A 115,343-nucleotide genomic window follows, 5' to 3' on the forward strand; every position below is an offset into this window, starting at 1 on the left:
GAAATATTGTCTCAAAGTCCCCCAAAATTGGGGGGTTGGGGGGCAGAAGCGCTGAACAACGAAGCGAGAAAACTCCATCGAATTCACGCAAATTTAATCAATCAGGTAAGCCGCCCAAAACTGACGATATCAACAAAACTGATATAGAATTACGATTCGCAGAGCCAACGCAAATAAGATAGCTTTGCATCTAGATTTTGAGCTGACTAAGCCCCAAAAGAAGGCTTGATGCTATTATCTTCAACTCACCCGATCTTTTTGACTGACCATGAGAGCGATCGACTTATTTGCTGGGTGTGGTGGTCTTTCATTAGGGGTGCAAACTGCTGGCTTTGAAGTGGCGGCCGCTTTTGACAACTGGACAGAATCTTGCGAAGTCTATACCGCCAACTTTGATCACCCGATCTTTCAAGTTGATTTGTCAAATGTTGAAGATGTCGGGAGATTTCAGGAATGGCAGCCAGACATCATCATTGGTGGCCCGCCCTGTCAAGACTTTTCGAGCGCTGGAAAGAGAGACGAAACGCTTGGACGAGCAAATCTGACGATCTCATATGCAAAGCTGATTTCCAAAGTCAGACCTGACTGGTTTTTAATGGAAAATGTAGAGCGGATTAAAAGCAGTCGTGTATTGCAAGAAACGCTTTTGATCCTTAAATCGATCGGCTATGGGCTAAGTTCCACGGTTTTAGATGCTAGCTATTGCGGCGTTCCTCAGATCAGAAAAAGATTTATTCTGGTTGGGCATCTGCACTCAGAAGACGGATTTTTGGATCATCACTTGATTAAAAACCAGTCAGTTCATCCGATGACGGTTGATGATTATATGGGCGATCGTTTAGACATCAAGTTTTATTATCGGCATCCTAGAAGCTATGCGCGCAGAGGGATTTTTAGCGTCTATGAGCCGAGTCCGACGATTCGCGGAGTTAATCGACCTGTGCCTAAAAACTACCGCCAGCATGAGGGCGACCTCTGTGACCCCAAAGAAGTGCGTCCTTTGACTACATTAGAAAGAAGCTACATTCAGACTTTTCCAGAAGGCTTCAAATGGCTTGGCACAAAAACCTGTCTAGAGCAAATGATTGGTAATGCAGTCCCAGTAAAGCTTGGGCAATATGTTGCTAACTGCATTCTTCAATACATTCAAGATGACACGCTGACAAAGACCAACGTTGTCAAGCAGCAAGTTGTGGAGAAGCAATTAGAACTTTTCATTTGATCAACTGTTCTCGTTTATGAACAAGCATAAAAAAGGAGGTCATCACGACCCCCACAGCTAATGCTCAGAGTTAACAAACTTTTAGAAACTCAGCTTACTACAGCAACCCGGTATCTAGTCCAGGCTTGCCTGTTGCCAATTCAACCTTGACAATCTTGCCGCCCATCTTTTGAATCCGCTGTTGCTCACGAAACCAGTTGTCGTAAGGAACCAACTTTGTAAAGTAGGTGTTTTGCAGCTCGCGCTGGGTGCGGATGCGAGTCTGACTAGGAACGCAGGCAGTAACCTTAAACATTCTCATGGGTCTTATTTTCTCCTGAGTAGGCTGAGGATGGTTTTGAATGTTGAGTCTTGAATCAACTAACTCATACCACAATTCAAAACCCGTTACACAAGTGGAATATTTCTCAAAAACTTGGCAAGTTACGATCGAGTCAAAACCTTTTCAGGCGAATTCACAAACTCAAAAGCACCGCAAACCTTTTGGATGATATATCAAAATTGATGGTTGGAAGGTTGGAAGTCGAGAGGCAATGTTAGATCGCTAAAACCATTTCTCAGACTAGCCTTTGACAAGCTAACACCAAACCCCAGACTTCCAAAACCTCACATTAGAGTGACAAACAATGAGCCATGAACGACGAACTTAATTCATCCCTCATCCCTCATTCTTCATCCCTTCAGTTAGCTCAAGCCAGAGCAGATGTAGTCGAAGTAAACGCCCATTTCTTTGCCAGCGTCAGAACCGACCAAACCAGCGGTGACTTCTTTCATCGCTTGGATCGCTTGCACCGTTGCACCCACAGGTACGCCCAAAGAGTTGTAGGTTTCCTTCAAGCCGTTGAGCACGCGCTCGTCGAGGATGGAAGGATCGCCAGCCAACATTGCGTAGGTGGAGTAGCGCAGGTAGTAGTCGAGGTCACGAATGCAAGCCGCATAACGACGAGTTGTGTACATGTTGCCACCGGGACGAGTGATGTCCGAGTACAACAAGGATTTTGCAACGGCTTCTTTGACGATCGCAGCCGCGTTAGCCGAGATGGTGGTTGCCGCACGAACGCGCAGTTCACCCGTTTGGAAGTAGCCTTTGAGCTTTTCGAGAGCAGACGTATCGAGGTACTTGCCTTGAACGTCAGACGTATTGATAACTGAGGTAATTGCGTCTTGCATGATTTATTCCCGTAAGTCGCGTGGTCTTGATCAATCTAAAAGGGTGGGCAGCAATTACTGCATTGCACCGATCACGTAGTCGAAGTAGGAGCCAGCTTCAGAAGCATCTTCGCCAGACAGCAAGGAAGCCGCCACGTTTTTCATCGCACGAATGCCTTCTGCAACCGCCGGAATGGGAGTGCCCAAAGAGTTGTACATTTCACGAACGCCGACGATACCGATTTCTTCGATCGGGGTGACATCGCCTGCAACAATCCCGTAGGTGACGAGACGCAGGTAGTAGTCGAGATCACGCAGGCAGGTAGCGGTCATTTCTTCGCCGTATGCGTTGCCACCGGGAGAGACGACATCGGGGCGCTTTTGAAACAGTTGGTCGCCTGCTTGCTTGACGATGCGCTCACGAGAGTCAGTCAAGGTTTGAGCGATGCGGAGACGACGTTCGCCAGTGGTGACGAAGCCTTTGATCCGATCTAGTTCGCCAGGGCTGAGGTAACGAGCTTCAGCGTCTGCATTCACGATTGATTTCGTGACAATACTCATTGATGGATTCCTCCAAAAGTAGTGTAACCGAGTATGTTTAAACGGGATTTCCCCAAATGGCTTGTTAAGTCTGCACTCAGGTTTTGAAGCTTGCGACTTTGCGATCGTCAGAGGCTTTTGAACCTTGAGGTTTGCTGAGTAGATCCAGTTCGCCTTGCGGTTACTTTGGTTACACAAGCGTTGTTTGACTTAGCGACCTTCCGTGATTATTCTGCGGTATTTGGTTCACCATCCTGATCACTTCGCAACATTTTGTAATGTTCCTCCTCATGTTTGCATTTAGCGATGATTTGTGCTTTGTGCGACAATGAGGGAGGGGTTCACAGAGTTGAGAACGATCGCAGCTACAGGGTTAGCGTTTGGGTTTGATGAAACTCCGTTTTCAGCATGTTACGGTTCTTTGAGTCCTTAAGTCAAAGGCTGAAATGTATCGTTTGATTGAGAAGATTTTTTCAGATTTGTTCTAGAGCACTCGTAGCACACTGGCGACGCTAGCAATGGTGGGCAACGCCTGAATCTCGTTTAGTGCCTTACGAAAATTGCCTTCGCGGACATCGTGGGTGACGACGACAATCTCAGCCGAGCCGTCTCGAATGCCCGTCTGGACAACTGATTCTAGGCTGACTTGGTGATCTCCAAAGCAGGTACCCAGTTTGCCGATGACACCGGGATAGTCCTGAGTGAGAAATCGGGCGTAAAAGCGGGTTACCAGGTCTTCGATCGAGGCGATCGCGCAATAGTGCTGGTGAGAACAAGCTAAAAGCGGATCGAGAAGTGGTGTGCCGTCAGCTTGAAGGAGTTGTCCGCGTCCCACTTTGAGTAAGGCGGCAATGTTGAGAATGTCAGAAACGACCGCGCTGGCCGTTGGCCCGGCTCCGGCTCCTCGGCCAAAAAACATCACCTGACCGATCGGGTCGCCTTCAATCAAAATTGCGTTGTAGACATCGTTGACGCTGGCGAGGGGATGAGCTTTGGGAACGAGGGCGGGATGGACTCTAAGCTGCAATTGTTCAGGATCGGTGTGGGGTTCTCGTTTGGCGATCGCCAGCAGCTTGATCACAAATCCCAATTTTTCGGCGTAGGCGATATCGGTGGCGCTGACTTGACGAATGCCCTCACAGTGGACTTCAGGAAGCTTGATTCGTCCACCAAAGGCGAGAGAAGCCAGAATCGCAATCTTATCGGCGGCATCCAATCCATCGACATCAGCGGTCGGATCGGCTTCGGCGTATCCCAGTTGTTGAGCGTCTGCCAGGATCTCGGCAAAGTCGCCGCCCTCGGTTTGCATTCTCGTCAGAATGTAGTTGGTCGTGCCGTTGACGATGCCTGTAACGGTGCTGATGCGATTGGCGCAGAGAGACTGTTTGATCGGCTCGATCACGGGAATACCGCCACCTACGGCTGCTTCTAACAGAACGTACACACCTGCTTCGGCGGCCGCTGAGAAGATTTCTTCACCAAATCGAGCGATCGCCGCTTTATTGGCCGTGACGACGTGTTTTTTGTGAGCGATCGCTTTCAGTATTAACGATCGAGCAGGCTCTAATCCGCCGATCACTTCCACCACAATATCGATGTCTGGATCGGTAACGATCGCCTCTAAATCAGTCGTCAACAAGTCAGCAGGGATATCAATTGAGCGGGGTTTGTCGAGCGATCGGACTCCGACTTTGTGAATCACGAGTTCTTGAAGCAGGGGATGTCGCTGAATCGGGTCGCGCAGAATTTCTACCGTTCCCGTTCCGACCGTTCCCAGTCCGAGTAGACCAACTTTAAACGCCACAGGCTTTCCCTATCACAACTGCAATCTCATTTTAGGACTGCATCGGTTCACTCAGAAAATCGATTGGGTGGAGGCGCGATCGATTTTCAGTGATTGAGCATTCACACACCCTGATTCAGTATGTTGCAATAGCCTTGTTGTGCTGCGGACACTGCCTCTCACATGCACATTGCGATGCTTTTGCTAGGTTGACAACCCTATTGAAGTGGAATCATATCTAATGATGTTAAAGCCTTCGTCGGCGATCGGGGGTTGAAAATATGCGGTGATGGAGTCGAATTCTGCCTCAGACATAATCATCGAACCTTCGGGCTGTTCAGCATTCCGTTTCCGCAGTTGCTCTTTGCACAAGGAGTCAGGCGCAACAATGTAATGAAGTGCATGATTGACTTTAGCTGCTTCAAAAATGGAGCGAAACCATTGGCGTTGAGAAGGAACATTTCCTGGAAAATCTAGAACAACAGATATTCCCTGGGTAAGAATGTCTTGTATGTGCTGTGAGGCTACAGATTTTAAGCGTGACGAATATCTTAAATAATCATCAAAGGTGCTAATCTCTTCTGGGTACAACTTCGACAACCAGAGATCTTCACTGATCAAAATGGCACGATGGTCGGATGCCAGCTTTTTCGATAACGTTGTCTTTCCTGATGCCATCTTTCCGCAGAAGAAGTGTAGAACGGGATTGGTTTTCACGCTTCACCACCGTTACATTTTTCTAAGTTTACTTAATGAGTCTAGCGGCTCTGTTGAGCGGGGGCAAATACTACCAAAACAAAGCGCAAGTCTCTGCTCACCGCTCCAATAAGATTGTTAGCCTGCTGACCAACTTGCGGAAATGCAGTACTCGTACAAGGCTTTATTACAATTCCGTTTTCTAACGATCGCAGAATGAACTTTTGAGTAGCCAAGAACTCTCATAGACTCAGAAAGCAAATCTGCTGTGTCAACCATATTACCGAAAAAGGTTGAGTTACCGACAATATAGTGAAGTTCAGCCCCATTTTCCAAAATAGATCTAATCGAACTCAGATGTAAGTGCATATCATGAAAATACTTCAAAACGTAAATCGCCATAAGGTGTGAGTTTTTTCCCTCAGACATTTTTATTTTTTTTACAGTAGAGAAGATTTTTTCTGGTAAAGCTTTTTCTTCTATTATCCAAGAGTTGAGACGGCTAGTTGCAATTCCCCAAGTTCCACCAATAGCCAACCAATCTAGTTCACCCGCTTCTTTTGCCTCATCTATAAATTTTGTCCAGTACATGTATGGACGGAGTTCACGAATATAGCTGATTCGATTTGGATAAGGAGGCGAAGTTATCACCTTATTCACCTTAATGTTATCTAGATTGATTATATTTCGAGCATCTACTTTCAGTACTTTGGCACTACCAATAATATTTTTCTCAGCAGCTTTGAGGATAAATTCAAGAATACTTAAAAAAAGTTTTTCTACATATTCAATATTATGATGAGTTACCGTATCACTGAATGACATGGAAACATGGTTAAAAGCTGCTGATGAAGTCTCAATTATCAAGCGGCAGAATGCAATCCAAACGATACTGTATTTATCATTCTCTTCAGGTTCCCCAAATTGTCTTACTAGAGCAGTTCGCAGAGATGCAAGAACTTTGAGTGTATAACTAGACCACCACCGCTCAATGTTGAATATCTGTGGTGTCCAGTTATCTTGGTCTACTTGACTTCTACAATCATCCAAAGCCTCCCACACTCTTTCACGAATATCTAGTAGGCAGTCTTCAGTATAATTTCGGTACTTAGCATTTCCAAGCCAAATAAGAAATGGGTTGATATCAAAGGCAAATGCTTGGTTTCCTCGTTCAGCAGCAACAAGACCTGTCGTAGCCGTTCCAGAAAAAGGGTCAAGAATTATCGCTCCCGTATCTACCGAAGACAAAAGGCTTTCAACAAGCTTTACTCCATACGCTGGCGTAAGGCGAAGCCAGCCGTGTCGCCCAAGACTGCGATTAGCTTTGAAAGTGTAGTCTGATCGTTGTGGAACTGTAGATGTCATCACTCTGCCCTGAGTAGAATTTCTAATGTGCTATACACTTCACTCTTAATCACCTCAGAGTTCCGATGGAAAAAATCTGCTAAGTCATAACCCAAAATTTCCTTGGAAAAAACAAACAGCGAAATTTGGCTACTACCGGACGTTGTACCAATGATTATTCCTCCACGACTATTTCGATAACGCAGAACTAAATCTGCGTCAATTTGAGATGAAAAAATTGCAAAGACTGGTAGATAGCCGTTTGCCCAGGCGACAGCAATATTATCTATGTCAGCATTCTGTCTCTTGCTATCTTTGCTTTTATATCCCTGCCGGACTTCAAACACGGCTCCATTCAAGGGTGCAGGCACACTGAGAGAGCGACTGTAGTCTGCTATCCACTGAATGACTCTGGCTCTAACGTCAGCATTCCGAATTTCGTTCAGTTCTAGCCGCGCATCCAACGATAAAGTCTTATTCTTGTCATTTTTGGTCTTTGTAATGTAAGACCATAGGGCGTATCTTGGATCTTCGTATTGCGCTTGGTCAATTATTATCTGTCTGAATAGGTTTTCACAACCTTTCCCAACCTGCCTATAAACTGAGGTCATGCCCCCTGCGGCTTTGTGAGCAGCATACATCAAGTCTGAATCAAGACCAATCCATGAATAGAATGGGTCTGCTCCATAGATTGATAAGAACCGTGCCAGATCTAGCCCTTCCTCTCTATTGCCTAGACCGAATTTGGGTTTGTATCGTCTACACACCTTTATAGGATCTAAAAATCTCTTAAGGTAAAGGCTTTCATCAGTCACGGCAGATTTTACATTTTATTATCTGAACCAAAAAGTATAGCGTGACTTGGCGCTATGGAACTTGCCAATAATCTTGGAGCTACTGACCTAACCTGCAACCGAAGCAGACTAACAACGATTTCAACAGATATGCCTTCTCGCAGAAGATTGAGTGCGATCGCCCGCTTGTCTTCCTTTTGTGCGTCTCTCTAAATTGATTGATAAATTGATTGATAAACAGTAGATTCCTGCATGTTGTCCCTTCGTAGGACACGATAAATGATTTCCTACAATTTTAGCTGCCAGCTCTGATTCAGCAAAATCTCACCTGCATGAGCAACCAGTGCGGAACCCATGAAGTAACCAGTATCTAGATAAGCTTGGAGATAGGTTGCCATCTCGCTTGCGTGGGAGAACTTTACCATTTCTGCCTCTCGCCAAAAAGACTGAGGAAAGATTAGTCTTTTTACTCGGAATGATAACGTCTACAAAGGGATAATATATCTCTAATAAAGGTTAGCCTGCTTATTATTGGCATAACTTCTGGTTTAAGAATTTATACTGAATCTAAATTGGACAATTTCCTACTTTGAACGATTATGCCGAGTCGCTTTTAGGTGTCCTGATTTCAGGTTTGTCTGACCGATCGCTCTCCCTTCTTCTATCAACAAACTCACCCAGCAATCCTTTAGCTTGATCGACTTCACCTAATGCAAAACTGATTTGTCTTAAGCCGAAATCGGGTTAACGAACGCGCTTCCTTAGTTTCAGCTTCGTGTGATCGAGTTGACGAAAGGGCTTCCTTTGATTTGGTATTGCGTAATCGAGTTGAGGAAAGTGCTTCCTTAGTTTCAGCTTCGTGTGATTGAGTTGACGAACGCGCTTCCTTAGTTTCAGTATCCTGATGCTTAGTTACAAGGCTGTCTGTTGATTTGCAGATTGAGACTTCATTAGTTTTATGAGTTCGATCGCTAGTCAATCCATCGATCGGGGAACTCTAGCATTGTTCAATTAAAGATTAAGAGAGGGTCTCTACTGATGCCTGGACTCGGAAAACGCAATTCATCCCATCTTGAAAAAGCCAAAAATCGCCTGTCTGCTATCAAATCCATTAGTTCTAGCTTGGATATGGGTAAAGGACTTTCTGTTCAAGCGTATGCGACATTAATTGAGAAAACTCGTCAGCGGGTGGATGCCTATAATGCAACGGTCGCGATGTTAGATGCCGATCGCGTTGCGATGCAAGAAGCTGAGAAAGAACTGCAAGAACTGACTGAGAAAATGTTGTTGGGGGTTGCGATCGAGTTTGGTAAAGATAGTCCCGAATATAAGATTGCGGGTGGTATTCGCAAGAGCGAACGGAAGCGACCCGATCGTAAAAAAGCAAATCAGCCAGAACCGCAGTCCACGCTTAGTTAAAAAGACCCTGAGTAGTTGAGCCTAAGAATCCAGCAAATGTTTAGCGATTTCTGGATTCTTTGTGTCTAGGGCAGAGCAGAATGACAGGTGGTGTAATTTGGAAAAGGCTAAAGATGTAGTCCGCAGCGAAAAACTTATTGAAGTTTGCGTCTGAATTATTCTCTAGCTCTTCCAAAGTAGAACTGTTCGCTTTTCCGGTATGTTCAGGAACAAGATTTTGGGTTTACGTTAAATCCCGGAATCCTGCGTCCACTTCTGTATGGTTCTCAGCCCGGATGGAGAGGTGAGATTGTAGTGCAGCGGCGTGATTGTAATATAGTTGTCGCGAATTGCCTGTACGTCGGTCGGTACATCCGTTGGCACATCGGGGTCATCGATATCTTCGAGCAGTTCGCCCGCTAGCCAGTAATAGTTTTTGCCTCTGGGATCGGTGCGCTTCTCAAAGACATCGGTGTAGCGGCGGACTCCTTGACGAGTGACGATCGCTCCCTTAATCTTGTCTTGTTCAATGGCTGGCACATTCACATTGAGTAGCGTTAACTCAGACGGCGGATTTTTCTCAAACTGACGTACTAGCAAGCAAGCAAAATCGGCCGCAGGTTGAAAATTTTTGGCAGCAAAGCTAGTCAAACTAAACGCTACACTGGGAATCCCTTCGATCACGCCCTCCATCGCGGCCGAAACGGTGCCCGAATACAGCACATCGGTTCCTAAATTTGAGCCATGATTGATGCCCGACAGTACAAAGTCAGGGGGACTCTCAAGCAGCGCCCAAAGGGCCAGTTTTACGCAGTCAGATGGCGTTCCCGAACAGGCCCAAGCTTTGACGGCGGGATGAAAAATCTCAGTCATCACCTCTGCTCGAATTGGGTCGTGTAAGGTCAGCCCATGTCCTGTAGCAGAGCGTTCTCGATCGGGACACACCACCGTCACTTGATGCCCCGCGTTTGCTAAGGTGTTGGCAAGCGTCCGAATCCCCAACGCATAAACCCCATCGTCATTGCTGATCAGTAATTTCATCGAATCCAGTAAACTAGTAAAACAATTCGGCCCTTTCTTAGTATGACTGCTCAGACGATCGAACTCGAATCTCAACTCGAAGCCATCCGGCAAGAAGCACAACAGGCGATCGCAGCCACTGACACGCTCGATCAACTAGAGCAACTTCGTGTCAAATATTTGGGCAAGAAGGGTCCGATTCCTCAAGTATTGGGGGGAATGGGCAAGCTTGATCCGGCAGAACGTCCCCGGATTGGGGCCCGCGCCAATGAGGTGAAAGAAGCGATTCAGGGAGATCTCAATCGCAAGCGAACTGACCTGCAAGCGGCGGCCATTCAGGCAAAATTGGAGGCAGAAACGATCGATGTGACGATGCCGGGAGTGTTTCGTCCCCAAGGTCGAGTGCATCCACTCAACAGTACGACGGATTTAGTGTTAGATATCTTCGTGGGTCTGGGTTACACGGTGGCGGAAGGGCCGGAAATGGAGACGGACTACTACAACTTTGAGGCGCTTAACTTCTTGCCGGATCACCCCGCACGAGACATGCAGGACACGCTCTATCTGCCAGATGGCAACCTGCTGAGAACCCACACTTCGACGGTGCAAGTCCGTTATATGGAGTCGAATGAGCCGCCGATTAGAATTGCGGTGCCTGGGCGGGTTTATCGTCGCGATACGGTGGATGCAACTCACTCGGCCGTCTTTCATCAGATTGAAATTTTGGCGGTCGATGAGGGGCTGACTTTCACGGATCTTAAAGGCACGATTAAAGTATTCTTGCAGGAACTTTTTGGTGATCTGCCGATTCGTTTTCGTCCCAGTTTCTTCCCGTTTACTGAGCCGTCTGCTGAGGTTGATGTGCAGTGGAAAGGTCGCTGGTTGGAGATCTTGGGCTGCGGCATGGTTGATCCAAATGTTCTCAAATCGGTGGGCTATGACCCAGAAATCTACACGGGATTTGCGGCGGGGTTTGGGGTCGAAAGGTTGGCGATGGTGCAACATCAAATCGATGATATTCGGCGACTTTATGACAGCAATTTGCGATTTTTAAAGCAGTTTTAACGTAAAGTCAAAGAGCTTTCTCGCTTGGTTATTCAGTTTTTCACCCCCTAAATCCCCTATTCTGGGGGACTTTGATTTACGCGATCGCACCTTTAGCGCACCTCTCGCAAAATCAGCTTTCCCGATTAGTGGAGAACTTTGAATCAAACCTCTTGTCTTAAGAGCGCATTTCTAAATTAATGATTAAGCTTGCTCCTTGCGTTCACCGAGCCGTTGCAGCATGAGTCGAATCATAGATTGCTAAATCATCGCCTCGCTCATTTCCGGTCGTAATTCGTCGTCTTTACTCAAGCGTCGATTTTGATTGATCCAAGCAAATGTCCTCGCTGCGTTCGGGATAGACGAGATTTTCTGATCTTGATTCAGTTCGCGGTCATGCTCCGTCTATTTAAGCTTTTGAAGTGCGCTCTAATACAAGATTACACTTGGGTCACTTTGAGAACGCCTGACCTTTTCTGGCTCTATTAAAGTCAATTCAAGTCTATCTTCTAACGTCGTCATCTCCGGATGTTCCAGACTGTATTGCCGTCGCTCCTCCGTTAGGCGAATCTGTCGTCCTTGAAAGTCTGTAAGTGTAAACATCTCAGCATTGGTCACTCTTCAACGACTTCGATCAAGTCTTCGATCGTCACCTCAAAAACCTTCGCCAATTTAATCAACGCTGTTGCATCAACCATTGCCATTCCGGGAGAACGAGCATAAGTTCTGAGAGTGCTATAAACCACGCCTGAACGGTCAGAAACTTCTTTGATTGTCCAGCCTCGCTTATTAGCGAACTCTCGAATTCGCAGCCGCACCAAACCCATGCTTGACAATGACCAGATCTAGTCATTTAATAAAAGTGTCCTTGAAACAAAGATCGCCCCCGTGCCTGGAAAACTCGAAGGGTGACTGCTGTTCTTTCCTCGTAAGAAGGAAGATAACCCTCATGATACCAAGAGAACCGCCGTCCGAAACGGTGGAAACTTCTGCGTACAGAAATCATCTACATCCCTGGTGTATCATTTGTTTTTTACCCGAACATGCCGCGAGGAGTCATTGCGCGGTATCGTCGCCGCAGTCATGCCAAATCGCATCTGAGCGTCCTGAAACGTCTGAGTCCGACTTTTACCTACCAGATTGTTTTTGATCCACCCTACCCACTGGAGAATCAGGAAACGCCCCATGAACAATAACGAACGCACGCCTCAAGACGATCGAGAACCCACTCCAAAAGTGACCCCTTTGTCCAGTCAGGAGCGAACGGTTGACCTTCCCGCTCAAAATGGTCGCCTTCCAAAAACGGCTCCCGCAAAAACGGCTCTAACTGGCTTTCAGAATCGAGTCAAAACCTCCCTAAAACAGTTTTCGACTTCTGTGAATCTTCCTCAATCAAAAGTTTCGCCACTCTTAGCAGGGAGCGTTTTGGGGTTATCGGTTGCCTTGATGATTGTGTTGTTTCGTCCCCTGGCTTCCACGCCGCCCACCGTCGAAAATCAAGTTTCCGAACAGCGCAAAACCGTTGCCGAAGATTGGTTTCAACAAGCCCGTGACGCATCTGTGCGCGGCGATCGTTCCTCCGCCATTGCCAACTACACGCAAGCGATTGCGCGATCGCCCAAAAATCCCAACTTCTATTACAACCGAGGCATTGAGCATTCTGCATCCGGCGATCGTTCTGCTGCCATCAAAGACTACACGCAAGCGATCAAGCTCGACAAAAATTTTGCAGACGCTTACTACAATCGAGCCAACGCCCACGCCGCCAGCAACCAAATCAAGGAAGCGATCGCCGACTACCAACGCGCCGCCAACCTCTACCAACGCCAGGGTCTAACCGATTACCAGCAAGAAGCGATCGCCGCCGCCAAAAAACTCCAACAATCCACCAGACCCCCCCAACAATAAACACTCCTCCGCCCTCCGCCCTCCGCCCTCACTCTCTCTCGTTATGCCAAAGTGAAAGAGAGAAATGTGTTGCGATGATGAATTGTCACAGGGGCGACTTTCCCCGATCGAAGACCTTCATCACAATAGTAGGTTAAGAAATAAAAACCTCCGTGGCACATTTCTCAATCGTCCTTTCTATATGGCTGCCCTATGAACAGTGCTTTTCTAGCTCGTCTTCACAGCCCCGATCGACCCGTCATCGTTTTTGATGGTGCAATGGGGACGAACTTACAAGTTCAAAACCTCACCGCAGAAGACTTTGGCGGAGCCGAATATGAAGGCTGTAATGAATATCTCGTTTACACTAAACCCGAAGCCGTTGCCAAAGTTCATCGAGACTTTTTGGCGGCTGGAGCGGATGTAATCGAGACGGATACGTTTGGGAGTAGTTCGTTTGTCTTGGCTGAGTACGATTTGGCGGACAAGGCCTACGATTTGAGTAAAGCCGCCGCAGAACTTGCGAGACGAGTGGCGGATGAGTTTTCGACTCCTGAAAAACCGCGATTTGTTGCAGGCTCGATCGGCCCTGGCACCAAACTTCCCACGTTGGGAAACATCACTTACGACACGCTCAAGGCGGCTTTCTCCGAACAGGCTGAGGGCCTGTATGACGGAGGAGTTGATCTGTTTTTGGTCGAGACTTGTCAAGACGTGCTGCAAATCAAAGCAGCATTAAATGGCATCGAAGAAGTGTTTAAAAAGAAGGGCGATCGCCGTCCTCTGATGGTTTCCGTGACGATGGAAATTCAGGGTACGATGCTGGTCGGCTCTGACATTAGTGCCGTGTTGGCGATTTTGGAGCCGTTTCCGATCAACATTCTCGGCTTGAATTGTGCAACGGGGCCCGATCGCATGGCAGAACACATCAAGTATCTATCAGCGCAATCGCCCTTTGTCGTGTCTTGCATTCCAAACGCAGGCTTGCCCGAAAATGTCGGAGGACACGCGCACTACAAGCTGACACCGATGGAACTGCGGATGTCATTAATGCACTTTGTTGAAGATCTGGGTGTGCAAGTGATTGGGGGTTGCTGTGGCACTCGTCCAGATCATATTCAACAACTCGCAGAATTCTCGACTACGCTAAAGCCGAAAGAACGTCCGATTCGTACTGATGGACAAATTATTAGCCGTCCGCTTTACAACTACGTGCCGTCGGCCGCATCAATTTACAGCGCCCAACCGTATGAACAAGACAATTCATTCTTGATTATCGGCGAGCGATTGAATGCCAGCGGCTCTAAAAAGTGTCGCGATTTATTGAATGCGGAAGACTGGGATGGATTGGTAGCACTGGCGCGATCGCAGGTCAAAGAAGGCGCACATATTCTCGACGTGAACGTGGATTATGTCGGCCGCGATGGGGTCAAAGACATGCACGAACTGGTGTCTCGTCTCGTCACAAACGTCACGCTGCCCTTGATGCTCGACTCCACCGAATGGGAAAAAATGGAGGCCGGGCTAAAAGTTGCGGGCGGTAAGTGCCTGTTGAATTCCACCAACTACGAAGACGGCGAAGACCGTTTTCTGAAAGTGTTGGAACTTGCAAGAGAATATGGCGCAGGCGTTGTCGTGGGAACGATCGACGAAGACGGTATGGCCCGAACTGCCGAAAAGAAATTCGCGATCGCCCAACGTGCTTATCGTCAGGCTGTTGAATTTGGCATTCCCGCTCATGAGATCTTTTTTGATCCGTTAGCGTTGCCGATTTCAACTGGGATTGAAGAAGATCGCGAGAATGGAAAGGCGACGATCGACTCCATTCGCATGATCCGCGAACATCTTCCGGGCTGTCACATTACATTAGGCGTTTCCAACATTTCATTTGGTCTAAATGCCGCCGCCCGTCAAGTGTTGAATTCGATGTTCTTACACGAAGCGATGCAGGTGGGAATGGATAGCGCCATCATCAGTGCGGCCAAAATTTTGCCCCTGGCCAAGATCGATCCCAAACATCAAGAAATTTGTCGTCAACTGATTTTTGATCAGCGTCAATTCGACGGCGATATCTGCGTGTTTGATCCCTTATCCGAGCTGACAACTCTATTTGAAGGCGCAACCACCAAACGCGATCGCAGCGAAGATGCCAAACTGCCGATCGAAGAACGGCTCAAGCGTCACATCATCGACGGCGAACGCATCGGACTCGAAGACGCGCTCAAAGTTGCTCTAGAAAAGTATCCGCCGCTAGAAATCATCAACGTCTACCTACTGGACGGCATGAAGATCGTTGGTGAACTGTTTGGCTCTGGTCAAATGCAACTGCCCTTTGTGCTGCAATCTGCCGAGACGATGAAGTCTGCCGTCGCTTTCTTAGAGCCATTGATGGAGAAGAAGGAAGCGGGGCGATCGAAGGGTGTTTTCCTAATCGCAACGGTGAAGGGAGACGTTCACGACATTGGTAAGAATCTCGTCGATATCATTCTGACGAACAACGGCTACAAAGTGATTAACCTGGGAATTAAACAGCCCGTGGATAACATCATTGATGCCTATTTAGAACACAAAGTGGATTGCATCGCGATGAGCGGCTTACTCGTCAAATCAACCGCCTTCATGAAAGAAAATCTCGCCGTCTTCAACGAAAAAGGAATCACTGTTCCCGTCATTCTAGGAGGCGCAGCGCTCACACCCAAGTTTGTCCACGACGATTGCCAAAAAACATACAAAGGCAAAGTGGTCTATGGGAAGGATGCCTTCTCAGATCTACACTTCATGGATAAGCTAATGCCCGCCAAAGAGAACGCCGAATGGGACGATCTCAAAGGCTTCTTAAACGGCGACGCTTCCCTCTTCTCAGTCGTCGAACCCGAACCCGAAGAACCCACTCCTCACCCCTCACCCCTCACGCCTCACTCCGAAGAAGACACCACTCGATCGCAGTCGATCGATCCCCACATCCCCCGCCCCACGCCTCCCTTTTGGGGCACCCAAATTTTGCAACCGTCTGACATTCCCTGGCAAGATTTGTTCTGGCACTTGGATTTGCAAGCCCTGATTGCAGGACAGTGGCAATTTCGCAAACCGCGTGAACAAACTCGTGAGGAATACGACCAGTTTTTAGCCGACAAAGTGTATCCCATTCTAGAAACCTGGAAGCGGCGCATTGTCGAAGAAAACTTACTGCATCCTCAAGCCGTTTACGGCTACTTCCCGTGTCAATCTGAGGGCAATTCGCTTTATCTATATGATTCGGAGACAGCCAAGACTGTTGTAGCGGAGTTTAAGTTTCCGAGGCAACGATCGCTGCGTCGTTTCTGCATTGCCGACTTCTTTGCGTCTAAAGAATCAGGTCAAATCGATGTCTTTCCGATGCAGGCGGTAACAATGGGCGAGGTCGCGACCGAATTTGCCAAAACCCTGTTTGAAGCCAACAACTACACCGACTATCTCTACTTCCACGGGATGGCCGTCTCACTGGCAGAAGCTTTAGCCGAATGGCTCCATGCCCGAATTCGTCGAGAGTTAGGCTTTGCATCAGAAGACCCCGACAACATTCGCGACATGCTGGCCCAACGCTATCAAGGCTCTCGCTATAGTTTTGGCTATCCTGCCTGTCCCAACATTCAGGATCAGTACAAGTTATTAGATCTGCTGGGAGCCGATCGCCTCCATCTACACATGGATGAAAGCGAACAACTCTACCCCGAACAATCCACAACGGCAATCATTGCCTATCACCCTGCAGCAAAGTACTTTAGCGCGTAGGCTTCAATTCAATAGACCTCCGGTATGAATAGAATTTTCGATGTCACCTGCCGCTTAGGTCTTGCTCCGTTTGGGTCGGCTTGTGCCCCCTAAATCCCCCATTCTGGGGGACTTTGAAACCGCAAGTCTTGGCTCAAAGTCCCTCACTTGTGGGGGATTTAGGGGGCGTTTCCAGATTCGCGCAGGAGGTCTAACTAACCCATTACCAATTCAGCGAGGTGTGAGCAATCGCATCTCGCTTATCATTTAGGAAATCGATCGTTGGTAGATCTTATGCAAGCCACAGAAGTCAAAAAACACTACAGCCCAGAAGAGTATCTCTCTCGTGAAGAACAGGCTGAATACAAAAGTGAGTATCAAGACGGAGAAATCATTCCCATGACAGGCGGCTCACTCAATCACAATGAGATTATCACCAATTTATGGATCTTGAAGTCTAAGCTACGGGGCAAGGGCTATCGATTCTTCTCTAGCGATGTCCGGTTGTGGATTCCCAAGCATCGCAAGTTCACGTATCCCGATGTGATGGTGATTCAAGGTGAGCCTGTCCTTTATCAAAACCGTACCGATACCGTTGAGAATCCTTGCTTAATCATCGAAGTGTTATCCAAGTCAACGGAAGATTATGATAAAGGCGATAAGTTTAGATACTCTCGATCGCTTCCCCAACTTCAGGAATATGTGTTGATCAATCAATATGCGTTAGAAGTTCAGCAATACACTAAATCAGATCACAATTCATGGATCTATCGCGTGTATGAATCACCTGAAGAAGTTGTGAAATTTGCCTCAGTTGAGATCGCGATGACCGTCGCCGAAATCTACGAAGGAATCTCTTTTCAGGAACCCAACCCAGCTTGATTGGAGGTTTGATCTAGCGAACAGTCAATTCTAGCCTTTCTCAAGTGAATCGATCGTACCGTGCCAAAGCCCTACTTTAGGACTATCTCGGCTGAGGGAGGTAGAGCGATCGTCCCTGTCATAGTCTTAGGAGTTCTGAATAATAATTAGTTGTGATGAAGAACTCATTCAAAAAGCTAGCAAGCACGATCGGGGTATTGGGATTTAGCCTTGCGGTTGCCCTACCCACGTTTGCACAATCTGCTTCTCCCTCAAGCGGCTCGACTGGAAGAGATTCTAACGTCAACTCAACACCTAACGAACCCTCCCAACTCAACCCATCCAGCGGCAGCGAAGCCCCAGCAGCGCGTCCTCAACCCAACGTTCCTAACGACCAAACCAATCCGGGTGGCATCAACACGCCTGCAAATCGTCCCCAAGCTCCCGGTGGGCTAGATGCTCCTACCAACACGACTCCCAACAACACAACGCCTGGTAGCTCCAGCGACCAAACCAATCCGGGTGGCATCAACACACCTGCAAACCGTCCCCAGGCTCCCGGCGGACTGGATGCTCCTACCAACACGACTCCAAATAACACGACTCCTGAAAGCCCTGTCCAAAGACCTGTACCTTCACCAGGCTCACCTCAAGGCATCGTAGTTCCCTCGTCGTCTTCGTCTCAGACGTTGGATGCGATCGTTCGTCAAAGCCCTTCTTTTGAGCTATTTAACGCCCTGTTGAGAGTGGCTGATCAGAATGGTGCTTTGAGTACTGTATTGAATGGCAGCAGTAGCTACACTGTCTTTGCCCCAACTGATGAAGCGTTGGCAGCCTTACCTCAAGGCACTTTTAAGGCACTCGTGCAGCCCGAAAACCGCGATCTCTTGGTGAGAATTCTCGAAAACCACATCGTGCGCGGCAAAGTGCTGTCTAATGAGGTCGGGTCACGAGAACTACGATCGCTCATCGGTGAACCGATCGCCCTCACAAGTGCTCCTGTTGTGGGTGCCGACATTCAAACCAGCAATGGTGTGATTCATGCGATCAACGGCGTGATTCTTCCCGCTGATGTGCAGTCGCGTCTGGTGGGTCTAGTTCCTCAACCCATCTCTGGCTCAACGATTCGCTAAAAGTTAGGCAAAATGGGGAATCGATTGAATCAAGCGATCGGTTCCCTGATCAAACTACATTTAGTCAAGACTACATCTAATCAAGACTACATTTAATCAAGCTACATCGTCAAAGACTGCGAATTTGATTCAATCAGCTTTGACAAATCCTGGAGAAAGGCGGCCGCATTGGCTCCATAGATAATTCGATGATCGCAGGTAATATTCACCTGCATTTGGCGCTTAACTCCTAATAGCCCATCTTCGGTAGCGACGACTTGAGGACGAGAAGCCCCGATCGCCAAAATCGACCCCTGGCCCGGTGGCAAGATTGCATCAAAAGAACTCACGCCAAACATCCCTAAATTAGACAGCGTAAAGGTTCCAGAACTGTATTCATCAGGCTGTAGCTGCTTAGAACGGGCGCGATCGACCAGATCTTTCCAAGTGCGAGACAGCGAATAAATATCCATCTGGTCGGCGTTTTGCAACACGGGCGTGATTAGTCCGCCATCATCCATCGAAACGGCAACCGCAACGTTAATTGCACCATTTTGACGAATGCCCTGATCAACGTAACTCGCATAGAGCAACGGATGCTTTTGCAACGTGACCGCGACTGCTTTCGCCAACAGGGCCGTCATCGTCACGCCCTTTGACTTAAGTTGTTTGTAGAGTTTGTCCAGTCCATCCGTCGTGATCGTGTATCCCACATGAAAAGTCGGCACCTCCAGACTGCTCAACATCGATCGCACAACCGCATTTTGCAGCGTGGTCATCGGTGTGGTTTGTCCAGGTTGGAGGGGAATTGGAGCAGGAGCAACAGGCGCTTTTTTGACCGCAGGTGCGACGGGTGCAGCAGTCGGGACAACCGTCGGAGCAGGCGCAACCTTGCCAACGGCCGCTTCGACATCTTCGGCGACGATCCGACCGTGGGGGCCGCTGCCTCTCAGCGTCGTCAAGTCTACCTTCAAATCCTTGGCTAACTTCTTGGCGCGAGGCGACGCGACGATCCGACCGTTTTCGCGAATCGGGCTGTTGCCATTTGTGGCAGTGGGGGCGGATGAGGCAGCGACGGCTTCTTGTCTCGCTTGAGTCGTGGCGGCCGCAGGGGCAGAGACAGCGGCGGGGCTTTCGGCTTGCTGTTGGGCGGTTTCGATTTCGGCTTCGGTTTCTGCAATCAGCGCGATCGCCATTCCCACCGGGGCTGATTCACCCGCAGGTGTGACGATGACAGCCAGATAGCCTTCATAAAAAGACTCCACATCCATATCTGCTTTGTCAGACTCGACCACGACGACCGTTTCGCCCTTCTCGATTTTGTCGCCGGGAGATTTGACCCAGGAAACAATTTTTCCTTCGGTCATCGTAGAACTGAGCGCAGGCATGAAGATTTCGTTAATCATTGCGGGGTGTCCGGGTCAGAGGGGTTAGCGACTCGCTGGGGGGAGTGGGGGCGTTTACACGCAAACTTGCAGATCAAATTTTATCGGATTGGGGACAACTTGGGTATTTTTGAGGCTTGTGGGTTTTGAACCGTTTTTGAGACTAGAAACCACGACCTCTTCGAGATACCTGCAAGGGGTCGCATTGACTGTCCAGGGTTGCGTGTCAGCGTAAAGCATTTTGCCCCTCAAAAACCGTGCGTTGTAACACACCTTGGCTCAACGAACTTCACGCCCTTCACAGCATTCTATTGAAACGCTAGGGGCTGTGGATTGAACAAAACCAAAGATCTGTAGGGTATGTTGGGCGATCGCGAGACGCATCAAACTCGATCGGTGGCAGTGCGTTTCAAGGCTCAACACACCCTACAGATCACGATTTATTTAATTTATGATTCTAAACGTCGCCGCGAATTTCTTCGACGATGCCATCGCGCAGCAAAATTTCAACGTTCATTTTTTCGATCAAATTGTCGCCTGCTTCGATGCGAAAAATGCTGTTGACCTGTCCCTGGCTAACTTCTTGATCTAAGTCGAGCATTTGAACTTGCTGAAGCTGCTGAAGAATCTGATTCTTTTGCTCCAAAAGCTCACTTTTTCTTTGATTAAACTGCACCTTAATATTTTCGATCTGCTGAATCGTTTCCGGGCCAGGCGGTTGAATAGTTTGCCGTTGAATCTCAGAGACAACCTGCTGCAACTGCATCTCTAACTGCTGCAACTGAGTATCAATTTGATTGAGTTGTGTCTGGAGTTGTTGTTGGGCTTCATCCTTCCAACGGGGCGTGACGATCGCCTTGACGTTGACGTTTCGCTGCAAGAGCAGATGAGACTTTGAGACATCCATAGATACTGTAAGTTAAGCGTGAGTAAAGAAATCTTGCTGTCGAAGAACGATCCCGTCTGTCAAACAAACATCTCGTCAATGATACCTTGGTAGCGATCCATCACAACATTTCGACGAATTTTCAAGGTTTGGGTGAGTAGACCATTTTCGATCGTAAACGGTTCAGCAATTAAGCGCATGGGCCCGATGCGATCGTCGGGTCGGTAGCCTGGACGCTCTTTGACCAATCGATTCACTTCTAGACGAAAGAGTTCCTGGACGGATGACTGAGCGATTAGAGAAGAAAGATGAGGGTCGGTGAGGCCTTGCTCGATCGCCCATTTTTCAAGGGCTTCTGCATTGGGAACAATCAGCGCTCCCAGAACTTTTTGGTCTTGACCGACGAGCATCACTTGGTCAATATAGGGACTTCGCAGACAAGCATTCTCGATCGGTTGCGGTTCAATGTTTTCGCCGTTGGTGAGGACGATCGTATCTTTGGCGCGTCCCGTAATGATCAGATCGTTGGCAGCGGTCACCATGCCCAAATCGCCGGAGTTGAACCAGCCTTGAGGGTCGATCGCTTTTGCCGTCGCTTCGGGATTGTTGTAATAGCCCTGCATGATTTGTGGCCCGCGCAGTAATACTAGCCCCCGTTTTCCTGTCGGCAAGGGTTTGAAGGTTTCGGGATCGACGATGCGGGTTTCTGTATCGGGAAGCGGCTCGCCATCGGCTCCTCTGACATTTCGCCACGGACGACGGGCGTGAGTAATCGGGGAAGTTTCGGTCAAGCCATAGCCGCCGATGAGAGGAATGCCCACGATTTCAAAAAAGTCTTCTAAGTGATCGGCGATCGAGCCGCCCCCACTCACCCAAAACTTGATCTGTCCGCCCGTTCCGGCTCTCACTTTTTGATAAACCAGTTTGTCTCCCAGCTTGTGAAAGACCCACAGTGATGCCGCTTTGATCCGAGCAATCAGGCGATCAAGCGCAGACGGATTCAGGTTTTTGAGCGACAGATTTTGGGCGACTCGGTTGGCTTCAACATACTGATGACTGATGTCGAGAAAGAACTTAACTAGCTTTTGTTTGCTGGCAGGCTGGTCGCGAAACTGTTTTTGAATGCCTTCGTAAATCGACTCCCACAAGCGCGGCACACCGACCATATAGTGAGGTCTACAGTCTTTGATATCTTTTTTGACGCTGCGAATGTTGGTGTAGGTTTGGGTGACTCCATAGGCGAGAACGAAATATTCAAACGATCGCTCATAAGCGTGCCAGATCGGGAGGATGCTAAGAACGCGCTCTCCGGGTTGAGGCTGGGCGACCGCATAGGCGCCTGTGATCTGATGGAGCAAATTTCCGTGACTGAGCATCACCCCTTTGGGCATTCCTGACGTGCCAGAGGTGTACATCAAGGTCGCTAAAGTTTGACGAGTTTGGTGGACAGGTTGCAGTTCAAACGTTTTGCCCAGCGCCATCACCTGAGAAAACGTGAGCATCTTGAGCGAGTCTTCGGAGGCGACGGATTCATCAGACAGCAAAATCACAAACTGAATCGGCAGATCATTTAAGCCATGTTGCAGTTTCTTGAGCAAGTCTTGATTTTCGACCACTAGCCCGATCGCGCCGCTATCTCTCAAAATAAATAGCAATTCATCGGGGTCAGCCTGAGCGCCTCGCACCACATTGGCCGCGCCCGATCGCATGATTCCCTGGTCAGCCACTAGCCAGTTAGGGCTGTTATCCGCAAACAGCGCAATGCGAGGCGGAATCGATTCTGAAGAGACGGCTGAAATGCCCAATGACTGTAACCCAGCCGCAAACTGCTGCATCCGTTGATATAGCTCGGCATAGGTGAGCGTGACGGCGGGCTTGCTGTGGGGGTTGTGGACAGCAGGAATCTGGGCAAAGTTGCGAGCGGCGATCGTCCAAACTTCTGGCAGAGATTGCACCGCATGATAATCGACGGCTGGCTGACTAGAATGAGCACTCATCGCGTTAACTCCTAAAAGAACGTTTGAAGCTGACCGTAAAATCGCGTAAACGATGCGCTTTGCTTAACAGTATCGTTGAGATTTTTTGTTGCAAGACTTCTGAGGACAGAATCCATTGTGTCTCAGTCAGGCTATTTGAGCGATCGTCTCTTAACGATTTGACGCATCGGTTGAACTTGATAGTTGAGCGGGGTTCTGTTCAAAAACGAGTTGAGGACTTGAATTGATCGCCCCTGAAAACTAAGCATGAGAACAGTCGATCCTACTCACGAACTTGCTGAGAGTCGCGATTCTTCGCTAGGCTTTGAGTGAATCACTTTAGAAAACAGCACATCAACATGCCAAAAGCTACTTGGAACGGAACCGTCATTGCTGAAAGCGATCGTTGTGAAGTCGTGGAAGGCAATCAATATTTTCCGGCTGACTCGATCAAGCGTGAATACTTCAAAGACAGCAGCACTCATACCACCTGTCCCTGGAAAGGAGTCGCCAGCTACTACACCGTAGAAGTCGATGGACAAGAAAACAAAGATGCCGCCTGGTATTACCCCACGCCCAAAGATGCTGCCAAGAACATCACCGGATACATTGCATTTTGGAAGGGGGTAAAGGTAGAGAAGTAGAGGGTGAGGAGTGAGGCGTAAAACTTGCAAAGCGAACAATTTGAATTCATCCTTTCATCCCTCCTCGCGCAGCGGATTACCCCCAAAGGGAGAACAGATCATCGAAGTTCTCCCTCATCCCCTGCTTGACTGACAAAACTCAGGAAAGCGAGAAAGGAAGCTAGGAGAGAAGTAGGGCATGATTTAAGCTGAGAAGTAGCCACACAAATCAGTCAAAACAAATCAGTCAAAACAATGTCACCGACTTTCCGCCTCTATGATGCGCTGTCGCAATTTCTGAGTCAAAGCGAGAATGAGTGGAAAGATGCGCGTCACCTGCCGACTTTGTGTTGGATGATATTGCCATCGTGCAAAGCCAGAGCGGGCATCTCAATGGGTTTGGGGTGTCTGTCAAGAGCCGAGCAAAGATTGCCCAGTCCCACCCAAGACGGTTTCGACGCTGGCTGTCCAATCGAGGCATTGATGCGGTGTCAGCTCATCAAGCGCTGATGAAACAAGCCTTGTCTGAGTGGAGCAACGACCGGATGTATTTAATCAAGCAGGCAAACGGGGTCTAGACCAGAGTCAAGTGATGTTGAATTCTCTCAGCCCAAACCTGATTATCTTGTACCGTTAAGACAATTTTTTTGTAGAATTCGTCCTCAAGTTCGAGGGTTAGAAAGTGATCGCTCTCCTGCACATACCAAAATTCTCGCCCGCGATCGTTGTAATAAGTTCCCGCTCTGATTACACCTGGCAAAAATGTGCCTGGCATCCGCAAATCGAGCCAATTGCTGTCAGGCTTTGCGATCGTCACTTGTCGAATATGATCGAGTGGAATTTCGAGCGTTTGATTGAAGAAAAAAGCCCAAATCCGCTCCCACAGACTGAGATCAATGTGTAAGCGATCGTTCTGAATGGATAATTGCATTTTAGTTTACCTCAAAGCTTTCTATATAGCAGTCCTAAATTAGTCGTGAAATGCAACGTTGATTGCGCCCTCTAGATCCCCTAAATTTGGGGGACTTTAGTTTGGGTGACTTTGAACCGTAAATCATTCTTAAAATTACGTGAATTCGATGAAATCTTTCGCTGCGGTTGTTAATCCAGGCAGCCCCCTAAATCCCCCAAAATTGGGGGACTTTGAACCCAAAATCTTGTCTTAAAGTCCCCCAATTTTGGGGGGTTGGGGGGCAGAAGCGCTGAAGAACGAAGCAAAAAAACTTCATCGAATCCACGTTAAAATTGGGGAATTTTTCCATCTTAAAGTCCTCCAGAATGGGAAATTTAGGGAGCTTTCCGAAATTTCGCAACTCAAATCGGATTGCTACATACTCTCAGGCTAACTTTTTAATGCAGATTCATGCTGTGCCAAAAGTCATATTGAAGCTAAATTTTCTGACGATTGTTACAGATGTTGTTACAGATATTGTTTCAGAACATTCGCTGTAGATTCTGCTGTTTTTGTCCAACTAAACTCACTGGCTCTGGTAAGACTCAGTTGACGCAAACAGCTTCTCAAAGAGGAGTCCGAAGCGATCGCCTCCATTGCTTCCCCAATTGCGCCCACGTCATAAGGATTAACTAGCAAAGCTGCATCCCCCGCCACTTCTGGCATCGAAGACAAATTAGACGTAATCACCGGAGTTCCGCAAGCCATCGCTTCGAGAATTGGCAAGCCAAACCCTTCACACAAACTGGGAAACACGAGCGCGATCGCTTGATTGATCACCGTCGGCAACTCAGCATAAGGAACATAACTCAAGAATTTAACGCGATCGGTCAAACCCAATGCTTCAATTTGAGCCATTAGAACAGGTGTATGGCGGCGATCGCTGGGCCCAGCAATCCACATCTGAGCGTCTGTTTGCAGCGTTGAAAAGGCTTGAATGACTCGCTGCAAATTTTTATAAGCGTCGTGACGACCGATATATAAGAAGTAATTTTGAATCGGCAAATTGAGACATTGAAAGTGACTGGAATCGTACGCTAAAGGCACGATCGTCATTTTTTGAACCGGAATTTTATAATAATGTGCAGCATCATTTGCCGTCGCTTCTGAGTCACAGATAATCTGTTTTGCCTGACCCAAAACTTGAGGAATATAGTATTTGAAATAAGGGGTTAGCGGAGAAGACCACCGGGGAAACTTTAGAGGAATTAAATCGTGAAGCGTAACAATTGATCGACAGTTTGAAAACAAAGGCGCTTCAGGAATCGGAGAAAATAATAGATTTCCCTGAAGTTTTTGATAAAGTTTGGGGAGTTGAAATTGAGTCCAAACCAATCGAGAAAAGTGACCTTTGCTGCCTTGATCAGGAGTCATATTCCCCGGAATTGAGTAATGCTTAAATCCAGAAAACTGCTGCGAACTTAACAACGTCGGCTCTAAAGATTGAAGCTGAGAAACCAAATTTTTTGCATAGATTGTGTGACCTGTGGGCTTGGTCGCCAAAAAAGATAAGTTGATGAGTAACTGACTAGACAAAATTCTTGTAAACCATCACGACATTAGAAGTTTATAAGCATTCAGAGTCGCTTTTGCAGTATTTTCCCAGGAGTATTGCTGCGATCGCGCCTTACCTTTTTGAATCAAGCGATCGCGCAGTTGAGGATTACTAACGACTTGCAAAATCGCTTCGGCAAGCTCACTTACATCTTCAGGATTGATCAAAATCGCCGCATCCCCCGCAACTTCTGGCAACGAGGACGCATTCGCCGCAACCACAGGCGCACCCAACGTCATCGCTTCTAACACAGGTAACCCAAACCCTTCATAGTGAGACGGATACACAAAAACATCTGCCCTGGAATAAAACAAAGCCACTGAGCGATCGGACAAATAGCTGAGATGATGAATCGAGTTTTGGTAGGACGATCGAGCAATTCGCTCAAAGATTTCTTCATATAGCCAGCCTTTTTGGCCAATCAAGACAAGCTGATGATCAAGTCGATGTTTTTGTTTTAACTGATCAAACGCTGCAATCAGATTAATAATATTTTTGCGCGGCTCGATCGTACTGACGAACAAAATATAGGGTTTTGAAAAGTCGTATTCAACAAACTTCTCAGATTCAACAACTGTGTCTGAACGGTATCGACTGGCTAAAGGAGTCACGACAACTTTCTCAGGCTTGACACCCAAAAATCGAACAATATCTTGTTTAGAACTTTCAGAAATCGTTAAAACTAAATCAGTCCACTGTAGACAGCGCTGCACCCGATTTGCATACGCTTTAACGGTTGAATTCGCATACTCCGGATACCGGACAAACGTCAGATCATAGATCGTCATTACTTTTCGAGAATACCGAAATGGAAACACTGTATAGTTCGTACCGTGCACAATATCTAAAGCGCCAAAAGATCGTTCAACTTGAGGCAAAAACAACCCAGGAAACTGAATCAATAGATTAGATAACCGAACCGGAATTGGAAACGATCGCAGATTTGAATACTCCTGCAAATACTCCGGGAACGACAAATTTCCTCGTAGCCAATTCTTTAACCCTGGTTGATAGATAAGCGTTAATTCAAAAGAGTCTTGCGATCGTAGCTCACCCAATGCCTCAACCAAATTAGCCACATACAAGCCAATGCCGCTGGGTTTGGGCAAAATGGGAGTCGCATCGATCGCAATTTTCAACATTCCAACGTCCCAATTTAGGATTTGCGATCGCTCAGTTCTTTCAGATCGTGGTCAACCAACAGTTCGACTAATTGTTCAAACGAATATTCAGGTTGCCAGTCTAGCTGCTTGCGAATCTTGTCGATCGAGCCAACAAGCTGCACCGATTCATCCGGGCGATAAAACGACGGGTCAACCGACACATAATCTTGCCACGTCAGCCCCACCGATTTGAACGCACACTCGACCAACTCGCGCACCGAATGCGTTTCCCCGCTGGCGATGATGTAGTCGTCCGGTTGGTCTTGTTGCAGCATCAACCACATGGCGCTGACGGCATCTTTGGCATAACACCAATCGCGCTGGGCATCGAGATTGCCCAACTTTAACTCATTGGCCAACCCCAACTTGATCAGAGCAGCTCCACGGGTGATCTTGCGAAACACAAACTCCGTGCCGCGTCGAGGCGATTCATGGGTGTACGTAATACCGCAGCAGGTATACAGCCCGTATTGTTGGCGATAGTTGATCGTCATCCAGTGCGCGTAAGCTTTAGCAACCCCATAGGGATTTCGTGGTCGAAAGGCCGTGCGCTCGGTCTGAGGCGACTCGTCGGGTTGCCCAAACACCTCACTGCTCGACGCTTGATAAAACCGAGCGTTTGGATAACAGCGGCGAATCGATTCTAAGAGTCGAGACACGCCCAAAGCAGTGTATTCAGCCGTGAGCGCAGGTTGAGTCCAAGATAGAGGTACGTAGCTTTGAGAGGCTAAGTTATAGATTTCGTTTGGTTGGGCCTGCATGATCGCGTCCATGAGTGAACACTGATCGAGCAGATCGCCAGAGAGAATCTTCACCTCACCCGAAAGATGACTGATGCGATCGACATTGCCAGAACTCGATCGGCGCACCAGACCAAAAACTTCGTAACCCTTGGAAAGCAGAAGTTCGGCAAGATAAGAACCGTCCTGCCCTGTCAATCCTGTAACGAGTGCTCTTTTATGCATGTATCAAGACTGCCATTCTTACAGTAGAGTGAATTTGTTCAATCTTAGATTCAGATGCAGCCATGAGTCGCCAAATTGACACTTGAGAAAGAAGGTTTCGCCAACTCTGGTTGTTTTTGAAGATCGTGTAATCAAAATCCAAACGTTCCTTAGTCCTCAATTCGCTCATTTTCTTGGCGCGTACAGGCGACGTAGTACAGATAAGAATTGCGTGGATTATCGTTAAGACCCGATTCGGCAAAGATTTCTTCCGAAATAAACCGTTCGGCTTGAGCAGATTTAGAAAATTCAGCAATGCCTTTGGTTTGAATAATCTTGAAGTGATGCTGTTCTAGCATTTCGATCAAATCGTCATAGTAATATTCCAATTTATGCTCAGGATGAATAAATCCGTAGGGATTTTGAAGTTGAGTGATTCTGCGATTGGGGGTGTCTAGCGCAAAGACTCCATCCGGCTTTAACAGCTTGTAAACTTGCGAAAAGATCAAGTGAGCATCTTCTCGGCTGACATGCTCGATCGATTCTCCTGACCACACCAGATCAAACGAACCTTCTGCAAACGATCCTAAATCAGACATCTGCGTGTAAATATATTCAATCTCGCAGCCGTTGTGATTGAATTTAGTCTCTGTCTCCACCGAAGGGATGATGCGCTGATCGGGCGGCAAATCAATGATCGTGAGCTTTTCGGGCGAGTAGGGATACCCAAAACTGAGCAGCGCCCCGATCGGGTCACCTGGGTTTGCACCACCGAGGTCTAGAATCGTTTTAGCAGGTGGCAGCAAGGTTTGCACCATTTCACATCTCGCTTTGTGGACGGCACCCCAAAACTCTGGTGGATAGCTGGTCATCACCTTTTGAGAAAACTCATTTGACTCTAAAATAGCTCTCACCAAATTGTGCCGAGAGACCCCTTGCTCTAGCAGTTTTGACCAATTCACCAGACCCACGGGATCGATTTTTCTTTCTAAGACAATTTGATAGAGGTTTTCTAAAAAGTCTCGATTAGAGCTTTTGGGCGTGAACAGGTTAGACAGTTTGCTCAATGCTTTATTCTTGATCATTGCTTTTGCAGCCTCCTAACCTATTTTTGAGCGTTGCTGTGGGGAGATTATACTACAGTCCGATTCTGTCAAAATTAGACTTACAAAATTGAGCGATCGTGGCTGAAAGACTCTCTCAAGTCACTGTTTAGTCAAGTTGATTCTAATGAAAGCCATTTCTTTTGAAAACTCGTGGAGTAGACGCTGCTTTTAAGTCACTAACATTCATTTACAGATTATAGTGACAAACAGTTTCTGAGCCATTTGCCCAGCAAGATATTGCATAATAAGCCTTTTACGACAGTCCTCATCTAGTCATTGAGCCAGCCATGTTAAAAGTTCCTCAACATTTTAATTGTCCAACCTGTAAGTCACCGCTCAAAAAAGTTAATGCTTCAGAGACAACTCAGGGTCGGATGAAGTTTGGCGCACTGGTTTGCGAGTCCTGCGATCGACCCGTGGGTCAGGTCAGCTTTGGCAAACTAGATTTTCTGCGGGTGTCGGATGCGATCGTGTCTCAGTCAGAATCAGCGCCTCACATCTGCGAAGATTTTACTTACAAGCGGGTTCCTTGGCACGATGCAAGCATTCGATCGTCAGGCATGTCTAGATATGATTTGGGCTGGACTCCCGAAGGATTTGCAGGCGTTTTATTTGCAGATGACAAAACAGATTGGGAAATTATCATTGAAACCAATGCGACAGATTTAGGCATTCGTTGTCTGTCTCATAGCTGGAGTGGCGCGATCTATGTCACCGTTAATGGACAAGATGAAAAATACATCGATCTCTATGACGAACATAAGGGCGATATTAAACGCTACCCAATTTTTCAAGACCTGAGTGGATCTAAAACTGTAAAAATTCGCCCTGCGGATACTCACAAATCTCCCCACGGTAATCAAGTTTTCTTCTCAGGGTATGATGCCTGCTTTAACCAAAAACAAGGTGCAGATTCACTTGCTCGATCGGAGGTTAATCGAGGTAACAGCTTTCCACCCATGTATGAGTGGGTGTTGCCAAAGCTGGCAGAAGACGCATTTGTTTTAGACTGTGGATCGGGCGATCGCTGCTTTAAAGATTCGCGCTTTGTCGGGTTTGAGTATATGTCGTTTGAGCTACCGGATGCCTTTGGTGATGGTCATGCGCTACCCTTTGCCAATGACGTGTTTGATGTGGTCTTTAGTCAAGCCGTCATGGAACATATGCGAGACCCCTATCTAGCAGCCCGCGAAATTGCACGAGTGCTAAAACCTGGAGGATTGGTTTATGTCGAATCAGCGTTTATGCAGCCGCTCCATGCAGTTCCCTATCATTTCTTTAATACAACACCCTGGGGCATTGAGGAGCTATTTACCGACGCTGGATTGACGGCTGAGATGACTGAATGGTTTGGTGCATTGTCGGGCAGTGTGCAGTGGTATCTAGACTGTTGTGGCGGTGGTCAGTTGTCTAAGTTAGAGCGCAACCTTCTGATGAGAATTTTACGCAAAGTCGATCGACAAACTAACTACGAGTCTTTGAAGCCGATCGCCAGCGCTGTGGCCTTTTGGGGAATTAAGCCTGGCGAAACTCATGCAAAATGGAAGGCTGCTTTACAGGGAAGCGATCGCCCCACGTTTAAGTATTAAAAATTGGCGTAAATTTGATAATGCTAGTCGCTTCGAGTTAATTTGACGTGAATTCGATAAGAGGTTTTCCGCTTCGTTGTTCACGGCTTCTGCCCCCCAACCCCCCAATTTTGGGGGACTTTAAGAGAGGAATTCTGGTTCAAAGTCCCTCACTCGTGGGGGATTTAGGGGGCGTTCCTGGATCTAAAAGCGAAGCGTTCATCGAACTGACGTTAATTTGCAAGACGTTACCACTGCGAAATCCGCATCACTCGTGGGGGACTTTAAACTAGCGTTGTCTTAAAGTCCCCCAAAATAGAAGGTTAGGAGGCAGAAGCAATCTATTTGATCGCTTGAACTTGCATCTCGTAAAAGCCATTGACAAGCAGGGCGTTGGTGCAGGTGACCTCTCTAAATCCACAGCTTGCAACAATAGCCGATAGCGACTGAGCGCTAAACATGTTGTAGTGAAAGTTGCCGCCGTAATCCTGGGCCCCGTAGGTAATTTTTCTCAAAGCATCCCAGGAGAAATTCCCTTTTGAATACTCCATCAGCATATGTTCTGCGTCAGGGCAAATAATCACAAGCTTGCCGTTTTCTTTGAGCAGATCATACCAGTAGGGTAAAACGTGAGTCTTAAGCTCATATTCCGGCATATGTTCAACTAGGTGAGCCGCATAGATTTCTGAGACGCTGCCTTTCTCAAAGGGTAATTGACTCACATCTGCAATCACATCTACGCCAGGAAGACTTCTCTCATCTACATTGATGTAGTCCTCCATGACTTTTGTTCCACAGCCGAGATTGAGTCGCAGATCAAAACACTGGTCAAGTTTGGCTGGGTTGAGAATCGAGGGTGCAGCTTGCGTTTTTGCTTGATAAGAAAGCTCGCTTCTGATCACTTCCCCTTCAATAATGACTTGAATTCTGGTCTCATCCAGCAGTCGCTTTAAATCTCGCAGATCTTCTCTCAGATCACTAATTTCTTGTTTAATCTCTTGCGTGGTTTCTTCAGCCCTTTCTCTAATGTCAACTTTCACACTAGAAATTAAATTGAATAGCTCTGTCTTAATAGTTAATAACTCAGTGTCCATAATTTCTTGCCTATCTTCGATTCGCCTTTCAACCTGTTCTAGCTTATTCTCGAAGCTCTGGCGCGATCGTTCTAGTTCAGATTTTAGTTGATGGTTTTCGGCGACCAGCGTGCGGTTGATCAGCGTCTGCATCTGCATGGAGTTGTAGAGCACTGAATGAATGAATTTTGCCGCCTTGGGAACGATCACCCGGTTGGCGATCGAGTTCAATACGCCCCAGCCGATGATCTTGGGTTTGGTAACTTCCCAGTCTGCCCGCAGATCAGCAGGATTGGCTCCATCTAAAGGAGTAGACACGTTGGCATCGGTGGCATGTTCCATCTTTTGAAGCTCTCTTTCTCGCTTGACGACTTCTTGTTCAAACTGCTCGATCGTGAGGTGGCTAAAGGGCTTGACTGAAATCGCAGAATCAATCAACGCCGCATACCCGTTGACGCTGGCCTTGGCCATATTTCTGGCAGACAGCCCCTCAACTCTCTGCTTTGCTCCAACGCCTAGCCGCTGTCTGAGGTGATCATCCGTGACGAGCTTGAGAATTTTTTGTGCCAAGTCTTTAGGATTGTCAGGCTCAAACAAAAGCCCCGATTCGCCGTCGGTCACGACTTCAGGAATTGCCCCGGCTCTCGCCCCGATCACAGGCTTTTGGTGAACCATCGCTTCGAGCGCCACCAGCCCAAACGATTCGTAGCGTGAAGGAAATACCATAAAGTCACAGTTGGCATAGAGCAATTCTCGTCGCTCTTCGGTGACCATGCCGAGAAACTGTACGCGAGTTTGCAGGGTGCGGTTTAGAATCGAGCCGACCTTTTCTTGCCAACCTTCGATGTCTTTGCCCGCAATCCAGACTGAAATGCGCGAATCTTGAGGCATGACGATTTTGAGCGCTTTGAGAAAGATATCAATGCCTTTGCGAGACTCTAATCGCCCGATAAAGAGAATTTGAATTTCTCCACGCTGAAGATCTTTGGGTAGCTCGCCGTAGTTTGTAAAATTGCTGTAGGCAGGCCAGGGCTGTACGCCGAGTAGCTGCACCGACCAGCGATCGTCGGGTTCTACTTGATAAGCCGACACAAAAGAGTCTTTGACGCTCTGACTAATAGCGACCACCGCATCTGCATGACTCACCAACGCCTGTTCCATTTCTGCACAGAGTTTCAGGTCTTGATTCATTTGCCAGCCGTTGATCTCCATTGAGACTAAGAGCGGCGTGACCAATCGAACCATCAAAGGCACCTTGAGTTGAGAACGGTACGCCAAAACGCCAATACTTTCAAAATCCCAGACCGCCGATTCAATGACGCTAATGGGGCGATCGTGGTGAATCGTTTCAGTCAGTTTGGCGACCTTTCTAGACCAGGCCAGATTTTTAGACAAAATTGGATATTCAGGCAAACAGTCTGCATACTCCACCACGGCCACTTGAATATGAGTAAACGGGCCGACGACAATCGTCGCATCTTGAACGCCACGACTGATCACCGTCACTTCATGCCCTAGCTGAATCAATTCTCTAGCAAGGGTTTGATTGTATGCGCCAATGCCTCCAAAAGCGTGCGGCGGAAATTCTTGAGAGATGATCAGAATGTGCATTTTTTGCGGCAAAGGGTTAGCGGGGGAATGCGTTTCGACAACCTCTAAGTAAGGCAGAAATGGCAGGGTTGGAGCCGTGAGCGATCGAGAAAATTTTCGAGGAAAGCAGGCATCATAATAACCGCGCAAAGCCCCTGCGATCGCGCAACTACAGTGATAGAGCGCCTCTTTTAGCCCCAGGTCGCCGCCATACCAGGCCCGAATAAATTCTAGACATCGTTGCTTAAGAATATTTTTTGCGGTAACTGCCACTCTTTTGACGATAGAAGTGGTTTTATTGGCATTCTTCATACCAAAGTAAACTGTGTTTTTGGAAATAACTTTCCAGTTAAAGTTATATTTTCCTAAACGGTTGTGGCTTTGAGCAAACTCATGTCTAACATAAGCTTGATTGGCGTTTGCGAGTAGACCGCCTGCCTGCTGCAATCTTACGGCTAAATCCGTTTCGTCTAAGTAGTAGTCATATTGTTCGTCAAAGCCATTGACGGCGACCAGCGCTGCTCTAAAAAAGGTTGAATTTGTCCCCATCAGATAGCGATAAAACTTAGTATCTGTTACGCGGGGATCGGTGTGGTGTACGTGGGCAGCGGTTCCAAACAAATCGGTAATGCCTGCCTCAAACTGAAAGAAAAAGTTATTTGCAAAAAAGGTGCGTCCGCCGATTCCTACGACACCGGGGAGAATCTCTTGATAGCGGTTGACAATTTCTGTGAGCCAATTGTCGTAGGGCAGCGCGTCGTCATCAATGAAAGCAACAATGTCACCCGACGCTTGTTCGATGCCTAAATTCCGTGAGATCGACAGGTTTCTCAGGGAGTTTTGAGCAATTTTGACTTCTTTGCGATCGGCGAGAACCTGCATCGTGTCGTCTTTAGAAGGGCCGTTGACCACGATGACTTCAAAATGGGGATAGTGCTGATCTTTTAGATAATTGAGGCATCTCAACAGATAATCACTACGGTTGCAGGTACAAATGACGACTGAAACTTTGAGCGGCTCTTTTTGAGCATTTGAGCGTTCTATTTCATCTAAGATTGAATATAAACTTTGTTTGACCGTGGATGGACTAAACCGATTGGCCTGCCGCAGGCCATGATGAATGGTGTCTTGTCTCAGTCGCTCATTGCTAAAGATAGAATGAATGCGATCGACGGCTTTTTTAACATCCAGGCTATCTAATGCACCGGGACTACTTCCCAAGGTGGTTTGTACCGCAGTTGAGGCATAAGCAACCACAGGAATCTGATAGTTAAACGCCTCGACGATCGGCACACAAAATCCTTCATGCTCACTCGCGCACAGAAATAAATCAGCCGCTTTGTAATAAGCAGGCAGGGCCTCATCTTCGACTTTTCCGGAGAGCGTAATGCGATCGCTCAACCCATATTGCTGAATTTTAGAGACAATTTTACTGTAGTAAGTATCCTCTTCTGAGTACCGACCGACTAGATACAAATGGGGCGTTTGGTCAGGATGCTGGGTTACATAATGAGCAAAAATATCAACCAGGAGATCTTGTCGTTTGTTAGGAGCAATTCTACTTACAAATAGCCAAACTTTATCGGCATCCCCTCTCAAATCAGCGATTAATCGCTCAGCAGGAGAAGTCTTGGGTGGAACTGGCACCGCGATCGGCAATTCTTGAACTGAGTTGAAGCCTAAAGCTGCAATTTCTTGACAGTTATAAGGAGAATCTCCGATCGCGAAATGATAGTGATGAATGATTTTTTGAAGTTGAGATCTCCCTTTTTTGCAGAATTCGTAGAGGCGATCGCCCCGCTCAAAAAAGGTATGCGGCGTGATGTTGTGGTAAGCAAGAATCTTGTACCCTCTCAGCCCCACGATTTCGGGTGCAAGTTCTGAGTAGCCCGAAAAGTGATGGATCAAAACCACATCTTCATCCATCTGAAACTCAGAGAAAGGGCGGCGATAGGCTTCTACCCGATGGTCTGCATATTTACTAAAAATTTGAGCGTTTTCTCCCCGCTCTAAAAGCATTTGATGGAGCCGGATAACTTGATTAGAAACTGCATCGCCAAAATCTAAAGCATCTAATACCTGCACATATCTCAAACTCATCCGCCTTCTCCTAAGCCTGCAACAAGGGTCTACTCAGATTACGTTTGTTTTTAAAGGTTAGACTGTTCATTACAATGAGCTTGTACTTCCGATCCACGCATCCAATTTTTCTGTCTTGAATGACGCTCAAAAAGCCAGATTTAAGGCTCATAAATCGTCACGATAAAATCTTCTGCTAAGTAGGTCGGCGGATCATCAAACCAGCGAATTGCTTCTTGCACCAGGGTCAATCTGAGCACATAGCAGCCCGATTGGGTAGGTGCTTGAAGTTGCATTTGATAGGTCGTTGCTACCTGTCGATTAAATGAGAGTATACCGGATGCTTGTGTCAGTGGAGGCAGCAGTTTTGTCCGTTCTCCGCCATACACAATTCTTTGGGTGGCTCGTTCATTCATCCAGTGATAAGAGAGATGAACAGGATTTGGAGAATAGCTGTTCAACACAAAATCGCTGCTGTTTGTCAACTCCACTGAGATAGAAAATTTTCTATTAGTTGTGAGTTCAGTCGGGACTTGCCTCGCTTTTAGTTTAATCTTATCAGCGGGAATCTCTGGCAGCGGAGGCATGTGTAGATGGTTTGCAATTTGAGTGGGATTGATCGGTTGGTGAGACCCGATCGCAAACAAACTGGAAGCCGATCGCACGTCCTGTTTAGAAGATTTTCTCAATAAACTGCCTCCCAGATCGCTCTGAGTGGCAAACCAAATCAACACATGCTCAAAATGCTGACTAAGTTGACGTTTTAGCACCCGTGGAGATTGCTCGTTGATATGCATCAACACTTCATTAGACGTTCGGGGTTGTGCCGGGAGATAAGCTCCTATAGAAGCAGCAAGCCTCCGTCTGCGTGCATAGTCATATTGGTAATACCAGAGGTTGGGAGATGTGTGGATGATCAATAACCCATCTGACTTGAGTTGTTGAGAAACTCGCCGATACAGGGTGTCAACGTCCTCGACTGATAATTGCTCAATCACATTAGCAGCGATCGCTAAATCATAGGTTCTTTCAGGTAACTCAACGGTACAGATGTTATCGCAGTGGAAATGTACTTTTTTTTGCTGTACTTTTTCTTGCAGGGCTGGGTCGTCTTCAAACCACTTTTTGGTCTGTGCGATCGCGGCTTCAGATTTGTCAATTGCACTCACTTCAAACCCTCTTTGAGCGTAGAAATAGCTGAGTTCGCCTCGCCCACAGCCCAGATCAAGAAGACTGCCAGAGTGTTTTGTGCTGGCGATTGCGACGATCGCTTGTAGTCTGGGATCTTCTAACTTTTTGCCGTTGTATTTTCGGTAGGATTTATAACCACTAAAGTCTCTAGTGCAGTAGTCAAGCGTATGAGGCTGAACGGATGAGTCCGCTAAAAGTGACCCTTGCGATAACTGCGAAGTCGCTCGGCGTTGTCTCATTTGCGCTGAATAGGATTCAGAAACTTTGATCAAAAGTTCGCCTGCATATCCTGGAATCACGCCATACCATTCCACCAGATCTGCATATCGCAGCAGAAACTCACTGACGGATGAAAAGTTGTACTGCGTCCAAAAATAACCATCCACTAAGACAAATCGCCCTTGTTGAAAAGCAATCTCTAAATCATGAAAAGAGCCATTTCCATCTTGTTGTCCATCCACATGAATTAAGTCATAGATATCACCCGGAAACTGCTGCATCGTCTGGGTATCTTCTATCAAAAAATCAGCCTTAAACGATCGCGTGATTTCTTTAGCCCAGTTGATAGCGCCTTTAACGCCGCCAAACTGATCTGAATCGATATCAATTCCCACATAGTGAGCGTCAGGACTGCCCTTGAGAAATGCCGCAGCAGAATAGCCAAACCGCACCCCAATTTCTAAAATAGAAGTCGGCTTTAGCGTATGCGCGATCGCCCATTTCAATCGATAGTAATCAACCCAGTCATCAAATAAATCAATCAGAGGATCGTCAGGATTTGCAGTCTCTCTAAAGTCATATTGAGAGTGTTTAAACTGCTGAATAATCGATTCAAACATGAGCTTTCCTGTGGGTCTCGACAGTTGGGTAAAGGTTGACAATTCCTCCCCAACCCCTGGTTTCTTTGTCTCGCAAAACTTTGAAAGAAGCGGCATTGTGGACACGAGCAATATTGCGCTCAAAGTATCCTTCTCTGCCTCCGTCTGAAACGCCGATCGTAATCGTGTAATCCCCTTCTGCAAGCGGGACGTTGACCCGAAAACAAGTCTCGATCGTGGTGCCTTGATTCACTGACCCAATTGGTTGATCAAGTCCGTAGGTATGATTGACAAAAACTGTAAAGCCCGTGCGATCGCGAATCATAAAGCCCACAACGGGGTCATCAAATGCTTCCAAAAATTCCACACCGATGACAATTTGCAGCGATCGACCACTGATTACAAACTCTGTTTTCTGGTTGTCTTCATCCAATAGTTGAACAGAGTAAACTTTTAGCTCTGGTGAAACAACTGCAACGACATCAGATCCGCTGCTAGAGAAGTTAGTTTGAGGTGAGCCTGTCTCAGAAGGCGCTTGAATCGCTACCGTTTCTAGTTCGCGATCGTTTTGTTTGAGCAGTTTGACTTCGTATAAATCAATCACCTGTTTGGCATCGGCTCTCAAAACTAGCCTGCCTGCCTCAAATAAAACAGCTTGTTTACATAGCGAATAAACAGATCCAGAATCGTGAGAGACAAACAGGAGCGTGGTGCCTCCATCTCTGAGCTTTCTAATGCGTTCAAAACACTTTTGTTGAAAGAAAACATCCCCGACGGCCAGCGCTTCATCGACAATTAAAATATCAGGCTCAGTACTGACAGCGACCGCAAAAGCTAGACGAACAAACATGCCGCTCGAATAGGTTTTGACGGGCTGATCAATGAAGTCTCCAATGTCAGCAAACTCGGCAATCTCTTCGACTTTGTGTTCGATTTGTCGCTGGCTTAATCCCAAAATGCGTCCATTAAAAAACACATTCTGTCGCCCTGTAAACTCTGGATTAAAGCCACTTCCAAGCTCTAATAATGCTGAGACGCGCCCGTTGACGTTCACTTCGCCCGCAGAGGGAGTCAATGTCCCCGCGATCACTTGCAGGAGTGTACTTTTGCCCGCTCCGTTTTGCCCAATAATGCCTAGCGTTTCCCCTTTCAAAACCTGCAAGTTTACGTCTTTAAGCGCCCAAAACTCGTCTGCCAATTGCTTGCGAGGCAGCAAAATTTCTTTGAGGCGATCGACGGGTCGTGCGTAGCGCTTAAAACATTTGGAGACGTTTTTTAGTGAAATTGCAACCTCACCCATAATCTGATACTGCCAACTAACAACTGCCTCACACCCAGACAACACCCCAAAACCCACTAAAGAATACCACTAAACTTTATCGATTCTGTGTGTATGCACCCAGTCAGTCTGCACTCTAAAAAAACTGGTTAGAGAATGCGGTTGATATCTCACTTAAGCGCGCAGTTGTTCACAGTTTCGGCATAGGGGATTGGTCACCTCGTTACTGATAAATTCCTGACGCAGCGCCTGCATGGGAGCGCCATTCCAGATGTCTGCCAGGGTTTGATGATTTAGATTTCCTAGTACATAGCGCTTGTCGTAATCCAGACAGCAAGGCACTACATCGCCATCCCATTTAATCGTCATGCGCCGCCAGGGAAAGTCACAGGTCACATAAGGTTTTTGTAGGGTTTGAGAAGCTGCCAGAACGTTCACATCTTGAGCATTGCCATCCCAATTGATAAAGGACTTGGAGAGAAATTCATCGATCCCAGGAATCGATCGCCAATAGTCACCCAATTGCTGAATGCTGCCTTCGTTGAGCGGAAAGTTGATCATCGACAAGGTAATCCGCGTTTGATAGCCGCCTTCAACTTTGCGCTTAAGAAAATCAAGCAGTCTTTGTTTAGAGAGATCGTAGGCGTTTTTGACTCCTCTGATTTGCTCAAAAGAGGCGTTGTCGTGTCCGTCTAGTGAGCAGTACAGGTGAGCCGGATGCGCTTCTAATAAGTCGTGCGCCACTCGCTCGGTCAGCATGAAAGGATTGATCGACAGAGCCGTTTGAAGCCCCCGATCGCTGGCGTAGCGCATCAACTTGGCAAACTCTGGATGCACCAGGCTTTCACCAAATCCATGTAGCCAAACTTCTGACTCTCTGGCGGCTTTGGGATTCGCCATGACAAACTCATCGATCGCGCGCTGAAACAGATCAAACTCCATTAGTCCTTGAGCGCGGGTCATGTTATTCGTTCTGGCACACATGACGCACTTGAACGGGCAGCGGTTGGTCAACTCAATATTAAAGATCGTAAAGGGATAGGTGACTGTCAGAGGGCGGTTTTGAGCAGAAGGTTCGAGAAAGGGCGGCTCATCCGTTTCGTCATCTAAAGATGGCTCTGGAGATGGCTCTGGGTAGCTCTGGAGTGGACTTACCTCGACTGAAGGCAGGACACGCTCTGAAGCGCTTTCTGAGACACTTTCTGAGACATTCAAACTGTCTTCTTCCAGCACGGGCAACAACTTTTCAACATATCTTCTCAACGTTGACACCAAAGACATGGCTACTTCTCCGCAATTGACTCACACACATAGCACTCAGGATAACCTGCTAATCTTGCATCGTTTTGTTAAGCGATCGCCCAAACTCTAAAGACCTGAGATCGGCTCTCTATTCCAGGTATACTTCCAAACTCTTGGAGATCCCCTTAACCCCCTCTGGGAGGAAAAGAAATGTCTTTAAAGTTTCCTTTTTTACCTGAAATGATTCAGGAGAATTTAAGGGGTCACTCGATTAGAGAACGTCTGCAAATGCAGGACGGAGACGCTTGTAAATCCACAGTCCTCCGCAAAAAATAACCAGGGAGACGACCGACGTAGCTCCCCATTCCGCCCACAGATGCACTTCGCCAACCAGGATCAGATCGCGGTTAACTTCGACCAGGACTGCCAAAGGGTTTAGCCAAAATACCCAGGGTTTGATTTGGGTTGGAATAATTGAAACGGGATAAACGATCGGGGTCACATAAAACAGAAGATTGACCAGAACCCCGATCGTCTGAGGAATGTCTCTCAAAAAGACGGTCAACCCTGCCATCAAGTAGCCCAATCCCGCGGTCAAAAGCAATTGAGGAACCCAAACCAGCGGCAGCAGCCAAAGTGTACTGTGAATAGTATTGCTGGTAAATGCTACAAACAAAATCAGAGCCATCAAGCCTAACGAACTTTCAACAAAGGCGGACAAAACGGGCACCAACGGCAGTAAGGTCAGTGGAAAAACAACCTTTTTGACTAAGTTGGGCTGCCCGATTACCGACACAGAGGACTGCACCAAGCCTGTTGTAAAAGCCGTCCAGGGCACCAGTCCCGCAAAAAGCCAGAGACCATAAGTGAAATTATTGGCGGCAAGACCAGGCAGTTTGAGTTTGACCTGAAGGACGATCGAAAACAGATAGGTATAGACCAGCAGTTGAGCGAGTTGGTTAATTAGTGACCAGAGGTTGCCTAAAACTGATCCTTTATAACGTGCCTCCAGATCTCTCTGGACAAGCGTTTTTAGCAGATCCAACTTTGTCCACCACGGATGATGAGTCGGCAGCTTTTGGATAACTTTGCGGGCAACTGCCTTGACTGGTTTTAACAAGCGATCGTTCCCCTTCGCTAAATGTTTGCGAGATCTGAGGAAGAGACAACTGTCAAACGCTGAGTCGATTGCAACATCGATTGCAACGATGAGAAAGCAGATCCGCTCATGTTCTCGCTGGTAGACAGGATATCAGGTGACGACTTGCTGTAAAGCCTGAGCGATCGCTTGTTTTTGTTCGGCATCATAGCCCCAGCGTTCTAGAAAGCTTTGATACTGCCCTGTGCCGGATGCGATGCTCTCTAGCAAACTCTGAACCTTGGTTTGCACCTCTGCCAGTTGAGTTTGTTGAATTAGATTAGTCGTGCGTTGCTGTACCCGTTCTGAACCCTTAGCTAAATCAAGCTTCTGACTGCGTGTGTGAGCCAAGATCATGGCGGTGGACATGGCCAGATTTTTGACCAGCAGTTCGGACACCATTGAGGGGGACGATCGCAGCGCTGCCACCACTTCTTCAGAAGGTCGATCCGCCAATGGACGAGCGTCGGTTAGATAGGTGACAAAAAATCCTCGTGCGCCATTTTCAGTCGCGACTAAGTTGGCAACGGTTGCGGCATCTGACTCAGACAGGCCCTCTTGCTCAATTTTAGACAGCAAAGATTGAGTGAGGGCGATCGCCTCCTCAAAAGAAATGGAGTCAGGGACGATGAAAGTCGGGTCAATCGTCATACTTTTTTGGCGTTCATGGGTATGATTGTACTCAATTATGGCGATCATCTCCTCTAAAAAACAGGCGCTTGAGCCAGAAGATCTAGATACACCAGTGGGACAGCTTCCCCTCTCGGTGTCCGATTCGCATGGCGGCGGCCAGCCTCCCCAAAAGCCTCCCAAGGTCGCCCTACAACCAGAGCCAGACGATCGCGACAAAAAAGCGGCTAAAGAACTGCTCCAACCAGAGTCAGAACCCGAAGAACACGGCAAGCAAGAAGATCACCTGCGTCCCCAAAGCTTGCAGGACTACGTGGGACAAAAAGATCTCAAAGACGTTTTAGATATTGCCATTCGGGCCGCCAAAGCCCGACAGGAATCAATGGATCACCTGCTGCTCTATGGCCCGCCTGGACTGGGCAAAACCACGATGTCGCTGATTCTCGCTTCTGAGATGGGGGTCAATTGCAAAATTACCAGTGCGCCTTCTTTAGAGCGTCCCCGCGATATTGCTGGACTGTTGATGAATTTGCAGGCCGGCGACGTGCTGTTTATTGACGAAATTCACCGTCTGCCAAGAATTACAGAAGAACTGCTTTATTCCGCGATGGAGGATTTTCGACTCGACGTGACGATCGGCAAAGGTCAAAGTGCTCGAACTCGATCGCTGCCCTTACCTCCCTTTACGCTGGTGGGCGCGACGACGAGGGTAGGAGCTTTGACTTCTCCGTTGCGCGATCGCTTTGGGCTGATTCAACGTCTGCGCTTTTACGAATTAGATGAACTGACAGAAATTATTCTCCGCACCGCGAGTCTGCTGAATACGTCCATTACTTCTGATGGAGCCAGCGAAATTGCCCGTCGCTCTCGCGGAACGCCCCGGATTGCTAACCGACTGTTAAAGCGGGTTCGAGATTATGTTCAGGTCAAATCCTCGGGCAAAGTGACTCAAGACGTGGCAGCAGAGGCGCTGGAGCTATTCAACGTAGACCCCTGCGGATTGGACTGGACGGATCGACGCATGTTAAGTTTTATGATCGAGCGGCACAACGGCGGCCCAGTTGGGTTGGAAACGATCGCCGCCTCCACGGGAGAAGATGCCCAAACGATCGAGGAAGTCTACGAACCCTACCTGATGCAAATTGGCTATCTCAGCCGCACCCCACGGGGAAGAATCGCCACCGCCGCCGCCTGGAAACATCTTGGCTACCAGCCACCCGACAGCCAAATGTCATTTTTGTCCTAAATCTGGAGTTGTCGTATGAGTCGCTTGTTGCTGAAATCTTTGCTGGCTTTTTTGCTGGTGATGATCGTCGAATTTTCTGCCCTGCCTGTCTTAGCGGAGGAGGCTCCTGTCTCTACACCTGTGCCGACGGTTGAAGACGTGCCTGCCCAACCGACTGCGCTGGATATGTTTTCTCAAGTCGGGGAGTTGAGGCAGAAAGCCTTTGAGGCTACCAATAAAGGAGACTTTAAGACGGCTGAGGGCTACTGGACTGAAATGATCAAACAACTGCCCGATAGTGGGGCTGCTTGGAGTAATCGTGGCAATGCCAGAGTCAGTCAGAACAAACTTGAAGACGCGATCGCCGATTTCAACAAAGCGATCGAACTGGCTCCGACGGCTCCTGATCCCTATCTCAACCGAGGCACTGCACTCGAAGGATTGGGTAAGTGGGAAGCCGCGATCGCTGACTATAACCACGTTTTAGAACTTGATCCCAAAGACCCGGCCGCCTACAACAATCGCGGGAACGCCGAGGCTGGACTAGAACAATGGGAAATCGCGGCGGCTGACTTTAAAAAAGCGGCTGACATGGCTCCTGAGTACGCCTTTGCCCGTGCCAACTACGCACTGATTAAATACCAACTGGGCGAAACCGATGAAGCCATTCGCACGATGAAAAATCTGGTTCGTAAGTATCCCAAATTTGCTGATATGCGGGCTGCGTTGACGGCGGCGCTCTGGGTACAGGGCAAACAAGGCGAAGCGGAAAGCCAGTGGGTGTCTGCGGTGGGACTCGATCGCCGCTACAAAGACCTGAAATGGGTAAAAACGATTCGTCGCTGGCCCCCCGCCATCACTGCTTCTTTAGAGAAATTCTTGAGCCTCAAGTCCTGACCAATTGCTGAATGGCGATCGCCGTTAGTTCCTGCACGTTGGCAAACACGATTTCGGCTCCGGCTTGTCGCAGAGATTCTGCATAGTCCGATTGGCGATCTCCTTGAGATGCCCGCAAGGGGTCGCTCGTCTCCTGAACGTGAGGTGGCAAAACTCCCACGCCTATCCAACGGCGATCGGGCTGAATCTGACGGGCCCGTTCCACTGTGTACATATCTGCAACGGTGTCGCCGACGTAGATCACAGGAAGCGAAGCATTCTCAGCAAAGGATTGGACGCTGGCAAATAGTCCCGTGGGGTCAGGCTTACCGGGCGCATCCTCCATCGCGACTAAGAGAGGCGATTGCAGCCCCAGTCTTTTCTCCAATATATAATTTGCGGAGGCTCTGGTTGCCCCACTAAAAAAGCCCCAGTGAATGCCTGCCTCGGTCAGACTGTCTAAATATTTGGGCTGCATTAGCAACGGTTCTTGACAGATATAGCCCGTCCAATTGTCAGGATCAGTTCCCCGGTAGCGAGACTGAAAAAACGCCACCAACTCTGAATAGTCGAGATTGAGCGAACTTCGCGACGTGCCTTGAGCTTCAAAGTAGCGATACGTCAACTCCTGCGACGCTTCCCAATCGTTGTTCCAAACGCCTTCTGCCTTGAGCGCATCAATTTCCTGCGATGAGGGACGATAGGCTCCTTGAGTAAATTTTTCCACTGTATCAGCCAGAGCGCGACGGTAAGACCCGCTGACATCTCTCACCACGCCATCAATGTCAAAAATGACGATCGCTCCCTTCAAATTCGCTGCTTGACTCACTAAATCCTCCTCTCTAACACTCAATCTCTCAATCTTCACCCCCAGACCAGAACAGTACGGTAGAATAGCTGATTGTAATCAAAGCTTGGGACTGCGCTGGAGGTTGGATTGACGAAGTTTATTCTAAAGGTTCTCTGGCTAGATGAGAACGTGGCACTGGCGGTGGATCAGGTGGTTGGCAAGGGCACGAGTCCTTTGACTTCTTACTTTTTTTGGCCGCGCAACGACGCATGGGAACAGCTAAAAACTGAACTCGAAAAGAAACATTGGATTACCGAAGCCGATCGCGTTGAGTTGCTCAATAAAGCGACTGAGGTGATCAACTACTGGCAAGAAGAGGGCAAACGTCGTCCTATGACAGAAGCTCAGGCAAAATTTCCTGAAGTCACCTTTACAGGTAGCGCTTGAGGATTGACTGAGATCAATTTTTGAATCGGTCAGAACAGCCCTTAACTTGCAATCTTAGCGAGTTGGGGCTTGTTTTATACCCTGGTGGTGTAGTCTACAAATGGCATCATTTTTGTTTATATCTTTCATCGGTTTAACTTATCTAAGAAGTCCCTACTGCTAAAGATCCAAAAAGCTGCCGAGATTCCTCAACTCCCAAATAGTCACAAAATTACGTCAAGAATTTGAGACTTTTACAATGATTTGATACGGTTTATGACAGAACGTTAAATTTTTTCTTCTCTAGATTTCTTTAGCCAATTTTATTTAAGGCAGGTAGCTTCATGTCGATGACCATCGCTCCCGATCAAATTGAACGGATTATTTGGAACCAACATCACGATCCGTTTGAGGTGCTGGGGCCCCATCCGATCGAGCGCGATGGCAAAACAGTCTGGGTGGTGCGAGCCTATCAGCCCAACGCAGACGCTGCCTGGGTGGTGGTTCCTGATCAGCGGGCCGAATATCCGATGCAGTCGGTTTACCATCCTCACTTTTTTGAATGCACGATCGACACCCCCGAACTCGCCAACTATCAGCTACGGGTTAAGGAAGGAGAGCACGATCGCGTCATTTATGATCCCTACGCCTTCCAGTTTCCCTTCTTGACGGATTTTGATACCCATCTTTTTTCTGAAGGCAACCACCACCGCATCTACGAAAAGCTGGGGGCACATTTCACCAAGCAGAATGGAGTTGAGGGGGTCTACTTTGCAGTTTGGGCACCCAACGCCCGCAACGTCTCAGTGATTGGAGATTTTAATTATTGGGATGGGCGCAAACACCAGATGCGGAAGGGTTCGACGGGCGTGTGGGAACTGTTTGTTCCTGGCTTAGGGGTCGGAACTCACTACAAGTACGAAATCAAAAACCAAGACGGACACATCTACGAAAAGTCCGATCCCTACGGATTTCAGCAGGAAGCGCGACCCAAAACAGCCTCGATCGTCGCTGATCTCGACTCCTACCAGTGGCAAGACCAGGATTGGATGGAGCAGCGCCGTCATACCGAGCCTTTAACTAAGCCTGTTTCCGTCTACGAAGTTCACATTGGCTCGTGGCTACATGCTTCTTCTGCCGAGCCTGCCAAGTTGCCCAACGGAGAAACTGAACCTGTTGTCGTCGTCTCCGAACTTAAGCCAGGAGCCAGATTTCTGACCTATCGAGAATTGGCTGCCACGCTGATTCCCTATGTGAAGGAGCTGGGATTTACTCATATTGAATTGTTGCCGATCGCTGAACATCCCTTTGATGGCTCGTGGGGCTATCAGGTGGTGGGGCACTATGCCTGCACGTCTCGCTATGGCACGCCTCAAGATTTTATGTACTTTGTCGATCAGTGTCACGCCAACGGCATTGGGGTGATTGTCGATTGGGTGCCGGGTCATTTTCCCAAAGATGGTCACGGTCTGGCGTTTTTTGATGGCACTCATCTTTACGAACACGCTGACCCGCGTAAAGGCGAACACAAAGAATGGGGCACCCTCGTTTTTAACTACGCTCGTAACGAAGTTCGCAACTACCTGGTTTCTAACGCAGTCTTCTGGTTTGACAAGTACCACATTGATGGAATTCGCGTCGATGCGGTTGCCTCAATGCTCTATCTAGACTACTGCCGCAAAGAAGGCGAATGGGTGACTAACCAGTATGGCGGTCGAGAAAACATCGAGGCGGCTGAGTTTCTGCGTCAAATGAACCATGTGGTCTACAGCTATTTTCCGGGGGTGCTGTCGATCGCCGAGGAATCCACGTCCTGGCCGATGGTGTCCTGGCCAACCTATGTCGGGGGACTGGGATTCAATCTCAAGTGGAATATGGGCTGGATGCACGACATGCTCGATTACTTCCACATGGACCCGTGGTTTCGCCAGTTTCACCAAAACAACATTACCTTTAGCATCTGGTACAACCACAGCGAAAACTTTATGCTGGCGCTCTCCCACGACGAAGTGGTGCATGGCAAGAGCAACATGATTGGCAAAATTCCGGGAGACGAATGGCAAAAATTTGCGAGTTTGCGCTGCTTATACGCCTACATGTTTGCCCATCCAGGTAAGAAAACGCTGTTTATGAGTATGGAGTTTGGGCAGTGGAGCGAATGGAATGTCTGGGGCGATTTGGAATGGCATCTCTTGCAGTTTGAGCCACACCAAAAGCTAAAGGACTTTATGAAGGCGCTCAACACGCTCTACCGTCGCGAACCCGCTCTCTACACTCAAGACTTTGCCCAAGAAGGGTTTGAATGGATCGACTGTAGCGACAACCGTCACAGTGTTGCGTCTTTTATTCGTCGTGACAAAGATTCTGATGAGTCGGTGATTGTTGTTTGTAATTTCACGCCTCAACCTCACAGCCACTACCGCGTTGGCGTACCAGAGCCGGGATTTTACACGGAGCTTTTGAACAGTGATGCCCGTGATTATGGCGGCAGCAATATGGGTAATCTGGGCGGTAAATGGACGGATGAGTGGGCTTATCAAAATCGTCCTTACTCGATCGACCTCTGTCTCCCTCCATTAGCGACGCTGATCTTGAAGCTCGATCGCGCCAAAACTCAAGCTGCTCTCAAAGCCAGCGAGTAGCTCATTCAATCACAGGGATTGTCTAGCCGCGTCGGACGGTTCTGCCCGGTTCGCATGGCTCCGATCAGTGTCGAAACAATAACGCATCGCTTGGCAGAACTGCTGGGGGCAGACAAGACAACTCTCCCCAGGTTACCGTTCACTTCACCGTAGTGGTTGAATTGGATCTTGTGGATGCCCAATTTGTCGGCTTGGGGTTTTGTTTCATCTGAGTTTAGCTGGATGCCATTCTCTAGGCTGCTCCAGGAAAGGCGATCGGGGTCAGTGATTGGGGCTGTGGATTGAATCACCCACTGAACTCGACCATCTTTTTGTCTAAAACTGACCTGCTGGTTGATACGTTTGAGCTTGGCGGTACTTTGCGCTTTCCGCAGGATTTCAAACACTTGACCCTGGGCAATGTTCAATTTTTGGGTGTTCAAGAAGGCTAACCAGCTTGGGGCAGAGATCGCGACCAGGACTCCAATCAGCAGCACCACAACCAGACTTTCAATTAGCGTAAATCCTTGATTTCGAGATGGGCCAAACTGTGGCTTTGAGTCAGGTTTGAATCTTACTCCAATTTTTTGGAAACTTGAAGGGTGCAGATGCATGTTCGATCGCCCTGATGCTGAGAGTATTTCACACATCAGAATTCCCTAAAAATCGAGCCTGCTTGATCTACCACTCAAGCTTTCTGCATGAGATGCGGTCAGACAGCACTTGCACAGCACAAAGCCCAGTCCTTACAAAAGTTTTAGGCACCGGGCTTCATTTTTAACGCTTCATTCTTAACGATGACAAGTGTCGCTAAACCGGACAGTCGTCTCCAGATCCGTCGATCATCGCTCCTAAGAGCGTTCTGATAGTCACACACCGCCGCGGATTTGGGGCAGCTCCAGGTCGAATCGTGATGGTATAGCCAACCGCAGCAGAAGTTGGAATCAAGTTGCCGTCTGTGTCGAAGATGACTCTGGATGTGGCAGGAGCTGCACTGAGTCGAATCGTTCCGGGCTTGAGGTTGCCGATCGACTGCCAGGTGTTGATCGTCCGGTTTGCACAGGTGACGGTGTTTGTGGTGTATTGAACGGTTGCTACTCGTGGGTCGTTGCCGTTGTTGTCAAAGCAGACTTCTCGACTGAGTTTGGTGCGTTTTGCTTCGGCCTGGGCCGATCGCAGCACTTCAAAAACTTGACCTCTCGCCGCACCGACCCGTTGATTGTTGACAAAAGCGATCCAACTCGGAGAGGCGATCGCAAACAGGACGGCGATCAACAAAATCACAACTAATAGTTCGATCAGGGTGAAGCCTGCGATCGAGTTCTTTGATTTTCGCCTTCTCATCTTCTTCTCCAGTAAAAGCACAGCAAATCACAGCCCTCTAAATCTTATTCAACACGCCACGAACCAACACTCGCGTCTCCATCGGAACCGGAACACTGCCTCTAACGGGAATTCCAGGTCTCCCTGCGGCGTTGCCTTGAATCCGCACAACAACTTCCTGGTTGAGGGTGCCATTGCTGACTGCTCCTTTGACGCAGACGTAAAACCCTCTTGCAAGCGTATTGGTCAACGGATTGGTCGGCGCGGTAGTTGGGGTGAGTACGTAATCTGTAGTGGGTGCCGGGCAAGTAGGGGTGGCTTGACTGCCACTGAGATCAACAAAATCGACAAGGACTTGGTTGGGTGTATTAACACTCATCCCAGGTCTAGCTACTAAAGGAACTCCGTTAGAACCGAGCGGCCAACGAGAAAATGTAGTGTCTTGACCTGCGGGATAATACCAGCCAGGAGTTGGTTGAGGGTTGCCACCTGCACTAGCAGTGGGCGTAAAGGTAAATTGTGGAAGCTGATAGCGCTTGATTCTAGCTTTACCTCTCCAGTTGTTTTCAGCCCGTCCACTCAGTGAGTAGACAACTAACGTGTACATCTGACGAGAAATACAGGGAACCCCAACAATTGCTGGAGGCAAGTTGGCATTGTTTGCAGTCGTGGCGATCGCCCGTGCATTTGTCGAACAAGCTGCAATCAGAGGGTCAGGTAAGGGGTCAACTCTCCAGAACGCTAGAACGGGAATATTTTCCGTGTTTCCGCTTCCAGCAATTTCGGTCGGAAGCGCATTCGTTAGTCCTGGGCAGGTCGGATCACCTGATGGTGTCAAGCATCTGCCGTCATAAACGAAGACCGCCTCACGTAAATCACGGGAGATATAGTCGATCGCCATTTGCATTTCGCGCTGGGTGTCGCTTCGAGAGGCTTCTCGCTGGTTGGTTTGAAGAAGCTGTACCACTGTAAAGAGGAGGAGCGTGACGATGATTCCTCCAATGAATAGGGCCACTAGAAGCTCGATCAGGGTGAACCCTTTGAGGTTGCCCTTTTTCCGATAGAACCAGAGCCGAAGAGGGTGCGATTTTTGTTGTTTAGCCATCATTCTTTCCTGATTCGATCGTCCTGATTCATCGGGTGAGGGAATGCCTTTTAGCATTGTCCAGTCGTCCTGGCGCTTAATGGGCAGAGCGTACGGAAAATTTGCAAGTTTTGGCTGGCACCACTTTTAACGATCGTGGTGTATTGCACTGCTAACGGGCGGATACGTTGAGCACCCAATCCAGAGGTGCCTTTTAAGGTGGCTTGCTGGGTTTGACCGCGACCCGCTCTTAGCGCATCCTCCGCTACGCTGGCATAGACCCGAACGCCTACCACGAATCCATCGGGGACAGCAGTACCAACTGGGGTAAGTTCTCCGTTTGCATCAACACCAGGGCTGCGAAAAGTCTGCATTAGAAATTCGGGTCTACAATCGCCTTCGGTGTCTAGGGGGAGATACTGCGCCACGGGAAGTGGAGTGCCTGTATAAGTGTTGCAGGTTGAGTTTGAGGACAATACAGTACCACTGGAAATCGTTGGGGCAGGCACCGTACCGTCTCCACGAATGGTTGCGTTTGTGGCGGTGGCTGGAGGGAGTTGAGCAAGGGTATATCCTCCCCGTTCGACGAATGTACGAACTCGATCGACTTCGCCTTGAGCGAGTTGAGAGGCTTGCTCGGCTTTGCGGTTTTGGACTCGTGTGCCCGTGGCCCAGAAGATGGGCGGGAGGATGCTAACCAGGGTGACGGTGATCACGATGATGGCTACGAGTCCTTCGATGAGAGTCAGCCCCCGGTCTGAGTGGCGGCGATTTGCGCTTAGTTGGCGGGTGAGACTCAGAGCAAACCGCATTGCCAAACAGGGAGACCGTGATTCTGAGGTCATAGAACTTGAACCTTGTAACATCTCAGTCTCCTTAAGACGGTCTGGGACAGTTGATTCTGGCATCGGCTGGCACCCCAAGGCGCTGACGATTTGCTGGGAGCGCAACGGTCTCACAGAGATTATTGATGTAGGGGTCGTTGGCGGGTGGCTCGGTGTAGTATTCGTTGCGGTTTTTGCTGGCAGTTACAAATCGAGAGGCTGCGGGGCTGGCAGGATTAAACTGGAGCGCTACGTCATAACCCCAAATCCGAGTGGGCGGTTCATAGTATCTATAGCTGTTGCTGCCAGTTTCAGGGGTTTGTCCAGGCTCCCAGGCTTCTGATTCGTAAGGTGCGGTTGCGTAATTGGTAAAGCTGAGTTGCAGGAATGACCCCGAAAAGTTGAGTCTTCTGTTGTTTCCGGCTCCCCATCGTTCTAAAAAGCGAGGGAAGTTGTGCAATCCACCATAGCCCTGGTTTAAGCGAGAAGGATTGATGCCACCGACGATGATCGTGTTGACCCTAGTATTTGCGGGTAGAGTGAACTGTCTCCCTACTTCAACGTTCTGTCCAATTGTGAAGTAATTGTCTCTGTTGTAGAGGGTAGGGAGGGGTAATGGGGGCTTGGTGCCAGCAGTCACTTCCGCTGGTGTTGCCGCAGTTGTTCGTGAAGCTTCGGTCAGAGGCAAGCCGAGGCGCGAGATTTTGATCGGTGAAGTGAAGTCAACATGATAGTTAGAACTCCGTTGAGGCAGCGTTGAGGGAGAAGAGTTTTCTCTCACCCAGTCGGCGGTAGCGGCGATCGGTTGGCTAGGGCGATTTTGATTATGGAATGAGGTGCCGTAGTTGCTGTTTCCATTAATGCAACCGGGGCCATACAAGCCAAATTCTCGTCTGCCGTAAGGCGTGTAGTTACCCCCAGGATTATTTACTGCTCCTGCATCGGCAAGAATACCGAAGTCGGGTGATGGATAGGCGGCTGTGGTGCCAGAGGTAGCTGTGGGTGTTGGAATGCTTGCTGCGGGGCGGACAAAAGAGTCAGCGATACTGCCGTCACAGAAGGTGTAAGAGAGGACGGTGATGCTGTCAGCTAAGATTTCTGAGGGTCGCCAACGGTCTTTCTCAGTAGCTGCTCTGCTGGGGTCGGTGTTGGCAAAGCGATCGTCAATGTTTCTCCGACCGTAAAACTGGGCTGGGGTGTAGGCAGCGTCAGCAGGGAGGAGGTCTCTAAATTCTTCTAGAATTGCGCCTGCTTCGGTGTCTGCTCCGTTTTGGTGAAGGTTAAAGTCTCCTTGAATGTATACGGATTGGTCACTAAAGAAGGAAAGACCTCGATCGTTTTGATCGCTGCCAACCCCTGAAATAACGTTGCCTTCAAAACTGCTGTTGCGTTTGACCTGCGAACCGTTGCGAAGGCGGAAACCGTGAACGCGGCGATCGGGATCGGGCAACTGGTCGATCGGTTTATCCGTAACCCCTCGATTGGTCGCAGTTAGAGGAATGGTTGGATCGACTTGGGCTGCCAGATTGGTGAGATTCATACCAGTGCCAGCAGGACGGGCGATCGCGTCTTCTCGAACTGCATCTTCTCTAAAGGCGTAGACAATACCGCTCTTGGGTAACCAGATGTCTGTTCCAGATTGCTTACTGCGGAGCATCCCCAGATCGATGTCCATTGTGCGAGTGAGCATCAGTTGACGACCGTCAAAAAAGGCGCGATCGAGGAAGCCCAACGCAACGGAGCGGGGAGTCATTTTGCTGTCTCTGTCGGTGCCGCTGGTGGGGGCGAGAATGTAATTGGTTGGAATGTTGGGCCCACCGCTAATGTCTGGAGACGGAGCCGCTGCTAATATCGCTGGATTTGTCTCGTAGGGCAACTTCCAGTCTGAGAAATCTACCCTTCTTGGAATCAGCGCAACCGCGTTCACAGAGCGATCGGGTACAGGAAAAGGAGTCAGATTTTCATCAGGGTGGCGGTTTGGGGTGTTGGTGACAGTGCCTCTCAGCGTGACTCGCCCATTATTGGCAGCGATGCTATCGACAGGAGTCAATCTGGGGAAGTAAGTAGATGGGTTATCTGCTCTGGGATTTTCGGTGAGATTGGTCGGAGCGGTTGCGTCCACGACACGGAATCTGACTCCAGCACTGTTTACCGGACGGATAGTGGTGTTGATGTAGGTGTCAACGACATAAGGTTCTTTGTCCAAGGCGTTGAAGGTGCCCAGGGTTGCAGGTGGTTGTTGTGCAGCAGCAGTGATGCTTCCAGGCTGACGAGTGTCATACTCACCGCGTCTGTCAGCAGCATTATTGGGGGTGTTGGGAGCGGGTGCTGTAGCGCCAGCTGTTGTAGAGCCGACTAGGGCAGGAGTGGTAGCGGGTTCGGTGATTGAGCCAGCCAGTTCGTGGTCTTGTTCGGGGAAGAGGTAGTAGAGCGCTGGAAACTTGGGTAGGACAGATGCCGTTTCAGGTCTACCAGGCACGTACTTCTCAGTGTTGATTGCTCCACACAAGCGAGACAGGAAGAATCTGTAGTTACCCAATCGTCCTCCTTGAGCGTATCCAGCAGGGTTAGCGGGTAAGCCTGTCGTTCCCAGGGTCGATGGGGTGGATGAGGGAATGCCGCGACTTGTGGGGGCGAAAGTAAATTCGTCAGGGTCACAAGCGGATGGGAACATGAACAGGCTAGTAGAACTAGAACTAATTGGATTCTCAGTCCGGTTGAAGATGTATTCACCGAATATGGGCGATGGTCGAAACCCAAAGGTACGATCGCGGCGAATCTGATACTTGAGCATGATTAATTCAGCCATCCGCACCACAGGATCTTTGGTGATGTCTATGCCTGCTCTTAGACGAGCTTGTCTGATTGCCCCGACCCAAGCCTCTGGCGGGACATTGTAGTAGTCTTTTGCATTCCAATTATTTTGGCTGAACTGCGCGTCTGTCGCAGCAGGATTGTACCCATAAGATGCCAATTGACCGCGTGGCAAAACGCCGATAAAGGATCTGGTGGCATCGTTGGTCTGCATCAGATTCTCAATGGTTTCTGCCAACTCATACATGACGTTCTTGCTGGCATCGGATGTGACTCCTGTCAGCCCAAAGTTGTACTTAACGTCGTTGGCTGGGTTAGCGGGGTCAAATCTGCGAATCTGCTCAATGTTGTAGGCCAACATACCCACCGTACAAGCAGCCGTCTGCAAATAGGTCTTGTCAGCGATGCTCAAATCTGCGTATGTAGTCCCAGCTTCAAGCCTCTGGAGAACTCGCCGCAAGTTAGAGTAGTTCCCCCACATAGTCAGGGCTGGGTAGGGGTGAATGATCGAACTTCCAGCAGCCTCTTGTCTGGGTGGGTAAGCGCCATCCGGGTCGCCAGCAAAGTTTGCTAGGTTGGTCAGCGCGATTCTCAAAGCACTGCTCGGATTACTAACATCTCTTACAAAGGTTGCAGCACTTTGACCTAACGTACTGGTGTCACTTGCCGAGCCAGGAGGCAGAAACTCCCAGCCGTTGGTGCCCCGACCCGTAAAGAAGTCGGTCATTAGCATTGGGTCGGTTGCGCCGCCGATCGTCGTTCCGGTTACACCTGACGCAAACAAGGTGGGCAAGAAATTAACCGACTGGCGCAGCGTCGTCAGCGTTCCGGGGTGAACCGTGCTGGCAAGACAAGCGATCGGGAAATCAGGATTCCCTTCATTCAAAGTTCTATCTGAGTGATAGACAGCAGTCGCTTGCACAGCAGACACGTTATCTCTCAAGGTGCGACGCTGCAGATCGATGTGACGGACACCACTTGCTCCGGTTGCGGGTGTCGCTGGGTAAGGAATGACAGTTGGCGGAATCAGCGGATCACCTTCTCGCTCGGTAGCCGCATTAATTACGTTATCAGCAGTGTCATATCGCGGAGTGACCCATGTGTTGACGTTGCCTAGCTCCAATCGCTCACCGACGAGGATACGCATCCCTTCATTGCGGGCGCGCCGCTCCCAATAGCCATCCAGCCCGACTCCTTCAGCAGGTTGGTTTGGATTTGAAGAAGCGCTCGAAGTTAACTCAGGCTTGCCAACAATCGGCTCACCCATCCTCAAAGGAGCAGTAATCCTATTTTCTTCTTTTGAGTCATATCTGGGTTTAGGGCCCCAGCGATCGTCTGCCCGATACAAGTCATCCACATAGGGCGCAACCTGCGGGTCTGTACGAAGTCGCTGCGGGAACGTTGCCTCAACTCTTGCCCAGTCGTTGCGGTTTCCTTCCCGATTGTTTCTGCTGCCTTGCCCCGGTCTGACCTGATAACCGTCTTCAGTCAGAATGAGCGCTGGATCGATCGAGATTTGGATGGGACTAGCGACTCCGTTGCCCACTCCATCTGATGCCGTATTTAGCGTTACGCCAGTCGGATTGGCAGTAGGAAGATAAACTGTTGAACTGCCGCTGCCAGCAGTATCCGTTACGCGACCAGAAGCCACCAACCCCAGGAAGTCACGATTTGGTTGCTCCGCAGTCGGAGTAATGTTGGTGACGGTGATCTCAGATGCATCGGGCGTAAATAAACAAGATGCAGGAGAGCTAATGAGATGCGCGTTGAAGTTGTTGTCTCCACCGATCACCAGACTCCCCTCAGTGTGCATTGCCCCATTCCAGTTAAAGGGGGCACCTGGATAAACTTCCAAGTCGTTGCGGAACCAGGCTCCCCACTTGTTGCCCCGGTTTAGCTGGCGATCTTGCTGAAATTCTAAAGTGACAGCCGTTGCATTAGGGTTATCAGGGACGACAAAAGCATCAACCTGAAAGTTTTTCTTCAAAATTGACGTATTTGACCTGTCATCAAACCAGCCTCGCAAACCTGATTTGGTGCCTGTATTAAAGTTGCAATTCTGCGCCCTTGTTTCGTTACTGAGTGGCCCCTGCCGAATCCACAAGCTTCTGGCTTTTTCCTGGTCACTTAAACGAAGCAGCAGTTCGTTGGGGTCTGCTTGACTCGCAGGGTTAGCCTGGTTTGCCGTGTCGGTCGGACTGCTAAAGATGACTGAGTAGATGACCGTCGCATCAGCCCTACCGTCTCCATTGGTATCGGTACGAAAAGACCAGGCGTTGTCATTTCTACCGTCGCGATTGATGTCAACTCGCTCCTCATCTGGCAACTGGTAAGGATCAAAAGCATCAGTAACTGCTCCCCCAACTGGGCGAACCCGTAGAGTAGTCACACTACCGCCCCCCGGCAGCGGCTGACCATCATTGAGCATCATCCCCAACAGCGTGGACTCGGACGGCACCCCACCGGGATAGCGTGTGTCTTTGCTAGGGTCAAACAGAAACTCGATTTTGGCACGGGCCCGATCGATCGCTGGCGTGGCGGCGTTGTAGATCACGCGCTGTTGACTTTGCCCGATCACCTGGGTATTGCGGTTAAAAGCCCGAAGGGTCAGGGCCCCCACCGTTAGCGTCACCACCAAAATCAGCAAAACAGTCGTTGGCAAAATAAAGCCCGCAGCCGATCGCGTCCTACGTTGGGTCATCAATGCGGTGCGGATGTATCCCAGGATCACCCGTTTGGTGAGGGATTGGTAGAGCTTCCAGATCTGGCGAAATGGCCCCTGGATTGCCTTAGCGAGTTTACGGTTTGACATAGCTGCTAGTTGTGGCAGAAAGAAAAAGGGTCGGATGCAAAGAGTCTCGTTAGAACGGAGCAGTAGATGGCACGCACAGTCAAAGAAAAAAATTCAGTAATCAGTAAAGCAATCAGTAATTTGATCGCACTGTCAGTATGGTCAGACATTGCCCCGCTATCTAGTCAAGGGGCGATCGGTGAGTTCATCAAAACTCTACATTGGTGGACTTATCTTCTTACTGTCTTAATAACTCAACCTCATCGTCAACGGGAAACTTACGTGAGCGACCTGCTAGAGAAAAGCTTGACTATCCGGCAAGTTACGGAAATTGTCAGTCAGTAGATAATCAGTGGATGTGGAGAAAAGAGGTCAAAATCGATGAATTTTTCATGATCAAGCAGTCGCTCTCGCCAATATCATACTCGGATTGAATTTTATTTTAAGTCGATCAGCGGATTACGGTTGTTGGAACAATATTACCCAGGTGCTTTGAAATAGCGATCAACTGAACGAAAAAAAGCTTGGAATCCGTAGAAATTGGGTTGACTTAACAAAATCTTGACCAATCCTAAGCAGAAGTCCTAACTATATTGAGTTTTCTGAGTTAAATCATAGATTTTGGACAAGATAACTACTTTGAACGGTAGGCAAACAGGTTGACTTTGCCCTAAACCTACCCGTCAAGCGCCATAGATAGATCAAAACTGGGGCAGACGTACTTCATCCACCCCAGAGTCAGGAAAATAAAATGGTTGCAAGCACTGTTGCAAGCCCTACAGACGGCTCAAATCAATCCCGGCTTCTTTAGCAAAAGCACTGAGACTCTTGCGCTCAAGCGTTTTGATGGCTTTGGTCGAAAGGCGCAGTTTGACCCAGCGATTGCCTTCTTGCCACCAGACTCTCTTAGACTGCAAATTGGCTTCTTGCAGCTTTTTGGTGCGACGGTGAGAGTGAGAAACCGCCATTCCATTATTGGCAGTCTTGCCCGTCAGTTGGCATTTACGTGACATTGTTTGGCTCCGAGTTCGTAGGATGGGTTGGGTACAGTCCCTTATTCTATACAGGTTCTTTCCCGCTGTGAAAGGGATTGCAGAAAATCAGGCTTTGGTCAGGGCGGTGAAGGCTTGATCGAGCGATCGCAGCGCCAGATAAATCTCCTCAGCCGTCACAATCAACGGAGGCACAAATCGCACCACCTGGGGGCCCGCCGGAACTAGAAGAACGCCTTCATTCATCGCTGCTTTGACCACCTCGATCGACGTAAATGATGCATCCGCACTCAGTTCTAACCCGTTGATCAATCCCCAGCCGCGCACTTCTTGAATCAGAGTGGGAAACTTTTTGGCGATCTTTTGCAATCCTAAACGCAATTGTCCGCCTCGATACTCAGCGTTCTTTAACAGATTTTCTTGTTCGATCGTTTCACACACCGACAACGCGACAGCACAGACAAACGGATTGCCCCCAAAGGTGCTGGCGTGATCTCCAGGTTTAAAGACATCACAGAAAGATTTGCAGAGCATTGCCCCGATCGGGATTCCTCCACCCAGTCCTTTTGCCGCGGTGAAAATATCTGGCTCAATGCCCAAATTTTCGTAGCCCCAGAGTTGTCCCGTGCGGCCCATGCCGACCTGTACCTCGTCCAGGATGAGCAAAATGCCCGTCTCGTCACAAATTTGGCGAATCCGCTTAAAGTAGTCGAGATCACCCGGACGCACGCCACCTTCTCCTTGAAGCCCTTCGAGTAAGATGGCAGCGACTTGACGATCGCCCTGATCCAGTTGCGCGATCGTGGCTTCCAGCGCGGCAATGTCGTTGTAGGGGACATATTGGAAGCCGGGCACTAGAGGACTAAAGTTTTGCTGATACTTGGGCTGACCTGTGGCGGTGATGGTGGCGAGGGTGCGACCGTGGAAGCTGGCGTGAGCCGTTAGGATAATGGGATTCTCAATGTTGAGAACCGTGTGAGCGTATTTACGAGCCAGCTTGATCGCCCCTTCATTCGCTTCGGCCCCCGAATTGCAGAAAAAGGCACGATCGGCGCAGGAATGCTCGACCAGCCATTTGGCCAGCGCTCCTTGTTGAGGAATGTAGTACAGGTTTGAGACGTGGTGTAGCGTTTGGATCTGCTGAGTGACCGCAGCAACCATTGCAGGATGGGCATGACCTAGCGTACAGGTGGCGATCCCAGCGACAAAATCGAGGTATTCACGCCCCTGATCGTCCCAGACGCGACAGCCTGCCCCGCGCTCTAAAGTCAGTGAGAAGCGTCCGTAGGTTGACATCACATACTCATCAAACTCAGCCGAAGAGAAAGGGCTGGAAGCAGCGACTGGAGCAACAGTAGGGAGAGTTAGGAGGTCTGGACTCACTGAATTTATTCCTTAAGCGCAAGAATTCTGATCAAGAGGTCATGGGTAAACCTCTGCTCAGTTTAGTTTAAGAAACGGATTGCAGAATAGGGGGTCTGTGTTAGGGATTTTTGACAGGGAGACCGAACCGTTAGGTAGGAGATGAGGTGTATGAGACAAGTGATGGCGATCGTCGGCAGTGATCAGGGGCAATTTTCTGAGTTGGTGACGGTGCTGATTGTGTTGCTGCTGGTGGCGACGATCGTGGCGTTGTTGTCTCGACGGTTACGGGTGCCCTATGTAACAGGGTTGGTTGTAGCGGGACTGGCGATCGCTGAGTGGCTTCCGCGTCGGATTGGACTGGATTCTTCGCTAATCATTAATTTATTTCTGCCAATTCTGTTGTTTGAGGCGGCGATCAACACGGATATCAGCCGTTTGCGAAGTACTCTCAAGCCGATTTTGATGCTGGCTGGCCCCGGTGTCGTGATTTCTTGCGGGGTGACGGCGATCGGGCTGAAATATGGGCTGAGTCTGGAGTGGATTCCAGCGCTGTTGGTGGGGGTGATTTTGGCGATTACTGACACGGTTTCTGTAATTGCGGTCTTTAAAGAAGTGTCGGTGCCGTCGCGGTTGATCACGATCGTCGAAGGCGAAAGTCTGTTTAACGACGGGATTGCGCTAGTGATTTTTGGGCTGATCCTTAAGTTCAACAATACGGGCAGCGTCACGGCGATCGAAGGACTTAGGGAACTGGCGATCGTCCTTGTTGGTGGGTTAGCCGTGGGGATCGTTCTCGGATATCTGGGAATTGGGCTGTATGTTCGGTCAGAAGATGACCCTTTAAGCAGCATTTTGTTGACAGTGGCGATCGCGCTGAGTGCTTTTCAAATTGGTCAATTTTTGGGGGTGTCTGGAGTCGTTGCGGTCGTGATTGCAGGCTTGCTGATCGGCAATTTGGAACTGTCTCGCAGTGTGTCCGCCTCCAGTCGAGTGACGGTTTTGAGCTTCTGGGAGTATGCCGGATTTGGGGTCAATACCTTTATCTTTTTGCTGATTGGGCTAGAAATCGATTTGCCGACTCTGGGGAGGACGCTGCCTGCGGTTCTTTTGGCAGTCCTTGCGTATCAGACGGGACGGTTTCTCTCGGTGTATTCGATGTTGGCGGTGGTCGGAAAGTTTGATCGCCCCATTCCCTTTCGCTGGCAGCACGTTTTGTTTTTGGGCAACATCAAAGGATCGCTCTCAATGGCGCTGGCTCTGAGTTTGCCATCTTCTCTGGTGGGACGTGAATTTTTGATCGCGATCGTCTTTGGTACTGTTTTGCTCTCACTGGTCGGGCAGGGAGTTAGTTTGCCGTGGCTGGTACGGCGATTAAAGTTGTCTCACACGTCTGAGTCTCAGCAGTGGATCGAGGGATTGCAGTCTCAACTAATGACCTCAAAAGCCGCGCAAGAAGAATTAGATACCTTGCTCAAAGGCGGCGTTTTGCCCAAATCGATTTACGAAGAGATGCGATCGGGCTATCAGGTCAAAGTGGCGGCGGCAGAACGATCGCTCCGTGACTTTTATAATCGTCGTGAGGATAAATTCTCCAATTTGGAGACAAGTACTCGATTTGAAGCCGTGCGCCGTCGATTGTTGCTCGCTGAGAAAAATGCGCTCAATGATGCCCTTCGCAAGCGAATCCTTTCAGAAGAAGTGGTGCGATCGAGGTTGAAGGCGATCGATGAACAACTCTTGACGCTAGAAGACGATTAAATCTACTCGAAGACGGTCAAATATACCTGGCCTCGATGAAATTGTTCGCTTCGGTTATAGATCCCGGTAGCCCCCTAAATCCCGCAATTCTGGGGACTTTGAGAGTTGAGAAGAGAATTTTCAACATTCAAAGTTTTCAAGATTCAAAGAAATTGCCAAGGTTCAAAGTCCTCCAATTTTGGGGGATCTAGGGGGCTGAAGGCGACTAAAACGGAGCGAAAAAACTCCATCAAATGGATGCTAAACGCATTTTTGAATGAAGTTGATAATCTCGTGCATGGCTCCTGGTTTGGTGGCGATTAGCACCGTCGATTCGGGGTCTAAAACTGTACTGCCGTTGGGGATCATTAAGTCCATGTGCGCTTGGGGTTGGTAGCCGATGATTAGCGAACCTGTGGGAAACTTGGGATCTTGGGCGACTTCGGCGAGACTGCGACCGACCACATTGCAGTTTGCGGAGATGGCAAGTTTGACGACTTCGATCTGACCTTGCTCAAAGTGCATCATCGACTCGACTTCGGGATATTCGATGACGTTGACCATTGTGGAAACGGCGAGGTCGATCGCGTTGATCACATGGGTCGCTCCTGCAAAGCGATAAGGCTCTGCAAAGTCTCGATGGCGCATTCTCACCAAAATGTGAGGCACTCCGTAATGTCTAGAAAGCGTCACCATTGCCAGATTGAGCGCATCGTCTCGCAACACGGCGGCCAGCGCGTCGGCTTTGCGAATTCCCGCTTCGATCAGCACCTCGGTTGAAACGGCACTGCCCTCAAATGCCATTACGCCCAGTTGTTCGCGAGCATACCGACAGGCGGCGGGATCAATGTCAATCAGGGCGATCGTGTGTCCTAGCTCGACTAGCTTTTGTGCCAAACTCAGCCCAATCAAGCCTGCGCCCCCGATGAGTACGTACATGACAAATCCTCTGAAAACTTCTCTATAAGTTAAGAGATCTCAGAGAATGGCGCAGAGAGAATTTTTTGACTCAATCGATTTGACTCAATCTAATTTGAGGGCGTTGACGGGCACTTCGTCCCAGGACTCGACGATGCGAATTCGAGCCGTCCAGCCTGTCGCTTTTTGTGTGTCGGTCAGATTTTCTTCAAAAGATTGGTGACACTGCTGGGCTTGAGTTTCGTCACAGCAAGCAATACATGCGTAGAGCAGTCCACCCGGATCGACTTGTTCGTTTACCCAAATTGCCACGATCGCTTCCTCCCAAAACTCCCGATTCTCTGGTTCTACAGGACAGGGGGCCTGAAAATTAAATTAGTCGGAGTCTCTTAAGGATTCTCGTTGGCCATTTTGGCGATCGCTTCCCCTGTGACTCGACAGATTCGCCAGTCTGGAAGAACTGTGGCACCCATGCGCTGATAAAAGGCGATCGAGGGTTCGTTCCAGTCCAAGACGCTCCATTCCAATCGCCCATAATCACGAGAGATTGCTAACTGAGCGAGATGAGACAGCAGCGCTTTCCCAATTCCCTTGCCTCGATAGTCTGGCAAAACAAACAGGTCTTCTAGATACAATCCCGGCTTTGTCAAGAACGTGGAATAGTTGGGAAAAAACAGCGCAAAGCCGATAATTTGCTCCGAAGATTGGGCAACGATCGCTTCTACACAAGGTCGAGATCCAAATAAATGTTCTGCCAGCATTTCAGAATTGCCCGTGACCGCATCAGACAGGTTTTCGTAGTCTGCCAGCGCTCGAATCAGCGAGAAAATTGCCGGGACATCGGTAGAATTAGCCGATCGAATCGTAAAAGAGCTTGTGTCTGACATGAATAATTTTGAGTTGAATCCAAAACGAAAGCGCTCTGCTCACATTACTTCAGAAACGCTTTGAATTCTAAATGTACTTTAGAAAATCTGGTTGACTGATACAGCGCTTAAGCCTCCATTGTTGTCAGTGTTGTCAGTCGATTATGGAACGAACAGTTTACAAAGCGGAACGATCGAGTTTTGAACTGCAATGTTTCTGTTTTGAACCGCAACGATCGAGTTCTGAGCTGCAATGGTTCTGTTTTGAACTGCAACGATCGAGTTTTGAACTGCAATATTTCTGTTTTGAACCGCAACGATCAAGCTCTGAAGTGGAGCAACAGAGAAAAATTCTCAAAGCGCCATCACTTCGTAGCCCAACCTTTCAGTTGAGAGCGAATTCATCCCATAAAACTCAAGTTCTTCTAATGACACAAGAGACGAAGGACAAAGGATAGTGCAGTTTTAGTTCTTTCTCATCCCTCATCCCTCATCCCTCATCCCAACCATCCCTTAAGCCGTTCTGCAATCTGGGGCCGCCGCAGTTTCCGCATCGCCTTGCTTTGGATTTGCCGCACCCGCTCCCGTGACAAATTAAACATGCCGCCCACTTCTTCTAGCGTGCAAGGCTTACTCGTCGTCAGCCCATAGCGTAGAGAAATGATGTCCTTTTCACGTTGAGTCAGCACATTACCCAAAACATCCCAGATCTCTTGCCGCAGCATCGTCTCGCTCATTTGAGACTCCGGAGATTGAGTATCGCCGTCCTCCAGCAGATCCATTAGCTCTGTGTCTTCCCCTTTGCCGACCCGATGATTGAGCGAGAGCGACTGACGACGCACCTGTTGAAGATGCTGTAACTGCTCAACGGTCAACTCTAGCGATCGCGCCAGTTCTGCCTCGGTCGGATTGCGGCTCAGTTCCCGCTTTAATTCACGGTGAGCCTTCTTCAGCTTGTTCAACTTTTCGACGATGTGAATCGGCAGGCGAATCGTGCGGGCATCGTTGGCGATCGTGCGTGTGATCCCCTGACGAATCCACCAATAAGCGTAGGTCGAAAACTTATAGCCCTTATCGGGATCAAACTTTTCAGTCGCCCGATTTAGCCCCAAAGCACCTTCTTGAATCAGATCTAGAAACGGGACACCACGGTTCAAATAACGCTTGGCGATCGACACCACCAGCCGCAGGTTCGATCGGATCATCTTACGTTTGGCGACCCGACTGCGATGAAGGCGATGGTCTAGCTGCCGTTCGGTCAGCCCCACCTTTGTAGCAATGTCGTGCTTGGTTGGAATCCGCCCCAAATCTTGATAAAGATGGCGCTGCACTTCCTCAATCTCGACCAGATACTGCACCCGTCGGGCCAGTTCCACTTCTTCGTCTGCTTTAAGAAGCGGATAGCGGGCCATCTCTTTGAAAAAAGCGCCCACCGCATCATCCGCGATCGTCTTGCTGTATCCTGACGATCGAGCGCTGGCAATTTGATCAATTTCGGTTTCCTCAGAAGCGGGTTCTTCTCCGATAATTTCGGCAACCTCATCTAACTCCGAAAGATCCGGTTCTTCAATTTCGACAATAGGCGCACCAGAAAAGTCAGCATCTCCTTCCATTTGTAGGGAGTCAACTGAATCTAACTCAGTCACGTCCATTGCAAAGTCCAACTCACGATCAGAGAGGATTCCTGTGTTAGAACTGTTGCTTTGTTCGTTCATAAGAATGCAATATCAATGGGGGGTTTACTGAATACTTGAAGGGGCAACTTCAGACCGCTTGAACAGAGATTCAGGCGCTTAAAGTGCGGAGACGACATCCCGAAAAAACTCAAATAACGACTGAGATTGGGAGCCAATTTGGAGCGATCGAACAGCAAAGGTTCTATCTGAAGAAAGTGAAGAAAATGAAGAGTCCTGTCTTCAAATAAGTTGAAATTGGCTTCAAATGTCCTCCCAGAATTAAGATTTTGAAGTCAGTGATACTCTAAACTTGGTCGCTTGAAACCATTTACAGCTTTCGTTTCAGGAACGGTATGAATACCCTAACAAAGGTTAGAAAATTCTGCCGCCGACGCAGCCTAAACCAACCTTTTGTAGAAGACAGAAACCAGCGATCGCACGATAGGTAATCTGCAAGAGATCTCAGCAACGATCACCTAAGTTTCTGTAGTCTTCACAACAAAATAATTGAGAAGAGGAATCTGCTTTTGGCTGTCATAACAGACTCTCATACCCGATCGGGTTTACATCTCTACCGATAGTGGGAAAATCCGATGGTTATTTTTTGAATTTATCTGGTAGTCTTATCATCTCTTGGGCTGAAGAGAGGTAAAGCGCCCCTGACTCTACCAATACACTCGCTAAAATTAAGGAGATCGTTTGAACTACTTCCTGCGATTTTTCCCCAGACGTGGCAGCTTAAATAACGCCTCTTGGAGAACCCTGAATTTGAGCCTGTTAAGTTTTTCTATCACTAGTGACTGACGAATTAGCGCCCTCTGCATCGGATGATCGGTTATGTCTAATCCCGCACCGCTTTTAGTATTGGCTGAATCTGAAGGAACTTATTGCCCCGATCGCTGGGTTGAGGTGCTAGTCGATTGTCCCGGAGCGCAAGGACTCTATACCTATCGGCTGCCGATCGACCTCTCAGTACAAACGGGTGACATCTTGAGCGTGCCTTTTGGGCCTCAACAGGTGGGGGCGATCGCGATTCGACTCTTAACCACTCCGCCTGATCTTGACGCGGCCCAAATTCGCACTGTGGAGTCGATCGTCAGTCCAGGGTTTTTTGCGCCGACCTACTGGCAACTGCTCGATCGCGTCGCACATTACTATCACACCTCGCTGATGCAGGTCGTCAAAGTGGCCCTGCCGCCGGGGTTGTTGATGCGATCGCAGCGTAGAATTCGCCGAGTCAGAGAAGCCAATGCAGGAATGCTGACCGGAACCGCACAGCAGATTTTAGACTTGCTCAACGACAGTAAGACAGGCGACTATTCCTGGGTACATCTCCAACGGCAGGTGTCTGGCGCGAGTCGAGGATTACAAGAACTGCTCAAAAAAGGGCTGGTCGAAAGCTATTTGCTGCCTCCGAGCGCAGTGCGTCCTAAGCTAAAACAGGCGGTCACCCTCGTCGCCGAAGATAGTTGTGAACTGACTCCCCGCCAAAGCGAGATTTTAGACCTACTCAAGCGACAGGGGGGTGAGGCCTGGCTCAATGAATTTTTGCAACAGTGTCACGTCAGTTCCTCGGTGCTAAAAACGCTGGAGCGCAAAGGCTATTTAGTCATCCAGCCCAGAGAAGTTTTGAGAACCGATCGCGGCATCTTGAGCGATGAAGACCGATCGCGATCCCTAACCTCTGATCAAATCACCGTTCTCCAACAGATTCAGCAGTGTCAAGAATTTACCGAAATTTTGCTGCATGGAGTGACCGGATCAGGGAAAACAGAAGTCTACCTGCAAGCGATCGCCCCCATTCTAGAGCGAGGAGAATCGGCTTTGGTTCTGGTGCCTGAGATTGGGCTGACTCCCCAACTGACCGATCGCTTTCGAGCCAGATTTGGCGATCAAGTCTGCGTCTATCACAGTGGATTGTCCGAAGGAGAACGCTATGACACCTGGCGACAAATGCTCACAGGCAACCCTCAAGTGGCGATCGGCACCCGTTCTGCAATTTTCGCCCCGCTTCCTAAGTTGAGCCTGATCATTCTGGACGAAGAACATGACTCCAGCTTCAAACAAGACCAGCCCGCTCCCTGTTACCACGCTCGAACGGTTGCCCAATGGCGCGCCCAGCTAGAAAACTGTCCGTTGATTTTGGGTTCAGCCACGCCCTCTCTAGAATCCTGGGTTATGGCCAAAGGGTTATCGCAAGCCGCTAATTCTCGCTATCTGTCTTTACCCAAGCGTGTTTACGATCGACCCATGCCTGCGATCGAAGTCGTCGATATGCGTCAAGAACTGCGGGAGCGAAATGGCTCTATCTTTAGTCGATCGCTGCAAACCGCTCTAAGTCAGCTTCAGGAAACCGGACAGCAGGGCTTACTCTTTATTCATCGGCGCGGCCACAGTACCTTTGTTTCTTGTCGAAGCTGTGGCTATGTGATGGATTGTCCCAACTGCGATGTGTCGCTTTCATACCACCACGTTCACGCTGAGGCGCGGCCGCTTTTACGCTGTCACTATTGCAATCATGTCGCTTCTCAGCCGTCAGCCTGCCCAGACTGTGGATCTCCCTACTTCAAAAATTTTGGCAGCGGCACTCAAAAAGTCGCTCAAGCGTTGGTGCGGCAGTTTCCAGACATTAGAGTCATCCGATTTGACAGCGATACCACTCGCAACAAAGGCGCGCATCGGGCCCTGCTAACCAAATTTGCTCAAGGAGAAGCCGATCTTCTAGTCGGGACTCAAATGCTTACTAAAGGCATTGATCTACCGCAAGTCACGCTAGTAGGCATTATTGCTGCTGACGGATTACTCAATCTGCAAGACTTTCGAGCCAGCGAGCGAGCCTTTCAAACGTTGTTACAGGTAGCCGGACGAGCCGGACGAGGCGACGAACCTGGACGAGTGATCTTGCAAACCTACGCGCCCGAACATCCCGTGATCGGAGCGGTACAGCGTCATGAATACGAACCGTTTGTCACCTCCGAACTGGAGCAGCGATCGACCCTCAACTATCCTCCCTATGGCAAACTGGCGCTGTTGCGCTTTAGTGCGATGAATCCCGCGGTCGTGCAAAAAGCAGCCGAACGAGTTGCCCAAACCCTATCGCGATCGCAAGACTACGAACTTTTGGGGCCAGCCCCCGCTACTATTCTCAGAGTTGCCGGACGCTATCGCTGGCGAATTTTGCTGAAATTTTCTCAGACCGTCGCCCCCATCATGCCCGATCTAGACGAACTGCGATCGCTCTGTGGGTCTAATGTCAGTCTCACGATCGATATCGACCCCCTGAACCTGATGTGACTTAGACTTCCTCCAACTTTCTCGCTCCGCATCAATATGCCTTCCAGGGATAATTCTCTGTGATTAACGTGAATCTGAAGCTTTAACCAACGAAATGGAAAAACCTTTCTGCAACAAATCCTGGTTAAGAGCAATATTGATGAGAATTCTGTCAATACCCCCCAGGGGGTTTTAGCGCCTTATTTTTGGCATTCTTCTTAATCTCTCAATCTTCCGTGTCTAACTTTTCAGTAGAACTCAGCAAAGTGATGTCAGCTATTTGAGAATGAATTGCAAAAACCTTGACAACCTTATCTGAACCGTAATAAGACAATTAGAGACGAGCGCTTGTAGAATACTCTAGGTGATAATGGTTATCATTATTATATTCTGCCTGTCAGACTGCGATTTTGCGGGTAGAGCGTTGTCCTAAAAAGTTAAATTGGTGTGAGCCTAGGATGAATATGTCAAAAATTTTCTCTCAAGCTTTGTGGCTCAATCCGCTTGTTTTGGTCGCCAGCTTGACGGTTGCCTCTAGTGCGGCGGCTCAGAGTCAGTCACCTGGTAGCAATGTTCAATCCTCTGTTGCCGAATTGAGTCAGAGCGAACCGACTGCCCTTTCTCAAGTGACCTCCGTTTCTCAACTGTCAGATGTGCGTCCGACGGATTGGGCGTTTCAGGCGTTGCAATCCCTGGTTGAGCGCTATGGCTGTATTGCGGGCTACCCTGACAAAACCTATCGCGGCAATCGGGCCCTGACTCGTTACGAATTTGCGGCTGGGGTGAATGCGTGTCTCGATCGCGTCAATGAGCTAATCGCTGCCTCTACCGCCGATCTGGTCAAAAAAGAAGACCTGGCGACTTTGCAAAAACTCCAAGAAGAATTTGCTGCTGAATTGGCGACCTTGCGAGGTCGAGTCGATGCGCTCGAAGCCAGAACGACCACGTTAGAAAAGCAACAGTTTTCGACCACCACCAAGCTCAACGGGGAAGTGGTCATTGGCATTGCAGGCGTTGCTAGTGGCGAGACGATTAACGGTCGAGAAGTCTCAAAGAATACGATTTTGGGCGATCGCGTCCGCTTAAACTTTGACACCAGCTTCACGGGCAAAGATCTGCTGAGAACGCGACTGCAAGCCAGCAATTTGGCCGCATTACCCGCCGCAAGAGACAATGGCGACCTGCTCACCCGCGAAGGCAGCTTCCGTTTTGCTGGAGAAGGCAACAACGAAGTGGGAGTGGATGCCCTGTTGTATCAGTTCCCGCTGGGCGAAAAAACCACCGTTACGATCGAAGCCAATGCAGGGGCGATCGACGACTTTACAGATACCCTCAATCCCTTTTTAGACGGAGATGGCGCGACGGGCGCTTTGACCCATTTTGGCTCTCGCAATTCCATTTACTACCTGGTAAACGGAGCGGGATTAGGCATCAGACACGCCTTTGGTGAGCAATTAGAACTCAGCTTGGGCTACTTGGCAAACGATCCGGCTACTCCTACCAGTGGGTCAGGTTTATTTAATGGGGCGTATGGAGCGATCGCGCAACTCACCTTTAAGCCCAGCGAAAAACTGGGGGTCGGATTGACTTACATTCACGCTTACAACAACGACTTCAGTGCAAACGGCAGCGTCGGCAGCACCTTGGCAAACTTTAGAGAAGCCACCGGACTCCCAACGTCAGCCAACGCCTATGGGGTGAGTGCTTCCTTTCAACTCAGTCCGCAGTTTGTATTGAACGGTTCTGTGGGCTACACCAACGCTCGTACTCTTTCTGGACTCAGAGGCGACTTTGATATCTGGAACTGGCAAGTCGGTTTGGCGCTCCCTGATTTGGGCAAAAAAGGCAACCTGGCCGGAATCATCGTCGGTCAAGAACCCAAAGTTACGTCGGCGAGTGGGGGATTTGCGCGCGATCGTGACACCTCGCTGCACATCGAAGGCTTTTACCAATACCGACTTAACGACAACATTGCGATCACGCCTGGAGTGGTTTGGTTAACGGCTCCCGATCACAATAGCGATAACGAAGATGTGGTGATCGGTACGGTGAGAGCGACGTTCACGTTCTAAATCCAACAAATCTACTGTTCATTATTTAAAGCTAGAAGTAATGGGAACTTCCTCGCGGCTTCTAGCTTTTTTAATGTGAATTCGCTCAGGAATCCTTGTCTTAAAATCCCTCAGAATTGGGGAGGTGAGGCGCAAGAGATTCAGAAAACGCAGCCAAAGAACTTCATCAATTCCCGTCTAAAATTCAGCCGTCTCCATCGTTGTCAATTTCCAAGTTCAGCACGTAGCACCCTAGCTGAGTCTGGTCGGCCCAAAGCTCATATTCCAATCTCAACTGCTCAGGGATAGGATAGCCATCCAGATGCAGACTGCGGGTATAGTTGCGGAGCTTGATCTGACTGCCCTGTCTAATTTGACTACCTTGAAGCCAATAGCGAGTCATCCCATAAACTCCACGCTCCCACAGGTGGCGATAACTCAGTTTGCCGTCTCCCTGCATGGTCATTGTGACGCGATAGGGCGAAATTTCGAGCCACAGCAAACGAGGGGTCGGCATGGGAGGCGCAACGAGTTGAGGATTTTCTAACGCCCGATTTGCAAAAGCGTCGTGTCGAATTTCTCTCGACTCCAAAACTCTCGGCTCAGTTAGCAAAACGTGAAAGCGTTCTTGGTCTTTTTGATAGAGGGTGCCGATCGTCTGTATATCTGTCCATACGGGCAAGTCCGTCGAAACGATCGAGAGGTGAACGGGTTTGCGGTGATGGGTCAGCATGAGGTGAGGAGTGAGGAGTGGGACGTGATCTCATTCAAAACTTTTCAGAAAGCGGTACGATAACAACGCAATCCGATGCCCAGTCTAGCTGATTCTTATGGTCACTCCTACCGCGATCGCGCTTAAAATTACAGACGAACAGCATAATTTGATGATTCACCGATCGCGCTCTGGTCAACCATTACAAGGGAGAATTCGCATTCCGGGCGATAAGTCGATTTCTCATCGATCGTTGATGTTGGGCGCGCTGGCTGAAGGGGAAACGATCATTCAGGGATTGCTGTTGGGAGAAGATCCGCGCAGTACGGCAAGTTGCTTTCGGGCGATGGGGGCAGAGATTTCGGATCTCAATTCTGATGAAGTGCGGGTTAGAGGCGTTGGATCAGGCAACCTACAAGAACCTTTGAATGTGTTGGATACGGGCAATTCTGGGACGACGACTCGCCTGATGTTAGGGATTTTGGCCGCTCAACCGGGGCGTTTTTTTACGGTGACGGGCGATGCTTCGATTCGATCGCGCCCCATGTCTCGCGTGGTCAAACCGCTTCAGCAAATGGGTGCCCAGATTTGGGGCCGCAAAGACGATTCTCTGGCACCGTTGGCGATTCGAGGACAGGCGTTAAAGCCGATTCACTATCATTCTCCGATCGCCTCTGCTCAGGTCAAATCCTGCATTCTCTTGGCGGGGCTGATGACCGAGGGCCAAACGACCGTAACGGAACCGGCCCTGTCTCGTGACCACAGCGAACGAATGCTGCGATCGTTTGGCGCAGATCTCAGCGTCGATCCAGATACCAACAGTGTGACCGTGACGGGACAGGCTCGACTCAAGGGACAAATGGTGATCGTTCCCGGTGACATCAGTTCTGCGGCGTTTTGGCTAGTGGCGGCGGCGATCGTGCCCGGTTCTGAGTTGACGATCGAGAATGTGGGCGTGAATCCGACTCGCACCGGAATTTTGGAAGCCTTGGAACAGATGGGTGCAGACATCACTCTCGAAAATCAGCGCGAAGTGGCGGGGGAACCTGTGGCAGATTTGCGGGTGCGTCACAGTTCATTAAAAGGCTGCACGATCGCCGGGGACTTGATTCCTCGTTTGATTGACGAAATCCCGATTTTGGCTGTCGCTGCCACGTTTGCCAAGGGAACGACTGTCATCCGCGATGCTGAAGAACTGCGCGTCAAAGAGAGCGATCGCATCTCCGTCATGGCCACTCAACTCAATTTGATGGGAGCCAGCATTACCGAACTGCCCGACGGCATGGAAATTGTTGGCGAAAGATCCCTAACCGGAACCGAAGTAGACAGCTTTACCGATCATCGGATTGCCATGAGTTTAGCGATCGCCGCGCTCAACGCCCAGGGCACGACCACGATTCATCGCGCCGAAGCTGCGGCCGTTTCTTACCCTGAATTCGTGGAGACGCTGAAGAGAGCGATCGGTGAATAACGGTGAAATTGAAGTATCCGATGATGATTCAATGGTCTGATGAGGACGACTGTTTTTTGGTCGGGTTTCCTGATTTTCCGAGGCAGTGCTGGCGGACTCATGGTGACACTTACGAGTCTGCGGTTGCTAATGGGATCGAAGCGTTGGAGTCTTTAATCATCGCTTATGAAGCAACTGGCGAAAGACTTCCAGAGCCGACGGTGTGCAAGGTTGCTTAGAATCGATTAATGGCAGGAAGCTCGATCTCTTCGAGTTACCCGCGAGGGGTCGCTCCCCGTAGAACGATCGAACCTCTGCAAAACTGCTTATTCGCGGGTGCGGCCGTCGAGAAGGTCTAGCCCGATGCGGAGTCGATCGATCGCGTAACGGGCCGTTTCGTTGCCAGCGACTAGATCAAGCATCAAGTTTCTCAAAAAGTCCGCCTGTTCTCGCTCCAAAATTACTAATGGACGCGGGGCGTTGGCTTGCCGAACGATTTGTAGCAGTTCATCAATAAAAGAGGCTTGGGCTTCGGGTTGCAGTTGAGGATTGCGATATCGATTTAGGAGGTTGTCGTCGTCTCCGCCCTCGTCGGGTAAGTATTCAGATTGTGGCATGATGGAATTGACCTCGTTTGTTAGGTTGGGAACCCGTCTTGATGTTGTTGGAGCAGCGATCGAGGCGGGTTTGTCGTATTCGACAGTTTCAGTTTACCTTAAATGAAGCCAAATGAAGCAAATTGTTGAATAGGCTTAAAAGGCTTCACTTCAAGCGTTTTTGCTGACAAAAGATACCATGAGCCATGTGAATGATTTATGAAAGCGCATGGCACCGAGGGACAGAATCAGCGTAGATGTAAGCGACATGCGAGAGGAACTTGATAATTGCCGCACCGATGTTGCATGGCAAGAATTATCTTTGGCAGGAAAAATTCGTACCCTGTTGAGAGAGCGATTGAATCAAATGAAGGGCGAGAAGGGGGAGAGGGGCGATCGAACTAACTGAAATGCCAATTGAGTCGTGAGCCAGTTTTCAAAAGAGGAAGTCTATCAAGAAGTAGGCAAAATTGCTGCAAGCTTTCCATTGCTCAAATGCGACGAGTGTGCCAGAGCAATCATGCAATGGTTAAGCGAAAATAAGATAGACGGAAAAGTTCTGCAACTCAAAACCAAACGACGCAATGAGGTGTTCATCACGAGCGATCGCTGGAATTCTAATGAGTCCATTACCGAGAATGGAATTCACTATGGCGTAGAAGTCTTTGAGCAGGTCTTTGATAACTTATCAGTAGAAGGATTTTCCAGAGAAGATTGGCTCAAAAGCTTTCACTGCCCCAGCGAACAGTTCATCCTCACTGAGCTAGAATCCTTGTAACTCCCAGGAGCACACAACATGAGTGGACTACTGAACGTACTTGAGAAGATTCGTCAGCGACCAGGAATGTATTTGGGCCGTCCTTCTGTGAGTGACCTCTTTATGTTTCTGGTTGGCTATGAGTTTTCTCGCAGCGAGTTGGGCATCGACCTAACCGAGCCTGAGCAGAAGTTTTACGACGAGTTTCAGCCCTGGCTTCAGAAAAAATTTGGGGTCACAACCGTCGCATCTTGGGCAAAACTCATCCTGCTTGCGTGTCACGACGAACAAGCCGGATTTGAGTACTTCTTCCAACTTTTTGATGAATTTTTTGGGCAAAACCAACAGTCAAATACGGCTAAGAAAATGACTGATTTTCGAGATGATTCTACAAGTGCGATCGCCTCTTGAGGGTGGAGTAGTGATTAATTCCGCCCAGTTCGTGATCGTGCTCAATTTTCGATCGCCCTTCGTCAGACAGTTTAGTGAGTTTGCGATCGTCTAGCGACAAGAGAATATTGCAAGCGATCGCCGCTTGGGAGTATAGAAACGATCAACTCCATTTCCACAATCTCTACTCTTGTAAAGAATTGAGGTAATAATTGGGACAGCCTCCCCTATAGATATTGCCTCCTCTCAATGGCGATGCCCCAACCTCACAAGCTTGACTACACCAACCAGGACTTACGGAACCGTTCCTTCAAAGAGCAAACGCTCACTGGGGCAGATTTTAGCGGCTCTGATTTGCGAGGTTGCAACTTTAGCGGTGCAGTCTTGATCGGCGCAACCTTTGAGCGTATTAAGACAGGACAAAGCCATAAACAATTTGTTGTTCTTGTCGCTGTTGCTGCTCTTTGTGTCGGTGCTATCGCTCTCGCTGGTGCTGCTGCTGTTGCTGTTGCTGTTATTGCTGCCTTCGCTTTTGCTGGCACTGTCGCTTTCGCTCTCGCTCTCGCTGGCGCTAGTGCCGTCGCTTTCGCTGGTTTGTTTGCTGGCAACGCATTCTCTGATTTCGATAGAGGAGCAATCGTGGAAGGAAGCAATAATACAGCAGCAGCAGTTTCTTTTGCAGTGGTGGCAATTGCCCTATTCCGTGAGGTCATAAAACAGGTTAGAAGCTCAACAGGAACAGATTTCAGCGATGCGGCTCTAACAAACGCTAAATTTACAAACAACCGTTATAAACTCACTGTTCAAAACGTTGATTTTTCCGATGCAGATCTTGCTTGGGTCGATTGGACAAACTCGCGCTTTTTGAGATGTAAATTTCCATCTAGCTTCGATCACTCTAAGATCATCAAACTTTGCACAAACCGCTACGGCAAAGAAGCCAACTATCAGCACTTAGACCTCAAACAGCTTGACTTAGCAGGCGTAGAGCTTGCCCATGCCGACTTCAGTAAAACAAATCTGAGCGGCACCAATCTCAGAAAAGCTAATCTAGAACACGCGAACCTGACCGAGGTTCAAGCCTTAGGAACTGACTTCTCAGAAGCATCGCTAACAGGTGCCTGCATCCAAAACTGGGGCATCAATTCTGATACAAAATTCACTAATGTTCACTGTGATTACATCTACTTAGAACAAGACCAAAAAGAGCGCAAACCTGCAAGCGGTAGCTTTCAACCCGGTGATTTTGAAAAACTCGTGGATCAATTCACCAAAACCCTCGACTTTCTCTTTCGCAACGGCATCGAACCCCAAGCCTTCGACATCGCCCTCAATAACTTGAGAACAGACTACGAACAAATGGATCTCAGAATCCAGTCGGTTGTTGACTTAGGAAATGGCGACAAGCTCGTTCGCTTAGACGGCGAAATTCCAGAATCAGCCAAAGCTGAAATGCACAAAGGATTTTCGACGGACTATCAATCTCTCCTCAAACAGCTAGAATCTTCTCGAAAAGAGCAAACACTTCTGCAACAAACAAACGCCTCTCTAGAGACAAAACTCGCCGTGACAGAAGCTAGATTAGAGGAGCGCGTTTCCTCATCTTCTCTACTCGAATTTCTAGGTCGTCCAACCCCTACCAAAATCGAAATTATGCAAGATCAAAGCAGCAACAAATCCACCGTTGGAGACATCAACGCCCCGATCGGTGTCTTCTCTGGTCGTGACAGTGAGATCAAAAACTCCGAAATTTCCGTTACCAAAACCATCAACCAGCTTCAAGATTCCAAAGACCCCAAAGCTACAGAACTGGCAGACCTACTCAAACAACTCAAAACAGCGATTGCCCAAAAAGAGTCTGGACTTAGCGAACAAGACCAAACCAAAGCACTCAAACACATTGACGCACTTGCAAAATTAGGGAGCGATCGTCAAAACCCCGACCTTCTAGAAAAAGCTGGAGACGCTTTAGACGCGCTACCTACAATTCTGAACCGTGGAGCAGGCCTGGTCGAATTTGCCGAAAAACATCTTCCCACCATCACCGTAGGCATCAAAGGAATTCTTGCTGTTTGGGGAGTCACCCTATAAGTTCTCAGGAAACTCGCGATGCTGTTCAGTGCCATTTTCCTGACGAATAAAGCCACCCTAAAATTATTCGGTTATGGGAAGCAAGATCGAACAATCTCTTCTTTTAACCTCACTATAAACAGGCAAACTGGCAATCAAGAGATCAGGCATCGGGAACGATCGCCCCACTTCATCTACTTCTAGAGCTAAGGATTTTGTATAAAGTTATACGCAATGCTGTTTAGGGTGGGCAACCACTCTACCCTCGGCTTTGTAGATCCGGGCGTGGGGATTGGGGCCGACTCTGTGCAGCTAGTTGTAATGAGCGGGTCAGGTACCGGAAACGATCGCTTCTCCATCAGCGTAAATCTTCGCAGTGCTGCATTATAAGCAAACACGACTCCAGTTTCGATTTCGTACATCCAGGCGTGGAGGTTGAGCTTGCCGCCGTGTAGCTTTGATCGAATTGCGGGATAGGTTTCTAAATTTTCGATTTGCGTCAAGACATTTTGCTCGATCGCAATCTTCAAGAGTTGGTCGGGTTCGGTTCCAGCATAGTTGTCCATCACCACGCGCCGAGTCGTTTCGCCGTGACGCTTTAGCCAGTCATAGACCGCAGGCATCTTCTCAGCCAGGGTGCCAATTTGCAGCAACCCTTTCATCGCGCCACAGTGAGAATGTCCGCAAACAATGATGTCCTTGATGCCCAAGGCCTCAACTGCGTACTCAATACCCGCCGATTCAGCGCTGCTGGCTGCCCCATAAGAAGGGATGATATTGCCTACGTTTCGCATGACAAACAGTTCGCCGGGAGCCGCTTGCGTGATCAAACAGGGGTCGATGCGCGAATCAGAGCAAGTGATGAACAAAACTTCTGGAGACTGCCCACCCGAAAGCCGTTCAAAAAGATCTCGGTTGTCAGCGAAATAGTTGTCGTGGAAAGAGTTGAGTCCTTGGATCAGTCCTGTGAGCGACATGATTTCTTGCCCTAGTTGCGGTGAAGTAGCGGATTGTGGAGCCGATTGATAGAGCCAAATGATTGTCAACCATCGGCATTATCCTTCCCTTCTACAAGAGCAATGTAACACTTTCCGTATTTTTGTAAAGTCGAGTAAAGCTCTACTATTTGACCTTGAACTCAGCTACCCCTGATCCCCGCTTTTGGCAACGATTCTAGCAAAAACTCTTTGACGTACATAACCGTTGCGTAGAACTGAAAATCGACGTTTTTCTTCTTTGAGAAGCCGTGTCCTTCATCTTTTGCCATCAGATACCAGACGGGAACATTATTTTTTCGCACCGTCGCCACAATTTGTTCGGCTTCGTTGAGCGGCACGCGAGGATCATTTTTGCCGTGGATTACAAAGAGCGGTTTTTTGATGCGATCGGCGTTATTTACTGGAGAAATTTTCAGCAAAAATTCGCGCATTTTGGGATCGCGCTCGTCGCCATATTCCACTCGTCGCAGATCTCGCCGATAGCTTTCGGTTCGTTCTAAAAAGGTGACAAAGTTGGAGATGCCCACAATGTTGATGGCTGCTCGAATGCGATCGCTATAATTCGTCGCCACCGCTAACGACATGTAGCCCCCATAACTGCCGCCCGTAACTAGAATTCGGTCTTTATCGAGATCAGGCTGAGTCGCAATCCAGTCTAATAGTGCGCCGATATCTTTGACAGAATCCTCGCGCAAAAAGCCATTGTCTAACTTCAAGAAGGTTTTGCCATAGCCCGTCGATCCCCGAACATTGGGGAAGATCATCGCCACGCCCAACTCATTCAAATAGTAGTTAGCGCGTCCCAAAAAGACCGGACGAAACTGACCTTCTGGGCCGCCGTGAATGTCGATCATGACAGGACGCTTGCCCTCAAACTTGGCGGGTGGACGATACAGAAACCCAGAAATCGTTTTCTTGTCGAAACTCTTCCAGCGCACCAGTTCTGCGTCTGAAAAATTAGCTGTATTCAAGCCGCCCGTCTCGCTCTCTGTCCAGCGATCGACCTGACTTGTCCCCAGATTTAGCGAATAAATATCAGCCGTCGATCGAGCCGAAATTAGCGTAAAGCCCAAATCCTGATTATTGCGATGCCAGGTGATGCCGTAGACCAGACCCACGGGTAGCTTGGGCAGCGTCCGTTCTTTACGGGTGTCAGTGTCCAGAATATGCAGCACACTCGCGCCGTCTTCATTGGTCACAAACGCCAGATGCTTGCCGTCTTCCGACAAATCAAGATCTTCCACATCCCAGGGAATTTGACTTGTGAGATAAGTGGGTTCAAACGTTGCCAGATCCACGTAAGCAAGCCGAGAAAATTCGGACTCACGATCGCTTACCACGTACAATCCCTTGCCATCTTTGCTAAACACTCCGCTCTGATAGGCGATTTTTTCTTGGCCGCCTTTGGGGGTGAGCAGTTTTTTCTCGCCCGATCGCGTGTCAAATAGCCACAAATAGCTTTCGTTGACCGAGACGTACTCCATTGCCAGCACTTGTCGATCGTCCGGTGACCAATCCATCGGCCCCCAGCCGCCCCCTTCAACGGTTGCCAGCAGACGATCGCTCTTGGGGTTTGCAGGCTCAAGACTATAAAAATCGGTGTCCTTTCCAGTCCGTCGCGTCGAAGTGTAGATCATGCGATCGCCGCGATTTGACCAGATGCCTCGACTATTCTTAGACTTGCCATCGGTGAGCAGCGTTACATCGCCCGTCCTCAAGTCATAGCGATAGTTTTGATTAAATTCATTGCCACCGATGTCTTTGCTAAAAACAAAGTAGTCGCCCTGCCCCGGTTGATAGGTCGCTCCGCCCACCCGCTCAGAGAAAAACGTCATCTGCTTGCGAGCGCCCAACGGAAACTTGACTAAATGTACCTGTGGGGTATCGGCAAATCGAGTCGAAATCAGCATCTCCCGACGGGTCGGATGCCAGCTAGAAAGGGCCGCCGATCGAAACTGGGTGTAGCGATCGACCGTTGTCGCCAACTCAGCAGGAATTGCAGGAATGCCTTCGACTACGAGATTTTCGCTAGGAGCGATCGTTTCTTGAGCCAGTACCATTACAGAGGGAAGCAGCACGACTGCCAAAATTGTCGCTAAAACTTTAGTTAAAAATCGCATAGCTCCATCATCGCAAATCCCCAGCCTTTTAAGAATTAAGGATTATCGAATTTGAAGCAGCGTCAACCTTACTGGCTCGATACAGATCACGGTTACTTTGCAAATCAGACAAGGCTTTGCGCTCCCATGAATGAGAGGGGGGTGGTTGCCTTTACTAGACTGCAAGCATCCTGAAATGGACGGTTGAGAGACCCCCTTCAGACGATTGCATCCTTCATCACCCCATCGCCAACTCTTGGGAACTGTACTCAGGCACGTTCTGCCGTTCTAGCCAGTTGATATTGCGAAGCCACTTCCAAACGCCTGTAGAACGTCTGACGACCACCCCTTTGCTCTGTTCTGCCACAATCTCTTTTAACTCAGCGGTCGTAAAACAATAGCCCAATTGATCCGAGATTTTGAGAAAGTCTTCGGGCGATCGCACCGCTTCAAACCGCTCCCGAATTGACTCATCCTGAGCCACCGCTTTCAAAAACCGAGTTGCACTTTCTACAGACATGTTACGTTCTCCTTGGGCTAGTCAGTATTTGCACCAGATTGCTCAGTGGGGTCGGGGCGCGATCGCAGTTCTCCAAATCAAAACGCTTTAAGCAATCCTCTTCTCATCCACTTTTTCATCCACCATGACGGTGAGAGATGTACTCAGACTTCATCAAAAAATGGACTTGTGGATAAGTGTAAACTACTACGTTACTTAAGCGCTTAGGTATAAACTTGCACAAATTCATTAAAATTTTTTGCTGAAAGCGTCAAACTACTGATAAAACTATATTGCTCCTTTATAAAAGCTTCATTAAACAAGATTGTGACAGTTTGATCGCTTTCTCGGCCCTCTCTCAAGTCAGATGTTTTCCGGCACTTTTACCTAGATGGGAGACGATCGTTCAGAGAATCTAAAGATTTGGGAAATTTGGGGCGATCGTTCTGCTGGGGATACTGAGTCCGCGAGTCAACCTTGAGAAGTCGATCAGGCGATTTAGAAGGACGGCGTAAAAGCTCTAGCTCTCGATCGAATTGCTCTCGTCCCTTTCTAAAAAAGTCTTCAGAACTTGAGGGCACCAGATCACGAGAAAGCCGCTGCAACTGTACCGAACTCAAGCCTGCCAATGACTGCGCCTGAGCAGCAGATCCTATCAGCAGAGGCAGCATCCAAACTACAGAAGCCGTCCAACAAGATGCTTTCATGAGGTGCGTCGCGGAAAACACGGTCAGAAACTCTACCTACCAGGCTAACGCGCTCGATTAAGATTGTGTGAAGTAGTCTGCCTATTAAAAGCCGTTGGAGTCTAACTTTTTATCCAAACAGCGATTGACTGTTCACCTGGAGTTCGATCGCCTCGATTTATCGCCTCAGCCCGCTGCCTATCTCGAAGTCGGTGCCAAAACGCCGCTGCTCATGCTGCACGGTTTTTTAGGTGACGGACGATGCTGGCTACCTTTAATGGATCAGTTACAGTCTCAATTTCGCTGCGTTGCCCTGGATCTGATGGGATTTGGCGACTCTGCTAAACCGTCCATTCAATACAACGTGGCTAAAGAAGTGGCATTTGTGCATCAAGTGATTGAGAAATTGCAGCTTGCACCCTGCTATATCTTGGGGCACTCCTTTGGAGGATGGGTCGCCGCCGCCTACGCTTTGCAGTATCCCGATCGAGTAAAGGGTCTCGTTTTGGCAGCACCCGCAGGCATTCGAGATGACAGTTTTGCGGGGCGATATGACCATCTCAGACCGCTTCTCTGGCAGACTCCGATCGTCGATTGGGCCTTGACGCTCCTCAAACCGATCGCCACCCCCTTTGGTCAGCGTCCCACTCTCGAACAACTCGCCTGGTTTCGTCGAGAATTAAAGGCTCAACCTGCTGCCCGATCGTTTCTCGTAGATCGGCTCCGCCCCGAAGATGCGATCGACACGGTTGAAAAAGAAATTTATCGATTGAAAGTGCCAACTTTGGTAATCACAGGCGATCGTGACGAGACCATTCCCATCTGGCACTGCGAAACCTATGCTCAAGAAATTCCCAATGCTCAGTTGGTCGTGATCCCCGACGCTGATCACGCCCTGCCACAAAAATATGCGCCTCAGCTTGCCAAAGCGATCGTCCAATTTTTAGAAACTCTTTCGATTATTTAAAATTCTGGTTGCGGTACGAGTTATTCCGCGCTTCCGAAGCACTACCCTGCCGTAGATTTTCATCCTTTTACTCGCTATCCCCAGCGGGTTCTTGGCTGATGGCTTCTATTGACTTTGCTTTGCGCGATTCTAGCCAAAGAGGAACCACAATCCAGGCGACGACGATGAGCAGGGCGGCGATCGTAAACTGGGAAGCCAAACTAATCAACTTCTCCAGAGGCACCACCTGTCCCGCAAAATACGCCAGAGACACCATGACCGATGCCCAAGCACAGGCCCCAGCCACGTTGTAAAGCATAAATTTGAGAAATGGCATCTCAGCGATTCCCGCAAGAGGACTGGCAAAGATTCGCAGCAGGGCAATAAATCGGCCCAACAAAACGGCTTTTCCAGCATTTTCGCTAAACTGGCGGCGAATTTCCTCTAGCTGTGCTTCTTTGACTCGAAACACCCGCCCCAGATTCAGCAGTAATGGCCACCCCCCGTAGCGTCCAATCCAGTAGCCGCAAGTGCCCCCTAGAATCGCGCCAGAGGCTGCGTCAGCCAAAACGTACCAGTAGTTAAGCTGATCGTTTCCAGCTAAAAATCCCCCGGCTAGGGTGACGGTTTCTCCGGGAATAGGCAAACCCAAATTTTCTAACAAAATTCCAAAGAAAATCGCCCAGTAGCCGTACTGTTGAGCAATTTCTTGAATAGCTTCGGGCGAGATAAAGTCAAGAGACATTAGGTTAACCTTTACAAAGCTTCATCTTTCCTGTCGATCTTGACTTGATTTCAGAACGGTGTCAATGCAGGGTAATTTGAATTCTGGCTTTTGTTGTCTTGGATGCGACGGAGAGCTTTCTTAATCTTAGAGACATTTCCTTACATTGAGGGCGGACAAATCAGATCCTATACAAAGCTTCCGATTCAGGCGCGTCAGCAACCAGCCAATCATCCTGCCGCAAAATGAGTTGGTCAAAAGCCTATTGGGGCTATTTTCAAAAAAGCTTTCGAGGCAAAAACTGCAATTTTTATCACAAAAGAGAAAACTTTAATATAAAGGAACCCAAACGTGAAGATTTTGTGAATCCTCCGGAGAATTCCTCAAAGCCGACGAAGCTAATCTTTATAGTTGTAGCAGCAAGTTACGTATATCTACTTAGCTTGAAAAGTCCCCTAGTCTCTACATCCCAGCGATTTGATTCGGTCGATCGACTGAGCAGTAAAACAAGGTTTATCGGTTTTGGGTGGGGATGAGCAAGTGCTTTTAAAAGTCAACGAAATCTTTTTTAGGAATGAGGCTATGGGTTCTAAAAGCATCAGTGAGGAGTTTTTACTTCAGCCCCAGGGTCGGCTGGATTTGCGAGGCGGCGGTCACCTTCGGCAACAGCTTGAAACGGTCGCATCGCAGGTTTCTCAAGGTAGCGTTTCTCGTTGCCGCAAGCTGTGGGTGGTGGATATGTCGTGTATTGAATTTATCGACAGCTTTGGCCTCGCTTCGCTGGTTGCAGGGCTAAACGTAGCGACTCAAGTGGGGGCCCGGCTCGTTTTGTGTGGTCTGTGCCCATCTGCCCAACTGGTCTTTGAAATCACACAGCTCGATCGTGCCTTCACGATTTTTGAAAGTTATGATGCACTGCTGGCTTCTTTAGAACTTCCTACCCTTCAGGTCTTGCCTGCTTTAGAGGTGGCGTGAACCGATCGGTTGAATGATCCCGCCTGATGGCCCTAATCGTTCTTGAAAAAGTACGATCGGGCTGTTTTTATTTTGAGGCTTATTTTGAGGTGGTGAAGCCTACAGACGATCAAACAAAAGGGAACCTTCCATCCTCTTAAAAAGACGAACCGTTCCCTTTAGCGTCGTTAAAACTTAGTTCCCATCGAAATTTCAACCTCTGCCAGCCAAAATCTGAAGCCTGGTTGAAAGGCAGCCACCCCAAACGATCAGGCATTCCCAAAGCTGGGTAGCGAGATATCTCCCTCCGATCGGGGGAAGCTGGGCAAATCTAGGTGAGACGTGCGGCGAGTTCTAACCGCCAATCGGTAGCTGACACTTTGCAACTCCGCATGAAGCTGACGGTTTTCTCGCTGCACCAGAGCCACCTTTTCGCGAACGGGAGCCATGCGCTCGGCAAACTTTTGCTTGTAGATCTTGGGCAACTCCTGAACGACCTGCTCTAACATGCGAGAGCGATCGGTCAATTCTTGAACCGACTGCCGCAGTTGATAGATTTCAGCATCGCGTTCGGCAATCTGCTCCTGATAAAACGTAACTTGCTGCTCAACGTGCTGTAGCTGTTCTCTGAGCGCCCGCATTTCTGCCAGATGACGCTCCGCAGAGATTTCCGAAGTCGGCACCGGGTTAGCGTTGCCCTTGACTAGACGAAAGAGTTCTTGCGAAAGCTGTTGGACGAGCTGGTCGCGCATTTGCAATTCTTCTTGCAGCCGCACAACCTCTGATTGCAGTTGTTGAATGTGAGGGGTATCCGCTTGGGTCACTTGTTTGTCACTCCAGATTTTAATGGCTTGCCTGTTTGAGGTGCTCTTCCCAAAGACGAGGTGGGGAAGCGCGACGAATATCACGCCAAATTGCAGTTGCCGCTAATGTACCATCTGCGACGGCAATTGAGATCTGGTTTAGGCCCTCTTTTAAATCCCCCAGGGCAAATATTCTTGGATGAGAGGTGCGACACATGCCATCTGTGGTCAGATTACCGCCTTTCCACTGGAGGTCTAGCCCTTTGAGATACTCGTTGTGATAATGAGACCCCATTGAGATGAGTCCAGTTTCAAGGGGGACGATCGTTCCATCCGTCAACTCCACCCCATTCATTTCGTGATTGTCACCCAAAAAGCGGCGAAGGGGCGTTTCGACCAGGGGATAGCCGTGATCCTGAAGTTTTTGGCGCATCTCGGCGCTGACCTCACATAAGCCCTGCGTGAAAACGGTGATGTAGGGCGTGAACCAGTTCAGCACAAAGGCAGTGTTGATCGCGGCTTCGGTATTTACAAACAGTCCACAGTTTTTATCCCCCATCTCGTAGCCATCACAGATCATACAAACGTGCAGATTGTAGCCCGCGTAATCATAGACGTTTTGCATATCGTCTAGCTTGGGCAGATGGTCGATCACCCCGCTGGCTGCGACGAGATACTTGGCTCGAAGCGTCTGATAAATGCTGTCTTTTTTGCCGACCTTGACCTTGACCGCGAAGGTTTCTCCGTCATCCTGGACATCTTCGACAAAGCCGGGGAGATAGTCGCCGTCGAGTGAGAGAAAATGTTCTTGCCCTTGTTGGAGCATGGTGCGTCCCGGAGTTGTCGGCGGCAAGCCAAGATAATTGCGTAAATCTTGCATCCAGAACGATCGCCCTCGTCCTTTTTCGATCACTAGGCAAGACAATCGATAGCGTTGTAGGTAGAGGGCTGCTGAGAGTCCGCCTGCGCCACCGCCGACGACGATCGCATCATACACATGGTCAAGGCGCTGATCCAGATTCTTTTTTGAGAGCTTCATAACGTGACTGTAAATGAAAGTTAAAGGCTTAGGACGGAGGTGATCTATCAGTCACGTTAAACCCTAAACCTCAAACTTTGAACCTGGCATTAGTCTAACTAACCTTCGACTGCAACGGCCTCAACGTCTTCGGCTTTGGGCACGTCTTGCTTGACAGTCAGGTAGCGAATGACCTCGGTGCTGATCCGCATGGCGCGCTCCATTCCAGCGATCTGGCTACCGTCGCCTGTGTAGTTCATCTGAATGTAAACGCCTTCGCGGTGTTTGGCGATTTCGTAGGCGAGACGGCGTTTGCCGCGATGTTGAGTTTCGATGATTTCTGCACCGTTGTCTCTCAACAGACTTTGATACTTTTCGATCGCCGCATCGATCGCTTCATCGTTGAGGTCGGGGCGCAAAATGTACATCGTTTCGTAAATGAAATTCATACCAGCTTTTCTCCTTATGGACAAGTCGGCCTTTTCGATTGGCAAACTCAGTAGCAAATTGGGTCAAAAAAATACTTGACCTGCTACCCAGTTCCCCAATAATGAAAAAGCAAGGACTTACCATTCTATCCCAGTTTCTAGACGATCCAGCTAGAAGGTGCTAGACGTTAAGCCTGAGACTCCAGATTTTGCAAGCATTCGCTGTATGCGAGTGGGCAGTCCACGCCCTGAAGTTTTATACGTAATTAAGGTATCTATCCCGGTATGGCACAGCGCTATGTTCGAGTTCAGACCCCAGATGGCAAGATTTTTTATGGGCTGTTGCAGATCGATCGTCGAGTGCAAGTGTTAGATGCGCCTCCGTGGATGAAGGGACAGCCGACGGATCAAGTTTTAGACGCTAATCATTATCAAATTTTGGCTCCCTGCGCGCCTTCTAAGATTGTGGCTGTGGGCAAAAACTATGCAAATCATGCGGCCGAGATGGGGACTCCAGTTCCAGATGAGCCGCTGTTGTTTCTCAAACCGCCGACGGCGGTAATTGCGATGGATGCCGAGATCTGCTACCCGTCTCAGTCAGCGCGAGTCGATTATGAAGGGGAACTGGCGCTAGTAATGGGCGATCGCTGTTCTCACTGCACCCCAGAAGACGCTCACAGCAAAATTTGGGGCTATACGATCGCCAACGATGTGACGGCGAGAGATCTGCAAAAAAAAGACGGCCAGTGGACGCGAGCCAAAGGCTTTGATACCTTCTGTCCGTTGGGGCCGTGGGTGGTGCGCGAGATCAATCCAGGGGCGAGGCTGCAAACTTTTGTGAATGACGATCGTCACCCTGTGCAGTCAGCCGCAATCAGCGAAATGGTCTTTCCGCCTGATGTATTGGTGGCTTACATTAGTCAGGTGATGACGCTATTGCCGGGAGATGTGGTGCTGACGGGGACTCCGGAGGGAGTAGGCGCGATCGGGGTGGGCGATCGCATTCGCATTGAGATTGAAGGAATTGGCTATTTAGAGAATTCAGTGATCGCTCGCACTGCGGCAATTGTCGAATCTCAGGTCTAGCGCACTTGCATGTAGACGGCTTCTGAAATCGTAGGGATTTCTGCATACTTTCCGAGCGCAGATTGAACGATCGAAAACCCAACCGCAACCACCATGCCCAAGAAAATTGTGTTAAACAACGTCTGTGTCAGCAAGACACTTGTCCCTAAAATCGGTGCCAAAACATAAGCCCAAACCAGCCCAATCAGGCTCAAAACAATTCCAAACAAAATTGCCTGCATGGTGTTGAAGCGGATGAAGTGAGGCAAGTTTTCGTTGCGAACCACAAGCAGGTAGAGCGCAAAGAAGACGACAAATGAAACGATGCCGCCCAAACTATTGTAAATTGCCAGCAGTGGTGACAGGGGAACCACCAGGACTCTCAATATAGGAGTCAAAAAAGATTCTGTCAGAATCAGGGGCCTTGTAACCAGTCCGATTAAATCAAGGAGTGGCAGAAGGTAAGCGAGACAGGCAAAGATGCGATCGGAAACAGTTGTTGACCCACGCCAAGACATGCGGATTCTCCTAATTTGAGTGTAGGTTTCTAAGGCTGTAAGACACAATAGCCGTTTGCTTTCTTTTAGCGGTTGGCAGTTTGATTAATCTCATCCTAATGCCTGGACTCAAATTCTGCTCACTGCCTCACTCGACATTAGCAACTCGAAACCCCATCTGACACTCATATTGACTGGGCTGAGTCTCAGACAACTTACGAATCGCATAGCCGCAGCGAAGTTGTCCCTGTTGCCAGCGAGGTTGGCCACTCTGGTCAGCCAGCAAACAGGTTTGACAGACTTTTTGTGGAGAAATAATTTGATCGCCCACCAGGATGACTAACATGCACCACACCTCCCGTAGACTTGGCTGAGATTGACATTAAATTGACATGAGTAAGCGCTAGTAAGAGTTTTCATTGGCAGCAAAACTCTGCGGATCTCTAGAGGTGTCTCAATTTTAGAGTAGCTCTTAGAAGAAGTCGGACATGCTTTATACAGCTTCATGGGAAGGCGCGATCGACGTTCTCAACGTCTAGCCTCAAGGTTTGCGGGCGCTTTTGATGTACTTTTGAAACCAGATTGATAGATCACCCTGTTGAATGGTTGGAGGCGTGGCTGGCTGGATTTCGATCGTCCGAATAAACTCACTAAACTTAGTAATTAGCTCCGGGTTGCGCCAGCCCTTAGCGGTTTCTTCCTCGATAATTTTGAGCGCCTCCTCCGGGGAGAACGCCTTTTTGTAAGGACGCTCACTCGTCAAAGCATCGTAGATATCAACCACTTGAAAAATCTGTGCCAGATGTGGAATCTCACCTTCGACCAGCCCATCCGGGTAGCCCGACCCGTCCCAGCGCTCATGATGGTGGCGAATAATCGGGACAACTCCGCGCATCGTTCTTAGGGGCTGACAGATTTTTTCGCCAATCAAGACATGCTGCTGCATCACTTCCCACTCGTCGGGCGTGAGTTTGCCCTGTTTGAGCAAGACCGCATCTGGGATGCCCACCTTGCCAATATCGTGAAGATAGCCGCCCCACATCAAATCGCGGACTTCGGGACGAGACAACCCTAAGAATTCACCAAAGGCTCTGCCCCGCATCACGAGCCGTTCACAATGATCCCCGGTGTTGGGATCGCGACTTTCGACGGTGCGCGCGATCGAGAACAACACTTTTTCGGCATGGTCGAGATCTTCGTTTAGCCGTTTTTGGCGGATTAGCGACTTGACCCGTGCTGAGAGTTCTAATTGATCAAATGGTTTGGTCAGAAAATCATCGCCCCCTGCTTCGATGCCTCTGAGTCGGGCACGACGATCGTCCAGTGCGGTGACAAATACGATGGGTGTCAAACGAGTTTGTTCATCCGCTTTGAGGCGACGGCAGACCTCGTAGCCATCCATTCCGGGCATCATCACATCCAGAAGAATCAAATCTGGGTTAGTCGCAAAAACCTGTGAAAGTGCCGCAGAGCCGCTTTCTGCCTCCAAAACATCGTAACCCTCAACCGACAAGAGGGCAACGGCGGTCATCCGACTGGACGGGTGGTCATCTACCACAAGAATTCTAGGTCGCTCCAAATCCAGGTCGTTCACGTTGGAAAAACCCTAAACAACTGAGTCAATAAGAGTATGAATAGAGCCAAATTTTTGAGGGAGAACTGCGATCGGGCGTGATCAGGCGTTTTGGACAGCTTTCGACTGAGTATTTACGCACTGTTAACCAACTGCTCATCGCTCAGTGCCTACCTTTATCAACCCTGCGACGTGGCTCCCAAAGTTTAATTTCAGCCATCTAAGTACGCTAAATCGCTCTAGCGCTCTTTTCCCAGTATGGGCAAATGTTTTTATGAAGCAATCAGGCTTTTTACGGAGATCAAGAGATTTTGTACGGAGAAGTTTTGTCTGCTTATTCACGGCTGAATTGAGTACAGGGAAGGAGCTTTGAGAATCATAGCTGAGTTATGCCAGTAGAGAGAGATTATAAATTTTACATTAACTAGCTCAGTACTACGGTCTTTGGGGGGTCATTACTCAACCCCTTCGTTGACTGGGAAGCGATCGATGAGCGCGATCGCCCGAAGCGCGTTGGTTTGAATCGGTCTAGCCGCGTGGGGAATGTGAGGAATTTGCGACAGAAAATCGAGGGTACGGCGCAAAATCCGCACCACATCGCCTTCATCTAAGCTGGTATTGGCGCAGAGTTCTGTCCATTCGGTGCCTAGGGCCCACTGCTCGACCAGTCCGATAAAATCATATTCGAGCCAGACAGGGAGGGTGACTTGGTGACGACGCTGAAGCTGAAAAAGCTGTCGCCGAATGCCTCTGAGTTCGCTTAGGGCATCCTCGACCTCCGAAGAAACGTCGTAGCGAGTCCAACTATCGGGGCGAGAGACTTCGGTTACCAGAGCTGCACAAGCGGCTGCTAGATGGTGGGGATCAAGGTGGTCAAGATCACCCGACATGATGGCCAATCCGAGCCAAAGTTCGTTGTCTCCCCGAATGGCAGCGGTTGCTTGCCCTAGATCGGTTGGCATGAGTCCCTGGAGACATCCAAAACTTTGCAGAATGGTAATCAGGCTGAGAAATTCTTCCCAATGGCGTTGGGCTTGGCGATCGAGCTTTTCTTGACGATCTTGAATTTCTGCTTTGAGGGTTTGAATGCGTCGCTGCCGTTTCATCAAGTAGCTGCGATCGCCCCAGGCGTGAACCGGATGAGACTCAATTTGGGCGTGGACGGCTTCCATGCGTTGCAGTTGGGCGTAGACTTCGGGGGCATCTTCGTCTGAGCCGGGGACATCGGGAATTTTGCGAGCGATCGCGTCGGTTATTTCGTTACCGCTGCGAGACTGACCGGGTTTGGGTGGCAAATCTGAGGGCGGTAAAATTTCGTCTACTTCACGCAATCTGGGAATATCACCCCGTAAATTCACTACATCGCCGACGGTTGAGATGTACCAGCGATTGTTTTGCCCCAAACAGACGAGATAGGGAAACTGCCCAGATCCCTGGACTTTGGTTACTAAGACCGCTGGAAGGGGATAAGCCATTCGCACATGGTCGCCTTTGAGTGAGACGAGGGTTCCGGCGACAGCAAACGAGAGGGCGATCGCCAGTTCTCCGGAGTGCATTTCGTCGGCTTGATGTTGCAGCGTTTTGAGCAGGCGCTTTTCTTCTTTGAGGCGTTCTTGCAGTTTTTCGTATTGCTCCATCAGCTTCCAATCGACCGAGGCAACCTGGGCTTCGAGTTGGGCAAGTTCGGCTTTGGCGCGATCGACTTCTTGCTGCTGAGGACGTAGATATAGCGTGGAGAGATATTGTCCAAAACTGCGCTCAACGAGTTCTTTGGCTTCGTCAATGGTGTGGGTTTGCAGGAGATTGAGCACCATTCCGTAGCTGGGTGTGAACTGACTCACCAGGGGGTCGGCTCCTGTTGTCGCCAGATAAGAGGCTTCTTTTGCGCCTTCAAAGGGCGTTTGGACGGTCACTACATAGCCTTCCTTATCCATCCCACGTCGGCCAGCCCGTCCTGCCATTTGCAGAAACTCTGAGGGATTTAGCAGGCGATGACCCAAATCGGTACGTTTGGAGAGGCTGGAGATTACGGTCGTGCGGGCAGGCATGTTGATCCCGGCGGCCAGGGTTTCTGTCGCGAAGACCACTTTGATCAGCCCTTGTTGAAAGAGTTCTTCGACCAGTCCTTTCCAGGCGGGCAAAATCCCAGCGTGATGGGCGGCGATGCCTCGATAGAGTGGCTCAACCTGTCCAGCCCGGCCAGCATCTGGATTTCTGCTGAGGAATTCGTCGATCGCCTCCTTTAGTCGCGCCGCTTCGGATGGATTCACCAGAGATAGCGGCCCCAGATTTGTCACCGCCTGATCGCATCCCTTGCGGCTAAAGATGAAGTAGATCGCAGGCAGCATGTCTTTTTCGCGTAGCTTGCTCAAGACAAAAGCAATGTTGGGGGCTTCGGGTCGGGGTGCGCCTCGCTGATTGGCTCCTTTGGGTCGATATTGCCCGCGTTTGGGCTTGAGGCGGGGGTTGATTTTTTGCTGGTCGTCGTCTAGTAAAGGAAACAGCCCTTTAGTATTGCAGAAAGAAAAATGGAGTGGCACAGGGCGAAAATCTGAGTAAATCAGATCAGTCGGGCCGTGAACTTGAGCAATCCAATCTGTAAGCTGATCGCTGTTGGCCACCGTAGCCGAGAGGGCAACGAGTTGAATCTCAGTTGGGCAGTAAATAATCGACTCTTCCCAGACCGTTCCGCGCTGGCGATCGTTCATGTAGTGACATTCATCCAGCACGACGGCTTCGACCCCGGTGAGGGAGGTGCCTACTTCTCCGATCGGCGTTCCGTAGAGCATGTTGCGAAAGATTTCGGTCGTCATCACCAGAATTGGCGCGTCTCGGTTGATCGACACATCCCCGGTCAGCAGACCCACTTTATCGGCTCCAAACTGATCCCGAAAATCACGGAGCTTTTGGTTAGACAGCGCTTTGAGCGGCGTGGTATAAAAGACGCGACCATTGCCCGCCAAGGCCCGATGAATGGCATATTCCCCGATCAGCGTTTTCCCCGAACCTGTGGGCGCACAGACTACAACGGACTTGTCTGCATTGAGCGCATCGATCGCCTGTCGCTGAAAGTCGTCTAGCTCAAAGGGAAATAGGGTTTGCAGATCAAGCCGAGCCGAGGGAGGGGAATTGTTCACACCCAAAAGTCCGAGAAGGTTACTGGAATCAGCCGAATTACCTGAGATTTGGGCAAAAGTTTCAGCAATTTGCTGAGAAACTCGCCGTCTGTGGTAGACGCTAATCTAAATATTAAACCCTTCTGCTAAGACCTGTAGAAAAGCTGAACCCAGGATTTGCAGCGTCTTGAGTCAGCAGTCTATAACGATCGCGAAATTCAGAAAAAAATGGAGTAAATTGTTTTATGCTTTTAGTCCCTTGTGGAAAACGACGGAAGACTAAAGGATGATCGTCTCGATGCTGTCTTCTGTTTGGCTTCACAGTTTGGTGGTCAGTTAGAGGTTTAACCGTGGAAATTGCGATCGAAAGTCTCTGGTCTCAGGTGCTAGAGCGGTTACAAGTTAGATTGAGTCGCCCCACGTTTGAGACTTGGATCAAAACTGCGATTCCAGAACAGCTTGACGATCACTGTCTGGTTTTGCGAACGCCGAATCCGTTTGCGCGGACTTGGATTCAAAAGTACTACATGAAGACGCTCACCGAGGTTGTCCACGATGTGTTGGGGCGGGCGGTTGAGATTCACATCACGGCCGCTCAAGGCGAAGATGGGATGGACATTGACTCTGAAATGTTTTTTTACCCGTTGCCGATCGAGGTGAGTGTTCCTGATCCCGCGCCTTCTGGTCAACGTCGCAATTCTGACCTCAATCCGAAGTACATTTTTTCGCGTCTGGTGGTCGGGCCCAACAATCGAATGGCGCACGCGGCTTCGCTGGCCGTTGCAGAATCTCCGGGACGCGAGTTTAATCCGCTCTTTTTGTGTGGCGGTGTCGGGTTGGGTAAGACGCATTTGATGCAGGCGATCGGGCATTATCGGTTAGAAATTTGCCCCAATTCTAAAGTTTTCTACGTCTCGACTGAGCAGTTTCAAAACGATCTGATTGCCGCGATTCGCAAAGATAGTATGCCGAGCTTTCATGAATTGTATCGGGCGGTAGACGTGCTGTTGGTAGACGATATTCAGTTCATCGAAGGTCGAGAGTATATGCAGGAGGAGTTTTTTCACACCTTCAACACGCTGCATGAGGCGGGAAAACAGGTGGTTTTGGCTTCCGATCGTCCCCCCAATCAAATTCCCAAACTTCAAGAGCGCCTTTGTTCTCGGTTTTCAATGGGGCTGATTGCTGACATTCAACTCCCCGATCTGGAAACGCGCATGGCGATTTTGCAAAAGAAGGCGGAGTATGAAAACATGCGTCTGCCGCGTGAGGTGATTGAGTACATTGCCTCAAGCTATACGTCCAACATTCGAGAGCTAGAAGGGGCGCTGATTCGAGCGGTGGCCTACATTTCGATTTCGGGTCTGCCGATGACCGTGGAGAATATTGCGCCTGTGTTAAATCCGCCCGTTGAGAAAGTTGAAGCGTCTCCCAAGGCGGTGATCACGACGGTAGCGGAGGTGTTTGGTGTGTCGATCGACGACCTCAAAGGCAATTCTCGCCGTAGAGAAATCAGCGTGGCTCGACAGATTGGCATGTATTTGATGCGGCACCACACCGAGTTGAGCCTGCCCAAGATTGGGGAAGAGTTTGGCGGCAAAGATCACACCACGGTGATGTATAGCTGTGACAAAATTTCTCAACTCAAAGAGAACGATCCGAGTATGGCTCAAACCTTGAGACAGTTGGGCGATCGTATTAATCTAGCCAGCCAGCCGCGCAAATGATTTCTAGGATCGTGGATCAACGTCAGTCTCCAACAAAGGCGCACCATCCAGAGGGACGAAAGAAATCTACGTTTTCTCAGGAGTTCGACAAGTTTTTCGCTGCGGTGTTCACGGCTTCTGCCCCCCAACCCCCCAATTCTGGGGGACTTCATGACTAAATCCGTAGCTCAACCCAATTCTGGGGGACTTCATGACTAGATTCGTGGTTCAAAGCTCTTACTTGTGGAGAATTTAGCTTGTCCCAGCTTATTCAAGGAAGTACCTTCACAGGCTTGTTGGAGGGCCGAGGTGATTTTTTGGGAGTGGGGGAAGGCGGCAGTTCGATATCTGGCTCTAGCTCACTTGAATCTAGCTGACTGAGCAGTTTGATAATCTGGGCACGGCTAGTCGGTCTTTCTTGAGGCTGTTTTTTGAGCCATGCGATCGCGCTCGATCGGCTTTGTCGAGCGGCCAAAATCAATGCGCCCCAGGTTTGCACATCCTGTCGGACGGGATTGATCCGCAGTGCTGCACTGACTCGCTTCCATAAGCGGCCCGAATCTGTCTTTAACAAGCTGGCCACTTCATTCAGGTCAGTTGGGTTTTGTAAAAGCTGTTGTGCCCTAAACCATCGACCATCTGTGAGATTGACCAGGGCTTGTTGCCCGGCGCTGACCCACGGTTTTTCGGCTTGCGATCGCGTCACTTGAGCATGTTTTTCTACCAAAGTCATTTGAGCTTGAGCGGCTAAAGTCCACTCTGAAGGGTTGCGCTGCTTGACCGATTGCAGAATTTCTAAAGCAGTAGACCACAGACCATTTTGAGCCAGATAGAGCGCATCGACGTAGGCTCCATTCTCTAAAGCAGGCTTTTTGAGGTCGATCGGCTGAAGAACGGGGTCAGACCCTTTGCGCGATCGCAGTTGATACACTTGAAAGTCGGGTTCGAGTCCGACGGTTTGATTGACCGATAGCTCAGATGGGTTACCTTTGGCGGGTTTTTGCCAGGTCGGAGGTTCTCCGGGGGGACTTGTCCAACGCAGCATGACGCTCAGGCGAATGCGATCGGGGTTGTAGTGAATAACTTGCCCATAGGTGACAGCGTTGTCCCCAGCATCCATCTGTCCGCTTAGATTGAGCCAGGTGCCCCATGGAGTGGTCTTGTCTTCAAAGCGCTGTAAAGTGCCCAAAGGAAGCGCGCGATCGGCGGACTGATATCCAGGTCTGGCTTTAGCGATCGGGGCAACGACAAACGATTCTTCTAGCTCATCGACGTTCATCTGACTGATCATCTGTACGGTGTCTCGCGATCGCCCACGGGAGTTGTTGACCGGACGGTAGACGCGCAGTTCAGTGATGCGATCGCAGTTGAGATCACAGTTTTCTTTGCGTTTCAAAACGGGCAGCAAGAGATCGGTTGCTTTGGTGTTGGATCGTTCGAGCAAAATCGGATCGCCTGTTGTCAATCCTGCTTTTTTGAGGGCTGCTTGCACTTCTGCTAGTGTTCGCGGTTCATCGGCTCCGACGGGAATTTTTGCCCCTGCGGGAAGATATTGATTGAGCCAGACGACCGATCGCGGATCGACAATAAACTGCACACTCAACCAGGCACTTCCGGCGACTAACCCGGCTGCACCAATAAGGACGACGATCGCGCCTACGGTGCCCCACCGAATTCGCAAAAGTGTTCTGGAAATGGAATGGTATTTCATGCCCGATCGCGACCAAGTTTAGAGGGGGATTGTTACACGATGGTATACGCGAAGAAAGAATTTTGTACTAAGTTTTGAGGGAATTGTTGACTTTTGAGCTTTGCCTCGATCTTTAAGGAAAATGTTGGCTCAGGCGTTCTTTTGCAAGCACTTTCTGAAATAAGAGAGGTGCTGAGTGTATGGAACGGTGACAGGGTGAAGACGACTCCTAGTGAATTCCTAGTGTAGAGGTAAGCCAATGTCAAATTTATTGCAAGAAGCCTTGAATGGATTGGCGGCGATCGCGATTGTAGTCGGAAGTCTCGCCATCGTGGTGGTGCCCATAGAGTTAGTCAGACGCTCAGACCTCAAGCAAAAGAAACGCCTCGCCATTCGCACCTATGCCAAACGCCTGGGCCGATTGCTCCGTGCCCGCTATGGGTCACAAAAGAGCTACACACCTGCTCAAGTCAAAAGCATGACCAAAGAGTGGGGATATAGTACTCGTCATGATTGCTATGGGTTAGCGATGTATTGTGATGCGGTTAGCTTTGTAGACTATCACCGAGCGATCGGAGAGTCTTGTAATTATGAATTAATGCGCGGCGAGATCAGGGATTGCTTGTTTCTGGCTGACTCTGCATTTGATATCTCGGATGTGATTGATGCGGGGACTAATTTTGACCAGAGTGGACATCATTATCCCGATCACGGTGGAGATGGCAGTGGGCATCCCGATCACCAGTCCGGCGACTACAGCGGACATCACGATTATGACTTTGGCAACCACGATGGGGGGCACGACGGCGGAGACTATTAACGGTTTGGAAGGGCACCTAGCCAAAGACTCTCATCCTGCTAAAGCTTCTTCATAGAGTCGTCCGGCTTGCTCCCAGGTGTAATCGGCTTCGATGAGCGATCGTCCCGCTTGTGAAAGCTGTTCTCGCAGGGATGCATCTTCAAATAATCGCCCGATCGCTTGTACATAGTCTTCGACTCGATTCGCTCTCAAGGCCCGCAGCGGAACGTCTAACCCATCGACGGTCATACCTTCTAAACCACGATCGCTCGATACGACTGGCGTTCCGGCGGCCATTGCTTCTAGCGTTTTATTTTTGATTCCATATCCCGTTCGCATGGGGATGACGCAAACCGTTGCTTGATGAAGATAATCTGACATCGAGGGAACGCGCCCTGTAACCGTAATACCGGGACGATCGCCCAGTTGTAGCACTTCTGGAGTCGGACGCGCCCCCACTAATGCCAGCGTAGTGTCGGGGTATTTTTGCTGTAGGACGGGCAGAATTTCTAAACTCAAAAATTGCACTGCGTCAATATTCGCCAGGTTATCCATCGCGCCAATAAAGATCAGTTGGTGACCACCTGGATCAGCCGTCCGATAAGGAAAGTCGGCAAAATCAACTCCGTTGGGAATCACTTGAAACTGAGCCGTTGGATTGAATGCTTGCAGTTGCGATCGATCTTCCTCAGTCGTCACGACAATGTTGGTAAATTTTTTGCAGTAGCGTTGTTCGTAGCGTTTTAGAAGCGGCAAATTTAAGCGATCGCGCAGTGTGTTTTCTGAAGTTCCCGTTTGCAGTTGATTTTTGCAAGATCCGTAAACAGAACTGTGAACATTCACAACTGTGCGGTGTGTTTTTCGAGATTCGGGACGAACGTAAATTTCGTTGACGCTGTGTTCACAGGTGATTACGTCATATTTTCCCGACTGTATCGCTCGATCGACATATTCCTGCATCTCCGGTAGATAGCTAGACAAGACGTTGGGCGGCGTTCCGGCGTTGAGAAACGTGGCAAAACGACCCAGCTTATCTAAAAATTTTTGAGTCGGCACTGTGTCAGGGCGAGCAAACACCACTAATTCTGAAACCTGATCATGCAGCGCTGCGACTTCGGTATCCGTGGTGTGGGGCGGTCTTTGAGTCAACAACGTGATTTGATGGCGCTGGCTGAGATATTTGAGCAGATTAAAGGTGCGAACCTGAGTTCCTCCGCCTGTGGGGGGATAGGGAAACGTCGAGGAGAGCATCAAAATATTCATAGTTTGAGGAGCGATCGCATACAACGTTTGATGACGGTCTGCAACCAGAGTTCCCTAAAATTTTTGGAAGTCCAATTTTATGAACTTGATCCGTCGATCGGGTGCCAGCGCCAATCTATTGTAGTGCCGCAATTCAGATGAGGTGAACGATGCCCAATCAAGAATGTCCTCACTTTAGCAATGCGCTCTTTAACGACATCTCACAAGATGGTCGATCGAATTATTTTTCTCCTGTCTGGGAGCAAGTTCTCAGCAAAGTTAAGATCCACAATTTGTTGGATGCAGGCTGGGGAATGGGAGTCTTTTCTTGCGCGGTCAAACCTCAAATTACAGGGCAACTGATTGGCATTGATGCCAATAGTTTTGCTTTAGAAAAAGCAAGGCAATATGGATTTGATAAAACTCATTTGGTAGAAGACTTCTGCACTCAACCTTTACCCTTAGAGAATGCGTCTGTTGATTTCATTCTTTGCAAAGATGTGTTTGAGCATCTTCTTGATCCATTACATTTGTTAAAAGAATTTAGACGAGTTTTAACCCCAAAAGGTTATTTATTAATTAACGTGTCCAATCATTTTCCTTTGATGGCTAGGATCAAGTTTTTATTCACTCAAGATACCGACACCTGGAACTATTTTCCGAGTGCAAACTGCTGGAATTTTCCTCACATTCGGTTTTTTAACTATAAGACCGTTTTAGAGTTTTTATCTCAAGAGAAGTTCGACCTGATTGAGAATTACTGTAGCTTTTTTCCAAGTGTTCCTTTAACAAGGCTGTGGCGACGATAATCAGGAGCGATCGAGAAACGATGAGCCGCTCAAAATCCAACTCAGTTTGCTGAGGGACTGGCAATATTAGTGCAGTAGAAAACGTTTTAGAAGAGAGCTATTTCTTTATTCATCGATTAACCATCCTTAATCTTAGCCTCTTGCCTTGACGTTAAAGTTAAATCAGGGTTAGCCTCGTGTACATCCTTTGTGAGCCAAAAGCTAGACGCTATTTTGGTTAATCAAAAACGGTCAAATCATGATTCAAGTATTGATTGATACCTTAATTTAAGAGCTTGCTCCCAGTGTCAAACTTTTCGTCAAACCTTCTACAACTGCTCGACTTTTTACCTTTACTCATGTCAAACTTTTCGTCAAACCTTCTACAACTGCTCGACTTTTTACCTTTACTCAGCGGGTTTTAAGTAAGTATGTCTAATCTGCGCGATCGCCCCCCGTCTGAGCCGACCCGCAACAGTGGCAACGGTCTACGTGGCTTCTTGTATGGAATATTATTTACTGCTCTGATCGGTATCGGCGGAGCCGCCTACTTCTTCTTAAATCAGCGCCGTCCTGCGGCTACCGAAGTCGTCACCCCACCCACCGCCGCCGTATCGCCCCAACCTACTACAACGGCCGCTCCTAGTCCACCTGCTGCCTCGGTGGATAGTGGATCGCTCCCAGCCGCTCAAACCTTAAATCTTCAGGCTAACCATCCCAACGGCTCAACTTTGCGCCTGACGCAGCTTACGTTTGCAGAAGATAGTATTACGGCAAGCATCGCGATTACCAATGGTTATAAAGAGGCGATCAAGCTAAATGGCTCCGATGATATGCTGGTTTCGGACAGTTTAGGAAATCAGTACAATCTCGCCGCTCCACCGGAGAATTCTGAAATTACAATTCAACCCGGAACAACGCTCAAAGGGCAGTTTGTGTTTAAGGGACGCATTGCACCAGGAAATAATACAGTCACGCTAACAACCAATTCTAAGTTTGGTAACGATGCAGCCTTTAGCACCTCTCCAAAATTTGTTCTTTCCAATATTCCGATCGGAGACACGGCCAAATGATTGAGCGACCGTTCATTTTGGGTGCGATCGCTTCGTCGTTACTGCTAACAGTTTTTGCGTGCTCAAAGCAACCCGAAAAAGCTCCTCAAACGACTACAATTACTCAAACAAGTCAGCCTGCGGTCACTCAGTTAGAACCTCCTCAAGCGATCGCCAGCACTCAACTCGAAGTTCAGCAACCTTTGCAAACTACGACGACTAGCGTTCAGGTTGAGAAGACGCTTTCAGAATTGCAGGCCCAGAAAACTAGTAGTGGAATTCGGATTAATTTGCCCGAAAACATTTTGTTTGACTTTGATAAATCTGAACTGCGGCCCACGGCTAAACCGACACTTGCCAAACTAAGTTTGTTGTTAAAAAACTATAAAAATGCTCCGGTTGCAATCAACGGCCACACCGACAGCAAAGGCAGCGACGAATACAATCAGATGCTATCTGAGAAGCGTGCGGAATCCGTCAAAACTTATTTAAGTCAGAACTTTGGTATTAATACAAACCGTCTTGAATCTCAGGGATTTGGTAAGAGTCAGCCGATCGCGCCCAATGCGAATCCTGATGGTTCTGATAATCCTCAAGGCAGGCAAAAAAATCGTCGAGTTGAGGTGATTATCCGCAATCAAGCAGCAACAGGTGGCTAATCAGTTAGAGATCGAAAAGAAAAGAAGCATTGGGCTAACTTTTTTCTTGTTTTTAGCTTTTCACCTAACTTTATCCGAACAGATTTCCATCTTTTACCTCATTTTTCATTCGAGAATTGCAAGAGCAAGATGGAATTTCAATTGCTTTTCGCCACTCAATCGAAATCGACAGAAATTTCAACCTTTTAGAGGAAACTACTGATCCTTCTGCGAGAAATCACTTTTGCTCCATAAAAAATAGCTGAAGTTGAAGAGGTAAGGGGAAAATTTCGGGGGAGCATCCGGAGCAGGTTGCGATCGCTCTGAAGCATTCTCTCAGTGCATTTACATTTTTGAGAGCCTCCTGCCACAAATTAAGGAGATTGTCATCCGGGTTTGTCGGCTACCTAAGAAGACTTTCAAGTTTTACGATTGAGGCGCTGTGGACGTGCAATTTGGCAGATTCATAGTGTTTCATTCAAAAGGGAGCTTTTTTTATGCGATCAAGAGGCATTTATATGCTGGCAAATGATGGGGTGTACGACCAACTGGTTGCTCTCCTCAACAGTATCGAAGTTAACGTGGGTTCTGATATTCCGGTTTGTGTTATTCCGTTTGATGATCGTCTCGATCGCGTCAAGCAAGCTATTCGCACTCGTCCCAATGTGACATTGTTTGATAATCAGGAATCCCTCGATCGTTGGGAAGAATTTGCGCGTCAATTTGCTCAAGCTCACCCCGGAGCCAACCACACTCAGCAATCACATCCTCGCTGGTATAAGGGACATTTACATCGAAAGTTTGCGGCATTTGATGGCGTTTTTGACGAGTTTGTTTTTTACGATGGTGACAGTTTGGCGATGAAGCCAATCGACGATATTTTTGAGAAACTACAAAGCTACGACTTTATTTTTAACGATTGGGAACACAAAAAATCTCGTGAAGTTGCGGCTCTAAATATCGCAGAAATTGAGCGATCGAGCGATCTTAAAGAATCAGAAATCCGTCCAAAGTTACACTGCTCTAGCTTTTTTGCGTCGAAGCGAGGATTGTTCGATCGCCAGGAAATTGCTTCAATAAAAAATCGCCTGATTAACCACCAAGAAGCGTCTTGGGTGAATGGACAGGGCTGGTGGGATGATGCTTTTTTGTTTAACTACATGACGCTAGTTTATAACCGTCCACAGTTTAACTTTACGCTCAGTGAAACGGGGAGCAATCGCACCGGAAACTGCGCTAATGTTGACCCTTTTGTGGAAATCGATCACGTTCTCTACAATGAGCAAGGCTTAAAGCCGATTCACCGCATTCACTATATGGGATATTCGTCCAATAGTTTTGCTCGTTTATGTCAGGGAGAGCTGAATAATATTCCCTACAAAGAAGTGTTTTTACACTACCGCTTCTTAAAAGAACCCGAACAAAAACCAGCCTTGTTAAAGCCTGCAAGTCCTATTATCCAAGTCGGCCGATTGCTAAATAAAACTGCGGCTAAAATCAAAAAAATTGTGCGTTAGAGAAGGGGATTATTTCTAATTAGTGGTTATCAATAAATCATCGTATCTATCGTTTATGCCTAAAATTAGCGTCTGCATTCCCACCTTCAATCGTGCATCCCTGTTGCCTCTAGCGATCGACAGCGTACTTCAGCAAACCCACTCAGACTGGGAGCTAATTGTTTGTGATGATGGCTCGATCGACAAAACGCCTGAGCTAATGTCTCGCTATCAAGATTCTCGAATTCGGTACATTCGACACCCTCAAAATGTTGGAAAAAGCAATAATATGCGCTCCGGATTTGAGGCAGCGATCGGTGAATATTTTATCAAGTTTGACGATGACGATCGTTTGACTCCAGACTACTTGCTAAAAACGAGTCAAATTCTAGATGAGAACCCTCAAATTGATTTTGTGGGAACGGATCATTGGGTCATTAATCCTGACAATCTTCGAGACCAAAACGCCACTGAACTCAACTCAAAAAAATGGGGGAGAACAAGTCTTTTAGAAGGAATTGTTGATAACTTATTAGAAGTTGTATTTGTCAAACAGAGCTTTCAAATTGGAGCTACCCTGTTTCGACGTAAGGCGCTTCAAGAGTTAGGTTTCATGCGGGCAAATATTCAAAACTGCGAAGACAATGATCTTCTGGTTCGGTTAGCATTAGCCGGAAAGCGAGCCTATTATTTGCCAGAGCGTTTGATGGAGTATCGATTTCATCCTGAACAGCAAGGAATTGATCGAGCCATTCCCTATCTCAAAGACAAACTCAACTATCTAAAAAGCTTTGAATTTGAATCAGAAAATTTGGAAACTGTGCGGCGATCGCGCATTGCAGAAACTCAACTTTTACTAGGATTACGGTTAATTGAAAAAGGAGAGACAGCAACAGGTCGAGATTTGGTTTTAGCAGGCCGATCAAACGCTTCATTCAAAGCCTATTCTGGACTGCTGTTATCTTTCATTCCCCCCTTTGCTCGTCAACAAGCCTTTGAGCTTTTGCGGAAGACCCGAACATAGTTCAAAATTTGGTTTCTTCTAACAAAACTACTGTTGAACATTAATCAGTGATGAAGCGAATCGCGATGCCCAATTGAGCAATATTTGATTGAACTCATGGAAAAAATAGCCCCCAAGGTTTTTGTTCTAATTCTAAACTGGAACGGTCAGAAAGATACGATCGAATGTCTGGAGTCAGCTAGTAAAATTGAATACCCAAACTACGAAACAATCATCATTGATAACGGCTCGATCGACGATTCAGTCATCGTCTTTAAAGAGAAATTCCCTAACATCAAGCTTCTAGAAACAGGAGCAAATTTGGGATTTTCTGGCGGGAATAATGTTGGTATTGAGTATGCTTTAGCCCACGGTGCTGATTATGTTTTCTTATTGAATAATGATGCGATCGTCGATCCTCAAGTTCTCTCAACGCTGGTCGAAGCAGGCGAGCAAAACTCAAAAGCAGGCGTGTTGGGTTCAAAAATCTACTTCTATAAAGAGCCGAATAAAGTTTGGCTTGGGGGCGGAGAATGGCTAAGCGATCAGGCGGAATTTAATCATATTGATTATGGGAAAATTGACGAATTAAAACCTGAGTTGCCCCCTCAAGAGATTGATTTCGCCTGTGGCTGTGCCTTCTTTATGAAAGCTGAAGTGATTAAAGAAATCGGTCTGCTCGAAGATAAATTCTTTTTGATGTGGGAAGAATGTGACTGGTGTTATCGAGCCAGGAGAGCGGGCTATACCTGTCTTTTAGTCTCTGCGTCAAAAGTCTGGCACAAGATTTCGGCGAGTTTTGAGGGAGGAAATCGATCGCCCCACTATGAGTACTTTTGGTGGCGAAATCGCTTTCCCTGGATCGAACGCAACGCCCCTTCTACGATCGCTGCCCTTCAGTTCTATGCATTTGCCTTTAGAGGCATTTATCGTGAATTACGGAACTATTGGAATCCCCAAACAATCGATCGTCAAAGATTGGCTAAAAAAGCGGCTTTAGAAGGCATCAAAGATTACTTTTTGCGTCGATTTGGTAACTGTCCTGAGTGGGTGATCTCAGCAGCAAGTCAAAAATAAAGACACCTGTTACTTGGGCTTGACTACCCACACTGAACAGGGCGCATCTGCAACAATTTGACCGCTGACTGACCCCAACAAAATACGCTGCATTCCGGTCAAACCTCGGCTACCAATCACGATCAAATCAGCATTATAAATGTTAGCCAACCGAATAATTTCTTCTGCTGGGTCGCCCATTACAATCTCTAATTCGCTGGCACAGGGCAAACTTTTTTGATACGTCTGCAACTGCTTCTCAATTTGGCCATAGGGGAAGCTTTCGAGATCTGCCTGGGGGCGATCGACCATCACATCCACTTCAGCCTCGTTAGCAGGAACGACATAGGAAAAAATCACCTTCATCTCCGATCGCAGGTGCAGATCTTGCAAAGTCTGGATTACTTGTTCAGATTGCGCTTTGGCAAACGATGAAGAATCTCCAACATCCAAAGCCACCAAAATTGTGTTGAGCATGGTCGCACTCCCGCCATCGCGCCAATTCTGTTTGACACGCAGCACTTTCAACCCTACACCTTTCCAAATCTCACTTCAGCCTTCTCGTTGAATCACTTAACACAACTCATTCCCCTTCACATAGCAGAACGAAGTCATCCCTCATCCCTCCCCAAGTGGTGTACTGTAAGGTGAAGAATTATGAACTCCCGTGCAGCAGATTTCTACCGTCTCAAACTCCTCAAGCCGCAGTCAACTCGCCGCCATCCTCTATGATCTCGATGGCACCCTCGTTAACACCGACCCGCTCCACTTTCGAGCCTGGCAAGAAGGATTACGACCCTTTGGGTTTGATATCGACGAAACATTCTACAAAACTCGCATTAGCGGGCGGCTCAACCCCGCGATCGTGCTAGATTTGCTTCCCCAATTGTCCCTAGAAGAGCGCCAAGATTTCATCGATCGCAAAGAGGCTCGCTTTCGAGAACTGGCTCCGCAACTAATGCCAATGGCAGGTTTGAGCGCTCTGATTAAGTGGGCAACTGATCGTCACCTCAAACAAGCAGTGGTCACCAACGCTCCAACAAAAAATGCTCACTTTATGCTGAAGGCATTGAAGCTAGAAACCACGTTTGATCGCCTGATTGTCTCTGAAGAATTGGGAATTGGTAAACCTGACCCTGCCCCTTATCGACACGGATTGGATGAATTTGGGCTAAACCCTGAGCAAGCGATCGCCTTTGAGGATTCGCCTTCTGGCGTACGATCGGCGGTTGCTGCGGGGATTTTTACGATCGGCATCGCTTCAAGTCAAGATCCTCAAGATTTGTATCAAGTTGGAGCGGCGATCGTCATTCCAGACTTTACTGCTCCTGAGTTGTGGAAAATTTTAGAGTGAAGAATTTGGAACGCTAAGGGCGAAATTCGAGCTTTTTTCGAGCTTTTAACGATGCAGCATTCGCCCAGATGCGTTGATCAAGCTTTAGGCGAGAGCAGAACTTGAGGACTTTGGACTCGATGGAGATTTTGGACAGGGAACTATCACACTTTCTTTCTCGACTTGGCTAGAGTAAGGGACTCCCCAGGACGCAGCCAAAACTTCCATCCAATCCAGTCCAGACTCAATTTCTTCGAGGCTCGTGAAGGCATCAAAGGCCCCCGCAACTTCTATGTGGTGCATGGTCGGTTGATTTGTATTCTGACGATGTTGAAGCAGGGTCTTGAATGAAAATCTCATGAAACGCACCTTAACCTGACTAGTGTTGAAACCGTTGCAGATAAATTGGAATCTCAGGCGCACAATTGCGTGAAGCCAATGAGGAATCTACGCAGCCTAGTTGCTCATTCTACCAATCTATCTCCCTTAAAAGGCAAACCGGGTTCAGTGAATTTTCAGAAGCTCTTCTGAAAGAATACTTAGAATTTGAAGTCCGCGTCAAGTATTCTCTCGCGCTCGTGACATTAATCACTAAAACTACAGAGGTTTTTAAGAATAAATACTGAGACGAAAAGACCAAGAGAAAAAGCTTGGGGTTCTCAACTAATCAAAATAAACATTAGAGTTCGCGGCTTCCTGATCGTCTGAGCCAGGTGACGTAATCTCCATCTTGCAAGCTCAATTTGCTGATCAAGGTTTGGATAGAGACAATCCCTCGATCGCCGACAACTTCTTGAATCGGATACCAGGTACTGCGATCAAAGATCAAGACATCCAAACGAATGTCACGACAGTTAAAAGATCTCACACTATCCGACCAGACTTCCCAAAGACTCCTGGCTTCGGTGCAGTGCATTGTGTAGCCGACTGGAATCATCTGCGCCTCGTAACGCATAAAGCCGATTTGAGGAGACAGCCCAGCCATCATAAATCCTTGACTAGACAGCGCCTCATGCAGCAGCACCCAATAGTCACAGCCCTGACGCACATTGACGATGATAGGTTTGGTCGTCAGGTCGATTGTGGCTAACAGGGTTCCAGTTGTGGTCAGCAGGCGATTTGTCCCAAACGCAGGTTCGATCTTTAGGGTTTGATTGGCAGTCAGGATTGCACTTCTAGATAAGAATTGCTCGATCAGAGTCACATCATCGGGGGTGTTCATAGCTCAACGTACAAACGACAAGTCGGTAGACTCCCCAGGTAGAGGCTCGCTCGATTCTATTTAACGTCAGTTCGATGAACGCTTCGCTTCGCTTTTAGATCCAGGGACGCCCCCTAGATCCCCCACGAGTAAGGGACTTTGAACCAGAATTCCTCTCTTAAAGTCCCCCAAAATTGGGGGGTTGGGGGGCAGAAGCCGTGAACAACGAAGCGGAAAACCTCTTATCGAATTCACGTTATTTAGCCTATTTGTTTAACGTAAATTCAACGTAAATTCAATGAGGCTTTTTCGTGTCGTCTTTTTGATGTCTAGTTCGATTGAGGTTTTCGTCAATCTAGAAAGAGTCGTGCTTTAGGTATGCGGCTGACACTTCCGTATTACTCCTGATTTATACTGAAATATTGTTACATAGTCGGCTCTGGAACGGTGCAAAAATACGGAGTCTTTTGAGAAAAATTGATAATGAATTGATGAAGCTTCTCGCCGTCACGCTTTTCTGACAAAACTAAATTGGCGATCGCCAGTGCGGTATTCTGCTCCTTACTCTTCAAGAATTCGACTTCTTTGCGAAACATTAAGCTTTATGAGACTCAGCCCTCACAACCGCTTTTGAAGAATCGACAATAGAAATAGAAGCTTTTGAAGCCAGCAATTAGGAGACTGTGGAATATGGTTAGCCAAGCAGATCGCATCTATGAAACCCAAACGCAAGCGATCGCCCGTCAGCTTTTGGCCGCGACGAGAGAGGGGCGTTCTCTGTTTGCCCAGATGCGAGATCAGATGCGTTGGGATGACAAACTGTTGGGCTGGACGATGGGCAACCCCAATCTCAGGGTGCAGCTATTTCGCTTTATCGACTGTCTGCCTGCCTTGAGAAGCAAACCTGAGATCGCCCGTCATTTGCAGGAATATTTGGGCGATGCCAGCGTCGAGTTGCCATCTGCGCTCAAGGGAATGCTCAATTTTGCCAATGCCGACTCGATGCCGGGACAGGTAGCCGCGACGACCGTTTCTACAGCAGTTGAGACGCTGGCTCACAAATATATTTCAGGTGAAAACACCAAGCAGGTTCTCAAAACCCTGGAGCGGTTGCGTAAAGACAAGATGGCGTTCACGGTGGATCTGCTGGGCGAAGCGGTGATTACAGAAGCGGAGGCTCAGTCTTATCTCGATCGCTACCTCGACCTGATGACCCAACTCACCGAAGCTTCGCAAAATTGGGGAACGGTGCCTGTGATCGACTTGGCGGACGGGGAGCCGCTCTCAAAAGTGCAGGTATCTGTCAAGCTGACGGCGTTTTATTCGCAGTTCGATCCGTTGGATGCTGAGGGCAGTGAAGCACGGGTGAGCGATCGCATTCGCATTCTCTTGCGGCGGGCTAAGGAGTTGGGGGCGGCGGTGCATTTTGATATGGAGCAATACGCTTACAAGGATCTGACGCTCTCGATTCTCAAGCGGATTTTGATGGAAGCGGAGTTTCGCGATCGCTCGGATTTGGGCATGACGCTTCAGGCTTATTTGCGAGACAGTGAGCAGGATTTACACGATTTGATCGCTTGGGCAAAACAGCGGGGCACACCGTTAACGGTTCGGCTAGTCAAGGGCGCTTATTGGGATCAGGAAACGATCAAAGCGGTGCAAAAAGATTGGCAGCAGCCCGTTTACAATCAAAAGCCTGCAACGGATGCCAACTTTGAAACGATGACAAGACTGTTGCTGGAAAATCACGAGCACTTGTATGCGGCGATCGGCAGTCATAATGTCCGCACTCAAGCCCACGCGATCGCCATTGCCAAAGCGTTAGAGATTCCGCGCCGTCGGATTGAGTTTCAGGTGTTGTATGGGATGGGCGATAAGTTGGCGAAAGCGATCGCCGATCAGGGCTATCGAGTCCGCGTCTACTGTCCCTACGGCGACCTGATTCCTGGCATGTCTTATCTGATTCGTCGTTTGTTAGAAAACACCGCCAACAGTTCTTTTCTCCGCCAAAACCTGGAAGAACGCCCCGTCGAAGAATTGTTAGCGCCGCCGATCGCCGAACCCGCCCCTTCAGAACCCTCCTCACACCTCACGCCGCTCTTCCAAAACGTGGCGGATACCGATTATGCAGAAGTCGAGGCGCGCGATCGTATTCAAAACGCCTTACAGTCCGTGCGTCAGCAGTTGGGTAAAACTTACTTACCTCTCATTGATGGGGAATACGTCGAAACTGCTGAGAAGCTGGATTCTGTCAATCCGTCTCAATTTAATGAGGTCGTAGGACGGATTGGCATGATTAGTGTGGAACAGTCCGAGGACGCGATCGCCGCCGCCAAAACAGCCTTTCCCGCGTGGCAAAAAACGCCAGCAACTGAGCGGGCTGAAATTCTCAGAAAAGCGGCCGATCTGTTGTCACAACGCCGCGAAGACCTGATCGCCTGGATGGTGTTGGAAACGGGAAAACCTGTTAAAGAGGCAGATGGAGAAGTGTCAGAAGCGATCGACTTTTGCCGCTACTACGCCGACGATATGGAACGGCTGAATCAAGGCTACGCCTACGATCTGCCCGGTGAAACGAACCGTTATCACTATTATCCTAGAGGCATTGTCGTCGTCATTTCTCCGTGGAATTTTCCGCTGGCGATTCCGATGGGGATGGTGGTGGCGGCTTTGGTCACGGGCAACTGTGCGCTGCTCAAACCTGCGGAAACCTCGTCAGTGATTGCGGCAAAAATTACAGAAATTCTCGTGGATGCGGGCATTCCTCGTGGCGTGTTTCAGTTTGTGCCGGGAGATGGTGCGTCTGTGGGTGCCCATTTGGTCAAGCATCGCGACGTTCACATGATTGTCTTTACCGGATCTCAGGCCGTCGGCTGTCAAATCTATGCCAATGCGGCCGTTCTGCAACCAGGGCAAAAACATTTGAAGCGCGTCGTTGCAGAAATGGGCGGCAAAAACGCCATCATCGTCGATGAAAGTGCCGATTTGGATCAGGCCGTTCAGGGAGTCATCCAGTCTGCCTTTGGCTATAGCGGTCAAAAGTGTTCGGCTTGCTCACGGGCGATCGTTCTCGACTCGATCTACGACACCTTTTTGAATCGGGTGATTGAAGCTGCGCGATCGCTCAACATCGGACTTGCCGAATCGCCCAGCACGCAAGTCGGGCCCGTCATCGATGCCGAGGCTCAACGTCGAATTCGAGACTACATCGAGCAGGGTCGCACCGAAGCAGAAGTCGCCCTCGAAATGCCCGTTCCCGACTCTGGCTATTTTGTCAGTCCAGTCGTCTTTGCCAACGTGTTGCCCTCTGCCAAGATCGCCCAAGAAGAAATTTTCGGGCCGGTTCTGGCTGTCATGAAAGCGCAGACGTTTGACGAAGCCTTGACGATCGCCAACAGCACGCCCTTTGCCCTCACAGGCGGACTCTATTCGCGAACGCCCTCCCACATCGAGCAAGCCCAAGCAGAATACGAAGTCGGCAACTTGTACATCAATCGGGGAATCACAGGGGCGATCGTCGCCCGTCAACCCTTTGGCGGCTTCAAACTGTCAGGCGTTGGCTCCAAAGCAGGCGGCCCCGATTATTTGCTGCAATTCCTGGAGCCTCGCGTCGTCACCGAAAATGTGCAGAGACAGGGATTTGCGCCGATCGAAGGAGCAGAGTAGAAGGGAGGAGGGAGGAGGGAGGAGGGAGGAGGAGGCGATCGCAGGTAAAGGTCATCCCTCCGTGGGTGTTCTGAATACAGGAAGACGGTAAGCACGGGAGCATTGCCCCTACAATGGATGCTCATTACACCCTGACTAATAACTAACCTTCTTTTTTCATCCCTCCTCCCTCCTCCCTCCTCCCTCCTCCTTTCCTCTTATGGCCGTGGCAAACTCTAAATCTTTTCCCGCCTGGGCGTTGATATCGTTAGTGACGAATGGTTTGCTGCTGGCGACGGTGGCTTTATTGTTGTTGAGAAATGAGTCTCCGAGCAATTCATCGCGGATCAAAATTACGCCGCTTCCTGCTTCGACAACGGATGCTCAAGAAGCTGCTGACATCGTTTCTAAGCTGGAGTCACGACAACAATTGACCTATGAACAATGGGTTGATTTGTTAGACAAAGAAGCGAAGGCTGCGGTCAAAAATAAGCCCGATCGCTTAACCGTTTTGGTTGGGGATTCGCTGAGTTTGTGGTTTCCACCGGAGTTGTTGCCCAGCGATCGTACCTGGCTCAATCAAGGGATATCAGGCGAAACCTCTGCGGGATTGCTCAAGCGCTTGAATCTTTTTGAAAAAACAGAGCCTCAAGCAATCTTTTTGATGATTGGTATTAATGATCTTGTCAAAGGCATCTCTGACCAAGACTTGTTAGAAAATTATCAAAAAATCGTTCAGGATCTCAAAGAGGCTCATCCCAAAAGTAGAATTATTGTTCAATCAATCCTGCCTCACGCTAACAAGTCAACCAACGAAAAACGCGATCGCTTACTCGATATTTCTAACAAGCGAATTCATGATTTAAATCAAAAAATTGCTGCGATCACTCAGTCCGCCAACGTTTCTTATCTGGACTTACAACCACTTTTTGTAGACAACGAAGGTTACCTGCGATCAGAACTAACTACTGATGGACTGCACCTGAGTTCTCAAGGTTATCTGGTGTGGCGATCGGCGATTCAAACCTTTAGCCAGTTGGAATTGGACACCTCAAAATCCGAAAGCTAGTCCCTACGCTCAATTCGTCCTATGATCATCACTAGTCGCGTCATCTCAAGGAAGCCCGATGGACACCAAAGCATTTAAGCGATCGCTCAACAGTTCTGAAAACTACCACCGCAAAGGGTTTGGCCACGATGCCGAAGTTTCAGACGTGATGGATTCTGAGTACCAGAGCGACCTGATTCAGCAGATTCGCGAGAGTCAGTACACCTTAAAACGCGGCAACGTGACGATTCGATTAGCGCAGGCGTTTGGGTTTTGTTGGGGAGTCGAACGAGCCGTGGCGATGGCGTATGAGACGAGGCAGCACTTTCCCACTGAGCGGATTTGGATTACCAATGAAATTATTCACAATCCCTCGGTCAATCAGCGTTTGCGCGAGATGAATGTGCATTTTATTGAATTGATCGCGGGTGAAAAAGATTTTTCTGGGATTGAGCATGGCGATGTTGTCATCCTTCCCGCGTTTGGGGCAAGTGTGCAGGAAATGCAATTGTTAAATGATCGCGGCTGTACGATCGTCGATACGACCTGTCCCTGGGTTTCAAAGGTCTGGAATACAGTCGAAAAACATAAAAAAGTTGCTCACACATCAATCATTCACGGCAAATATAACCACGAAGAAACGATCGCCACTAGTTCCTTTGCGGGCACTTACTTAATCGTGCTGAATCTGAAGGAAGCGGAATACGTCGCGAACTATATTTTGAATGGCGGCGGTTCGCAGAGCGAGAGGCTTCGCCAACGCACAGAATTTCTCAACAAATTCAAGAATTCAACGTCATTAGGATTCGATCCCGATCGCGATCTACAACAAATTGGTATCGCTAACCAAACCACGATGTTGAAGGGCGAAACAGAGCAGATTGGCAAGCTATTTGAACACACCATGATGCGGAAGTATGGCCCCGATCAACTCAGTCAACACTTCCTCAGCTTTAACACGATTTGCGATGCGACTCAAGAGCGTCAAGATGCCATGTTTGAGTTAGTGGATGAAAAGCTAGATTTGATGATCGTGATTGGCGGCTACAATTCTTCAAACACAACCCACTTGCAAGAGATTGCGATCGATCGTTCCATTCCCTCTTATCACATTGATTGTGTGGATCGAATTTTGTCGAGCGATCGTATCGAACACAAACCTTTGCATCGGGATCTCGAAGTCACCAAAAATTGGCTTCCCGATGGTGAAATCGTGGTAGGCATTACGTCTGGCGCTTCGACACCCGATAAAGTTGTGGCTGATGTGATTGAAAAAATCTTTGCGCTCAAAGCGGCTGTTTCGATGGTTTAGAAGAAGTTTAGAAAGTTGGGGTGATCCGGGGAAAATGAGTTTTGTCACCCCAATTTTTGCTGCATGAATGCTTTAGACTCGCCTCGATCGTTTTACACTCACGCCAATGGAGAAATTTGGTTAGGAGACGCGATCGTTTGGCTAAAATCACTAGATTCCAACTCGGTCGATCTGGTGTTTGCTGACCCTCCTTACAATCTTAAAAAAGCAGAATGGGACACCTTTGAATCCCAGCAGATCTACGTCGAATGGTCACTAAAATGGATCGAACAAGTTGCCCGAATTCTCAAACCGACGGGCACCGTTTATATTTGTGGATTCTCTGAAATTTTGGCGGATTTGAAGTTACCTGCTTCTCAATATTTTCAGGGTTGTCGCTGGCTAGTATGGCACTACAAAAACAAAGCAAATTTGTCTAACGATTGGGGACGATCGCACGAAAGCATTCTGCATTTTAGAAAGACCAAAAAATTCTATATGAATGTAGAAAACGTGCGGATTCTCTATAGCGAACACACGCTAAAGTATCCCGATCGACCTCAAGCCGAGACGAGTCAATATGGAAGTCATGAAAAAATTTGGCACCCTAATCCCAAAGGCGCAAAACCAAGAGACGTAATTGAGATTCCGACAACTTGTAATGGAATGGATGAGAAAACAAATCATCTGACTCAAAAACCAGAAGAATTAGTCAGAAAGTTTTTGTTAGCGTCTTCTCAAAGAGGCGATGTGATTGTTGATCCCTTTCTAGGCTCCGGAACGACCGCCGTCGTCGCCGAACAATTGGGACGAAAATGGCTAGGCTGTGATCTCAGTGCCGAATATTTAAGTTGGGCAGTTCAGCGTATTCAAATTGCAAAATCGATGTCAGATGAAGAGTGGTTCTGGTTCGATCGCAAAAATGAGGCGCGCAGAAAAAAGATCCGGTGAACGGTAAAGTGAGGGTAATCGATCGCATCGGACTGCTATGGGCCCTCAAGACGCTAGAACGGTCAGAAGATTTATTTACAGCCTCATTTTTGCCTTTCTCTATTTGATCTGGAGTTTTCCAGTTCAGGCGGGTGTGTTGTCCGATCGAGTGGCTGCTTTTCCTCAATGGCAGTCCAAACCGCCCATCCAAACGGCTCAGGGCGATCTGATCTATCCCACCTGGCTTAAAGGAACCTGGCACGTCACCAGTACGCTCGTCGATTTGGTTGCACCCCTCGCTCCAGAAGTGGTCACTCCCGGCTTTGAGAGCAATCGTGACTATTTAAATCAGCCCGTTAAGTTTGATGTGCGGTTTGTTAAACAAGGGTCTGCCAAAAATCGCATTGCTGCCGCCCTCAAATCGCTGCAACAACGGTCACGAACCCCAGAAGTTGTCGCCGATCGCGCCTTCAATGGTTTGAATTTGGCAAAGGCTTATCTGGGCGATCGAGCGGTTTTGGCGGTCAAAGTCGATCCAGAGTCTCCCAATCGGCAAATTACGCTGTTGAGAGATGATCGTCAGCTAGTGTCGATCGTCAACGCCAGAGCTGTTGAAACGCCTGCTTTGAATCAATTCATCACGACAGAAATCTTTCAGCAGGTTTTTCGCGGCAGTTCCCAACCCTATCTCAATCAGGTCGAGACGACGACAGCTTATCGGAGAAGTGAGGAGAGAGGAGAAAGTGAGGAGAGAGGAGACAGGAGTGAGGAGAGAAGAACGCCTGCGATCTCTTCGAGTTACCCGCAAGGGGTCGTCGCTGACCAGATGACGGCGGTCTATTTGTCTTCTCAAGATCCTGATTACTTCAAAACGGGCGAAAGACCTGTAGCGCTTTATCGCTATCGACTGGAATTTGTGCCTGTAGAAGCGGTGAGTCTGCCCTCAGAGTGATTTTTTGTAACGTTAGAAATTTGACTCTGTAAGCAATTTACAAGCAATGATTACAGAAGTTTGCAAGAATCGTCAGCAAAGTAAACTTTATTGTCTTTCGAGTCCATCCCAGAAATGCCTTTGCTATTGTCAGAATATTGACGGGTAATTCATCCGGTTCATTTGCTGTCTGAGAATTTACGAGTCATTGCGGCTCTTCCTCAAAAGCAACTCAACACTTTAGACAATCTATCTCAGTCAGCATTTCTGAAAGTTAGGAATCGCTAATCTCCAAATCCGCTCACTCAAACCAACTGTATTCCCTCTTTTTTAGAACCCCAGATGACCTCTTTTCTTAAGCCCTGGAACATAAATCACTATTGCGAACAATGGATTGCTGATTGGTGCCAAGATAACGGCTGGACTGATTGGTTTGTCGAGCGATCGAGCTATTGGGCGTTTCCTCCAAATGCAGTGATGCCTGTCCCGATTCCCACTCAGGTACTCAAGTCCATCAAGGCAGAAAAAGGTCTTAGCACCGAAGAAAGAATCTGGTGTCTCAGCGCTCTTGTAAGTACCTTCATTGCCGCTGCGTCAGGCTATTTTATGTCGTCCCCAATGCCCTTTGTTTTGGCGTTTGCTTTCTGCGCGATCGTCGTTGCTCGAATGGATGACGAAGAATCTTTTCCTTGTTTTGAGGAAGAAGAAATCTAGAATTTCTTAGCAAGTTAAAGCTAAAAAAAGGGGTGAGCCTGGTAGCTGATCCCTCTTTTTTTGGAACAAATTTTATTAGACTAAAGAATGTTTTAACCCTCAGAATGTTCTAACCTTCGTCCTTAATCTTCATCTTTACCCTTCGTCAATGACTTGGGCTGACACTTCTACTGCTTCGACATCGATCGTACCCGAAGGAGTCATTCGCTTAAAGCGTCCCTGCTCGACCTGCAACGGCTCCCCACAGCTAGGACATTGAATGTCAGCCTGATTGATGCCCGCAAACTCATAGCTACAAACCGGACAAGCCGCCTGAACCAGGTTTTTCTTGAGCCACCACTGAAACGCAAAAAACGCCACCACCGGAGCCAACAACAGCAGACCCAACAAAACAAAAAACGACTTAATCAACCATCCCAACCCCAGCGCCGTCAGCAACCAGACAAACCCAATCAGGGTCAGCAGGCGACCAAAGCCAGTGATACTCAGTTGAAGATTGTTGAGGCTGTTCTGGTTCACAGCAGACTCCTGGAAATGAAATAAACTATCTTAATTGAAGCAGATCCCATCGTCGCTCAGGGGACGGCTATCTCTACTCAAAGGGGATCAGGTTTCCGACTTGCGATCGACACTCTCTACAGCATAAGTTATCTGATCGATGGGCACACAAAACTGCTCCAAAGTTTAATCAGCGTAACCTTTACCAGGAATTGAGCATGACAATTTTTTTAGCAGGAGCCAGTCGAGGAGTCGGTCGAGAAATTGCCAAGGGTCTGACGGCGCAAAATCTCAGCCTAAAGGCACTGCTCAGATCTCAAGCCGCCGCCCCCGAATTGCAAGCCTTGGGAATTGAAGTCACGATCGCCGATGCCATGAGTCTCGATCAAGTTGAGTCAGCCATGAGCGGAACTTCCATCGACACCGTAATCAGCACGATCGGCGGCAAGCCCCAGGATGGAGAACGCGCCGACTATCTGGGCAACAAAAATTTAATTGATGCAGCCGTAAAAGCGGACGTTCGCAGATTTATCTTAGTCACGTCGATCGGCAGTGGTGAAAGTGCGGTGGCTCTGCCGCCTCAAGCTCTGCAAACCCTGGGTGAAGTTCTCAAAGAAAAGGAGAAAGCCGAACAGCATTTAGTCCAGAGTGGATTGATTTACACGATCGTTCGACCAGGCGGACTCAAATCTGAACCTGCGACTGGCAACGGCATCTTGACCGAAGATCCCAAAATTGCGGGGACGATTCATCGGGCGGATGTGGCGCAGCTAGTCTGTCGCTGTGTGAGTCGCGATCGGTCAAACAATCGAGTTCTATCGGCGGTCGATCGCGAAATGATCTACGGCACTCCAGACTTTGAGGAATTCAAACTGGACTAGCGATCGAGGAATGAGAAATCAAGGAATCAAACTCATTCCATTTCAGAACTTGCAACTCTGGCGCAAATTTTTGTCGAGGTCAAAGGCGATCGCCGCTCATTTCCTCAAAATTCCTAAGCCATCACCATACCGCCATCCACGTTAAAGACCTGTCCCGTGATGTAAGAGGCTGCTGGAGACGCAGCCAAAAATCGGATCATTCCGGCGACCTCTTCGGGCTGACCATAGCGACCTAGCGGAATGTATTTGAGAATCTCATCCGACTTCAGATCATTCGTCATGTCGGTTGTGATGAATCCCGGTGCGACCGCATTAACTGTAATGCCCCGACTAGCAAGCTCTTTAGCCACAGTGCGCGTAAAGCCAATCACTCCCGCTTTTGCCGCACTATAATTTGCCTGTCCCGGATTGCCCATCTGGCCCGCGACCGACGTAATGTTGACAATGCGCCCCGATCGCTGCTTCAACATAATCTTACTGACGGCTCTGGTACACAAAAACACGCCCGTCAAGTTTAAATCCATGACCGCTTGCCAGTCTTCTAGCTTCATTCTCAACAGCAGCGTATCG

Annotated in this window: 101 protein-coding genes and 1 pseudogene (1 of these 102 running past the window's edge); 45 read left to right on the forward strand and 57 right to left on the reverse strand. The window is 48.8% G+C overall.

Translation table 11 applies throughout. From position 1 onward, the window contains the following. The first annotated feature begins 268 nt into the window (after positions 1 to 268). Positions 269 to 1,222, forward strand: a complete 954-nt coding sequence (locus ACKFKH_RS02130; protein WP_446856579.1) for a DNA cytosine methyltransferase — start codon at positions 269 to 271, stop codon at positions 1,220 to 1,222. Between the two features lie 97 nt (positions 1,223 to 1,319). Here the strand turns inward: ACKFKH_RS02130 and ACKFKH_RS02135 are convergent, their stop codons facing one another. From ACKFKH_RS02135 to ACKFKH_RS02165, 7 genes are all read right to left on the reverse strand, one after another. Continuing rightward, a complete protein-coding gene (locus ACKFKH_RS02135) occupies positions 1,320 to 1,523 on the reverse strand; it encodes a phycobilisome linker polypeptide (RefSeq protein WP_446856580.1) in 204 nt (67 codons plus the stop codon). 383 nt (positions 1,524 to 1,906) lie between these two features. Continuing rightward, positions 1,907 to 2,392 carry an allophycocyanin subunit beta gene (apcB, locus tag ACKFKH_RS02140; RefSeq protein ID WP_446856581.1) on the reverse strand — a complete coding sequence of 162 codons (486 nt, stop codon included), beginning with the start codon at positions 2,390 to 2,392 and terminating at the stop codon, positions 1,907 to 1,909. A 54-nt stretch (positions 2,393 to 2,446) separates the two neighbouring features. After that, complete coding sequence (gene apcA / locus ACKFKH_RS02145; protein WP_446856582.1) at positions 2,447 to 2,932, reverse strand: allophycocyanin subunit alpha; 486 nt, start codon at positions 2,930 to 2,932, stop codon at positions 2,447 to 2,449. A gap of 463 nt (positions 2,933 to 3,395) precedes the next feature. Further along, complete coding sequence (locus tag ACKFKH_RS02150; RefSeq protein ID WP_446856583.1) at positions 3,396 to 4,715, reverse strand: homoserine dehydrogenase; 1,320 nt, start codon at positions 4,713 to 4,715, stop codon at positions 3,396 to 3,398. Positions 4,716 to 4,898: 183 nt separating this feature from the next. Continuing rightward, positions 4,899 to 5,411 (reverse strand): AAA family ATPase, encoded by a 513-nt coding sequence (locus ACKFKH_RS02155; RefSeq protein WP_446856584.1) that lies wholly within the window; start codon positions 5,409 to 5,411, stop codon positions 4,899 to 4,901. Positions 5,412 to 5,528: 117 nt separating this feature from the next. After that, the gene (locus ACKFKH_RS02160; protein ID WP_446856585.1) at positions 5,529 to 6,755 is read right to left on the reverse strand and encodes a DNA adenine methylase; all 1,227 of its coding nucleotides are present in this window, start codon (positions 6,753 to 6,755) and stop codon (positions 5,529 to 5,531) included. After that, entirely contained in the window at positions 6,755 to 7,549 is a 795-nt protein-coding gene (locus tag ACKFKH_RS02165; RefSeq protein WP_446856586.1) for a hypothetical protein, read from the reverse strand. Before ACKFKH_RS02165 ends, ACKFKH_RS02160 begins: the two co-directional genes overlap by 1 nt. 1,017 nt (positions 7,550 to 8,566) lie before the next feature. Here ACKFKH_RS02165 and ACKFKH_RS02170 point away from each other — a divergent pair. Beyond that, positions 8,567 to 8,947, forward strand: coding sequence for a hypothetical protein (locus ACKFKH_RS02170; protein WP_446856587.1), 381 nt, complete (start codon positions 8,567 to 8,569; stop codon positions 8,945 to 8,947). A 228-nt stretch (positions 8,948 to 9,175) separates the two neighbouring features. Here the strand turns inward: ACKFKH_RS02170 and surE are convergent, their stop codons facing one another. Beyond that, a complete protein-coding gene (gene surE / locus ACKFKH_RS02175; RefSeq protein WP_446856588.1) occupies positions 9,176 to 9,967 on the reverse strand; it encodes a 5'/3'-nucleotidase SurE in 792 nt (263 codons plus the stop codon). Positions 9,968 to 10,009: 42 nt separating this feature from the next. On the opposite strand from surE, the gene pheS reads away from it, so the two are divergent. Further along, positions 10,010 to 11,011, forward strand: a complete 1,002-nt coding sequence (pheS, locus tag ACKFKH_RS02180; RefSeq protein WP_446856589.1) for a phenylalanine--tRNA ligase subunit alpha — start codon at positions 10,010 to 10,012, stop codon at positions 11,009 to 11,011. A 593-nt stretch (positions 11,012 to 11,604) separates the two neighbouring features. Here the strand turns inward: pheS and ACKFKH_RS02185 are convergent. Next, positions 11,605 to 11,817 (reverse strand): helix-turn-helix domain-containing protein, encoded by a 213-nt coding sequence (locus tag ACKFKH_RS02185; RefSeq protein ID WP_446856590.1) that lies wholly within the window; start codon positions 11,815 to 11,817, stop codon positions 11,605 to 11,607. A 216-nt stretch (positions 11,818 to 12,033) separates the two neighbouring features. On the opposite strand from ACKFKH_RS02185, the gene ACKFKH_RS02190 reads away from it, so the two are divergent. From ACKFKH_RS02190 to ACKFKH_RS02210, 5 genes are all read left to right on the forward strand, one after another. Further along, a complete protein-coding gene (locus ACKFKH_RS02190) occupies positions 12,034 to 12,186 on the forward strand; it encodes a hypothetical protein (protein ID WP_446856591.1) in 153 nt (50 codons plus the stop codon). Further along, entirely contained in the window at positions 12,176 to 12,898 is a 723-nt protein-coding gene (locus ACKFKH_RS02195; RefSeq protein WP_446856592.1) for a tetratricopeptide repeat protein, read from the forward strand. Before ACKFKH_RS02190 ends, ACKFKH_RS02195 begins: the two co-directional genes overlap by 11 nt. Before the next feature lie 192 nt (positions 12,899 to 13,090). Then, positions 13,091 to 16,648, forward strand: a complete 3,558-nt coding sequence (gene metH, locus ACKFKH_RS02200; RefSeq protein WP_446856593.1) for a methionine synthase — start codon at positions 13,091 to 13,093, stop codon at positions 16,646 to 16,648. 273 nt (positions 16,649 to 16,921) lie between these two features. Beyond that, entirely contained in the window at positions 16,922 to 17,509 is a 588-nt protein-coding gene (locus tag ACKFKH_RS02205) for a Uma2 family endonuclease (protein ID WP_446856594.1), read from the forward strand. A gap of 155 nt (positions 17,510 to 17,664) precedes the next feature. Further along, the gene (locus ACKFKH_RS02210; protein ID WP_446856595.1) at positions 17,665 to 18,621 is read left to right on the forward strand and encodes a fasciclin domain-containing protein; all 957 of its coding nucleotides are present in this window, start codon (positions 17,665 to 17,667) and stop codon (positions 18,619 to 18,621) included. A 101-nt stretch (positions 18,622 to 18,722) separates the two neighbouring features. Here the strand turns inward: ACKFKH_RS02210 and ACKFKH_RS02215 are convergent, their stop codons facing one another. The 3 genes from ACKFKH_RS02215 to ACKFKH_RS02225 all read right to left on the reverse strand — a co-directional run bounded on the left by ACKFKH_RS02215 (position 18,723) and on the right by ACKFKH_RS02225 (position 22,868). Continuing rightward, on the reverse strand, positions 18,723 to 20,006 hold the full coding sequence (locus ACKFKH_RS02215) for a dihydrolipoamide acetyltransferase family protein (protein WP_446856596.1): 1,284 nt from the start codon (positions 20,004 to 20,006) through the stop codon (positions 18,723 to 18,725). A 436-nt stretch (positions 20,007 to 20,442) separates the two neighbouring features. Beyond that, positions 20,443 to 20,892 carry a YlqD family protein gene (locus tag ACKFKH_RS02220; RefSeq protein WP_446856597.1) on the reverse strand — a complete coding sequence of 150 codons (450 nt, stop codon included), beginning with the start codon at positions 20,890 to 20,892 and terminating at the stop codon, positions 20,443 to 20,445. A 59-nt stretch (positions 20,893 to 20,951) separates the two neighbouring features. After that, entirely contained in the window at positions 20,952 to 22,868 is a 1,917-nt protein-coding gene (locus ACKFKH_RS02225; RefSeq protein ID WP_446856598.1) for a long-chain fatty acid--CoA ligase, read from the reverse strand. A 338-nt stretch (positions 22,869 to 23,206) separates the two neighbouring features. On the opposite strand from ACKFKH_RS02225, the gene ACKFKH_RS02230 reads away from it, so the two are divergent. Both ACKFKH_RS02230 and ACKFKH_RS02235 read left to right on the forward strand, forming a co-directional pair. Next, on the forward strand, positions 23,207 to 23,491 hold the full coding sequence (locus ACKFKH_RS02230) for a DUF427 domain-containing protein (RefSeq protein ID WP_446856599.1): 285 nt from the start codon (positions 23,207 to 23,209) through the stop codon (positions 23,489 to 23,491). 296 nt (positions 23,492 to 23,787) lie between these two features. Continuing rightward, a complete protein-coding gene (locus tag ACKFKH_RS02235; RefSeq protein WP_446856600.1) occupies positions 23,788 to 24,048 on the forward strand; it encodes a hypothetical protein in 261 nt (86 codons plus the stop codon). Here the strand turns inward: ACKFKH_RS02235 and ACKFKH_RS02240 are convergent. The 5 genes from ACKFKH_RS02240 to ACKFKH_RS02260 form a co-directional block, all read right to left on the reverse strand. After that, complete coding sequence (locus tag ACKFKH_RS02240) at positions 24,045 to 24,401, reverse strand: hypothetical protein (RefSeq protein ID WP_446856601.1); 357 nt, start codon at positions 24,399 to 24,401, stop codon at positions 24,045 to 24,047. The genes ACKFKH_RS02235 and ACKFKH_RS02240 overlap by 4 nt on opposite strands. A gap of 489 nt (positions 24,402 to 24,890) precedes the next feature. Beyond that, entirely contained in the window at positions 24,891 to 25,958 is a 1,068-nt protein-coding gene (locus ACKFKH_RS02245; RefSeq protein ID WP_446856602.1) for a glycosyltransferase family 4 protein, read from the reverse strand. A 15-nt stretch (positions 25,959 to 25,973) separates the two neighbouring features. Then, positions 25,974 to 27,119 (reverse strand): glycosyltransferase family 4 protein, encoded by a 1,146-nt coding sequence (locus tag ACKFKH_RS02250; protein WP_446856603.1) that lies wholly within the window; start codon positions 27,117 to 27,119, stop codon positions 25,974 to 25,976. A 14-nt stretch (positions 27,120 to 27,133) separates the two neighbouring features. After that, a complete protein-coding gene (locus ACKFKH_RS02255) occupies positions 27,134 to 28,105 on the reverse strand; it encodes a GDP-mannose 4,6-dehydratase (protein ID WP_446856604.1) in 972 nt (323 codons plus the stop codon). Between the two features lie 149 nt (positions 28,106 to 28,254). After that, positions 28,255 to 29,169 (reverse strand): DUF4214 domain-containing protein, encoded by a 915-nt coding sequence (locus ACKFKH_RS02260; protein ID WP_446856605.1) that lies wholly within the window; start codon positions 29,167 to 29,169, stop codon positions 28,255 to 28,257. 308 nt (positions 29,170 to 29,477) lie between these two features. Between ACKFKH_RS02260 and ACKFKH_RS02265 the strand changes: the two genes are divergently transcribed. Next, entirely contained in the window at positions 29,478 to 30,779 is a 1,302-nt protein-coding gene (locus ACKFKH_RS02265; RefSeq protein WP_446856606.1) for a class I SAM-dependent methyltransferase, read from the forward strand. A 320-nt stretch (positions 30,780 to 31,099) separates the two neighbouring features. On the opposite strand, the gene ACKFKH_RS02270 is transcribed toward ACKFKH_RS02265, so the two are convergent. The 6 genes from ACKFKH_RS02270 to ACKFKH_RS02295 form a co-directional block, all read right to left on the reverse strand. Beyond that, a complete protein-coding gene (locus ACKFKH_RS02270) occupies positions 31,100 to 35,521 on the reverse strand; it encodes a glycosyltransferase (protein ID WP_446856607.1) in 4,422 nt (1,473 codons plus the stop codon). A 140-nt stretch (positions 35,522 to 35,661) separates the two neighbouring features. After that, positions 35,662 to 37,530, reverse strand: coding sequence for a methyltransferase domain-containing protein (locus ACKFKH_RS02275; protein WP_446856608.1), 1,869 nt, complete (start codon positions 37,528 to 37,530; stop codon positions 35,662 to 35,664). Continuing rightward, positions 37,523 to 38,809 carry an ABC transporter ATP-binding protein gene (locus ACKFKH_RS02280; RefSeq protein WP_446856609.1) on the reverse strand — a complete coding sequence of 429 codons (1,287 nt, stop codon included), beginning with the start codon at positions 38,807 to 38,809 and terminating at the stop codon, positions 37,523 to 37,525. The genes ACKFKH_RS02275 and ACKFKH_RS02280 overlap by 8 nt, the downstream gene beginning before the upstream one ends. A gap of 153 nt (positions 38,810 to 38,962) precedes the next feature. Further along, positions 38,963 to 40,069, reverse strand: a complete 1,107-nt coding sequence (locus ACKFKH_RS02285; protein ID WP_446856610.1) for a radical SAM/SPASM domain-containing protein — start codon at positions 40,067 to 40,069, stop codon at positions 38,963 to 38,965. A 232-nt stretch (positions 40,070 to 40,301) separates the two neighbouring features. Then, complete coding sequence (locus ACKFKH_RS02290; RefSeq protein WP_446856611.1) at positions 40,302 to 41,150, reverse strand: ABC transporter permease; 849 nt, start codon at positions 41,148 to 41,150, stop codon at positions 40,302 to 40,304. Between the two features lie 132 nt (positions 41,151 to 41,282). Beyond that, positions 41,283 to 41,867: a hypothetical protein gene (locus ACKFKH_RS02295; protein WP_446856612.1), complete on the reverse strand. Its 585-nt coding sequence runs from the start codon at positions 41,865 to 41,867 to the stop codon at positions 41,283 to 41,285. Between ACKFKH_RS02295 and ruvB the strand changes: the two genes are divergently transcribed. Both ruvB and ACKFKH_RS02305 read left to right on the forward strand, forming a co-directional pair. Beyond that, positions 41,857 to 43,044: a Holliday junction branch migration DNA helicase RuvB gene (ruvB, locus tag ACKFKH_RS02300; RefSeq protein WP_446856613.1), complete on the forward strand. Its 1,188-nt coding sequence runs from the start codon at positions 41,857 to 41,859 to the stop codon at positions 43,042 to 43,044. The genes ACKFKH_RS02295 and ruvB overlap by 11 nt on opposite strands. Before the next feature lie 15 nt (positions 43,045 to 43,059). Further along, positions 43,060 to 43,920, forward strand: a complete 861-nt coding sequence (locus tag ACKFKH_RS02305) for a tetratricopeptide repeat protein (RefSeq protein WP_446856614.1) — start codon at positions 43,060 to 43,062, stop codon at positions 43,918 to 43,920. On the opposite strand, the gene ACKFKH_RS02310 is transcribed toward ACKFKH_RS02305, so the two are convergent. Next, positions 43,910 to 44,728: a TIGR01548 family HAD-type hydrolase gene (locus ACKFKH_RS02310; RefSeq protein ID WP_446856615.1), complete on the reverse strand. Its 819-nt coding sequence runs from the start codon at positions 44,726 to 44,728 to the stop codon at positions 43,910 to 43,912. The two genes, ACKFKH_RS02305 and ACKFKH_RS02310, sit on opposite strands and share 11 nt — an antisense overlap. Before the next feature lie 108 nt (positions 44,729 to 44,836). Between ACKFKH_RS02310 and ACKFKH_RS02315 the strand changes: the two genes are divergently transcribed. Then, the gene (locus ACKFKH_RS02315; protein WP_446856616.1) at positions 44,837 to 45,136 is read left to right on the forward strand and encodes a 30S ribosomal protein PSRP-3; all 300 of its coding nucleotides are present in this window, start codon (positions 44,837 to 44,839) and stop codon (positions 45,134 to 45,136) included. 323 nt (positions 45,137 to 45,459) lie between these two features. Next, a complete protein-coding gene (gene glgB / locus ACKFKH_RS02320; RefSeq protein ID WP_446856617.1) occupies positions 45,460 to 47,757 on the forward strand; it encodes a 1,4-alpha-glucan branching enzyme in 2,298 nt (765 codons plus the stop codon). A gap of 5 nt (positions 47,758 to 47,762) precedes the next feature. Here the strand turns inward: glgB and ACKFKH_RS02325 are convergent, their stop codons facing one another. The 5 genes from ACKFKH_RS02325 to hpsA form a co-directional block, all read right to left on the reverse strand. After that, a complete protein-coding gene (locus ACKFKH_RS02325; RefSeq protein WP_446856618.1) occupies positions 47,763 to 48,386 on the reverse strand; it encodes a GspH/FimT family pseudopilin in 624 nt (207 codons plus the stop codon). A gap of 160 nt (positions 48,387 to 48,546) precedes the next feature. After that, on the reverse strand, positions 48,547 to 49,080 hold the full coding sequence (locus ACKFKH_RS02330; protein WP_446856619.1) for a prepilin-type N-terminal cleavage/methylation domain-containing protein: 534 nt from the start codon (positions 49,078 to 49,080) through the stop codon (positions 48,547 to 48,549). A 37-nt stretch (positions 49,081 to 49,117) separates the two neighbouring features. Next, a complete protein-coding gene (locus ACKFKH_RS02335) occupies positions 49,118 to 50,221 on the reverse strand; it encodes a PilW family protein (RefSeq protein ID WP_446856620.1) in 1,104 nt (367 codons plus the stop codon). Continuing rightward, a complete protein-coding gene (locus ACKFKH_RS02340; RefSeq protein ID WP_446856621.1) occupies positions 50,215 to 50,988 on the reverse strand; it encodes a type IV pilus modification PilV family protein in 774 nt (257 codons plus the stop codon). The genes ACKFKH_RS02335 and ACKFKH_RS02340 overlap by 7 nt, the downstream gene beginning before the upstream one ends. Positions 50,989 to 51,019: 31 nt before the next feature. Further along, positions 51,020 to 56,593, reverse strand: coding sequence for a hormogonium polysaccharide biosynthesis protein HpsA (gene hpsA / locus ACKFKH_RS02345; protein WP_446856622.1), 5,574 nt, complete (start codon positions 56,591 to 56,593; stop codon positions 51,020 to 51,022). 66 nt (positions 56,594 to 56,659) lie between these two features. On the opposite strand from hpsA, the gene ACKFKH_RS02350 reads away from it, so the two are divergent. Continuing rightward, positions 56,660 to 56,917: a hypothetical protein gene (locus ACKFKH_RS02350; protein WP_446856623.1), complete on the forward strand. Its 258-nt coding sequence runs from the start codon at positions 56,660 to 56,662 to the stop codon at positions 56,915 to 56,917. Between the two features lie 431 nt (positions 56,918 to 57,348). On the opposite strand, the gene rpmB is transcribed toward ACKFKH_RS02350, so the two are convergent. Both rpmB and ACKFKH_RS02360 read right to left on the reverse strand, forming a co-directional pair. Continuing rightward, positions 57,349 to 57,585 carry a 50S ribosomal protein L28 gene (rpmB, locus tag ACKFKH_RS02355; RefSeq protein ID WP_446856624.1) on the reverse strand — a complete coding sequence of 79 codons (237 nt, stop codon included), beginning with the start codon at positions 57,583 to 57,585 and terminating at the stop codon, positions 57,349 to 57,351. An 87-nt stretch (positions 57,586 to 57,672) separates the two neighbouring features. Then, entirely contained in the window at positions 57,673 to 58,947 is a 1,275-nt protein-coding gene (locus ACKFKH_RS02360; protein WP_446856625.1) for an acetylornithine/succinylornithine family transaminase, read from the reverse strand. Between the two features lie 150 nt (positions 58,948 to 59,097). Between ACKFKH_RS02360 and ACKFKH_RS02365 the strand changes: the two genes are divergently transcribed. After that, complete coding sequence (locus ACKFKH_RS02365) at positions 59,098 to 60,687, forward strand: cation:proton antiporter (RefSeq protein ID WP_446856626.1); 1,590 nt, start codon at positions 59,098 to 59,100, stop codon at positions 60,685 to 60,687. 240 nt (positions 60,688 to 60,927) lie between these two features. On the opposite strand, the gene ACKFKH_RS02370 is transcribed toward ACKFKH_RS02365, so the two are convergent. The 4 genes from ACKFKH_RS02370 to ACKFKH_RS02385 all read right to left on the reverse strand — a co-directional run bounded on the left by ACKFKH_RS02370 (position 60,928) and on the right by ACKFKH_RS02385 (position 64,165). Then, complete coding sequence (locus ACKFKH_RS02370; RefSeq protein ID WP_446856627.1) at positions 60,928 to 61,605, reverse strand: potassium channel family protein; 678 nt, start codon at positions 61,603 to 61,605, stop codon at positions 60,928 to 60,930. 84 nt (positions 61,606 to 61,689) lie between these two features. Continuing rightward, positions 61,690 to 61,896 carry a glycogen debranching protein gene (locus ACKFKH_RS02375; RefSeq protein ID WP_446856628.1) on the reverse strand — a complete coding sequence of 69 codons (207 nt, stop codon included), beginning with the start codon at positions 61,894 to 61,896 and terminating at the stop codon, positions 61,690 to 61,692. A gap of 77 nt (positions 61,897 to 61,973) precedes the next feature. After that, positions 61,974 to 62,471, reverse strand: coding sequence for an N-acetyltransferase family protein (locus tag ACKFKH_RS02380; protein WP_446856629.1), 498 nt, complete (start codon positions 62,469 to 62,471; stop codon positions 61,974 to 61,976). A gap of 476 nt (positions 62,472 to 62,947) precedes the next feature. Then, on the reverse strand, positions 62,948 to 64,165 hold the full coding sequence (locus ACKFKH_RS02385) for an RNA polymerase sigma factor, RpoD/SigA family (RefSeq protein WP_446856630.1): 1,218 nt from the start codon (positions 64,163 to 64,165) through the stop codon (positions 62,948 to 62,950). Positions 64,166 to 64,963: 798 nt separating this feature from the next. On the opposite strand from ACKFKH_RS02385, the gene priA reads away from it, so the two are divergent. Both priA and ACKFKH_RS02395 read left to right on the forward strand, forming a co-directional pair. Next, positions 64,964 to 67,420 (forward strand): primosomal protein N', encoded by a 2,457-nt coding sequence (gene priA, locus ACKFKH_RS02390; protein WP_446856631.1) that lies wholly within the window; start codon positions 64,964 to 64,966, stop codon positions 67,418 to 67,420. A 443-nt stretch (positions 67,421 to 67,863) separates the two neighbouring features. Then, positions 67,864 to 69,471 carry an iron uptake porin gene (locus ACKFKH_RS02395; protein WP_446856867.1) on the forward strand — a complete coding sequence of 536 codons (1,608 nt, stop codon included), beginning with the start codon at positions 67,864 to 67,866 and terminating at the stop codon, positions 69,469 to 69,471. Between the two features lie 184 nt (positions 69,472 to 69,655). Here ACKFKH_RS02395 and ACKFKH_RS02400 read toward each other — a convergent pair whose 3' ends face one another. Further along, complete coding sequence (locus ACKFKH_RS02400) at positions 69,656 to 70,183, reverse strand: hypothetical protein (RefSeq protein ID WP_446856632.1); 528 nt, start codon at positions 70,181 to 70,183, stop codon at positions 69,656 to 69,658. A 97-nt stretch (positions 70,184 to 70,280) separates the two neighbouring features. On the opposite strand from ACKFKH_RS02400, the gene aroA reads away from it, so the two are divergent. Next, positions 70,281 to 71,633, forward strand: coding sequence for a 3-phosphoshikimate 1-carboxyvinyltransferase (gene aroA, locus ACKFKH_RS02405; protein ID WP_446856633.1), 1,353 nt, complete (start codon positions 70,281 to 70,283; stop codon positions 71,631 to 71,633). 2 nt (positions 71,634 to 71,635) lie between these two features. Then, entirely contained in the window at positions 71,636 to 71,851 is a 216-nt protein-coding gene (locus ACKFKH_RS02410) for a type II toxin-antitoxin system HicB family antitoxin (protein WP_446856634.1), read from the forward strand. 87 nt (positions 71,852 to 71,938) lie between these two features. Here the strand turns inward: ACKFKH_RS02410 and ACKFKH_RS02415 are convergent, their stop codons facing one another. Further along, positions 71,939 to 72,229, reverse strand: coding sequence for a hypothetical protein (locus ACKFKH_RS02415; RefSeq protein WP_446856635.1), 291 nt, complete (start codon positions 72,227 to 72,229; stop codon positions 71,939 to 71,941). A 403-nt stretch (positions 72,230 to 72,632) separates the two neighbouring features. On the opposite strand from ACKFKH_RS02415, the gene ACKFKH_RS02420 reads away from it, so the two are divergent. The 5 genes and pseudogenes from ACKFKH_RS02420 (at position 72,633) to ACKFKH_RS02440 (ending at position 75,446) form a co-directional block, all read left to right on the forward strand. Continuing rightward, on the forward strand, positions 72,633 to 72,986 hold the full coding sequence (locus ACKFKH_RS02420) for a papain fold toxin domain-containing protein (RefSeq protein WP_446856636.1): 354 nt from the start codon (positions 72,633 to 72,635) through the stop codon (positions 72,984 to 72,986). Positions 72,987 to 73,004: 18 nt separating this feature from the next. After that, a complete protein-coding gene (locus ACKFKH_RS02425; protein ID WP_446856637.1) occupies positions 73,005 to 73,376 on the forward strand; it encodes a hypothetical protein in 372 nt (123 codons plus the stop codon). Between the two features lie 234 nt (positions 73,377 to 73,610). Then, positions 73,611 to 73,724: pseudogene (locus ACKFKH_RS02430) on the forward strand (pentapeptide repeat-containing protein); the annotation flags it as partial. 31 nt (positions 73,725 to 73,755) lie between these two features. Then, positions 73,756 to 74,070: a hypothetical protein gene (locus ACKFKH_RS02435; RefSeq protein WP_446856873.1), complete on the forward strand. Its 315-nt coding sequence runs from the start codon at positions 73,756 to 73,758 to the stop codon at positions 74,068 to 74,070. 149 nt (positions 74,071 to 74,219) lie between these two features. After that, the gene (locus tag ACKFKH_RS02440; protein WP_446856868.1) at positions 74,220 to 75,446 is read left to right on the forward strand and encodes a pentapeptide repeat-containing protein; all 1,227 of its coding nucleotides are present in this window, start codon (positions 74,220 to 74,222) and stop codon (positions 75,444 to 75,446) included. 185 nt (positions 75,447 to 75,631) lie between these two features. Here ACKFKH_RS02440 and ACKFKH_RS02445 read toward each other — a convergent pair whose 3' ends face one another. The 4 genes from ACKFKH_RS02445 to ACKFKH_RS02460 all read right to left on the reverse strand — a co-directional run bounded on the left by ACKFKH_RS02445 (position 75,632) and on the right by ACKFKH_RS02460 (position 79,728). Then, positions 75,632 to 76,471, reverse strand: a complete 840-nt coding sequence (locus ACKFKH_RS02445; protein ID WP_446856638.1) for a carbonic anhydrase — start codon at positions 76,469 to 76,471, stop codon at positions 75,632 to 75,634. A gap of 92 nt (positions 76,472 to 76,563) precedes the next feature. Beyond that, entirely contained in the window at positions 76,564 to 78,543 is a 1,980-nt protein-coding gene (locus ACKFKH_RS02450; RefSeq protein ID WP_446856639.1) for a S9 family peptidase, read from the reverse strand. Positions 78,544 to 78,760: 217 nt separating this feature from the next. After that, complete coding sequence (locus tag ACKFKH_RS02455; protein ID WP_446856640.1) at positions 78,761 to 79,042, reverse strand: Nif11-like leader peptide family natural product precursor; 282 nt, start codon at positions 79,040 to 79,042, stop codon at positions 78,761 to 78,763. Positions 79,043 to 79,404: 362 nt separating this feature from the next. Further along, positions 79,405 to 79,728: a hypothetical protein gene (locus tag ACKFKH_RS02460; RefSeq protein ID WP_446856641.1), complete on the reverse strand. Its 324-nt coding sequence runs from the start codon at positions 79,726 to 79,728 to the stop codon at positions 79,405 to 79,407. A 94-nt stretch (positions 79,729 to 79,822) separates the two neighbouring features. Here ACKFKH_RS02460 and ACKFKH_RS02465 point away from each other — a divergent pair, with 94 nt between their 5' ends. Then, positions 79,823 to 80,674 (forward strand): alpha/beta fold hydrolase, encoded by an 852-nt coding sequence (locus tag ACKFKH_RS02465; RefSeq protein ID WP_446856642.1) that lies wholly within the window; start codon positions 79,823 to 79,825, stop codon positions 80,672 to 80,674. A 67-nt stretch (positions 80,675 to 80,741) separates the two neighbouring features. Here the strand turns inward: ACKFKH_RS02465 and ACKFKH_RS02470 are convergent, their stop codons facing one another. After that, on the reverse strand, positions 80,742 to 81,398 hold the full coding sequence (locus tag ACKFKH_RS02470; RefSeq protein WP_446856643.1) for a DedA family protein: 657 nt from the start codon (positions 81,396 to 81,398) through the stop codon (positions 80,742 to 80,744). Positions 81,399 to 81,959: 561 nt separating this feature from the next. Between ACKFKH_RS02470 and ACKFKH_RS02475 the strand changes: the two genes are divergently transcribed. Further along, entirely contained in the window at positions 81,960 to 82,352 is a 393-nt protein-coding gene (locus ACKFKH_RS02475) for an STAS domain-containing protein (RefSeq protein WP_446856644.1), read from the forward strand. A gap of 248 nt (positions 82,353 to 82,600) precedes the next feature. Here ACKFKH_RS02475 and ACKFKH_RS02480 read toward each other — a convergent pair whose 3' ends face one another. From ACKFKH_RS02480 to rpsF, 3 genes are all read right to left on the reverse strand, one after another. Beyond that, positions 82,601 to 83,155 (reverse strand): Npun_F5560 family protein, encoded by a 555-nt coding sequence (locus ACKFKH_RS02480; RefSeq protein WP_446856645.1) that lies wholly within the window; start codon positions 83,153 to 83,155, stop codon positions 82,601 to 82,603. A 19-nt stretch (positions 83,156 to 83,174) separates the two neighbouring features. Continuing rightward, positions 83,175 to 84,173, reverse strand: a complete 999-nt coding sequence (locus tag ACKFKH_RS02485) for an NAD(P)/FAD-dependent oxidoreductase (protein ID WP_446856646.1) — start codon at positions 84,171 to 84,173, stop codon at positions 83,175 to 83,177. Positions 84,174 to 84,271: 98 nt separating this feature from the next. After that, the gene (rpsF, locus tag ACKFKH_RS02490) at positions 84,272 to 84,601 is read right to left on the reverse strand and encodes a 30S ribosomal protein S6 (protein ID WP_446856647.1); all 330 of its coding nucleotides are present in this window, start codon (positions 84,599 to 84,601) and stop codon (positions 84,272 to 84,274) included. A gap of 264 nt (positions 84,602 to 84,865) precedes the next feature. Here rpsF and ACKFKH_RS02495 point away from each other — a divergent pair, with 264 nt between their 5' ends. Further along, positions 84,866 to 85,666 (forward strand): fumarylacetoacetate hydrolase family protein, encoded by an 801-nt coding sequence (locus ACKFKH_RS02495; RefSeq protein ID WP_446856648.1) that lies wholly within the window; start codon positions 84,866 to 84,868, stop codon positions 85,664 to 85,666. On the opposite strand, the gene ACKFKH_RS02500 is transcribed toward ACKFKH_RS02495, so the two are convergent. The 4 genes from ACKFKH_RS02500 to ACKFKH_RS02515 all read right to left on the reverse strand — a co-directional run bounded on the left by ACKFKH_RS02500 (position 85,663) and on the right by ACKFKH_RS02515 (position 90,852). Continuing rightward, positions 85,663 to 86,163: a Tic20 family protein gene (locus ACKFKH_RS02500; protein ID WP_446856649.1), complete on the reverse strand. Its 501-nt coding sequence runs from the start codon at positions 86,161 to 86,163 to the stop codon at positions 85,663 to 85,665. The two genes, ACKFKH_RS02495 and ACKFKH_RS02500, sit on opposite strands and share 4 nt — an antisense overlap. A gap of 127 nt (positions 86,164 to 86,290) precedes the next feature. Then, positions 86,291 to 86,488, reverse strand: coding sequence for a hypothetical protein (locus ACKFKH_RS02505; protein WP_446856650.1), 198 nt, complete (start codon positions 86,486 to 86,488; stop codon positions 86,291 to 86,293). 195 nt (positions 86,489 to 86,683) lie between these two features. Continuing rightward, positions 86,684 to 87,736 (reverse strand): response regulator, encoded by a 1,053-nt coding sequence (locus tag ACKFKH_RS02510; RefSeq protein WP_446856651.1) that lies wholly within the window; start codon positions 87,734 to 87,736, stop codon positions 86,684 to 86,686. Positions 87,737 to 88,170: 434 nt separating this feature from the next. Next, positions 88,171 to 90,852, reverse strand: coding sequence for a DEAD/DEAH box helicase (locus ACKFKH_RS02515; RefSeq protein WP_446856652.1), 2,682 nt, complete (start codon positions 90,850 to 90,852; stop codon positions 88,171 to 88,173). Between the two features lie 329 nt (positions 90,853 to 91,181). Here ACKFKH_RS02515 and dnaA point away from each other — a divergent pair, with 329 nt between their 5' ends. Then, positions 91,182 to 92,558: a chromosomal replication initiator protein DnaA gene (gene dnaA / locus ACKFKH_RS02520; protein WP_446856653.1), complete on the forward strand. Its 1,377-nt coding sequence runs from the start codon at positions 91,182 to 91,184 to the stop codon at positions 92,556 to 92,558. Positions 92,559 to 92,808: 250 nt separating this feature from the next. Here the strand turns inward: dnaA and ACKFKH_RS02525 are convergent, their stop codons facing one another. Continuing rightward, positions 92,809 to 94,248 carry a hypothetical protein gene (locus tag ACKFKH_RS02525; RefSeq protein ID WP_446856654.1) on the reverse strand — a complete coding sequence of 480 codons (1,440 nt, stop codon included), beginning with the start codon at positions 94,246 to 94,248 and terminating at the stop codon, positions 92,809 to 92,811. A gap of 238 nt (positions 94,249 to 94,486) precedes the next feature. Between ACKFKH_RS02525 and ACKFKH_RS02530 the strand changes: the two genes are divergently transcribed. After that, complete coding sequence (locus tag ACKFKH_RS02530; protein WP_446856655.1) at positions 94,487 to 95,047, forward strand: DUF6559 family protein; 561 nt, start codon at positions 94,487 to 94,489, stop codon at positions 95,045 to 95,047. 30 nt (positions 95,048 to 95,077) lie between these two features. Here the strand turns inward: ACKFKH_RS02530 and ACKFKH_RS02535 are convergent, their stop codons facing one another. Continuing rightward, positions 95,078 to 96,289 carry a glycosyltransferase family 4 protein gene (locus tag ACKFKH_RS02535; protein ID WP_446856656.1) on the reverse strand — a complete coding sequence of 404 codons (1,212 nt, stop codon included), beginning with the start codon at positions 96,287 to 96,289 and terminating at the stop codon, positions 95,078 to 95,080. 149 nt (positions 96,290 to 96,438) lie between these two features. Between ACKFKH_RS02535 and ACKFKH_RS02540 the strand changes: the two genes are divergently transcribed. The 6 genes from ACKFKH_RS02540 (at position 96,439) to ACKFKH_RS02565 (ending at position 102,322) form a co-directional block, all read left to right on the forward strand. Beyond that, entirely contained in the window at positions 96,439 to 97,077 is a 639-nt protein-coding gene (locus ACKFKH_RS02540; RefSeq protein WP_446856657.1) for a class I SAM-dependent methyltransferase, read from the forward strand. 410 nt (positions 97,078 to 97,487) lie between these two features. Beyond that, the gene (locus ACKFKH_RS02545; RefSeq protein WP_446856658.1) at positions 97,488 to 98,129 is read left to right on the forward strand and encodes a hypothetical protein; all 642 of its coding nucleotides are present in this window, start codon (positions 97,488 to 97,490) and stop codon (positions 98,127 to 98,129) included. After that, positions 98,126 to 98,767 carry an OmpA family protein gene (locus ACKFKH_RS02550; RefSeq protein ID WP_446856659.1) on the forward strand — a complete coding sequence of 214 codons (642 nt, stop codon included), beginning with the start codon at positions 98,126 to 98,128 and terminating at the stop codon, positions 98,765 to 98,767. Before ACKFKH_RS02545 ends, ACKFKH_RS02550 begins: the two co-directional genes overlap by 4 nt. A gap of 476 nt (positions 98,768 to 99,243) precedes the next feature. Beyond that, entirely contained in the window at positions 99,244 to 100,263 is a 1,020-nt protein-coding gene (locus tag ACKFKH_RS02555) for an Npun_R2821/Npun_R2822 family protein (RefSeq protein ID WP_446856660.1), read from the forward strand. Positions 100,264 to 100,318: 55 nt separating this feature from the next. Then, positions 100,319 to 101,266, forward strand: a complete 948-nt coding sequence (locus ACKFKH_RS02560) for a glycosyltransferase family 2 protein (protein ID WP_446856661.1) — start codon at positions 100,319 to 100,321, stop codon at positions 101,264 to 101,266. A gap of 96 nt (positions 101,267 to 101,362) precedes the next feature. Then, a complete protein-coding gene (locus ACKFKH_RS02565; protein WP_446856662.1) occupies positions 101,363 to 102,322 on the forward strand; it encodes a glycosyltransferase family 2 protein in 960 nt (319 codons plus the stop codon). A 9-nt stretch (positions 102,323 to 102,331) separates the two neighbouring features. On the opposite strand, the gene ACKFKH_RS02570 is transcribed toward ACKFKH_RS02565, so the two are convergent. After that, positions 102,332 to 102,823 (reverse strand): universal stress protein, encoded by a 492-nt coding sequence (locus ACKFKH_RS02570; RefSeq protein ID WP_446856869.1) that lies wholly within the window; start codon positions 102,821 to 102,823, stop codon positions 102,332 to 102,334. A gap of 145 nt (positions 102,824 to 102,968) precedes the next feature. Between ACKFKH_RS02570 and ACKFKH_RS02575 the strand changes: the two genes are divergently transcribed. Beyond that, on the forward strand, positions 102,969 to 103,655 hold the full coding sequence (locus ACKFKH_RS02575) for an HAD family hydrolase (RefSeq protein ID WP_446856663.1): 687 nt from the start codon (positions 102,969 to 102,971) through the stop codon (positions 103,653 to 103,655). Between the two features lie 84 nt (positions 103,656 to 103,739). Here ACKFKH_RS02575 and ACKFKH_RS02580 read toward each other — a convergent pair whose 3' ends face one another. The 3 genes from ACKFKH_RS02580 to ACKFKH_RS02590 form a co-directional block, all read right to left on the reverse strand. Further along, entirely contained in the window at positions 103,740 to 103,994 is a 255-nt protein-coding gene (locus ACKFKH_RS02580) for a hypothetical protein (protein WP_446856664.1), read from the reverse strand. A 319-nt stretch (positions 103,995 to 104,313) separates the two neighbouring features. Then, positions 104,314 to 104,856 carry a hypothetical protein gene (locus ACKFKH_RS02585; protein WP_446856665.1) on the reverse strand — a complete coding sequence of 181 codons (543 nt, stop codon included), beginning with the start codon at positions 104,854 to 104,856 and terminating at the stop codon, positions 104,314 to 104,316. A gap of 404 nt (positions 104,857 to 105,260) precedes the next feature. Continuing rightward, positions 105,261 to 105,431, reverse strand: coding sequence for a hypothetical protein (locus ACKFKH_RS02590; protein ID WP_446856666.1), 171 nt, complete (start codon positions 105,429 to 105,431; stop codon positions 105,261 to 105,263). A gap of 94 nt (positions 105,432 to 105,525) precedes the next feature. On the opposite strand from ACKFKH_RS02590, the gene pruA reads away from it, so the two are divergent. From pruA to ACKFKH_RS02620, 6 genes are all read left to right on the forward strand, one after another. Then, a complete protein-coding gene (pruA, locus tag ACKFKH_RS02595) occupies positions 105,526 to 108,501 on the forward strand; it encodes an L-glutamate gamma-semialdehyde dehydrogenase (protein WP_446856667.1) in 2,976 nt (991 codons plus the stop codon). Between the two features lie 205 nt (positions 108,502 to 108,706). Then, positions 108,707 to 109,549, forward strand: coding sequence for an SGNH/GDSL hydrolase family protein (locus tag ACKFKH_RS02600; RefSeq protein WP_446856668.1), 843 nt, complete (start codon positions 108,707 to 108,709; stop codon positions 109,547 to 109,549). 58 nt (positions 109,550 to 109,607) lie between these two features. Then, entirely contained in the window at positions 109,608 to 110,840 is a 1,233-nt protein-coding gene (locus ACKFKH_RS02605; RefSeq protein WP_446856669.1) for a 4-hydroxy-3-methylbut-2-enyl diphosphate reductase, read from the forward strand. 63 nt (positions 110,841 to 110,903) lie between these two features. Beyond that, positions 110,904 to 111,770 (forward strand): DNA-methyltransferase, encoded by an 867-nt coding sequence (locus tag ACKFKH_RS02610; protein ID WP_446856670.1) that lies wholly within the window; start codon positions 110,904 to 110,906, stop codon positions 111,768 to 111,770. A gap of 37 nt (positions 111,771 to 111,807) precedes the next feature. Next, the gene (locus ACKFKH_RS02615) at positions 111,808 to 112,701 is read left to right on the forward strand and encodes a DUF6816 family protein (protein ID WP_446856671.1); all 894 of its coding nucleotides are present in this window, start codon (positions 111,808 to 111,810) and stop codon (positions 112,699 to 112,701) included. Between the two features lie 321 nt (positions 112,702 to 113,022). Then, a complete protein-coding gene (locus ACKFKH_RS02620) occupies positions 113,023 to 113,394 on the forward strand; it encodes a slr1957 family protein (protein WP_446856672.1) in 372 nt (123 codons plus the stop codon). A gap of 135 nt (positions 113,395 to 113,529) precedes the next feature. Here the strand turns inward: ACKFKH_RS02620 and ACKFKH_RS02625 are convergent, their stop codons facing one another. Beyond that, positions 113,530 to 113,913 (reverse strand): DUF2614 family zinc ribbon-containing protein, encoded by a 384-nt coding sequence (locus ACKFKH_RS02625; protein ID WP_446856673.1) that lies wholly within the window; start codon positions 113,911 to 113,913, stop codon positions 113,530 to 113,532. Between the two features lie 197 nt (positions 113,914 to 114,110). Between ACKFKH_RS02625 and ACKFKH_RS02630 the strand changes: the two genes are divergently transcribed. Further along, on the forward strand, positions 114,111 to 114,773 hold the full coding sequence (locus tag ACKFKH_RS02630; protein WP_446856674.1) for an SDR family oxidoreductase: 663 nt from the start codon (positions 114,111 to 114,113) through the stop codon (positions 114,771 to 114,773). 113 nt (positions 114,774 to 114,886) lie between these two features. Here the strand turns inward: ACKFKH_RS02630 and fabG are convergent, their stop codons facing one another. Continuing rightward, positions 114,887 to 115,343, reverse strand: partial view of a 3-oxoacyl-[acyl-carrier-protein] reductase gene (fabG, locus tag ACKFKH_RS02635; protein WP_446856675.1) — the 3' portion only. Its footprint extends 305 nt past the window's final position; only the last 457 of its 762 coding nucleotides appear in the window; its start codon lies beyond the right edge, outside the window; it ends in the stop codon at positions 114,887 to 114,889.

It is taken from the genome of Phormidesmis sp. 146-20 (assembly GCF_052939475.1).

Excerpts from the sequence above, each read along its gene's own strand:
- ACKFKH_RS02130 (WP_446856579.1), top strand. The coding sequence starts at position 269 with ATGAGAGCGATCGACTTATTTGCTGGGTGTGGTGGTCTTTCATTAGGG.
- ACKFKH_RS02135 (WP_446856580.1), bottom strand. The coding sequence starts at position 1,523 with ATGAGAATGTTTAAGGTTACTGCCTGCGTTCCTAGTCAGACTCGCATC.
- apcB (WP_446856581.1), bottom strand. The coding sequence starts at position 2,392 with ATGCAAGACGCAATTACCTCAGTTATCAATACGTCTGACGTTCAAGGC.
- apcA (WP_446856582.1), bottom strand. The coding sequence starts at position 2,932 with ATGAGTATTGTCACGAAATCAATCGTGAATGCAGACGCTGAAGCTCGT.
- ACKFKH_RS02160 (WP_446856585.1), bottom strand. The coding sequence starts at position 6,755 with ATGACATCTACAGTTCCACAACGATCAGACTACACTTTCAAAGCTAAT.
- ACKFKH_RS02170 (WP_446856587.1), top strand. The coding sequence starts at position 8,567 with ATGCCTGGACTCGGAAAACGCAATTCATCCCATCTTGAAAAAGCCAAA.
- surE (WP_446856588.1), bottom strand. The coding sequence starts at position 9,967 with ATGAAATTACTGATCAGCAATGACGATGGGGTTTATGCGTTGGGGATT.
- pheS (WP_446856589.1), top strand. The coding sequence starts at position 10,010 with ATGACTGCTCAGACGATCGAACTCGAATCTCAACTCGAAGCCATCCGG.
- ACKFKH_RS02185 (WP_446856590.1), bottom strand. The coding sequence starts at position 11,817 with ATGGGTTTGGTGCGGCTGCGAATTCGAGAGTTCGCTAATAAGCGAGGC.
- ACKFKH_RS02190 (WP_446856591.1), top strand. The coding sequence starts at position 12,034 with ATGCCGCGAGGAGTCATTGCGCGGTATCGTCGCCGCAGTCATGCCAAA.
- ACKFKH_RS02195 (WP_446856592.1), top strand. The coding sequence starts at position 12,176 with ATGAACAATAACGAACGCACGCCTCAAGACGATCGAGAACCCACTCCA.
- metH (WP_446856593.1), top strand. The coding sequence starts at position 13,091 with ATGAACAGTGCTTTTCTAGCTCGTCTTCACAGCCCCGATCGACCCGTC.
- ACKFKH_RS02205 (WP_446856594.1), top strand. The coding sequence starts at position 16,922 with ATGCAAGCCACAGAAGTCAAAAAACACTACAGCCCAGAAGAGTATCTC.
- ACKFKH_RS02210 (WP_446856595.1), top strand. The coding sequence starts at position 17,665 with ATGAAGAACTCATTCAAAAAGCTAGCAAGCACGATCGGGGTATTGGGA.
- ACKFKH_RS02215 (WP_446856596.1), bottom strand. The coding sequence starts at position 20,006 with ATGATTAACGAAATCTTCATGCCTGCGCTCAGTTCTACGATGACCGAA.
- ACKFKH_RS02220 (WP_446856597.1), bottom strand. The coding sequence starts at position 20,892 with ATGGATGTCTCAAAGTCTCATCTGCTCTTGCAGCGAAACGTCAACGTC.
- ACKFKH_RS02225 (WP_446856598.1), bottom strand. The coding sequence starts at position 22,868 with ATGAGTGCTCATTCTAGTCAGCCAGCCGTCGATTATCATGCGGTGCAA.
- ACKFKH_RS02230 (WP_446856599.1), top strand. The coding sequence starts at position 23,207 with ATGCCAAAAGCTACTTGGAACGGAACCGTCATTGCTGAAAGCGATCGT.
- ACKFKH_RS02240 (WP_446856601.1), bottom strand. The coding sequence starts at position 24,401 with ATGCAATTATCCATTCAGAACGATCGCTTACACATTGATCTCAGTCTG.
- ACKFKH_RS02250 (WP_446856603.1), bottom strand. The coding sequence starts at position 27,119 with ATGTTGAAAATTGCGATCGATGCGACTCCCATTTTGCCCAAACCCAGC.
- ACKFKH_RS02255 (WP_446856604.1), bottom strand. The coding sequence starts at position 28,105 with ATGCATAAAAGAGCACTCGTTACAGGATTGACAGGGCAGGACGGTTCT.
- ACKFKH_RS02260 (WP_446856605.1), bottom strand. The coding sequence starts at position 29,169 with ATGATCAAGAATAAAGCATTGAGCAAACTGTCTAACCTGTTCACGCCC.
- ACKFKH_RS02265 (WP_446856606.1), top strand. The coding sequence starts at position 29,478 with ATGTTAAAAGTTCCTCAACATTTTAATTGTCCAACCTGTAAGTCACCG.
- ACKFKH_RS02270 (WP_446856607.1), bottom strand. The coding sequence starts at position 35,521 with ATGAGTTTGAGATATGTGCAGGTATTAGATGCTTTAGATTTTGGCGAT.
- ACKFKH_RS02275 (WP_446856608.1), bottom strand. The coding sequence starts at position 37,530 with ATGTTTGAATCGATTATTCAGCAGTTTAAACACTCTCAATATGACTTT.
- ACKFKH_RS02280 (WP_446856609.1), bottom strand. The coding sequence starts at position 38,809 with ATGGGTGAGGTTGCAATTTCACTAAAAAACGTCTCCAAATGTTTTAAG.
- ACKFKH_RS02285 (WP_446856610.1), bottom strand. The coding sequence starts at position 40,069 with ATGTCTTTGGTGTCAACGTTGAGAAGATATGTTGAAAAGTTGTTGCCC.
- ruvB (WP_446856613.1), top strand. The coding sequence starts at position 41,857 with ATGGCGATCATCTCCTCTAAAAAACAGGCGCTTGAGCCAGAAGATCTA.
- ACKFKH_RS02295 (WP_446856612.1), bottom strand. The coding sequence starts at position 41,867 with ATGATCGCCATAATTGAGTACAATCATACCCATGAACGCCAAAAAAGT.
- ACKFKH_RS02305 (WP_446856614.1), top strand. The coding sequence starts at position 43,060 with ATGAGTCGCTTGTTGCTGAAATCTTTGCTGGCTTTTTTGCTGGTGATG.
- glgB (WP_446856617.1), top strand. The coding sequence starts at position 45,460 with ATGTCGATGACCATCGCTCCCGATCAAATTGAACGGATTATTTGGAAC.
- ACKFKH_RS02325 (WP_446856618.1), bottom strand. The coding sequence starts at position 48,386 with ATGTGTGAAATACTCTCAGCATCAGGGCGATCGAACATGCATCTGCAC.
- ACKFKH_RS02330 (WP_446856619.1), bottom strand. The coding sequence starts at position 49,080 with ATGAGAAGGCGAAAATCAAAGAACTCGATCGCAGGCTTCACCCTGATC.
- ACKFKH_RS02335 (WP_446856620.1), bottom strand. The coding sequence starts at position 50,221 with ATGCTAAAAGGCATTCCCTCACCCGATGAATCAGGACGATCGAATCAG.
- ACKFKH_RS02340 (WP_446856621.1), bottom strand. The coding sequence starts at position 50,988 with ATGACCTCAGAATCACGGTCTCCCTGTTTGGCAATGCGGTTTGCTCTG.
- hpsA (WP_446856622.1), bottom strand. The coding sequence starts at position 56,593 with ATGTCAAACCGTAAACTCGCTAAGGCAATCCAGGGGCCATTTCGCCAG.
- ACKFKH_RS02350 (WP_446856623.1), top strand. The coding sequence starts at position 56,660 with ATGGCACGCACAGTCAAAGAAAAAAATTCAGTAATCAGTAAAGCAATC.
- rpmB (WP_446856624.1), bottom strand. The coding sequence starts at position 57,585 with ATGTCACGTAAATGCCAACTGACGGGCAAGACTGCCAATAATGGAATG.
- ACKFKH_RS02365 (WP_446856626.1), top strand. The coding sequence starts at position 59,098 with ATGAGACAAGTGATGGCGATCGTCGGCAGTGATCAGGGGCAATTTTCT.
- ACKFKH_RS02370 (WP_446856627.1), bottom strand. The coding sequence starts at position 61,605 with ATGTACGTACTCATCGGGGGCGCAGGCTTGATTGGGCTGAGTTTGGCA.
- ACKFKH_RS02380 (WP_446856629.1), bottom strand. The coding sequence starts at position 62,471 with ATGTCAGACACAAGCTCTTTTACGATTCGATCGGCTAATTCTACCGAT.
- ACKFKH_RS02385 (WP_446856630.1), bottom strand. The coding sequence starts at position 64,165 with ATGAACGAACAAAGCAACAGTTCTAACACAGGAATCCTCTCTGATCGT.
- priA (WP_446856631.1), top strand. The coding sequence starts at position 64,964 with ATGTCTAATCCCGCACCGCTTTTAGTATTGGCTGAATCTGAAGGAACT.
- ACKFKH_RS02395 (WP_446856867.1), top strand. The coding sequence starts at position 67,864 with ATGTCAAAAATTTTCTCTCAAGCTTTGTGGCTCAATCCGCTTGTTTTG.
- ACKFKH_RS02400 (WP_446856632.1), bottom strand. The coding sequence starts at position 70,183 with ATGCTGACCCATCACCGCAAACCCGTTCACCTCTCGATCGTTTCGACG.
- aroA (WP_446856633.1), top strand. The coding sequence starts at position 70,281 with ATGGTCACTCCTACCGCGATCGCGCTTAAAATTACAGACGAACAGCAT.
- ACKFKH_RS02415 (WP_446856635.1), bottom strand. The coding sequence starts at position 72,229 with ATGCCACAATCTGAATACTTACCCGACGAGGGCGGAGACGACGACAAC.
- ACKFKH_RS02425 (WP_446856637.1), top strand. The coding sequence starts at position 73,005 with ATGAGTGGACTACTGAACGTACTTGAGAAGATTCGTCAGCGACCAGGA.
- ACKFKH_RS02450 (WP_446856639.1), bottom strand. The coding sequence starts at position 78,543 with ATGCGATTTTTAACTAAAGTTTTAGCGACAATTTTGGCAGTCGTGCTG.
- ACKFKH_RS02455 (WP_446856640.1), bottom strand. The coding sequence starts at position 79,042 with ATGTCTGTAGAAAGTGCAACTCGGTTTTTGAAAGCGGTGGCTCAGGAT.
- ACKFKH_RS02460 (WP_446856641.1), bottom strand. The coding sequence starts at position 79,728 with ATGAAAGCATCTTGTTGGACGGCTTCTGTAGTTTGGATGCTGCCTCTG.
- ACKFKH_RS02470 (WP_446856643.1), bottom strand. The coding sequence starts at position 81,398 with ATGTCTCTTGACTTTATCTCGCCCGAAGCTATTCAAGAAATTGCTCAA.
- ACKFKH_RS02475 (WP_446856644.1), top strand. The coding sequence starts at position 81,960 with ATGGGTTCTAAAAGCATCAGTGAGGAGTTTTTACTTCAGCCCCAGGGT.
- ACKFKH_RS02485 (WP_446856646.1), bottom strand. The coding sequence starts at position 84,173 with ATGAAGCTCTCAAAAAAGAATCTGGATCAGCGCCTTGACCATGTGTAT.
- rpsF (WP_446856647.1), bottom strand. The coding sequence starts at position 84,601 with ATGAATTTCATTTACGAAACGATGTACATTTTGCGCCCCGACCTCAAC.
- ACKFKH_RS02495 (WP_446856648.1), top strand. The coding sequence starts at position 84,866 with ATGGCACAGCGCTATGTTCGAGTTCAGACCCCAGATGGCAAGATTTTT.
- ACKFKH_RS02500 (WP_446856649.1), bottom strand. The coding sequence starts at position 86,163 with ATGTCTTGGCGTGGGTCAACAACTGTTTCCGATCGCATCTTTGCCTGT.
- ACKFKH_RS02505 (WP_446856650.1), bottom strand. The coding sequence starts at position 86,488 with ATGTTAGTCATCCTGGTGGGCGATCAAATTATTTCTCCACAAAAAGTC.
- ACKFKH_RS02525 (WP_446856654.1), bottom strand. The coding sequence starts at position 94,248 with ATGAAATACCATTCCATTTCCAGAACACTTTTGCGAATTCGGTGGGGC.
- ACKFKH_RS02530 (WP_446856655.1), top strand. The coding sequence starts at position 94,487 with ATGTCAAATTTATTGCAAGAAGCCTTGAATGGATTGGCGGCGATCGCG.
- ACKFKH_RS02535 (WP_446856656.1), bottom strand. The coding sequence starts at position 96,289 with ATGAATATTTTGATGCTCTCCTCGACGTTTCCCTATCCCCCCACAGGC.
- ACKFKH_RS02540 (WP_446856657.1), top strand. The coding sequence starts at position 96,439 with ATGCCCAATCAAGAATGTCCTCACTTTAGCAATGCGCTCTTTAACGAC.
- ACKFKH_RS02545 (WP_446856658.1), top strand. The coding sequence starts at position 97,488 with ATGTCTAATCTGCGCGATCGCCCCCCGTCTGAGCCGACCCGCAACAGT.
- ACKFKH_RS02550 (WP_446856659.1), top strand. The coding sequence starts at position 98,126 with ATGATTGAGCGACCGTTCATTTTGGGTGCGATCGCTTCGTCGTTACTG.
- ACKFKH_RS02555 (WP_446856660.1), top strand. The coding sequence starts at position 99,244 with ATGCGATCAAGAGGCATTTATATGCTGGCAAATGATGGGGTGTACGAC.
- ACKFKH_RS02560 (WP_446856661.1), top strand. The coding sequence starts at position 100,319 with ATGCCTAAAATTAGCGTCTGCATTCCCACCTTCAATCGTGCATCCCTG.
- ACKFKH_RS02565 (WP_446856662.1), top strand. The coding sequence starts at position 101,363 with ATGGAAAAAATAGCCCCCAAGGTTTTTGTTCTAATTCTAAACTGGAAC.
- ACKFKH_RS02580 (WP_446856664.1), bottom strand. The coding sequence starts at position 103,994 with ATGAGATTTTCATTCAAGACCCTGCTTCAACATCGTCAGAATACAAAT.
- ACKFKH_RS02585 (WP_446856665.1), bottom strand. The coding sequence starts at position 104,856 with ATGAACACCCCCGATGATGTGACTCTGATCGAGCAATTCTTATCTAGA.
- ACKFKH_RS02590 (WP_446856666.1), bottom strand. The coding sequence starts at position 105,431 with ATGTTTCGCAAAGAAGTCGAATTCTTGAAGAGTAAGGAGCAGAATACC.
- pruA (WP_446856667.1), top strand. The coding sequence starts at position 105,526 with ATGGTTAGCCAAGCAGATCGCATCTATGAAACCCAAACGCAAGCGATC.
- ACKFKH_RS02605 (WP_446856669.1), top strand. The coding sequence starts at position 109,608 with ATGGACACCAAAGCATTTAAGCGATCGCTCAACAGTTCTGAAAACTAC.
- ACKFKH_RS02610 (WP_446856670.1), top strand. The coding sequence starts at position 110,904 with ATGAATGCTTTAGACTCGCCTCGATCGTTTTACACTCACGCCAATGGA.
- ACKFKH_RS02615 (WP_446856671.1), top strand. The coding sequence starts at position 111,808 with ATGGGCCCTCAAGACGCTAGAACGGTCAGAAGATTTATTTACAGCCTC.
- ACKFKH_RS02620 (WP_446856672.1), top strand. The coding sequence starts at position 113,023 with ATGACCTCTTTTCTTAAGCCCTGGAACATAAATCACTATTGCGAACAA.
- ACKFKH_RS02630 (WP_446856674.1), top strand. The coding sequence starts at position 114,111 with ATGACAATTTTTTTAGCAGGAGCCAGTCGAGGAGTCGGTCGAGAAATT.